The sequence below is a fragment of the Kitasatospora nipponensis genome (assembly GCF_039528135.1).
Taxonomy (GTDB): Bacteria; Actinomycetota; Actinomycetes; order Streptomycetales; family Streptomycetaceae; genus Kitasatospora; species Kitasatospora nipponensis.
Window position 1 is genome coordinate 32,885 of record NZ_BAAALF010000005.1, and the last position, 84,713, is coordinate 117,597.

The window sequence follows — 84,713 nt, forward strand, 5'->3', positions numbered from 1 at the left end:
GGGGGGGGGGGGCCGGGCCCCCCCCCCCCGCCCGTCCGCGTGCGCACGGTATAGACGGCGTATTGCCGCGTTCCTGACAGGTCATCAACTCCGCTGCTAGGGTCCCGGATCAGCGGCCACCACCGCTCCTTCACCGCACCCTCACCCCGAGAAGCTGGAGCTCCGATGACCCTCCACGCCCGGCGCGCCGCGGCCACCACCCTCGCGCTGACCGCCCTGTTCGGCCTCTCCACGGCCGCCGCCTCCACCGCCCAGGCGGCCGAACTCACCTTCCGCGGCGTCGGCCTGACCCTGTCCCAGGCGAACCAGCGGGCCGACATCGCCGCCACGGAGGCCAACATCGACCCGGAGCAGTGCGACAACGTCTCGGGCCGCACCAGCGACGGCCGCTGGGTCGTCATCCTGACCTGCGAGCTCTGAGAGCACTCCGGAGCCGTCCGCCGCCCGGCGGCGTCGTACCACCCCTCCCCCCTTCACCAGCTGCGCCGAGCCGGTCTCCAGCCTGCCCAATTCCCTTGCAGCAGGCCGGTGCTGACGGTGATCGCCCCACAGATACACAGACTTCTCCCACATTCCTGACACATCCCCTACACAACTGCTAGGGTCTTGCTCGTGCACTCAGCAGTGCACAGGAACAGCACGCTCACCCTTCGAGAAGCTGGAGTTCCCCATGTCGATCCGTGCACGGCGCCTCGTCGCCACCGCCGCCACCGTTGCCGCCCTCGTCGCCGTCCCCGCCACCGCCGCGGTCGCCGCGCCGGCCTCGGCGCAGAGCGTCAAGCCCGCGTACAACTCCTCGGTCAGCCACTTCTACGGTGCCGGCAACTCGCAGGCGAGCGCCGCCACCATCGCCTACAACTCGGCCGCCAACCACGGCTTCACCGCCGACCGCTGCACCGTGGAGCACGCGCTCGACGGTGCCGGCTGGTGGGTCGTCGTCCTCGCCTGCTCCTGATCTCCGCCGCCCGGACGGACCAGGTGCGCCACCGGTCCTCACTCCCCGTCGGCGATATGATCGACAACCACGTCGAGATCATGGGGGACTGATGAACGGTCAGTGGGAACTGCTCGGTGGCGAGGGCCGCGACAGCGGCGGCATCGAGGCGTACGTGGTCCGTCCGGCGGGCACTCCGCTGGGTGCGGTGGTGGTCTGCTCGGAGCTCTACGGGGTGAACGCGTACGTCCGCGACACCTGCGCGCAGCTGGCGCGGGCCGGGTACACCGCGCTGGCACCCGACTACTACTGGCGCCGGGCCCGGCGCACCGCCCTCGGCTACAGCGCCGAGGAGCGCGAGGAGGGCCTGGTGCTGATGCGGGCGCTGGACCGCGACGAGCTGGTCGCCGACGCGGCCACCGCCCTCGCCGCGGCCCGCACCGCGGCCGGCGGGCGCGGCGTGGCCTTCCTCGGCCTGAGCATGGGCGGCCACATCGCGGTGCGCGCCGCCACCGAGCTGACGTTCGAGCTCGCCGCGGTCTTCTACCCGGGCTGGCTGCTCAACTCCGGCTTCCCGCTGGTCGGCCCGGTCCCGCCGCTGGAGCAGAGCGGGCGCATCGCCGCCGGCGGCGCCTACCTGCTCGGCTTCCGCGGCGAGTTGGACCACATCATCACGGCCGAGGAGTGGCAGCAGGCCGAGCAGCGGCTGACCGCCGCCGGCGTCCCGCACCGCCTGGTGAGCTACCCGGGCGCCCGGCACGGCTTCGCCTGCGTGGACCGTCCGGCCGACTACGACCCGAAGGCCGGCGCGGACGCCTGGCAGCAGGTGTACGCCGCCCTCGCCGAGCACCTCTGAGGGCCCCGCGGCGCACCCCGCCGCGGCTCGACGGCACAGCGCGGAAGGGCCCCGGGGTACGCACCCCGGGGCCCTCCTCGTTCACCCGCCCGAGCGCTCGGCGCCCGGGCACCAGCACTCAGCGGCCCGTCACGCGCCGCGCAGCACCGCGCCCGTCCCGCTCAGCGCCGCGGCCACCGCGCTCTCGCGGGCGGCCGAGGCCTCGTCGGCGGTCAGCGTGCGGTCGGTGGCACGGAAGCGCAGCGCGTATGCCAGCGACTTCTTGCCCTCGCCCACCTGCTCGCCGGTGAAGACGTCGAACAGCCGGATGTCCTCCAGCAGTTCACCCGCTCCGGCCCGCAGCGCGGCCTCCACGTCGGCGGCCGGCACGGCCGCGTCCACGATCAGCGCCACGTCCTGGGTCGCCACCGGGTAACCGGAGACCGTCGGACCCTCGACCCGCGTCTCGCCGTCGGCGGCCAGCAGATCCAGGTCGAGCTCCATGACGCTGGTGCGGTCCGGCAGGTTCAGCGACTTGACCACCCGCGGGTGCAGCTCGCCGGCGTGGCCGACCACCCGATCGGTGCCCGCGACCAGCAGCTGGGCGCAGCGGCCCGGGTGCCAGGGCGCCGACTGCCCCTGGCGGACGGCCAGTTCGACACCGGCGGCGCGGGCCACCGTGCGGGCCGCCTCGACGGCGTCCGCCCAGCCGGCCTGCTCGCCACGACCCCACCAGCCGGACGGCAGCCGCTCGCCGGCCAGCGCCACGGCCACCCGGCGCGGCTGGTGCGGCAGCGCGGCGTTCAGCTCGGCCAGCTCCTGCTCGCTGGGACGGCGGTCGACGGCCGGCCGCGGGGCCACCTTCGGCTCCGCCTCGGGCAGGAAGACCGTGCCGGTCTCGAAGATCGCCAGGTCGGTGTTGCCCCGGCCCAGGTTGCGCCGCAGCGCGCCGAGCAGACCGGGCAGCAGCGTGGTGCGCAGCGCCGGCTCCTCGTCGTTCAGCGGGTTGACCAGCTTGACGGTGCGCCGGCGCGCGTCGCCCGCCTCCAGGCCCAGCGCGTCGAAGGCGGCCTCGCCGACGAACGGGTAGTTGTTGACCTCGACGTAGCCGGCGGTGGCCAGCGCCACGCCGACCCGGCGGTGCATCCGCTGGGCGGCCGTCAGCCCCTTGCCCGGCGGGACCAGCGGCATCCGGGCCGGGACGTTGTCGTAGCCCTCCAGCCGGATGACCTCCTCCGCCAGGTCGTTGGGGTCGGTCAGGTCGGGGCGCCAGGTCGGCGGGGTGACCTCGAGCAGGTCGCCGCCCGCCACCGAGCAGCCCACCTCCTGCAGGCGCCGGGCGACGGTCTCGCGACCGTACTCGGTGCCCGCGACCCGGTCCGGCAGGTCGGCGGCGATGGTGATGGTGCGCACCGGGTGCGGGGCGGCGATGTCGGTGACGCCCGCCTCGGCGGTGCCGCCGGCGATCAGCACCAGCAGGTCCACCGCGCGCTGGGCCGCGGCCCGGGCCGCCTCCGGGTCCACGCCGCGCTCGAAGCGCTTGGAGGCCTCGGAGGGCAGCTTGTGCCGCTTGGCGCTGCGGGCGATGGAGACCGGGTCGAAGTGCGCGGCCTCGATGATCACCTCGGTGGTGCCGGTGACCTGGCCGGTGGCCGGGTCCGCCACCGGGTCGAGGATCTCGGTGGAGGCCCCGCCCATCACGCCCGCCAGGCCGATCGGCCCGGAGTTGTCGCAGATCAGCAGGTCCTCGGCACCGAGCGTGCGCTTGACGCCGTCCAGCGTGGTGAGGGTCTCCCCCTCGGCCGCGCGGCGGACCTGGATCGGGCCGTCCACCCGGTTGCGGTCGTAGGCGTGCAGCGGCTGCCCGACCTCCAGCATCACGTAGTTGGTGATGTCGACGGTGAGCGAGATGGGCCGCACGTGCATCTTCTGCAGGCGGCGCTGCAGCCAGATCGGCGACTTGGCGGCCGGGTCCAGGCCGACCACGGTGCGGGCCACGAAACGGTCGCAGCCCGCCGGGTCGGCGACCTTGACCAGGTAGCCGTAGGAGTTGGCCGGCGGCACGTCCAGCAGCGCCGGGTCGGCCAGCGGCAGTCCGTAGGCGGCGGCGGCCTCGCGGGCCACCCCGCGCATCGACAGGCAGTAGCCGCGGTCGGGGGTGACCGCGATGTCCAGCACCTCGTCGACCAGTTGGAGCAGCTCGATGGCGTCGGTGCCCACCTCGTACTCCGGCGGCAGCACGATGATGCCGTCGTGATCGTCACCCATGCCGAGCTCGCGCGCCGAGCAGATCATGCCGGCCGAGGTGTGGCCGTAGGTCTGCCGGGCGGCGATCGGGAAGGGGCCGGGCAGCACGGCGCCGGGCAGCACCACGACGACCTTGTCACCGACCGCGAAGTTGCGCGCGCCGCAGACGATCTCCTGCGGCTCGCCGGTGCCGTTGGCGTCGCCCACGTTGACCCAGCAGTGCCGGATCGGCTTCTTGAACCCGGTCAGCTCCTCGATCGACAGGACCTGACCGACCACCAGCGGGCCCTTGAGGTCGGCGCCGAGCTGCTCGACGGTCTCGACCTCCAGACCGGCCCGGACCAGCTTCTCGGCCAGCTCGCGACCGGTCACGCCGGCCGGCAGGTCGACGTACTCACGCAGCCAGGAAAGCGGGACGCGCATCAGATCTCCACCCCGAACGGGAGAGTGAAGCGCACATCACCCTCGACCATGTCGCGCATGTCGGCGACGTTGTGACGGTTCATCAGGATTCGCTCGAGACCCAGGCCGAACGCGAAGCCGCTGTAGCGGTTCGGGTCCACGCCGGAGGCGACCAGCACCCGCGGGTTGACCACACCGCAGCCGCCCAGCTCGATCCAGCCCTCCGAGGAGCAGGTGCGGCAGGGCCGGTCCGGGTTGCCGACGCTCTCGCCCCGGCAGACGAAGCACTGCAGGTCGATCTCGGCGCTGGGCTCGGTGAAGGGGAAGTACGAGGGCCGCCAGCGCAGCTCCAGGCCGTCGCCGATCAGCTTGGAGACCAGCTGCTCGATGGTGCCCTTGAGGTCCGCGAAGGTGATGCCCTCGTCGACCGCGATGCCCTCGAGCTGGCGGAAGACCGGGGTGTGGGTGGCGTCCAGCTCGTCGGTCCGGTAGACCCGGCCGGGGCAGACCGCGAAGATCGGCGGCTGGCGGTCGAGCATGGTGCGGATCTGCACCGGCGAGGTCTGGGTGCGCAGCACCAGGCCGGAGTCGGGCGAGCCGTCGGCGGCGGCCACGAAGAAGGTGTCCTGCATCGAGCGGGCCGGGTGGTCCGGGCCCAGGTTGAGCGCGTCGAAGTTGAGCCACTCGGCCTCGACCTCGGGGCCCTCCTCGATGCTGTAGCCCATCGCGACGAAGGTGTCCTCGATGCGCTCGGCCAGCGTGGTGAGCGGGTGGCGCGCACCGCGCGGGGCGCGGTCGTAGGGCAGCGTGACGTCCACCGCCTCCTCGACCAGCACCCGGGCGTCGCGCTCGGCCTCCAGCTCGACCTGACGCTTCGCCAGCGCCTGGTTGACGGCGCCGCGGGCCTGGCCGATCAGCTTGCCGGCCGCCGCCTTGGCGTGCGGCGGCAGTGCGCCGATCTCGCGGTTGGCCAGCGACAGGGCGCTGCGGTCGCCGGTGTGCGCGACCTTGGCCGCCTTCAGCTCGTCCAGGCTGCCGGCGGCGGCGAAGGCCGCGACGGCCGCGTCCCGGGCGCGCTCGACCTCTTCGGGCTTCAACGCCTCGACCTCCACCGGGTCGTACGACTTGTTGGGTGCCGACATCTCTATGTTTCCCGTGCTCCTGCTCGTCCGTGCTCGGATATGCAACCGCGCCGTACCATCGCCACGTCCTGCGTGGCCGGGCAGCGGGCAGCCCCTTCCGGCACGTTCCGTCCGACGGTGCCGGGTGGATCGGGGAAGGGTGTCCGCGGCTCGGCCGCACCGGGCGTTACACCAGGTCGAGTGTAGTCGCAGGGCGCGCACCGCCTGGTTTTCGTCCCACGGCTCGAAGGCCTGGGCGGGACGCGGCAGCCCGGTCGCCTGAAAGGGGGGTCTCGGCCCGCCGGGCCCGTGGGTCTGCGTCAGACCATGAAGTCGGGCACCCCGGCGGGCAGGATAAATCGGAACCGCGCGCCGCCGCCGGGTGCGCGGTCGATCCGGATGGCGCCGCCGTGGGCCTCCACGATGCCCTTGACGATGTAGAGGCCCAGGCCCGTCCCGCCGCGCTTGCTGCCGCGCCAGAAACGGGTGAAGACGCGCGGCATCGACTCCTCGGGGATGCCGCTGCCTTCGTCGCTCACGGTGACCGCTGTCCCTTCCACGACCCGGGGCGGGGTGCCCGGGTGCTCCCAGCCGGCGGCCTCGACGATCTCCTTCGCCGGCGCCACCTCGATGGTGACAGTTCCCTCGCCGTGCCGCACCGCGTTTTCCAGCAGGTTGGCGAGCACCTGGTCGACCTTGTCGGGGTCCGCCCACTGCTGCGGCAGCGGCTCGGCGAGCCGGATGTCGAAGCGCTCGGCCGGGATGCCGGCGGCCACCTTGCCGTCCACGTGCCGCTGCACGGCCGCCGCCAGGTCCACCACCTGCTTGCGGATCTCCAGGCGCCCGGCGTCGATGCGGGAGATGTCCAGCAGTTCGGCGATCAGCCGCGTCACCCGGTCGGCGTCGGCGTTGACGGTCTCCAGCATCACCCGCTTCTGACCGTCGGTGAAGCGCTCCCACTTGTTGAGCAGGGTCGCGGTGAAGCCCTTGACGCTGGTCAGCGGCGAGCGCAGCTCGTGCGCGACGGTGGCGATCAGCTCCGCGTGGGCCCGCTCGGTGCGCCGGCGCGCCTCGGTGCCGCGCAGCGCCACCACCAGCTGACGCAGCGGACCGCGCGGCGTACCGCGCACGTACCGGGCGGAGACCAGCACCTCGCGGGTGGTACCGGCCAGCAGTAAGTTGCGTTCCGGCTGCCGGGTGCGGATGGCCAGCCCGCCGTAGGGGTCGCTCAGCGGCCACCAGCGGCGGCCGTCCAGGTCCTCCAGCGGCAGTGCCTCCTCCAGCGGGCGGCCCAGCGCCTGCTCGGGGCGGATGCCGGTGAGGCGGGCGGCGGCACGGTTGAAGCAGACCACCAGGCCCTGGGCGTCGGCGACCAGCAGGCCGTCCGGCAGATCGTCGGGATCCACCGGCAGCGCTGCCCCCGCGGCTCTCGGCCGGCCCTCGCTGGCGACCATGGACGTCCTCCCGATCCGATCGACCCGCACGACTGGCCCCCGCCCTCGTGAGCCCGACCCTAGCGCTCCGTGCCCGCGTCGCGACACCCTGCGGGCGAACGCTGTGCGCGAGCCGAGGCATAGAGGCAGACGGCGGCGGCGGTGGCGAGGTTGAGGCTCTCCGCGTGCCCGTGGATGGGCACGCGCACCACCTCGTCGGCGAGTGCGCGGGTCGGCTCCGGCAGGCCCCACGCCTCGTTGCCGAAGACCCAGGCGGTCGGGGCGCCCAGGGTGCCCTCGTCCAGCTCCTGGTCGAGGTCGCGCTCCCCCGCCCCGTCGGCCGCCAGCACCCGCACGCCGGCGGCGCGCAGCCGCGCCACCACCTGCTCCACCGGGACCCCCACCGCCACCGGCAGGTGGAAGAGGCTGCCCACCGAGGCGCGCACCGCCTTGGGGTTGTAGAGGTCCACCGAGGCGTCGGTGAGCACCACGGCGTCGGCGCCGGCGGCGTCCGCGGTGCGCAGCACCGTCCCGGCGTTCCCGGGGTCGCGCACGTGCGCCAGCACGGCCACCAGCTTCGGCCGGGACCGCAGCACCTCCTCGAAGGGGGTGTCCAGGAACCGGCAGAGCGCCACGATGCCCTGCGGGGTGACGGTGTCGCAGATGTCGGCGATCACCTCGTCGGTGGCGGTCAGCACCGGCAGGCCCGCCTCCCGGGCGGCCGCCACGATGTCCGCGTGCCGCTCGGCCGCCTCCGTCGTCAGGTAGACCTCGACCACGGCGTGCTCGCCGCTGCCCGGCAGCAGGCCGAACGCGACCGCCTCGCGGACCGCCTGCGGACCCTCGGCCAGGAAGCGGCGGTCCTTGCCGCGCTGGGCCCGCCGGGCGAGCTTGCGGGCGGCGATCACCCGCGGCGAGCGGAGCGAGCTGAGCTGGGGGAGGTCGGTGCCGGCCATGGTCTCGCGATCTGGGTGACGGGGGACGACGAAGTGGGGAGCGTACGGCGGGGGGAACGTACGGACCCGCAGGCTCACGGGGAGCCTGCGGGTCCGGTGTACTGCCTGGATCAGGCGGCGTCGGCAGCGGCCTTCGGCGCGTTGACGTCGGCCGGCAGCGCCTTCTGGGCAGCCTCGACCAGCGACGCGAACGCGTTCGGGTCGTTGACGGCCAGCTCGGCCAGCATCTTGCGGTCGATCTCGATGCTGGCGGCCTTGAGGCCCTGCACGAAGCGGTTGTAGGTCATGCCGTTGGCACGGGCCGCAGCGTTGATGCGCTGGATCCAGAGCTGACGGAAGTCGCCCTTGCGCTTCTTGCGGTCGTTGTAGTTGTAAACGAGCGAGTGGGTGACCTGCTCCTTGGCCTTGCGGTACAGGCGCGACCGCTGGCCGCGGTAACCCTTCGCCCGCTCAAGGATGACCCGACGCTTCTTCTGGGCGTTCACTGCCCGCTTGACGCGTGCCACTTCATTACTCCTTGGGTTGGACCACGGACTACTTCACGTGGTCCGTCAATCGAATAGGTCGGAAAGGATCAGCCGGACTCCGTGACCCGGGGGCCACGGCGGGCGATCACTTGCCGAGAAGCTTCTTGATCTTCTTGGCGTCGGCGGGGGCAACCACGACGGTGCCGGCCAGCTTGCGGGTCAGCGTGGAGGGCTTGTGCTCCAGGAGGTGGCGACGGCCGGCGCGCTCGCGCAGCACCTTGCCAGAGCCCGTGATCTTGAAGCGCTTGCTGGCGCCACTGTGCGTCTTCTGCTTCGGCATGTCGCCGTATCTCCTCGTCGGTCCGCCCCGGCCCGCGCTCGCACGCGGGCCCGGGCGCTGGGGTGTTCTCCGGTCATCGGGGCGGGAGCCCCGGGACCGTGGTGACCGGATCACTCGAACCGGCCCGAGCCCTGACGGGCTCAGGCGTCCTGAGCGACCTCGGTCGGCTGCTCGGTCTCGGCGGCGGCGGTGTCCTCGCCGGCCTCGACCTGGTCCGCGTCCGCCTCGTCGGCGGTGTCGTCGTCGTCAAGGTCCGCGTCGGCCTCGAGCGCGGCGTTCTCCGCCTCGAGAGCCGCGTCGTCGGCCTCAGAAGTGTCGTCGGGGCCGCCGGTGCGGCCCTGGCGCTCGGCCTTGCGGGCGTCGGCCAGCGCACGGGCCTCGGCCATGGCCTCGGTCTTCTTCTTGTGCGGGCCGAGAACCATGATCATGTTACGGCCGTCCTGCTTGGCCGAGCTCTCCACGAAGCCCAGCTCCTGGACGTCGTTGGCGAGCCGCTGCAGCAGTCGGAAACCCAGCTCGGGACGGGACTGCTCGCGACCACGGAACATGATCGTGATCTTGACCTTGTCGCCCTGCTTGAGGAACCGGACGACGTGACCCTTCTTGGTGTCATAGTCGTGCGGGTCGATCTTCGGCCGGAGCTTCATCTCCTTGATGACCGTGTGCGCCTGGTTCTTGCGCGCCTCACGGGCCTTCATGGCCGACTCGTACTTGAACTTGCCGTAGTCCATGAGCTTGCACACCGGCGGCCGGGCGGTCGCCGCGACCTCGACCAGGTCGAGGTCGTACTCCTGCGCAAGCTCCAGCGCCTTGGCAAGCGGCACGATGCCGACCTGCTCGCCGCTGGGACCGACGAGTCGCACCTCGGGGACGCGAATCCGGTCGTTGATGCGGGGCTCGGTGCTGATGGGGCCTCCTCGGTTGCACCTTCTGCGTTGCGGCCGTCAGGGCGGCGGTCGCACGTAGTGGACTTCGACCACTGGGCGGGGCTTCATTCGTGCTGCGCTGCGACCCGGGTGCTTCCAGGGCACCGCGGCACGAAAAAAGCCCCGCTCGGTAGGCAAGCGGGGCTCCACACACTCCGGGGGCCGCGTCCGATGACGGACGCTGCGGGCGACGCGCGGCCTGACGGCTGCTGTCGCGGACCGGGACCCGTCGACCCTGGGGACGATCGGGTGGGAGACTTTCGCGGTTGCCCTCTCGGGCCTCCTGGGTGGAGCCTCCTCTTGCTGGCCGGGCACACCTCTCGGCGACCTGGCCGGTCAGGTACCCACAGTACACCACCGGGCAGGTGACGTCGCCCGGGGCGCCCCTTGTACCGTCTACAGGGTACGGATCCACCCTTGATGGAATGAGCCCCCCTTGAGCAGCGAGCCCACCAGCGAGCCCACCGGCGCCGACGAGGCGATCGGCTTCGACGACCTGACCCGCGACATCGCCGAGGTGCCGGCCGTCGAGGTGATCACCACCGTCGCGGTGCACCTGATGAGCGCGGCCGCCGTGAAGTGCGGCCTCGCCGAGGGCGGCGCGGCCGACAAGGACCTCGACGAGGCCCGCAAGCTGATCACCGCGCTGGCCGGACTGGTCACCGCCGGCGCCCCCGAGATCAGCAACTTCCACGCCGCCCCGCTGCGCGACGGCCTGCGCTCGCTGCAGCTGGCCTTCCGCGAGGCCTCCCTGGTGCCGGACGCCCCGGGCACCGGACCGGGCGAGAAGTTCACCGGGCCGGTCTACTCGTAGTTCTCGGTGCTCTGACGAGCCCCGCGGGCGCTCGGCACCCGGCCCCGCCGGGCCCGTCGGAGCACGTGCCGTGGGCCCTGGCTAGCGCTCGTAGAGGCTGCTGCCCGTGGACGTGGTGGTCGCCGGCAGCAGGGCCAGGTCCAGACCGCGGGTCAGGCGCACCCGCAGCACCGGGTCGGCGGCCAGCGCGGCGGCCAGCCGCTGGGCCAGCTCGGCGACGGCGGCCCCGTCGGCCAGGCCCAGCGCGAGCACCGCGTCCGTCTCGCTGCCCGGGCGCAGCTCGGCCCGCAGCACCTGCGGCTCGGCGGCCACCAGCGCCCGGACGGCCTCGCGCACCTGCGGGTCCTCGACCGGCGGCCGCCAGGCGCGGTTCTCCGCCACCGCGCGCATCCGGGCCCCGGTCAGCTCGTACGTCACCGGCCCGGCCGGGTCGATCAGCAGCGTGTCGGCCCGCTCCGCGTAGGCGGTCAGCACGGCCTGCGGCGCGGCCACCGGTGCCGGGCGGGCGTCGGCCTGCCAGGCGGCCAGCGAGGCGAGCGAGGTGAAGGCGGGCAGCGCCCGGCGGCCGTCGGCGGCCTCCAGCACCGGCACCGCCATGTCGCTGGTCTTCTCGTGCCGCAGCCCGTTCGCGTCGGTCTCCACCTCCCCCAGCAGTGCCACGATCGGCACCATCAGCCGGGCCGCCGGCAGCGCCGCGAGCAGAGCCGCCTCAGCGGCCGGGTCGCGCGCCCAGTCGGCCAGCGCGGTGGCCAGGGCGGGGTCGGCGCTGCCGTCGTCGTCGGCGAATCCGGGGTTCGGGATGTTCTTGCGGTCCACCCGGCGAGCCTAGCCGCTGGCCGCAGGCCTCCCCGACGGCCTCGGCCGGTGCCGAACGGCGGCGACCGGCGGCGCCGTCCCGCGGTCCGTGCGGACGACCGGCCGCGCCGCGACCCTACCCAGCGGTAGCGGTGGTGTGGCAGTCTGCCGCCCATGGCCCACCACACCTCTCTGGCAGCGGCTCCCCCCGCGGCCGACCGCGCCCGCTACGACCGGGCCACCGCGCACCTGGACGCCCCGCTGGCCCTGGTCGACCTGGAGGCCTTCGACGCCAACGCGGCCGACCTGGTCCGGCGGGCCGCCGGCAAGCCGATCCGGGTGGCCAGCAAGTCGGTGCGCTGCCGGGCCCTGCTGGAACGCGTGCTCGCCATGCCGGGATTCGCGGGCGTGATGAGCTTCACCCTCGCCGAGTCGATCTGGCTGACCAGGGCGGGCCTGCGCGACGTGCTGCTCGCCTACCCCTCGGCCGACCGGAGCGCCTTCGCCGAGCTGACGGCCGATCCCAAGCTCGCCGAGAACATCACCGTGCTGGTCGACGACCCCTCCCAGCTCGACCTGATCGACGCGGCCCGCGAGGGCGGACCGGGCACCGGCCGGCCGGTGCGGGTCTGCCTGGAACTGGACACCGCGCTGCACCTGTTCGGCGGACGGGTCCGGGTCGGCGCGCGCCGCTCCCCGCTGCGCACCCCCGAGCAGCTGCGCGAGCTGGCCGAACTGGTCGAGCGGCGGCCGGGGTTCACCGTGGTGGGGCTGATGGCCTACGAGGGGCACATCGCCGGGGTCGGCGACCGGATCGCGGGCCGGCCGGTGCGCTCGCGGATGATCCAGCTGATGCAGGCCCGGGCGCGCGCCGAACTGGCCGAGCGCCGCTGGGCGGTGGTCCGGGCGGTGCGCGAGGTGGCGGACCTGGAGTTCGTCAACGGCGGCGGCACCGGCAGCGTGGAGACCACGGTGGCCGAGGCCGCGGTGACCGAGGTGGCGGCGGGATCCGGGCTGTACCTGCCGCGGCTCTTCGACAACTACCGCGCGTTCAGCGGCCGGCCGGCCGCGCTCTTCGCCCAGCCGGTGGTGCGCCGGCCGGGGGCGGGCGCGGTCACCGTGCTCGGCGGCGGCTACCCGGCCTCCGGCGCGGCCGGACCCGACCGCTCCCCGGTGCCCTACCTGCCGGCCGGGCTGCGCTACGACGGCCAGGAGGGCGCCGGCGAGGTGCAGACCCCGCTGCTGGGCGAGGCGGCCGACGCGCTGCGGGTCGGCGACCGGGTCTGGTTCCGGCACGCCAAGGCCGGCGAGCTGTGCGAGCGCTTCGCCGCGCTGCACCTGGTCGAGGGCGACCGGCTGGTGGAGACCGTACCGACCTACCGCGGCGAGGGCATGACCTTCCTCTGATCAACCGGCTCTGGACGACCGGCCCTGACCGACCGGCCGCTGAACGGCCGGGCGCTGGACGGCCGGGCGCTGGACGGCCGGGCGCCCCGCCACCTGGGCCCGGGGGGCCGGTGGCGGGGCGCGGAGCGGGGTCCGATCCGGCGACGCCGCGTCAGGTGTTGGTCCCACCGCCGGCCGAGCCGCCGCCGCCCTGGTAGTCGGCGATCCCGCTGATGATGGTGTCCATCACCGAGACGGCCGGAGCCTTGGCCGCGATGTCGAAGCCGAGCCGGACCGAGATCAGGCTCTTGCCGTCGGCGGACGGGAAGACCACCGACTCCACCGTGCCGTCGTTGCCCTGCTCCGCCCCGACCTGCCAGCGGACCAGGTAGCCGCTGCGGCCGTCCACGGTGACCGGCTCGGACTTCAGTTCCTGGTGGGACTTGATGTTCCCGTAGGACTCCTTCGCCGCGGCGACGATGTCGCTCTTGGCGGCGGCCTGCGGGTCGGTGCCCTCGATCCGGTCGGTGTTGACGCCGCCGAGCGAGCAGGTGGTGGTCGCGCTGCCGCCCGAGTCGCCGCTGCCGCCCGAGCCACCGGACCCGGTGCTGCCCGGGCACTGGTACTCGCCGATGCTGAGGGCCGCCGTGCCCGCCCGGGTGGTCCCGCCCTGCCAGCCGGCCGGGATGGGCAGCGAGATCCCGTTCACCTCGTCGGCGGCCACCCCGCTCCGCGACGCACCGCCGCCGGAGCCGCCGCCGTTCGCCCCGCCGCCGGAACCGCCGTTTCCTCCGCTACCGCCGAAGCCCGGGAAACCGGGGAAACCCGGGAAACCGCCGCTGCCGCCGGAGCCACCGTTGCCGCCCAGACCGCCGGAGCCGCCCGAGCCGCCGTTGAAGCCGTTGCCCCCGCTGCCGTTGTTGTTGCCGCCCCCGTTGCCACCCCCGTTGAGGCCGCCGCCGTTGCCGTTCTGGCCGCGCTTGTGGCCGGGCTGCTGGGTGTTCTGCGGCGCGGCCTGCGGGTGCTTGCCGTCCTTGTCGTGGTGGTCCACCGCGAGGTAGGTGGCGCCGGAGCCCACCGCGAGGCCCAGCAGGCCCGCCACGGCGGCCGCGACCACCACGGGTCGCAGCAGCCGCTTGCGCAGCGAGGGCTTCTTGGGGGCGGGGAACCCCTCGGCGCCGAAGGCGGCGGCGGTCGGCGGCTCGGGGAAGCGCACGGTGCCGTTGTCCAGCACCTCGCCCTCGATCACCCGGGGGCCTTCGCTCCCCAAGCCGCTCCCCGGGTCACTACCCGGGTCGCCTGCCGGGTCGCCCGCCTGCTCACCCCCCTGGTCGCCGTCCGTCCGGGCGACGTCGAGGACGGCGGTCCGCTCCTCGGCGCTCTCCTCCTCGGCGGAGGCTGCCGCGCCGCCCGGACGGGTGGTGGCCGTCCAGCCGGCGCCATCCCACCAGCGCTCAGGCCGGGGGTCACTGGTCGTGTCCTGCGGGTCCGGGTACCACCCGGCCGGAATCTTCGCTTCGCTCACACCAGGAAATGTATGGGCCGACGGATAAACGCGATATCAACGGAACGGCACAATCGGGCCCATTCGCATGAGATTACGGTGAGAGTGCGATCCGGGGGGCCAGAATCGCAATGACAACGGTCACCAGTGCAGCCTTTGGATCTTGCTCCGATCTGGGGTTCACTTCCCTCCAGGGCACCTGTCCTCGAGTACCTCTGCGTTCAGGAGACGACCGCGATGACCGGCCACAGCGACTCCCACGACCACGACGACCACCGCGACCACGCCCATGACCACGGCGGCGGCCACGGCGGGCACGGCGGCCACGGGCACTCGCACGGGGTGGCCGCCGACGCCGACCGCCGCTGGCTGATGAGCGCCCTGGTGCTGATCGTGGTCTTCATGGCCGGCGAGGTCGTGGTCGGCTTCGCGGCGCAGTCGCTGGCACTGATCTCCGACGCGGCGCACATGCTGACCGACGCGGCCTCCATCGTGCTGGCGCTGATCGCCATGCGGCTGGCCGCCCGGCCGGCCCGCGGCGGGTTCACCTTCGGCCTCAAGCGCGCCGAGATCCTCTCCGCCCAGGCCAACGGCGTCACGCTGCTGGTCCTGTCGGCCTGGCTGGGGTACGAGGCCATCGGCCGGCTGATCGACCCGCCGGACACCGAGGGCGGGCTGGTGCTGGTCACCGCGCTGGTCGGGATCGTGGTCAACCTGGCCGCCGCCTGGTGCATGTCCAAGGCCAACCGCAGCTCGCTGAACGTCGAGGGCGCCTTCCAGCACGTGGTGACCGACCTCTACGCCTTCATCGCCACCGCGGTGGCCGGCGCGGTGGTGCTGGTCACCGGCTTCGCCCGGGCCGACGCGATCGCCTCACTGGTCGTGGTGGCGCTGATGCTGCGCGCCGGCACCGGTCTGGTCCGCGACTCCGCGCGGATCTTCCTGGAGGCCGCACCGGCCGGCGTGGACCCCGACGCGCTGGCCGACGAGCTGGTGGCCGCCCCGGAGGTGGTGGAGATCCACGACCTGCACCTGTGGGAGATCACCTCGGGCCTGCCGGCGCTCTCCGCGCACATCCTGGTGGCTCCCGGCGGGGACTGCCACGCGGTCCGCCGCGACCTGCAGCGCCGGCTGCGCGAGGAGTACCGGATCACCCACGCCACGCTCCAGGTGGACCACGTCGGCGAGGACGAGGAGCAGCAGCAACTGCTGCAGATCACCGACGCCGTGGCGGCCGCCGAGCTGGCCGGCGCGGAGCACTGCGCCGACTCGCACGGCCCGGTGCACCGGGCCGGGCCGCACGCCCACTGAGCAGCGCCGCCGCCGCAGACCCGGCCGGGTGTCCCGGAATGCCGCCGGGCCGGACGATGTTCGCGCAGTCATGACTACTGTGCTGCGGTACGCCGCCTTCACCACCACCCCCGACGGCGGCAACAAGGCCGGCGTGGTGCCGCAGGCCGCCGGCCTGACGGACGATCGGATGCTGGCGATCGCCGCCGAACTGGGCTACTCGGAGACCGCCTTCCTCACCCCCGCCCCGCAGGGTCCCGACCGCACCTACGCCGTGCGGTACTTCGCGCCGACCCTGGAGGTGCCGTTCTGCGGCCACGCGACGATCGCGGCCGCCGTGGCGATGGCCGAGCTGGAGGGCCCGGGCGACCTGCTCTTCGAGACCAGGGCCGGCAGCGTGCCGGTGGCGGTGGTGGCCGGGCCGGACGGCGTGCTGCGCGCGACGCTGACCAGCGTCGAGCCGCACGTGCTGGACGTCGAGCCGGCCGACCTGGCCGAGGCGCTGGCCGCACTCGACTGGTCGGCCGCCGACCTGGACCCGGCGCTGCCCCCGCGGATCGCCTACGCCGGCGCCCGGCACCTGGTGCTGGCCGCCGCCACCCGGGAGCGGCTGGCCGACCTGGCGTACGACTTCGACCGGCTGGCCGCCTTCATGACGGCGCGTGACCTGGTCACCCTGCAGCTGGTCTGGCGCGCCTCCGCGACGGTCTTCCACGCCCGCGACCCGTTCCCGGTCGGCGGGGTGGTGGAGGACCCGGCCACCGGCGCCGCCGCGGCCGCCTTCGGCGCCTACCTGCGCGAGCTGGGCGAGGCCGTCGGGGACACCGAGCTGACCCTGCACCAGGGCGAGGACCTCGGCAGCCCCGGCGAGCTGACGGTGACGCTGAGCGCGGGCGACGCCCGGGTCCGGGTCTCCGGCGCGGCGGTGCGGCTGCCGTGACCGGCCGCGACCGGGCCGCCGCCCCTCGCCCGCGCGGCGGCCGGCGGCGGGTCCGGCGCGGTGTCCGAAGGCGGACCGGCGCGGTGTCCGGCCGGGAACTGTCGGCGGCGTGCGGGATGATCGGGGCGTGACCGCACCGCGACTGATGCTCCTCGACTCCGCCAGCCTCTACTTCCGGGCGTACTTCGGCGTCCCCGAGTCCGTGAAGTCCCCCGACGGCCTTCCGGTGAACGCCGTCCGGGGCCTGCTCGACTTCATCACCCGCCTGGTCCAGGACCACCACCCCGACCAGCTGGTGGCCTGCATGGACGCCGACTGGCGCCCGCAGTGGCGGGTGGACCTGATCCCGACCTACAAGACCCACCGGCTGGCCCCCGAGAGCGCCGGCGGCGCCGAGGGAGCCGAGGAGGTCCCGGACACCCTCTCCCCCCAGGTCCCGGTGATCGAGCAGGTGCTGGACGCGCTCGGCATCGCGCGCGTCGGCGTCCCCGGCTACGAGGCCGACGACGTGATCGGCACCCTGGCCACCCGGGCGAGCGGCCCGGTGCAGATCGTCACCGGCGACCGCGACCTCTTCCAACTGGTCGACGACGCACGGCAGGTAACCGTCCTCTACCCGCTCAAGGGAGTCGGCTCCGCCCAGCTCACCGACGAGGCGGTGCTGCGCGAGAAGTACGGCGTCGGCGGCGCGCAGTACGCGGAGATGGCGGCCCTGCGCGGCGACCCCAGCGACGGGCTGCCCGGGGTGAAGGGCATCGGCGAGAAGACCGCCACCCAACTCATCCACGAGTACGGCGACCTGGCGGGCATCCGCGCCGCGGCCGCCGACCCGCTCTCCAAGCTCACGCCCGCCCGCCGCAGGAACATCCTCGAAGCCGCCCCCTACCTCGACGTCGCCCCCACCGTGGTCCGGGTCGCCACCGACATCCCGCTGCCCGACTTCGACCCCACCCTCCCGGCCGAGCCCCTCGACCCCATGACCCTCGAGGACCTCTCCACCCGCTGGGGCCTGGGCACCTCCCTCACCCGCCTCCTCGACACCCTCGCCGCCACTCGCTGAACCCGGAGCCGCCTGCCCGGCGCCCCGGCAAATCGCGTTGCCCGTCGCTGACACGCCTCCGTAGGGTGGCGGGCAACGACGTGTAGCTCAGTGAGCCAGAGCACCAGACTCCGGATCTGGAGGGCGCGGGGGCAGGACCCGCCACGTCGGCCATGGACAACAACGCTGATCAGCAGCAGCCGACCGCCACCGTCTCCACCGACCACGCCCACGGGCAGCTCGCCCGGGCCTTCGTCACCGCGCTCTCCCACCCCGACGCGGCGACCCGCTCGCGCGCCGAGGACCGCCTCGACCGGTGGCGCGCGGCGCTGGCCGGAATGGCGGACGGCTCCCTGCGGGTCGGCAGCCGCACCCCGGTGGCCGGGCTGCCCGCATGGGCCACCCTCGAAGTGCTGCACGGCGGCTTCGCCAGTGGCCGGGCCTGCGCCGAGGGGCCGCTGCGACCGTACGAGATCGAGGCCTGCCGGGCGGCGGGCATCGCCGCGGACCGGGCCGCGCTCTTCGCCCACTCGCTCACCGAGGCCGGACTGACCGGGCTGTGGGAGCTGCTGGACGGCGGGCGCTACCGGGTGACGGTGCCGGAGGAGGCCGCGCTGCTCACGGTGGCCTGGCTGGTGCGGGCCGGCGAGCAGCAGGCCGCCCTCGAACTGGTCACCGTGCTGGCACCGTTCGCCGCCCGACTGCGGTTCACCCCGCCGACCGGCGACGGACCGGCACCCGCGGTCGACGTCGTCCACCGGCAGACCGTCGCGAGCAGCGTCGAGGCCCTGGAGCGGCGCGGCCCGAACCACGCGGTGGAGACCCAGCGGGAGGCGTTGACGGTCTGGCTGCCGTTCTCCGACGAGCTGCTCGCCCACTGGCTGGAGACCGCCGGGCCGGACGGCCGGGTGCTGCACCACGACCCGGGCACCGAATGGCACCGGCGTGGGGCCGAACTCCTGCTGCGCTACCGGCTGTTGGCTGCCGCGAACCCGCTCTGCGGCAAGCACCGCAGCTCGCGGCAGAACCTCGGCATCCTCCGCACCTGCCTCGAACTGACGGTGTCCGGAGAGGCGTTGACACCTCGATGGGCCGGACTCCTGCGCGTCGCGGCCGAGTCGATGGTGCGCCGACGTGGCCTGCCCGGCTCCGATCGGCACACCGCGTTGCGCCGGCTCCAGGCCGAGCAGGCCGCGCTGCCCTCCCACCACGCGCTGGCCCGGCTGCTGCTGGCCCGGCTCGCCGAACTGCCCCGGCACGACGGGCTGGCGGATCCCGAGAGCGTGCTCGCGCCCACCGGTCCCCTCGAGGCGGAGCAGCACGGAATCCCGGTCGGCACGGCGTTCCCGGCCGAGCTGCGCAGGCCGGTGCTGGCCGCCACCAGTGCCCCGGTGGAGACCCTGGTCGGCCTCGGCCTGGTGCCCTCGGCCGAGGTGCTGGCCGAGCTGGCACCGCAGTTGGCTTCGGCGGTGGAGGCGGACGCCTACCGGGACCGGGCGCTGGGCGCCCTCGCGGCGGCCCACCACCGGGCGTTCGCGGGGCGGCGCTCGCTCCTGCTGCTGGACTACGCGCGCCAGGTACGGGCCGAGGAACTCCCCTGGGTGCGGGCCACCGAGGCGCACCGCGGCGCCGGCGAGCGTGAACTCGCCCTGCTGCGGCGGCTGGGCGGCCTCGCGGTCACCACCTTCCCCGGCACCATCCTGCCGAACCCGCTGGTGAGCGAGCTGGCGGCACTGGCCCGCCGGGGCGACCTCGGCCTGCCGTTCGTGGAGGAACTGGCGGCCGACATCTTCATGGGCGGCTTCACGCCGAAGTACCTCGCCGCCGCCAGGATCGCCGCCGACCTGCTCCAGGGGACGCTCTACGAGCGGTACTACGGCATCGACTACGCGGCGGTGCACGCGATGGCGGACGACGAGCCGGGGCGCGGCGGCCGGCGTCCCGCCACCTCGACCGCCTTCTCCGCCCTGTGCCGGGAGCGGGCGGGCCGCGCGGCCTCCTCGAGGTCGGTGGCCGGCAACGGCACGGTGATCGAGCAGGCCCAGATCCTCACCACCCACAACCTGGCCACGCTGGTCGGGCCCGTCGGCACCACCCCCGCCGACGGCTGGGAGGCGCCGGCCCTCGGCGCCTTCGCGACCACCGCCCGGCTGGTGACCCGGGCCGGGCGACTCCCGCGCCCGCTGGCCACCGTGAAGAACGCGGCCTTCGCCTGGCGGCAGATGGTCTTCCACCTGTCGCTCTGCACGCCGCAGGCCCAGCGGGCGGTGCTCGACGGGCTCGTGGCGGACCACCCGGCCCCGCTGGCCCCGGCCGTCGCCGGGCTGCGGCTGGTCGCGTCCGGCGGCCGGTTCGGGGACGACGGCACCGCCGGGGACTCCTCGCGCCGGCTGCTCGGCTGGACGGTCGGCCCGCACTGGCTGCTCCGCCGCTGAGGGCCGCCTCACGAGGCCGCCCACCACGTCACCCCGCGGCCTCTCGGCCTTCCGATGCCGTCGGACTTCTGTCGTCAGTGAACGATGTGACGTGATCACATTCGGTCTCTTGTGGTCTTCACCCGCGATGCCCCCGGCCGCTCCGCAACCATGGATCGCAGGCGGTCGGCGCGGGGGGACGGGCAGACGGGGGCGGACCCGTCGGCCGACTCCTCACAGGGCGGCCCCGCCTGCCTGCTGCGGTGAACTCGCGCCCCCGCATGTCCAGCGGGGGCGCCTTTCCTGAGGAGTGGTCATGCCGGCTCTTGGAAACCGACCTGAGTGGTCACCTCCGTCCCCGCGGGCCCAGGGCCCGACCCCGGCGGCCCGGTCGTGACCCCCACCCCGCTGGACCAACTCCTGCGCGGCCCCGGCGGCCTGGGCACGGCCGGGCTGTACCCGGGCCAGACCACCCGGTCGCTCCCGGACGCGGCGCCGATCCCGGCCACCCCGCCGGATCCGGTCGCGCCGCCGATCCCGGAGGCGGCGGTGCCGAGCCCGGAAGAGGCGGCGGCCGACGAAGCGGACGGCACACCCGTCCCGGGCCTCTACCACCACCCCGTCCCCGAGCCCGACCCCGCGCGGGTCGCGGAGGTCAGCCGCCGGGTCAAGGAGTGGGCGGTGGACGAGGTCCAGCTCTTCCCGCCCGAGTGGGAGGACCAGTTCGACGGCTTCGCGCTGGGCCGCTACATGGTCGCCTGCCACCCCGACGCCCCCACCGTCGACCACCTGATGGTCGCCACCCGGCTGATGGCGGCCGAGAACGTGCTCGACGACTGCTACTGCGAGGACCACGGCGGCTCGCCGGTCGGCCTGGGCGGGCGCCTGCTGCTGGCGCACACCGCCCTGGACCCGCTGCACACCACCCCCGGCTACCAACCGGCCTGGCAGGACTCGCTGCAGGGCGACGCCCCCCGGCGGGCCTACCGCTCCGCCATGGAGTACTTCGTGCGCGCCGCCTCGCCCTCCCAGGCGGACCGGTACCGGCACGACATGGCCCGCCTGCACCTGGGGTACCTCGCCGAGGCCGCCTGGGCGCAGACGGAGTACGTGCCGCAGGTGTGGGAGTACCTGGCGATGCGCCAGTTCAACAACTTCCGTCCCTGTCCCACCATCACCGACACGGTCGGCGGCTACGAACTGCCCGCGGACCTGCACGCGCTGCCCGCCCTGCAGCGGATCATCGCGCTCGGTTCGAACGCCACCACGATCGTCAACGACCTGTACTCGTACACCAAGGAGCTCGCCTCCCCCGGCCTGCACCTGAACCTGCCGGTGGTGATCGCCGAGCGCGAGCGCCTGACGGCCCGCGAGGGGTACCTGAAGGCCGTCGAGGTCCACAACGACCTGATGCACGCCTTCGAGGCCGAGGCGGCCGCCCTCGCCGCCGCCTGCCCCTCCCCGCTCGTGCTGCGCTTCCTGCGCGGCCTGGCGGTCTGGGTCGACGGCAACCACCACTGGCACCGGACCAACACCTACCGCTACACCCTGCCCGACTTCTGGTAACCGAGGAGACGCACATGACCACGGCAGACATCACCCCCACCCGCACCGCCGCCATCCCCGGTCCCGCGACCTCCTACCAGGGCGACATCGCCCGGTACTGGGACCACGAGGCCCGGCCGGTCAACCTGCGCCTGGGCGACGTGGACGGCCTCTACCACCACCACTACGGGATCGGGGACATCGACCAGGCCGCCCTCGGGGACCCGAACGGCAGCGGGCGCGAGGAGCGGGTGATCGCCGAACTGCACCGCCTGGAGTCGGCGCAGACCGACGTCCTGCTCGACAACCTCGGCCACGTGCCCCGCGAGGCCACGCTGGTGGACGCCGGCTGCGGGCGCGGCGGCTCGATGGTGATGGCCCACCAGCGCTTCGGCTGCCACGTCGAGGGCGTGACGCTCTCCGCCAAGCAGGCCGACTTCGGCAACCAGCGCGCCCTCGACCTGGGCATCGACGGCTTCGTCCGCTCGCGGGTGGCCAACATGCTCGACATGCCGTTCGGGACCGGGCAGGTGGCGGCCTCCTGGAACAACGAGTCGAGCATGTACGTCGACCTGGACGACCTCTTCGGCGAGCACTCCCGGATCCTGGAGGTCGGCGGCCGGTACGTGACCATCACCGGGTGCTGGAACCCGGTGTACGGGCAGCCCTCGAAGTGGGTCTCCCAGATCAACGCGCACTTCGAGTGCAACATCCACTCCCGCCGGGAGTACCTGCGCGCGATGGCCGACAACCGCCTGGTGCCGCAGGCCGTGATCGACCTGACCCCCGCGACGGTCCCGTACTGGGAGCTGCGGGCCACCTCCTCCCTGGTGACGGGCATCGAGGAGGCCTTCCTCTCCTCCTACCGGGACGGCTCCTTCCAGTACGTGCTGATCGCGGCCGACCGGATCTGACCGGATCCGACCGCGCCGCCCGTGCGCCCGTAGGCCCGTGTGGCACCCCGGGGGCCGTCCCCGGGGTGCCACACGGCGGTCACCCGGCAAGCAGCACTCACCCGGCGGGTCACTCGGGGCAGGACGTGCCCAGCTCCGTCAGGTACGCGATGACGTGGTGCGGGTCCGCCCCGCCGCAGGCGGCCCGCACGGCCGCGTCGTGGGCGGCCGCCAGCGCGTCCAGCCGGGTCAGCCGGTCCTGGCCGCGGCGCGAGAGGTGGGCCGTGATCCGGCGGCGGTCCTGGCTCGACTGCCGCCGGTAGACCCAGCCGGAGTCGGCCAGCGCGTCCACCACCCGGCTCAGGCTGGCCTGCGGGATCACCAGGGTCTGCGCCAGCTCGCCCATCGCCCGGCCCTCGCCGTCCGCCAGGGCCCGCAGCACCCGCCACTGGTCGACCGTGCAGCCCTCCTCGTCCAGCACGGCGGCCAGTGCGCGCGCCACCTGGCGCTGGGCGACGGTCAGCAGCTCGATCAGCAGTGGCTCCTGCGCCACCGGCGCCACGGCCGGCTCGGGCGTCAACTGCGGTTCGGCGCGCGGCTGTTCGGCGACCTTCGCCCGGCCGGACCCAGCTGCGGTCATCGCCGTTCCCCTCTGTCGATCCCGTCCCGGCTCGTCCCGGCACCGCCGTGACGACCATACTCGCCCCCATGGGCATCGAGGCGAGGCTGGTCGATCCACTCGAAGCGCTGCACGGCGCGCGGGAGCGGCGGGAGACCGGGCGGCCGCGGTCGCTGCGGGTGGCGCTGGTCGTGCCGCAGTCCGGACCGCTGGGGCTGACCGGACCCTCCGCGGTGGACGCGGCGCTGCTCGCCGCCCACGAGGTCAACACGGCCGGCGGGGTGCGCGGGTGCCCGCTGGAACTGGTGCTGGTGGACGGTGGCGCGGCGCCGGCGACCGTGGCGGCGGGGACCCGCGCGCTGCTGGCCGCGGGCGCGGTGGACGCGGTGGCCGGCTGCCACGCCAGTGACGTGCACCGGGCCGTGCGGGCGGTGGTGGCCGGCCGGGTGGCGTACGTCTTCACTCCCCCGCACGAGGGCGGAGCGCGACTGCCCGGCGTGCTCCGCACCGGCGTCGATCCGGCCCGCCAGCTGCGCGGACAGCTCGAACGGCTGACCGCGCGGCACCGGCTGCGGCGGTGGGCGCTGATCGGCAACGACTACGTCTGGCCGCACGCGGTGCACCGGGCGGCCCGCACCCTGCTGGCCGGGACACCCGCGCAGGTGGTCCTGGAGCGGCGGATCCCGATCGGCACGGCGGGCGCCGCGCTCGAACCGCTGTTGGCGGCGCTGCGCCGGTCCCGGGTGGACGCGGTGCTGCTGAGCCTGATCGGCCGCGACCTGGTGGGCTTCAACCGGGCGCTGCGGCACGCCGGCCTCGACCACCTGGTGCGGCTGTCGGCCGCACTGGAGGAGAACGGGCTGCTGGCCTACGGGGGCGACGACAGCGGGACGCTCTACGCGTCGATGCCGTCCTTCGCCTCGCTGGCCCAGGAACGCCGACTGCGGCTCACCGAGCGGCACCTGGCGCTCTTCGGGCCTCGGGCGCCGGTCCTGGACGCCTACGCCGAGGGGCTGTACGACGGCCTGCACCTGGTGGCCGCGCTCGCCGAGCGCCGGGCGCTGGTCCCCCGCGGCCTGACCCGGGCGGCCGGGCGGCTGCTGCACGGTGACGACGCGGCGACCAGGCGGGCGTGGGCGCGCGCTCCGCTCGGCCCGCCCCGCGAGCAGGTCCACCTGGCCCGCGCCGAGGGGCTCGACTTCGCCGTGCTGACGCCCCGAGCGTGAGCGCCGTGCTGACGCCCTGAGCGCCGTGAGCACCATGAGCGCCGTGCGCGCTGCCGGCGCCCGCTGCGCCGTCCGCCCGCTGCCGCCTCCACGGCCGTCACCGACAAAACCCTTCCATTTGGAAATAGTTGCCTCTACTGTCTCCCCCACCCCCACAGGGCCGTCTCGGAGAAGAGAGCAGCCATGGCCGACATTCCCGCCCCCCGGACCATCGAGAACTACGGCTACACCCAGGAGCTGCGCCGCTCCCTGGGCTTTCGCGACCTGCTGGTCTACGGACTGGTCTTCATGGTGCCGATCGCCCCCTTCGGCATCTTCGGCAGCGTCTTCCAGGGCTCCGGCGGCATGGTCGCCCTGGCCTACGCCCTGGGCATGGTGGCGATGATGTTCACCGCGCTCTCCTACGCGCAGATGTCCCGGGCCTTCCCGATGGCGGGCTCGGTGTACACCTACGCCGGCCGCGGGATCGCCGCTCCGGTCGGGTTCCTGGCCGGCTGGATGATCCTGCTGGACTACGTGCTGGTCCCCGGCCTGCTCTACCTGATCGCGAGCGTCGCGATGAACTCGCTGGTGCCGGGCGTACCGGTCTGGCTCTGGCTGGTCGGCTTCGTGCTGCTCAACACCGTGGTCAACTACCTCGGCGTCGAGATGACCTCCCGGGTCAACAAGGTGATGCTGCTCGGCGAGCTGATCGTGCTGGCGCTGTTCGTCGTCGTCGGCCTGGTGGCCCTGGCCCACGGCCGGGGCCGCGGCTTCCACCTCACCCCGCTCTACGACGCGCACACCTTCTCCTGGAGCCTGGTCTTCGGCGCGGTCTCGATCGCCGCGCTGAGCTTCCTGGGCTTCGACGGGATCTCCATGCTCTCGGAGGAGAACAAGGACTCCACCCGCGCCATCGGCCGCTCGATGGTGGCCGCGCTCCTGCTCGCCGGCACCCTGTTCATCGTGCAGACCTGGGTGGCCTCGCTGCTGGTCACCGACCCCGGCGCGCTGATCAGCCAGGGGGACCCCGGCGGGACCGCCTTCTACGACGCGGCCCGCACCGCCGCCGGCGGCTGGCTGGCCACGCTGACCGCCGTCTCCACCGCGGTCGCCTGGGGCTTCGCCAACTCCCTGGTGGCCCAGGCCGCCACCGCGCGACTGCTCTACGCGATGGCCCGCGACCGGCAGTTGCCGTCCTTCCTGGCCCGGATCCACCCCCGGCACCGGGTGCCGGTCAACGCCACCCTGCTCACCGCCGCGGTCTCGCTGGTGCTCGGACTGGCCATGGCGGCGCGGTCCGACGGCATCACGCTGCTGAGCACCCTGGTCAACTTCGGGGCACTGACCACCTTCCTGGTGCTGCACGTCTCAGTGGTGGTGCACTACCTGGTGCGCCGGCGCAGCCGTGACTACTGGCGCCACCTGGTCGCCCCGGTCCTCGGCTTCGCGATCCTGGCGTACGTGGTCGTCAACGCCAACGTGGCCGCCCAGCGCCTCGGCTTCGTCTGGCTGGCGGTCGGCGTGGTCGTGCTGACCGGCCTCATCGCGACCGGCCGCCGGCCCCGGCTGGCCGCCGTCGCCGCACCGGACCCCGACGCGGCGAACCCCGACGCGGCGGACACCGTGACCGCCACCCCTGCCGAGGAGAACCGATGAGCGAGCCCGACCTGGTGACCCTGCACCCCGGCCCGGACGACTACGTCCACACCTTCGGCACCCGCCCCCCGCTCACCACCGTGCGCCCCGGCACGATCGTCGAACTGACCACCGAGGACTGCTTCGGCGGCGCCGTGCGGGGTTTCGGCGACCTGCCCAGCCAGGTCTGCGTCTTCCCCTACCTCAACCCGGTCACCGGCCCGATCGCGGTGGCCGGCGCCGAGCCGGGCGACACCCTCGCGGTGCACTTCGTGGAGATCACCCCGGCCCGCGACTGGGGCGTCTCCAGCACCTTCCCGCACTTCGGCGCCCTCACCGCGACCCACACCACCGCGATGCTGCACCCGCCGCTGGAGGAACGGGTCTGGCTCTACGAGATCGACGTGGCGACCGGCGTCTGCCGCTTCCGCGCCCGCACCGGCGACTTCACCGTCGACCTGCCGCTGGACCCGATGCACGGCACCGTCGGCGTCGCGCCCGCCGCCGGCGAGACGCTGATGTCGATCACCCCGGGCGCGCACGGCGGCAACCTCGACACCCCCGAGATGCGGGCCGGCACGACGGCGTACTTCCGCGTCAACGTCGAGGGCGCCCTGCTGGCGATCGGCGACGGCCACGCCCGGCAAGGCGAGGGGGAGGTCTGCGGGACGGCGGTGGAGACGGCCATGCGCACGGTGGTGGTGGTCGACCTGATCAAGGGCGGCGGGCCCGCCTGGCCCCGGCTGGAGAGCGACGGCCACCTGATCAGCACCGGCTCCGCCCGGCCGCTCGAGGACGCCTTCCGGATCAGCCAGCACGACCTGGTCGGCTGGACCCGCGACCTGCTCGGCCTGGACGAGCTGGACGCCTACCAGTTGGTCAGCCAGGCCGGCCTGGCGCCGGCCGCCAACGTCTGCGACACCAACTACACGATGGTGGCCAAGCTGCCGAAGCGCCTGCTGGGACCGGTGCGCGCCTACGACGGCATGCACGAGCACCTGCGGGCTGTCGGCGCGGCGTACCTGCACCGGCGGTAGGGCCGGGTCCGGCCCGGCGGATCCAGCCGAGTTGTGCAGACATCATGGCGATCCACCGGGCCGGGTTGTGCAGACATCAAGGCCACAGGCCTACGGGGTTGTGCAGACATCTTCCTGCCACGGACTGATCGGCTGCCGTTCTTCCGAACGTACCCGCGGGTAGCTAGGGTTCCGCCGTCCCGCTCAGCCGACCCACCCTCAGGAGCCCTCACCATGACCCCGCTTCGTACCACCGCCGCACTGGCTTCGGCCGTCGTGGCGGCCGCGCTGCTCGGCGCCACCGCCACCCAGTCCGTCTACGCGGCCACCGCGCCCGCCGGCAGCAGCCTCTCGGTCTTCGCCTGGAACGTGGACCTCGGCACCGCGGTGGTGGACTGGAGCCAGAACGAGCAGGCCTCCACCCGCACCCCGGTGGTCGAGTCGATCATCCGCCAGCACAACGCCGACGTCGTCATCCTGGACGAGCTGTTCAACAACACCTCGATCGGCGACATCAACAGCAAGCTCGCCGACCTCTACCCCTACCGCACCCCGGTCGTGGGCGCGACCTGCTCGGGCGGCGGGTGGAACGGGATCAGCGGCAACTGTTCGAGCTCCCCGTTCGTGATCAACGGCGGCACGATGATCCTCTCGAAGTACCCGATCGGCGCCCAGTACGCGCACGTCTACAGCAACTCCACCAGCGGTACCTGGGACTACCACGCCAACAAGGGCGCGGTGCTGGCCAAGGTCACCAAGGCCGGCGTGACCAGCTGGGTGGTCGGCACCCACCTGCAGGCCGACGAGTCGGACGCGCCCACCGCCTCCACCCAGGCCACCCGGCTCGGCCAGCTCGGCGAGGTCAAGTCCTGGGTGAACGGCATCGTCGGCGCGAGCGCCCCGGTGCTCTTCGGCGGCGACCTGAACGTGGAGTACTTCGGCGGGCAGTCCCGCGGCGACTACACCAACGCGCAGAACGCGGTGGGCGGCGTGCTCGGCACCCCGGCCACCGACCCGAGCCAGACCCGCACCACCATGGACTGCGTGGCGGCCAGCTGGTGCCAGTACATGAGCGGCATCGAGACCTTCCCCAAGGACTACCGCGACGACCTGGACTACCTCGGCTACCTGAACGCCCCCGGCCGTCCGGTGCCCCTCGCGCAGCCGACCGTCCAGATCGACTTCGACCCGCAGAGCGGCTGGACCCCGGGGCAGCTCGACACCCGGTCGCCGAGCGACCACTACCCGGTCGAGGCGACCTTCCAGCTCGGCTGAGACCGTCCGGCTCGGCTGAGGCCGTAGCGGGCCCTCGCGGCCCCGACGGCGGTGCGCCCCCGGCAGCGGATCTCCGCTGCCGGGGGCGCACCGGCTTCCGCCCGACCGGGCCGGGCGCAGGGCTCACGCCCGGTCCGGCCCGGCCCGGCGAGGTCTCAGCCGACCGAGGAGTAGGCGATGATGCCCCGGCGCAGCGCGTCGACCGCCTTGCGGGCGGTGGTGCGCAGCGCGGCGTCCTCACCGGCCGCGTCCTGGATCTGGCCGAGCACGTCGATCAGTTGCTTGGTCCAGCGCACGAAGTCGCCGGCCGGCATGTCGGCGTCGCGCAGCACCGCGTCCAGGTTGTGCCCCAGCGCCCAACGGTAGGCGACCCAGGCGAAGCCCAGGTCCGGCTCGCGCTGGCCGACGCCCTCGGCGGTGTTGATCCGGTGCTGCTCCTCCAGCGCGTCCAGGTGGCCCCAGATCCGCACCATCCGGCCGAGGGCCTCCTTGGCGCCGCCCTCCGGCACCCGCGGCGCGGTGGCGTCGTCGGACTGCCGGGCCTCGTAGACCAGCGCCGAGGCGCAGGCGGCCAGTTCGGCGGCGGCGAGGTCCTTCCAGACGCCCTCGCGGATGCACTCCGAGGCCAGCAGGTCGAGCTCGCCGTAGAGCCGGCCCAGCCGCTTGCCGTCACCGGTGACGGTGTCGCCGGACAGGTAGCCCAGGTCGGTGAGCAGCCCGCAGACCCGGTCGAAGGTGCGCGCGATGGTGTGGGTGCGCGAGCGCATCCGGCGCTGCAGCGCGTCCGTGTCGCGGTGCAGCCGGTGGTAGCGCTCGGACCAGCGGGCGTGGTCCTCGCGCTCGTCGCAGCCGTGGCAGGGGTGGCGGCGCAGCTCGACCCGCAGCTGGGCGATCTGCGGGTCGTCGGCGGCGGCCGCCCGGCCCTTGCGGTAGCGCTCGGGCTCCAGGTGGCCGGCCTTGGTGCGCAGCGCGGAGGCCAGGTCGCGGCGGGACTGCGGGCTGCGCGGGTTGAAGGACTTGGGGATCTTCACCCGGTCCACGGCACTCACCGGGTACGGGAAGTCGATCATCGCCAGCCGCTTGACCTGCCGCTCGGCGGTGAGCACCACCGGGCGCGGGCCGTCCTGGAAGTCGGGGTGGCGGGTGGTGCCGCGCCCGTTGCGGCTGACCGGCGGCAGACCCGGGTCGAGCACCAGCGCGAGCCCGGCGAACTTGCCGGTCGGCACGTGGATCACGTCGCCCGGCTTGAGGGCCTCGATGGCCTCGATCGCCGCGGCCCGGCGCTGACCGCTGCCCTCGCGGGCGAGCTCGTTCTCGCGCTCCTTCAGCTCCCGGCGCAGGCTCATGTACTGCTCGAAGTCGCCCAGGTGGCAGGTCATCGCCTCGCGGTAGCCGTCCAGGCCCTCCTCGTTGCGCTGCACCTGCTTCGAGATGCCGACCACCGAGCGGTCCGCCTGGAACTGGGCGAAGGAGGTCTCCAGCAGCTCGCGCGAGCGGTGCCGGCCGAACTGGGAGACCAGGTTGACGGCCATGTTGTAGGACGGCTTGAAGGAGGAGCGCAGCGGGTAGGTGCGGGTGCCGGCCAGGCCGGCCAGCGCCTCGGGGTCGAAGCCGCGCTGCCAGAGCACCACCGCGTGGCCCTCGACGTCGATGCCGCGCCGCCCGGCCCGGCCGGTGAGCTGGGTGTACTCGCCGGGGGTGATGTCGGCGTGGGCCTCGCCGTTCCACTTGACCAGCTTCTCCATCACCACCGAGCGGGCCGGCATGTTGATGCCCAGCGCCAGGGTCTCGGTCGCGAAGACGGCCTTGACCAGCCCCTTCAGGAAGAGCTCCTCGACCACCTCCTTGAACCGCGGCAGCATGCCGGCGTGGTGCGCGGCCACCCCGCGCTCCAGCGCGTCCAGCCACTCGAAGTAGCCGAGCACGTGCAGGTCCTCGTCGGGGATCGCCGCGCAGCGCTCCTCGACCAGGGCGCGGACCTGGGCCCGCTCCTGCTCGCCGTTCAGGCGCAGGCCGGAGGTCAGCACCTGCTGGACGGCGGCCTCGCAGCCGGCCCGGCTGAAGATGAAGGTGATCGCGGGCAGCAGGCCCTCGGCGTCGAGGCGGTCGATGACGTCCGCCCGGCTCGGGGTCCAGACCCGCCCGGGGCGCCCGCTGGGCATCGAGCGGCCGCGGCCGCGGCCCTGGAAGCGCGGGTTGCGCTCGGACTCGGCCCGGGCCAGGCGCACCAGTTCCGGGTTGACGGCCTTGGCGGGGTTGCGCGGTCCGGCCTTGGGGCGGCCGTCGGTGTCGGGGTTTGAGAAGAGGTCGTACATCCGGCTGCCGGCCATCACGTGCTGCCAGAGCGGGACCGGGCGGTGCTCGGAGACGATCACCTTGGTGCCGCCGCGCACGGTGTCCAGCCAGTCGCCGAACTCCTCGGCGTTGGAGACGGTGGCGGAGAGCGAGACCAGCGTGACGGACTCCGGCAGGTGGATGATCACCTCCTCCCAGACCGCGCCGCGGAAGCGGTCGGCGAGGTAGTGCACCTCGTCCATCACCACGTAGCCCAGGCCGTCCAGCGTCTGCGAGCCCGCGTAGAGCATGTTGCGCAGCACCTCGGTGGTCATCACCACCACCGGCGCGTCGCCGTTGACGGTGTTGTCACCGGTGAGCAGGCCGACCTTGGCCGCGCCGTAGCGCTTGACCAGGTCGGCGTACTTCTGGTTGGACAGGGCCTTGATCGGGGTGGTGTAGAAGCACTTGCGCCCGGCCCGCAGGGCCAGGTGCACGGCGAACTCGCCGACGATGGTCTTGCCGGAGCCGGTCGGCGCGGCGACCAGGACCCCCTCGCCGCCCTCCAGCGCCTGGCAGGCCTCCAGCTGGAAGGGGTCGAGCGGGAAGTCGTACAGCTCCTGGAAGCCGTACAGGGCGGTGGCCTGCTCCTGGGCGCGGCGGCGGGAGGCCGCGTACGCCTCGGCGGGGCTCAGCTCGTCGTCGTCGGACAGGGCGCTGCTCATCGCGTCACCTCTTCTTCCCGTGGGAGTGGGTCGCAGACGGTGACGCCTGCGGCTGCGGGGCCGGCTCCCCGGCCGTGGCCGGGGATCGGGACGCAAGCGGTGTGGTCGGTGTGGTGTTCCAGCATCTCAGCCAGAGGTTACCCGGCAGGGCTGACATTGATCGCACCGTTTTCGCGACCTTCTCCAGTCACCTCCGGTCATGATCGATCGAAACCGATACAGCTGTGATCATTCGTCAACCCAGCGTTTCCGCCCTCCCTACAGTCGGGGAAACAGACGGCGACGAAGACGACGACCGGACGACGAAGGGGACGGCACCATGGGGAATCTGGAGACCTCGCTCAAAGAGGCGATGGCCATCGAGGGCACGATCGGCGTGGCCCTGGTCGACTACGGCAGCGGCATGGCGCTGGGGGCGCTGGGCGACAGCCCGGAGCTGGACCTCACGGTCGCGGCGGCCGGCAACACCGACGTGGTGCGGGCCAAGATGCGCACCATGGAGCTGCTCAAGCTGCACGACAACGAGATCGAGGACATCCTCATCACGCTGACCAACCAGTACCACCTGATCCGGCCGCTGACCATGCAGAACGGCCGCGGACTCTTCCTCTACCTCGCGCTCAGCCGGGCCCGCGCCAACCTGGCGATGGCCCGCCACCAGCTCAAGGTCATCGAGGGCACCCTGGAGATCTGACACCCCGGGCCACCCGCCCGACCACGCGACCATCCGGCCGCTTGGCCGCCACCGGCGAGGCCCCCTCCCGCTCAACCCCCCAGCCGCGCCAGCAGCGACGGCAGCCCGGACGCCAGCGCCCGGTACTCCTCGGGCCGGTTGTAGACCTGGGCGCTGACCCGCAGCACCCCGCCACCCGCCCACGGCCGCACCGCGACCCGCGCGCCCAGCTCGTCGCGGACCGCCGCCATCAGCGCCACCACGCCCGCCTCGTCCTCGGCCACCGTGGCCGGCAGCCGCACCGCGCGCATCGAGACGCCGGGCGACGCGGGCAGCGCGGGCAGCCCGGCCAGCTCGCCCAGTACCCGCTGCCCGTAGGCGGCCAGCCGGGCGTTGTGCTCGCGGACCTCCCGCACCCCGAGCCGGTCCAGCAGCGCGAGACCGGTCGGTGCGGCCAGCCAGCCGGTGTAGTCGGCGGTGCCGCGCCACTCGACGTTCGCCGGGAAGCCGCGGTGGTGCTCCCAGGAGTAGGTCAGCGGGCGGACCCGCTCGCGCCACGGCGCGCCCACCACCAGCACGGCGCTGGCCCGCGGGGCGAAGGCCCACTTGTGCAGGTTCCCGAACCAGAAGTCGGGCCGGCCGGCCGCCAGGTCCGCGTCCAGCATGCCGGGCGCGTGCGCGGCGTCCACCATGGTGAGCACCCCGCGCTCGGCCAGCGCGCGCAGCAGCGGGGCGGTGGCGACCTCGCGGGCGGTGGGCGAGGTGACCCGGTCGAGCAGGGCCAGCTTGGTGCGCGGGCCGGCCGCCGCCAGCACCGCCTCGGCGGGGTCGGCCGCGTCCAGCGGGAGCGCGACGGTGCGCACCCGCGCCCCGCACTCGGCCACCCGGCGCTCGGCGGCCAGGGTGACCACGCCGTAGCCGTGGTCGGTCACCAGGATCTCGTCGCCGGGCCCGAACGGGATGCTGTCCAGCGCGACGGCGACCGCCTCGGTGACGTTGCTCAGCAGCGCCAGGCCCTGCGGATCGGCGCCCAGCCACCGGGCCAGCCGCTCGCGGGTGGCCGCGACCCGGCCGGGGGCGGCCAGGAAGAAGCCGTCCGGGTCGCCCTCCAGCTCGGCGCGCAGCCGCTCCTGCTCGCGCTGCACCTCGATCGGCAGCGCGCCGTAGGAGCCGTGGTTGAGGTGGGCCAGCGCGGGATCGAGCGCGAAGAGCTCCACCGCGCCGGGCAGCGGCTGCGGTGGCTCGACGGGCTCGGCGTCCAGTGATGATGTGTGACATTTCACACTGCATAGTTCTAGCCCAGACCGGGCACCGCGGGCAAGCATCGGGCGGTGACCGAACCCGCAGATCCCTTCCTCGCCCTGAGCGCCCGCACCGGCCGATTCGGCTACGGCACGCCGCGCGCCCTCACCTTCACCGCCGACGGTACCCGCCTGCTCTTCCTGCGGTCCACGGGTGCGCAGGATCCCGTCGACCGGCTCTGGCTGCTCGACCTGACGACCTACCAGGAACGCGAACTCGCCGACCCCGCCCGGCTGATCCCCGGCCGCACCGGGGCGCCGCGCGACCTGCCGGTGCTGGAGCGCCGGCTGCGCGAGCGGACCAGGCTCTGGGCCCCGGGGATCGGCACCTTCGCCGCCACCCCGGACGGCACCACCGTCGTGCTGGCCCTGGACGGCCGGCTCTTCACAATCGCCACCGACAGCGGTGAGAGCGTCGAACTCGCCGTCGCCGGCCCGGTCTTCGACCCGCGCCCGAGCCCCGACGGCAGCCGCACCGCCTACGTCGCCGACGACGCGCTGTACGTCACCGGCCTGCCCACCGCACTGAGCCCCGCCGACGGCGCCCGCTGGGGCGTGGCCGAGTTCGCCGCCGCCGAGGAGCTCGGCCGCCACCGCGGCCACTGGTGGTCGCCGGACGGCACCCGCCTGCTGGTCGCCCGGGTGAACGACTCCGCCCTGCCGCGGCGCCACTTCGCCGATCCCGCGCACCCCGAGCGGCCCGCCGAGTCCTTCGCCTACCCGCAGGCCGGCGGCCCCAACGCGGACGTCCAGCTCTGGGTGCTGGGGCTGGACGGCTCGCGGCTGCGCCTGGAGTGGGACACCGAGCAGCACCCGTACCTGTGCGCGGCCCACTGGGCCGACGACGGCGAGCTCCTGCTGACCGTCGCCGACCGGCTGCAGCAGTGCGTGCTGCTGCTCAGTGCCGATCCGACCACCGGCAAGAGTGTCGAACTCTCGCGCACCACCGACGAGTTCTGGGTGGACGAGGTGCCCGGCACGCCGGCCCGACTGGCCGACGGTCGGATGCTGACCGCCGCCGACACCTCCGACGGCAGCGCCCGGGCGATCGCCGTGGACGGCCGGATCCTCAGCTCGGAGCGGCTGCAGGTGCGCCGGGTGGTGGGCGTGCTGCGCGGGCGCCTGCTCGTCGAGGCCGGTGAGGGCGACCCGGCCGACCAGCACGTCTATCTGATCGACCCCGCCGACGGCGGCTGCGAGAGGCTCACCGAGGGCCCCGGGGTGCACAGCGCGCTGGCCGCCGGCGACAGCCTGCTGCTGACCGCCGCCGGGCCCACCGGCATCCGGCGCACGGTCCTGCGCGGGGAGCGCGAGTTCACCCTGCCCGACCTCGCCGAGCCGCTGCCCTACCAGGTCCGCCCGACCCTCGCCCGGGTCACCGAGCGCGCGCTGCCCACCGCCGTGGTCTACCCGCGCGCTCACGTCGCCGGGCGCAAGCTGCCGGTGCTGCTCGACGTCTACGGCGGGCCCGGCTTCCAGGCGGTGGCCAGCGAGCCGCGCCGCTGGCAGCTGCGCCAGTGGTGGGCCGACCAGGGCTTCCTGGTGGTCACCACCGACAACCGCGGCACCCCGTTCGTCTCACCGGCCTTCACCCGGGCGATCTTCCGCCGCTTCTCCGAGGTCGCCATGGACGACCAGGTCGCCGCCCTGCACGCGCTGGCCGAGCGCGAGCCGGACCTGGACCTCACCCGGGTCGGCGTGCGCGGCTGGTCCTACGGCGGCTACCTGGCCGCGATGGCGGTGCTGCGCCGCCCGGACGTCTTCCACGCCGCCTCGGCGGGCGCCGGGCCGACCGACTTCCGGCACTACGACACCGCCTACACCGAGCGCTACCTGGGCCTGCCGCAGCAGAACCCCGAGGGCTACGCGGCGGACTGCCTGCTGCCCGACGCGCCCGCGCTGCGCCGCCCGCTGCTGCTGATCCACGGCCTGGCGGACGACAACGTGCACCCCTCGCACACCCTGCTGCTCTCCGAGGCGCTGCACCGTGCCGGGCGCCCGCACAGCGTGCTGCCGCTGCCGGGGGTGAGCCACCTGACGCCGGACGGCGCGAACGAGCGCATCGTGGCCGCCGAACTCCCCTTCCTGCGAGGCGCACTGGGCTGACCTCGGGGAGCGGCACGAGCCGGTGGGACCACCGCGGGGGCGCGGCCCCACCGGCTTCCGCTTTCTCTCTCATGAGTCTTTCATGTGACGCATGACATGTGAAATATTACGGCTGCTCATCCGACCATCACCGACTGGAAAGGACCGGTCAGTTGCGCAGACTCCGTGCGGCTCTCGCCGCCGCGCTCACCACCACCGCGATAGCCGCCACCCTGCTCGGCGGGCCCGTCGCGCAGGCGGCGGTACCGAACGCCCCCTCGATCGCCGTCAACGACGGCAGTGACGCGGGCGGCACCGACGCCGCCGGCAACGCCACCGGGACCGGCACCGAGGGCCCGGCCCAGCCGCTCGCCCCCCAGGAGCGCGAGCGCCAGTCGCTGCGCACCCAGGCCCTGGCGCAGCTCAACCAGGGCGCCGTCGCCCGCACCCCGGACGGCCGCGCGCCGGCCAGGGTCAAGGTCGGCAACGACTACGTCCAGCTCGCCCAGCAGCGCACCGACAAGGTGTTCGTGATCCTGGCCCAGTTCGGCGACCAGGTCGACAACTCCACGCTCTACAACGGGCAGCCGCGCTACGGCGGCACCCCGGGCCCCCAGCACAACCAGATCCCCAGGCCCGGCGCGGACGACACCCACACGCTGTGGGAGGGCAACTTCAGCCGCGACTACTACCAGAAGATGTTCTTCGACCCGACGCCCGGCGCCGACTCGGTCCGCAACTACTACCGCACCCAGTCCTCCGGTCGGTACGACATGCAGGGCACCGTCAGCGACTGGGTCACCGTGCCGTACAACGAGGCGCGCTACGGCAGCAACAAGGGCCCGCAGGGCTCGGGCGCCTGGACCCAGGCCCAGGAGTTCATCCGGGACGCGGTCAAGGCCTGGTACGACGGCGAGATCGCCAAGGGCCGCTCGGCCGCCGACATCAAGGCGCAGCTCGCCCAGTACGACGTCTACGACCGCTACGACCACAACAAGGACGGGAACTTCGACCAGCCCGACGGCTACCTCGACAACGTGATCGTGGTGCACGCGGGCGTCGACGAGACCTGGGGCGGCGGCGCGCAGGGCTCGGACGCCCTGTGGGCGCACCGCAGTTGGGACTTCCCGGACCCCTCGGGCCAGGTCGGCCCGGTCGGTGACAAGATCGGCGGGGCGCCGGTGGGCGACTCCGGCTACTACGTCTACGACTACGTGCAGGGCGGCGAGAACAGCGGCGTGGGCCTCTTCTCCCACGAGTACGGCCACAACCTCGGCCTGCCCGACCTGTACAGCACCAGCCCCAACGGCGGCGACAACAGCGTCAACTTCTGGTCGTTGATGTCCTCGGCCTCCTACCTGGGCAAGGGCAGGAACACCACCGGCGAGTACCCGGGCGACCTCGACGCGTGGAGCAAGCTGCAGTTCGGCTGGCTGAACTACGACGAGGCGCAGGCCGCCACCACCTCCACCCACGCGCTGGGGGTGAGCAGTTACAACACCGACCAGGCGCAGGCCGTGCTGGTGCACCTACCGCCGGGCCACACCAGCACCGACCTGACCGACCCCTTCGAGGGCAAGGCGCAGTGGTGGAGCGACACGGGTGACAACCTGGACAACGCGCTCGCCCGCGAGGTGGACCTGACCGGCCGCAGCGGCCCGGCGGCGCTGGACGCGGCCGCCTGGTACGACATCGAGCAGGACTACGACTACTTCGCCGTCGAGGCCTCCACCGACGGCGGCAAGACCTGGACCGCGCTGCACGGTACGGTCAACGGTCAGCCCATCCCGAACTCGACGGCCAACACCCCGGCGCTCACCGGCACTTCCGGCGCCTGGACCCAGCTGCACATCCCGCTGGACGCCTACCTGGGCCAGAAGGTGCAGCTGCGCTTCCACGTCACCTCCGACAGCAACACCCACGGCAAGGGCGTCACCGTGGACGGCGTCAGGATCACCGCCGGCGCCGACACGCTGCTCAACGACGGTGCGGAGCAGGGCAACCAGGGCTGGACCGCGACCGGCTTCTCGGTCGTGCAGGGCCGCACCGCGGTCAAGGAGCACCCGCGCGCCTACCTGGTGGAGAACCGCCGCTACGAGGGTTACGGCGCCTTCCTGAAGACCGGACCGTACAACTTCGGGTACTCCGGGGTGGCCGGCAAGACCAACGTGGTCGACTTCTACCCCTACCAGGAGGGCGTGCTGGTCTGGCTCTGGGACACCGACTACTCGGACAACAACGTGGTCGACCACCCGGGCGGCGGGCTGATCCTGCCGATCGACGCGCACCCCACGCCGATCCGCTACGCCGACGGCACGGTGATCAACGCCCGGGCGCAGACCTTCGACGCGACGTTCTCGCTCAAGCCGACCACCGCCTTCACCCTGCACAAGGCTGGCGTGCCGGTGAGGATCGGCTCGGAGCCGGCGGTGCCGGTCTTCAACGACCACACCGGCGTCTACACCAACCCGGCCACCCCGCAGCTCTCGGTGACGGTGCCGGACACCAACACCAAGATCCAGGTGGTCCGCGAGTCGCAGAACGGCAAGCTCACCACCGTCAAGGTGAGCGCCGCCTCCTGATCCCGAGGTAGCGACAGCGCCGTGGAGGGGCCCCGCCCGTGCGGGGCCCCTCCACGGCAGTCCGCCGAAGGCCCTAGGGGCGGCGCAGCGTGAGCAGGCCGCCGCGCGGGACCTCGACGGCCAGCTCGGTGGCGCCCGGCTCGGTGGCGCTCTCCAGGACGGTGGCGCCCAGGCAGTCCTGGACGGTGAGCAGCAGCGGGCCCGGGGCCCGGTCGAAGGTGAGCCGCACCAGGGGGTCGGGGTCGGCGTTGGCGACCAGCAGCAGCTCGACCGGGCCCGCCACCGCGATCGGCACCGGACCGTAGCGGCCGAAGGCGTGCGCGGCCCCGCTGCGGGCCGCCAGCAGCGGGTAGCCCAGTTCGGGGCGGTGCGGGCGGAAGGCGGCGCGCTGCAGCAGCTCGACGTGCTCGCGCGCCACCGCCAACCAGAAGCGCAGCGCGGCGAGTTGCTCCGGGCTCTGCCGCGCGAGGTCGACCGAGACCTGCGGGGTGGCGAAGAGCACCGACTGCAGCAGCACCGCGATCTCGACCGGCTCCTCGCTCGGGTGCCAGGTCAGCGGGTCGGCGTGCACGGCCAGCGGGCCGGCGGTGAGCCGCAGGTCGGCGGTGCGCTGACGGTTCTCGGCGGCGTTGTGCGGGCAGTCGGTGGCCCGCACCATGGTCGCGTAGGGCCACAGGCCCGGCCCGACGTACGGCTGGCGGTGCTCGACCAGCACCTCGGGGCGGGCCGCGCGCAGCCGGGCGTCGAGGTCGGCGAGCAGTTGCTGGACCCCGTCGGCGACCGCGCCGTGGTCGGTGGCGTGCCGGGCGAAGGTGTCGATGAAGTCGATCTTGAGTCCGTCCACCCCGTACCGCTCGACGCTCGCGCTCAGGCGCTCCACCAGGTGCGCGCGCACCTCCGCGTCGGCCGGGTCCAGTACGGAGGTCTCCAGCTGCGGCAGCCGGGCCAGCACCCGGTCGGCGAAGCGCCGGCCGGCCTGGCTGCGGTCCCCCGCGAACGGCAGCGCGTGCCAGAGCAGATAGGCCAGGCCCAACGCCTGGACGCGCTTCACGTGCCCGGCGAAGTCGGGGAAGGGGCCCTCGGCGGGCTGCCAGTCACCGGTGGTGGCGTACGAGCGGGAGGTCTCCTCGGTCTGCCAGCCGTCGTCCACCAGGAACGCCGCGAAGCCCAACGGCGCGGCGAGCGCGGCCAGTTCCTCGCTCTGGGCAGCGGTGATCTCCAGGTGGCGCACGTACCAGGTGCAGAAGACCGGCGCGAAGGCGAGCGCGGGCACCACCGCGGGTGGCCGGCCCTGCGCCCACCACTGGGCCATCTCGGTCACGGTGTCGGCGAAGTGACGACCACTCAGGTCCAGGCGCAGCCGCAGCGGCCCGCTCGTCTCGTGCTCCGCCCACCAGGTGAACTCGCCGCTCTCCTCCACCGCGCCCTCGCCGATGCTCACCGGCAGCACCTGCTCGCCCACCGCGAAGGTGCACAGCGCCGCGTCACCGGCGCCCACCAGGCTGCCGATCGGCGCGCCCGAGGGCAGCGAGGCGGTGCGCGGGGTGTTCCAGGACGGCGGCAGCCAGCGCGCGCCGGTGTTCGGGGTCCAGAGCGCGGTGGCGCCGGTGCACGGCAGGCGCCACTCGACCCGCACCCGCACCGGGCCGCTGCCGTCGGGGTCGGCGGGGGTCGCCTCGACCAGCAGCAGCCGGTCCTCCCGGGTGATCCGCACGTCCAGCGCGCGGGCGCCGATCGCGGTGGCCCGCAGGCTCAACCCCGGGATGCCGGAGTCGAGTTCGCGGGTGGTCTCGGCACGGCCGGAGGGCGGCGCGCTGCCGTCCCAGCTCAGAGGGGACACGGTGGTCAGCCTTTCGTCGGCGGTGGCACATGGCTGCGGCCGGCCCCCAGGAGTCGGGGCCGGCCGCTCGGTCCGGGCCGACCGGACGGGGCTCCGGTCGATCGGGACCTGCTGGAACCCGGCCGGGCGCAGCCCTCGTGAGGTTCCCCACTGCGCCCGGCCGGGAGTTCTGGGGAGCGTCAGCGGCGCAACGGACCCTCACAGGTGTAGGTCGCGGTGCCGGCCTGGCCGGTGCTCCAGACGTCGACCGCGCCGAAGTAGCAGTTCATGTCGTTGAGGTTGTTGGCGACGTCCTTGGTGCGGCCGAGGATGAAGTAGTCGACGGTGTGCGACATGTCCTTGAAGACCTGGTTCGGGTCACCGGCGTTGGAGAGGTTGGCGGTGATCCTGCCGGTGCAGACGAAGCGCATCGGCTTGTTGGCCCAGTCGCCGTTGTCCACGCAGGTCGGTGTCGAGGAGGTCGCCCTGGTGATGGCCGCGGCCACCTCGGCCGGGTAGGCGAACTGCAGCGCGCCGTTGGCGGTGAAGTCGGTGCTCGGCACGTAGAGGTCGGCGACGTGCGCGATCTGGACGTCCAGCCAGGCGCTGTACTCGGAGTTCAGCGCCGCGTCGTTGCTGACCCGGTCGCGCCACCCCTGGAAGCCGGCTGGGTCGTCGGCGCGCTGGTAGCCGTACATGTCGCGGATCAGCTGCGGGTGCCGCTGCCAGAGGAACTCGAAGAACGTGCCGGCGTAGTTGTAGAAGTGGAAGGCCGGGGTGTCGGTGTAGGTGGCGTGGATGAGGTCCTTGACGGTCATCCGCGGGATGCCGCTCGCCTCGTCCTGGGCGAGCTTGGCCACCAGCGACCTGCGCACCTCGATGCCCTGGTCGCGGGTCGAGCCGTCGAAGAACTCGGCGGTGCCCTCGTCCATCGCGGTGGTCATGTCGTTGCTGTACCAGCGCGTGTTGCCGAAGTAACCCGGCACCGCCCAGCGGCCGTTGAGGTAGTGGGTGTACTCGTGCCGGAACAGCTCCTCGAGGGTGAGGGTGGAGTCCTGCGGCACCCGGCGCTGGTAGGTGTAGAAGGTGGCGCCGTTCTCGATGTAGATGCCGCCGTTGTTGGTGGCCATCCCGGTGAGCAGCGGGTGGTAGACCTCGTAGTCCGAGCGCGAGGCGTACAGGTGGATGTGCAGCGTGGAGTTGACGTCGCCGGCCAGCGGCACGTCGGTGCCCAGCACCCGGAAGAACTGCGTCTTCACCTGCTTGCTGGCGTAGTACATCTGGTCGACGGTGGCCTTGTCGAGGGCGGTGTGCACCTCGATGGCGCCGTTGTCGTAGCGGTAGGTGTACGGGAAGAGCGTCGCCTCGATCTGCGCGGTGCAGACGTTGAACTGCTGGCAGAGGCCGTAGGTGTTGAGCCAGCCGACGATCTTCACCCACGGGTCGGAGTAGGCGCCGAAGTTGGTGCCCACGGTGGCGAACAGGCCCGGCAGGTCGGCCTTGACGGAGGCGGCGAGCGCGGGGATCTGACCGAAGCGGCCGTACTCGGCCATCGCGTCACGGGTGGTCCAGACGTTGGCGGTGCCCTTGAGGTGGGTGTAGCCGGCGTAGGCCCGGAAGGCCGCCCGGTAGGCCGGGGAGGCCGCGATGGCGTTCTCGAAGACCGGGTCGCCGTTGTAGATGCCGAGGTAGTTGGCACTGAGCGCGGCGAGGACCGCGGCGCTCCAGCCGTTGTCGCCCGCCAGCGTGGTGCCCGGGCCCATGGTGCCCAGGATCCGCTGGATCAGGCCGAGTTGGTTGGATCTCAGCCCGGTGATGCCGCCGACCACCATGGCCTCGGAGAGCGTGGAGCCGGCGTAGGTGGTGGGTGCGAAGGCGAGTCGCGAGCCGGTGTAGACGGTGACCGCCCGCTGCAGCGCGGCCTGCGTGTCGGGGGTGTCCACGCTGATCGCGGAGTTGTTCCAGGCCAGGTAGACGACCCCGTGCAGGAAGCTCCACAGTTCGAGCAGGTGGGCTGCGCCGGTGCCGTCGTCGGTGGCCGAACGCGCGACGACCGCGTCGGTGACGGCCTGGATGTGGGCGGCGTCCATGATCTTCGCGTAGCGCGCGTCCCAGGTCCGCATGAGGTTGTTGACGCAGTCGGCGTTGACGGCGGGATCGCTGAGGAAGTCGACCAGTTGCTGGGTCCCCAGGGCGGCGATGCCCGCCGGGGTGCACGGCACGCCGGCCGCGGTGGTGGCGCTCGCGCCGGAGGGCGCGGCGGCGCCCGGCCCGGCGGCGGCGGCGGGCACGCCGGGGGCGGTGGGCAGCAGGCCCGGCACGCCCAGCAGGGTCAGCGAGCCGTCGCAGGGCGCCGCGGCGGCGCTGGCGGTGCTGGCGGTCGCGGTGCCGAGCTGGTCGACCTCGTCGAAGGCCGAGGGGGTGGCGCCGGCACCCGGGCTCGGCGCGGCGGGCGCGGCGGGGGCGGGGGCGGGGGCGGAGGGCGCGGGCAGGGCCGCCGTGGGGGCGGCCGAGGTGGTGAGGGCCTGAGCGGTCTGGATCGCGGGCAGGGTGAGGCTGGCGGCCAGCGTGGCGGCCAGCAGGACGCGACGCACGGGACGGAGCTGTGACACCAGGTACTCCTGGGTGTGAGGGAGTGGGGGTGACACGCCGGTGTGGGTGGGGGGCGGCGCGCGGAGCAGGGTGGAACGCGGTCCCTAGGGCGGACCCGGAGCCGTGCCGCCGCGGGAGGGGTGTGCGGCGGTACGGCCCCGGGACGGTCCGAGGGATCGTCGGTGGGAGGCGGGCCGAGGGTGCTCGGCCCGCGCTCAGGACTCCGGGAAGTGGCAGGCGACCTGCCGCTGACCGGGTCCGGCGATCGTCAGCAGCGGTGGTTCGCTGCGGCAGATCTCCTGGGCCTTGGGGCATCGGGGGTGGAAGGTGCAACCCGAGGGCGGGTTCGCGGGGCTCGGCGGGTCACCGAGCAACACGATCCGCTCCCTGGCCCGCTCCGCCGCCGGGTCGGGCAGCGGTACCGCGGACAGCAGGGCCTTGGTGTAGGGGTGCGCCGGGTTGGCGTACACCTCGGCCTTCTCGCCGATCTCGACGATGCGGCCCAGATACATCACGGCGACCCGGTGGCTGAGGTGCTTGACCACCGCCAGGTCGTGCGCGATGAAGACGTAGGCGACGCCCAGTTCCCGCTGCAGACGCTCCATCAGGCCCACGATCTGGGCCTGGATCGAGACGTCCAGCGCGGAGACCGGTTCGTCGGCCACCACCAGCGCGGGCCGGGTGGCCAGCGCCCGGGCGATGCCGATCCGCTGGGCCTGGCCGCCGGAGAACTGGTGCGGATAGCGGTCCAGGTGTTCCGGCGCCAGGCCCACCAGCTGGATCAGCTCGCGCACCTCGCGCCCGATCTCGCCGGCCGCCAGCCCCTGGGCCCGCAGCGGGGCCGAGATGATCTGACGCACCGGCTGGCGGGGATTGAGCGAGGCGAACGGGTCCTGGAAGATGATCTGCATCTTGCTGCGCAGCGGCCGCAGGGCGCGCTGGCTCAGCCGGGTGATGTCGTTGCCCTGGAAGTCGACCTGCCCGGCCGTGGGGTCGAGCAGGCGCACCAGCATCCGCCCGGTGGTGGACTTGCCGCAGCCGGACTCGCCGACCAGGCCGAGCGTCTCGCCGGGGCGCACGTCGAAGGAGACGCCGTCCACCGCCTTGATGCCGGCCGTCCGGCGCATCCCCTGCCGGGGGGCGGGGAAGGTCATCCCCAGGTCGCGGACGGTCAGCAGGGGTTCGGGGCCGGTGCTGGTCGTCATGCCGTCACCTCCTGGTGGACGCAGGCGCTGCGGTGGGCGGCGTCGATCAGCCGAAGCGGCGGCCGGGCGGCCACGCAGGCGTCCTGCGGGTCGGCCGCGTACACGGCGCAGCGCGGATGGAAGGCGCAGCCCGCCGGCGGCGAGAGCAGCGAGGGCGGACTGCCCGGGATGGCGCGCAGCGCCTCGCCCTCGGGCGCGTCCAGCCGCGGCAGCGAGTCCAGCAGGCCGCGGGTGTAGGGGTGCCGCGGCGCGCTGAACAGCGTGTCGGCGCTGGCCTGTTCGACGGCGGCGCCGCCGTACATCACCAGCACCTCGTCGGCCACCCGGGCGATCACGCCCAGGTCGTGGGTGATCATGATGATGCCCAGGCCGCGCTCGTCCTTGAGCTTCATCAGCAGGTCGAGCACCTGGGCCTGGACGGTGACGTCCAGCGCCGTGGTGGGCTCGTCCGCGATGATCAGCTCGGGCTCGCAGGACAGGGCCAGCGCGATCATCGCGCGCTGGCGCATGCCGCCGGAGAACTGGTGCGGGTGCTCCCCCGCGCGGCGGGCCGGCTCGGGGATGCCGACCTCGCCCAGCGCCTCCACCGCCCGCGCCCAGGACTCCCTGTAGCTGCTCCCGAAGTGCTCGCGGTGCGCCTCGGCGATCTGGTCGCCGATGGTGAAGTAGGGGTGCAGCGCGGTGAGCGCGTCCTGGAAGATCATCGCGATCCGCCGGCCGCGCAGCTTGCGGACGTCCTCGTCCGGGGCGCCGATCAGCTCGGTGCCCTCGAACTTCACCGAGCCGGTCACCCTGGCCCCGCGGTGCAGGCCCATGACGGCCAGCGAGGTGACGGACTTGCCCGAGCCGGACTCGCCGACCAGACCCAGCGTCCGGCCTCGCCCGACCGAGAAGTCGACCCCCTTGACGGCCTGCACCAGGCCCTCGGCGGTGTTGAACTCGACTGCGAGGTCACGCACTTCGAGCAGTGTCACGAGAGCCTCGCTCGCGGGTCGATCCAGGCGTAGACGATGTCCACGACCAGGTTGGAGGTGACGATGAAGAAGGCGGCCAGCAGCGTGATGCCCATCACCACCGGCTGGTCGGCCTTGTTGAGCGAGTCGGCGAAGAGCTTGCCGACGCCGGGCAGACCGAACAGCGACTCGGTGATCACCGCGCCGGCCAGCAGGCCGCCGAGGTCCATGCCGAGCATGGTGACCACCGCGGTGAGCGCCGGGCGCAGCCCGTGCTTGGTGACCACCCGCCGCTCGGGCAGGCCCTTGGCCCGCGCGGTCCGCACGTACGGCTCGGCGAGCGTCTCGATCACCGAACTGCGGGTCATCCGGGCGTACATCGCCGCGGTGGCCAGCGCCAGGGTGATCCAGGGCAGCAGCAGGTTCTGCGCCCAACCGACGGGGCTGTCGGTGAAGTTGACGTAGCGCGGGTAGGGGATCAGACCGAGGACGGTGACCACCACGTAGAGCAGGATCATGGCGGTGAAGTAGACCGGCACCGCCGCCACCCCGATGGTGCCGACCATCAGCGTGCGGTCCACCCAGGAGTTCTTGCGCAGCGCCGAGAGCACCCCGGCGCTCAGGCCGATCAGCAGCCAGATCACGGCCGCGCCGATCGCCAGCGAGAGGCTGGCCGGGAAGCGGTCCATCATCAGGTCCCAGACCGGGCGCCCGCTCTGGAAGGAGTAGCCGAAGCAGGGGAAGCCGCAGTGCACCGCGTACTGCCCGGTCCCCATCGTGCGGCCGGCGAAGACGGCCAGCACGTAGCGGCCGAACTGCACGATCATCGGGGCGTCCAGGCCCATCTGCTTGCGGACCAGCTCGACCCGGTCGGGCGTGCAGTCCTTGCCGCAGAACTGCAGGGCCGGGTCGGTGGGCAGCAGGTAGAAGATGGTGAAGGTGACCGCGCAGATCACCAGCAGGGTGCCCGCGATGGCGAGCAGCCGGCGCAGCAGGAAGGCGGTCATCCCAGGCCGCCCTTCGGGTCGAGGGCGTCGCGCAGCGCGTCACCGAGCAGGGTGAAGGCCAGCACCACCAGGAACAGGCAGGTACAGGGCAGGGCGAAGAACATCGGGTCGACCTTGTAGTACACGGCGGAGTCGGTGATCATCTGCCCCCAGGACGGGGTCGGGGGGCGCACGCCCACCCCCAGGTAGGTCAGGCCCGCCTCGGAGCCGATCAGGCCCGGGATGGCCAGCGTGATGTAGACGATCACCGTGCTGGAGAGGTTGGGCAGGATCTCGGTGAGCAGGATCCGCGCGCTGCCGGTGCCACTGGCCCGGGCCGCCTCGACGTACTCACGGTGCTTCAGGGAGATCGTCTGCCCCCGGATCACCCGGGCGATGTAGGGCCAGGTGAACAGGCTCATCACGACGATCAGCAGCACCACCCGGTTGGCGTTCTTGACCACGGAGAGCAGTGCGATCATGAAGATCAGGCTCGGGAAGGACATCATGACGTCCATGAACCGGCTGATCACGCTGTCGATGCGGCCGCCGAAGTAGCCGGCGACGACCCCGAGCGTCACCCCGACCACGGTGATCAGCAGCGCCGCGCTGAAGGCGACCAGCAGGCTGATCTGGGCGCCGTAGAGCAGTCGGGCGAAGACGTCGTGGCCGAGCATCGGCTCGACTCCGAGCCAGTGCCTGGCGCTCACCCCGCCGAGCGTGCCGCGCGGCAGTCCACCGAGGTAGGGGTCGATGGCGTGCTTGTCGGTGTCGGTGGGACCGAATCCGGAGATCGCGGTCAGCACCGGCGCCAGCAGCGCGGTCAGCACGAAGAAGAGGATGATGCCCAGGCCGACCAGGGCGATCGGGCGGCGGCGCAGCCGCCGCCAGGCGGACCGCCAGGGGGAGGCCGGAGCCTGCGCCCCCTGACGGTCGGCAGCCGGCTCCACCGGGAGCGGGGCAGTGGTGGTCACCTAAGTCCCTTGCTACTTGACGGACTTGAGGCCGATGGTGGCGTAGTCGATCTCCGCCGACCAGACCGGGTGGGCGAACGCGCCCGCGATGTTGGACCCGACCAGCAGCGGCTTCTTCTGCCAGGTCAGCGGGACGGCGGGCGCCGCGTCCATGATCTTGGAGTCCAGCGCGAGCCAGGCGTCGTTGGCCGCCTTGACGTCGCTCAGCGTGGCGATGCGGTCCATCTCGGCGTCCACCGAGGCGTCCTTGAAGCGGGACTTGTTGCCCTGGTTGCCGGTGTCGGTGATGATCCGGCTGTCGAAGAGCATCGGCAGGAAGGTGGCGCCCGAGGGGTAGTCGGGGCACCAGCCGACGATGGCCAGGCCGGTCTGCTTGTTCTTGTCACCGATGATCGAGTTGGCGACGCTGGGGTCCACCGCGTCGATGGTGACGTTGATGTTGATCTTCTTCAGCGAGGCCTGGATCGCCTCGGCCTGCTGCTTGGCACCGGTCGAGACGGTGATCTCGGTGTTCAGCCCACCGCTCAGGCCGGCCTCCGCCATCAGCTGCTTGGCCTTGTCCAGGTCGCCGCTGACGGGGATCTTGAAGTGGTCGACCGAGGTGCCGCCGGTCAGCTCCGGCGGGAGGTAGGTGGTGGCGATGTCGGCCAGCGCCGGGCCACCCACCGAGGACTGGAAGGCCTCCTTGTCGATGGCGTACTCGACCGCCAGGCGCAGCTTCTGGTTGTCGAACGGCGCCTTGCTGTTGTCCATGTTCAGCATCGCGGTGCAGTTCGAGTTGTCGCTGACCAGGCGGGACTTGACGTCGGGGTTGGTGATCACGTCCGGCACCTTGGCGGGGGTGAGGTCCGAGTACATGATGGCGTCCTTGTCATCGCCCTGGTCGGCGATGAGACGGTCCGCGATGCCGGCGCTGCCGAGCGTCTGGTCCACCACGATCTTGTCCGGGTAGGCCTTGCGCACCGGGTCGCTGGCCGGGTCCCAGTTGGTGTTGCGCACCAGCACCAGCTGCTTGCCGCGGTCGTACGTGTCGATCTTGTACGGACCGGAGGAGAACGGGTGGTTGCTGTAGCCGGCGCCCGCCTCCTTGGCGATCGGGACCGGCGCGAAGGTGGGCAGCGTGACCGTGTAGCCGAACTCGGCCACCGCGCGCTTGAGGTGGAAGATGATCGTCTTCGCGTCCGGGACCTCGATCGCCTCCGGGCCCAGCCGCTGGCCCTTGAGGGGGCCGGCGTAGCCCGCCGGCGCGTTGAGGTACTGCTTGGCGTAGTCCGGGCCGCCGGGCAGCTCGGAGGAGAAGGAGCGCTCGACGTTGTACTTGATGTCGTCGGCGACGATCGGGCTGCCGTCCTCGTACTTGAGGCCGTCCTTCAGGTGGAAGGTCCAGGTCTTGGCGCCGTCGCTCGGCGTGCCGAGGTCGGTGGCCAGGTCCGGGACGATCTCCAGGCCGGTCGCACCGGGCGCGGCCTTGAAGGTGGTCAGCGTGCGGTAGAGGGTGCGCAGACCGAAGTCCATCTCCGGCTCGACCCAGTTACGGGTCGGGTCGAGCTGCGAGAAGTCCTGGTTGGACAGGATGTGCAGGGTGCCACCCCTGACCGGCGTCCCGCCGATGATGCCGTCGCCCGCGGTGGTGATGCCCTTGCCGTTGTCGGCGGAGGTGTCGTTGCTCTTGCTGCTGGAACACGCCCCGAGGCCGAGGGTGAGTGTCGCAGCGATCGCCGCCGCGAGGGCAGTGTGGGTACGCCTGGTCATGTGCACTCCGCATAAAGGGGATTGGCGCGAGGGGAGGCCGGAGTTTCGGCCGTCGTCCGCCCGGGTCTTCCGGGTTCCAGGCGGTCGGCCGCCGGGGGCTAGCCGCTCCTGAGGTGTGACCCGTAACATAGTAATGTGAAATTGCACTGGCAAGGGATGGTGCGACCCGTTACCTAGCTGTGTCCGAACGGACCGTCAACTACCATCCCCCACGCCGGCATCGACGCAGGTCACAGCCGCCACACCGGACAAAAGCCGTACTCTCGAGGAGCCGCCCCCATGACCTCCCAACCCTCCCGGCCCGCCCCCGCACTGAACACCGGCAGCCACGACCTGCCGGTCTCCGCCGCCCTGGAAGCCTTCATGGGCACCGCGTGGGCACCCTCCCCGCTGGCCGCCACCGACCGGGTCCCCGCCCACGACGTCACCCCCGCCCGGCGCGCGGCGCTCAGCGCCGCCTTCCCCGGCGAGCGCCTGATCGTCCCGGCAGGCACGCTCAAGGTCCGCAGCAACGACTGCGACTACCGCTTCCGCCCGCACAGCGCCTACACCTGGCTGACCGGACTGACCGGCGAGGACCAGGTCGGCCACGTGCTGGTCCTCGAGCCCACCGGCCCCCAGGGCCACGAGCCCGTCCTGTACCTGCGCCCGCGCTCACCGCGCGACGGGTCCACCTCCGAGTTCTTCCGCGACCGCCGCTACGGCGAGTTCTGGGTCGGCCGCCGCCCCGACCTCGCCGAGGCCGGCCGGCTCACCGGCGTGCGCGCCGAGCACCTCGACCACCTCGGCAAGCTGCTCACCGGCGCCCAGCCGCCCACCCGGGTGCTGGTCGGTGTCGACGCGGCGCTGGACTCCGCCACCGGACGCCCCGGCGACACCGGGACCGCCGAGCGCGACGAACAGCTCGCCGGCCGGCTCAGCGAGCTGCGCCTGGTCAAGGACGCCTGGGAGGTCGGCCAGCTGCAACTGGCCGTCGACCACACCGTGCTCGGCTTCGAGGACGTGGTGCGCGCCCTGCCCACCGCCCTGCGCCACCCGCGCGGCGAGCGGTGGATCGAGGGCGTCTTCAACCTGCGGGCCCGCGCCGAGGGCAACGGCACCGGCTACGACACCATCGCCGCCAGCGGCGCGCACGCCAACGTCCTGCACTGGATCCGCAACGACGGCCCGCTCGACCCGAGCAAGCTGCTGCTGCTGGACGCGGGCGTGGAGACCGACTCCCTCTACACCGCCGACATCACCCGCACCCTGCCATTGAACGGCACCTTCTCCTTCGTCCAGCGCCAGGCCTACGAGCTCGTGCTGGCCGCGCAGGACGCCGGCATCGCCGCCCTGCGCCCCGGCGCCAGCTTCCGCGACTTCCACCGCGCCGCGATGCGGGTGATCGCCGAGGGGCTGGCCGACTGGGGCGTGCTGCGGATCCCCGCGGAGCAGGCGCTGCAGGAGGACAGCGGTCTCTACCGCCGCTACACCCTGTGCAGCAGCGGGCACATGCTCGGCCTGGACGTGCACGACTGCGCCAAGGCCCGGGCGGACACCTACCTGGACGGCGTGCTGGAGGAGGGCCAGGTGCTCACCGTCGAGCCGGGCCTCTACCTGCAGCCGGACGACGAGACGCTGCCGATGGAGCTGCGCGGGATCGGGATCCGGATCGAGGACGACCTGGTGATCACCGCCGACGGCGCCCGGCTGATGTCCGGGGCGCTGCCGCGCAGCGTCGCGGGGATCGAGGAGTGGATGGGGACGCTGCTGGGGTGAGCACGGCGGGGGCGGCGAGGGCGGTGGGGCCTCGCCGCCCTCATCACTCCCTATCGTTCCTCAAACAGTCGAATGCGATGGCACTTCAGGGAAGGATAGGGAATACTGGGCCTCCCAGGAGAGAGCCCGACCCCGTCCGACCCCGAAAGGGATCACCGTGCCGCAGCAGTACTACTCGGTCGAACAGGTCGCGGAGCTGCTCGGCCTGCACGTGCGGACGGTGCGCGGGTACGCGCGCGACGGCCGGCTGCGGGCCACCCGGATCGGCAAGCAGTACCGCATCGCGCGCGAGGCGCTGGAGGCGTTCACCGCAGGCACCGCCGCCGACGGCGTCACTCCCGCCGCCGTCGCTGCGGCCGACCCCACGCCTGCCCCGGCGGCGGGGGCGACCGGCGCCGCCCGGTCGCACGCCGAGGCGTCGAGCATCGTGCAACTCGACGGGATCGACCGCCCCGCGGCCTCCCGGCTGATCAACACGGTGATGGCGCTCCTGACCGGCCCCCCGCAGGGCGGTGAGCGGCTGCACGTGGAGACCGTCTACGACGAGGAGCGGCAGGTCCTGAAGGTGATCGTCCTGGGCGGGCTCGTCGGCACGGCCGAACTCCTGAAGATCATCGCCGCCCTGGCCGAGAACATCGGCTGAGACCCCACCGAGAGGACCACCCCATGCCCGACCTCCTCCAGCACCCGCACGGCATCCCGGTCCTCCAGTGCGACCCCGACGGCCCCCCGCTGCGCACCGAGGCCGACGCGCTCGACGTGGTCGGCTCCGCCCTCCACCACGGCGCCCACTGGGTCGCCGTCCCGGCCGAGCGCTTCGACGACGGCTTCTTCCAGCTGCGCAGCCGCCTCGCCGGCGAGATCCTGCAGAAGTTCGCGAACTACCGCCTGGGCCTGGCGGTCATCGGCGACATCTCCCGCCACCTCGCCACCGGCACCGCCCTGCCCGACCTGATCCGCGAGAGCAACCGCGGCCACCAGGCCTGGTTCCTCCCGGACGCCCAGGCCCTCCACGACCGCCTCGCCCCGCCCCCGCCCGGCCGCTGACCCCCGGGCCCGCGGCGCCCAGCCCCCGGCCACCGCCGCCGCTCGCGCCTCACAGCCCGGCCAGCCCCGCCAACACCCGGACCCGGCCCAGCGTCTCGAGCGCGCCGGCCGAGTCCCCGTGCTCGAGCATCCAGAGCGCGCTCTCCACCCGGCGGGCCACCGCCCACGCCTGCAGCCGCCGGACGTCCTCGTCGAGGGCATCGGCCAGCAGCGCGAACCGCTCGGTCAGCACCCGCACCGGGTCGGCGTGCGCGAAGGGATCGTCGAGCTGCTCCAGCAGCGGCCAGGGGTCGTAGCCCGGGTCGCCGACCATCGGCTTGGCGTCGATGGCCAGCCAGTCCCGGCGCCGGGCGGCGAGCACGTTGCCCGGATGGAAGTCACCGTGGAGGACCACCTCGCGCGTGGCCGAGGCGGGCAACTCCCGCAGCAGCCGCACCCCGTGCGCCACCAGCCCGGGGTCGAACGCGGGCCGCAGGCGGGCCGCCCGCTCCTGCGCCAGGTCGGCCCACTCCCCGGTCACCGCGCCCAGCCGCTCCAGTCCCGCGGGCTCCGGCGGCGGCGCGATCCACAGCTCACGCAGGATCCCGGCGCCCACCAGCAGCCGTTCCTCGGTGCGCAGTCGGTCCGCGCTCCCCAGGGCGTCGCCCGGCTCGCACCGCTCGATCAGCAGCGCGTACCGCTCCCGGTCGCACCGGTGCAGCCGCACCGCGCCTCGCCCAGCCCAGCACCGCAGCGCCTCCGCCTCGCCGGCCGCCTCCGGGTGCGGCCGCCTCACCTTGAGCACCACCGGCCGGCCCTGCGGTCCGCGAGCCGGTGCCACCCAGGAACAGCTTCCACCGGGGAAGGGCGGGCCGAGCCGCAGCGACCAGCGCTGCCGCAACTCCTCGACCAGCTCCGGCAGGCCCGCGAGCCACGCCCGGCCGGCGGCGCTGCGCTCCGCCGCGGCCCACACCGGCAGCGTCGGCGGGAACAACCCGCCCGCCACCCCACCATCGGCCCCCTGCAGCATCCCGCCACCGCCCCTCAGCAGTTCCCCGCCCCGCTGGACACTCCCGCACGCCGGCCGTTCAGCGCGCTCCGGACCCGCCCCGTGCCTGCTCGGTCTCGTGCCAGAGGCGGGCCACCACCTCGCCCGCGGGCTCCGCGCGGGCGGCGCGGTGGGCAGTGCCGGCGGAGAGGTGCAGCTCCTGCAGGTCGCCGCGGGCCGCGGCGGCCGCGCGCAGCGGGGCGGTCAGGTGGTGGACCGCCGGGTAGGCGTGCGGGGCGTGGTCGGCGTGCCGGTCGGTGAAGGCGTTGCGCAGCCCCCGGGCGGCGCGGCCGGTGAAGGCGCGGGTGACCACCGTCTCCGTGAAGGCCGGGTCGGCGAGGGCCGCGCGGTGCGGGGCCGAGGTGCCGGCCTCGTCGCAGCGCAGGAAGGCGGTACCCAGCTGGACCGCCCGCGCGCCCGCGCCGAGCGCGGCGGCGAGCCGGTCCCCGGTGCCGAGGCCGCCGGCCGCGATCAGCGGCAGGTCGACGGCCGCCCGGACCGCCGACAGCAGCGCGAGCAGCGGCTCGGTCCCCGGCACGGTGTCGGCCCGGTGGGTGCCGCGATGACCGCCGGCCTCCGGTCCCTGGACGCAGAGCGCGTCGACGCCCAGGGCCGCCGCCGCCCGCGCCTCGTCGGCGCTGGTCACGGTGGCGACCTGCGCGGTGCCCACCGCGCGCAGCCCGGCGGCCTCCTGACGGGTGGGCAGGCCGAAGGTGTAGGAGACCAGCGCGACCGGATCCGCGAGCAGCGCGGCGATCTTGGCGCTCCAGTCCTCGTCGTCCGCAGGGATCAGCTCGGGCAGGTCGACGCCCCGGCGCCGCGCCTCCGGCAGCAGCTCCGCCCGGTAGCGCGGTACGCCGGCGAGCGCCTGCGGGTCGGTCGGGCCCGGGACGAAGAGGTTCACACCGAACGGACGGTCCGTCAACGCGCGGGTGTGGGCGATCTGTTCGGTCATCGCGGCGGCGGTGCGGTAGCCGGCTGCGAGGAAGCCGAGACCGCCGGCCGCGTTCACGGCGGCGACCAGGTCCGGGGTGGAGGCGCCGCCCGCCATCGGCGCGGCGATCAACGGCAGGGTGGGCTCGTCGAGAGTGAACACCGGCCCACTCTACGGCGATCCGGATCCGGGCGGTGGGCCCGCGCACCCCTTACGGCACCGCGGCGTCACGGGCAGGTCGGACACGGCCGACCGGCGCAGTGCGGCGCCCCACGGGCGGCGTAACCCCGCAAGCCGGAACCGGCCACGCTGAGTAGGTTCGCAACCGAACGATGACGTTCACCCCGCCCCTCCCACCGGAGTACCCCCATGCGGATCCCCGCCCTGCTGGCCGCCGCCGTGCTGCTGCCACTTCCGCTCGCCGCCACGGGCACGGCCACCGCCGCGGCCCCCCACGTACCCGGCCGCAGCACCGGCCACAGTGCCAACCACACCGCCGTCCTCGGCTCGCCCCCGGCCACCACCCGCGTCACCCCGCGCGTCGAGGTGGACGCGACCACCGGGGCCACCACCCCGGGCAGCCGGCCCGGCAGCACCCGCGGCGCGGCTCCCGGCACCACTGCCGGCAGCGCCCCGGCCGCGCATCGCTCGGCGTACGGCAAGGACCTCAGCGTCAGCGTCAGTCCGCCGTCCTTCCCGACCGCACCCGGCGGCGTCGGAACCGTCCTGGTGACCGTCTGCAACAACGGTACGGAGACCCCGACGTCCGCCTCGCTCGTGGTCAACGGCCCCGGAGATCCCGGGCTCAGCCTCGCCGCCGGCCCCTTCCAGGAGGGACCGATCGACGGCGGCTGGAACTGGATCCGCTTCCCCGTCGCCCAGAACCTCGCACCGGCGAGCTGCGCGACCTACACCGTCTTCGCCACCAGCCTGAGCACCACCCCCGGCCCGGCGAGCTACCCCGGTGGGACGGCCGAGGTGGACTGGGACCCGAGCCAGAACCCGACCGACAACTCCACGACCTGGGCCTTCGACACCTCCGCCCCGGTGACCAACGCCGTGCTGGAGCTCGCCCGCCCGCCGAAGCCGACCGCCCCCGGCAACCCGGCCGACTTCGAGATCGTCGAGCGCAACCTCGGCCCGTCGACCGACTACCCGTGGCGCGGCCAGGTGGTGGCGACCGTGCCGCCCGGCTCCCGCTTCCTCAGCAGCGCGCCGGACTTCCGGCAGTGCGTCATCTCCGCCGACGGCACCACCGCCACCTGCGACGACCCGGTCGACAACACCTGGGCCTTCAGCAACCGCGGCTTCGCGCTGCAGGTCGACCCGGGTGCCACGCCCGGCACCGGCATCCCGGTGACCATCACCCAGCAGGCGCCGGCCAACCCGGACCCGCACCGGTTCGTGCTGACGGTGCTCATCCCGGTCTGCTGATCGGACGGCGGTACCTCGGGCGGTGGCCCGGTCGCGACGACGCCGACCGGGCCACCGCCACGCGGCCGCCCGCCCGGGGTCGGCCGGGGCCAGTCGGGATTCAGCCGGGCCGGATCAGTCCGCTGCTCAGGCCGGAGGCGATCGCCGCGGTGCGGCTGTCGACGCCGAGCTTGTCGTAGATGTGCACCAGGTGGGTCTTGACGGTGGCCTCGCTGATGAAGAGCCGTTTGGAGATCTGCCGGTTCGCCAGCCCCGCGGCGAGCAGCTGCAGGATCTCCGCCTCCCGTGGCGAGAGCGTCGGACGACCGGCCCGGACCCGCCCGAGCAGCCGGGCCGCCACCGGTGGGGCCAGCACCGTCTCACCCCGCGCGGCCGCCTGGACGGCCGCGACCACCTCCTCCGGCGGGGCGTCCTTGAGCAGGTAGCCGGTCGCGCCGGCCTCCACGGCGGCCAGGATGTCGGCGTCGGTGCTGTACGTGGTGAGGATCAGCACGGCCGGTGGATCGGGCAGCGCGGTGATCCGGCGGGTCGCCTCGACGCCGTGCATCCCGGTCCCCATCTGCAGGTCCATCAGCACCACGTCCGGACGCTGCTCGCCGCGCTGGCGCAGGTCCGCCAACAGCTGCAGCGCCTGCCCGCCCTCGGCCGCCTCGCCGACGGCCACCAGCTCCGGCAGGTCGTCCACCATCGCGCGCAGGCCGCGCCGGACCACCGGATGGTCGTCCACCAGCAGGACCCGGATCACCGCGTCACCTCTCCCGTGCCGGTCGACTCCGAGCGACCGGCCGCCGCCGCGCTGCGCAGGGCCTCGGCCACCACACCCTCCATCGTGCCGATCGCCCGCACCGGCAACGAGACCGCCACCGCCGTGCCCTCCCCCGGGGCCGACTCCACGGTCAGCCGGCCACCGAGCGCGGCGATCCGCTGGCGCATCCCGTGCAGGCCGAAGCCGCCGGTCGCCTCCGGCCCGCCGGCCCCCGCCGCCCCGCTCCCGGACGCGGAGCCGGAGCCGGACCCGGAGCCGGCACCCGCGCCGCGCGCCCACGGGTCGAAGCCCACACCGTCGTCGAAGACGTCCAAGGTCACCTCATCGTCCAGATAGCTCAACGTGACCGCGATCTGCTGCGCCCCCGCGTGCCGTACGGCGTTGGCCAGCGCCTCCTGGGTGAGCCGCAGCAGCGCCACCTCGGCCTCCACCGGCAAGGGGTACGGCTCACCGTCCAGGTGGAAGGCGGCCCCGCGACCGGCCGAGAGCCGGCGCAGCGCCTCGGTCAGGGTGACGTCGTCCAGGGCGGGCGGGGTGAGCGCCTGGACGAAGCGGCGGGCCTCGGCCAGGTTCTCGGCGGCGGTGCGGCCCACCTCGCCGATCCGCTCGGCGGCCGTCCGCGGGTCGGCGGGCAGCGCCGACTGCGCCGAGCGGGCCAGCAGGACGATGCTGGACAGCCCCTGGGCGAGGGTGTCGTGGATCTCCCGGGCCAGCCGCTGACGCTCGGCCAGCCGGCCCGCCTCGCGCTGACTGGCCGCCAGCTCGCCACGGGTGAGCATCAGCGCGTCGATCAGCTCCTGGCGCGAGCGGCTCTCGCGGTAGAGCGCGGCGTAGCCGGCGGCGGTCAGCAGGGCGACCGCCGCACCGGCCAGCGGGCCGAGCACCTTGGCGAGCGTCAGTCCGCCGTCGGTCCGCGCCTGCGCGGCCACCACGACCCCGGTCATCAGCACCGCGAGCGGCAGCGCCCAGCGCACCGGCAGCACGTGCAGGCAGACGAAGTAGAGCGGGAAGACCAGGTAGCAGAACTCCGGGTGCAGCAGGGTCAGGGCCGCCCAGAGCGCCAGCACGGCGGCCAGCCAGCAGGCCGCCCAGCGCCGGTCGGCGCGGATCCGGGGCACCGACCCGCCCGCCGCGTAGAGCGCGCCGAGCGCCGCCGCCAGGGCCAGCCCGCCCGCACCGAGCCCGCCCGTGGCCAGGCCGCGCACCAGCAGCACCGCCAGCAGGGTGAAGAACAGCCCGTGCAGGGCGACGTTCATCCACCGCAGGGCCGGGGTGCTCGCAGAATGTCCGGCGGGATCCGGCGCACGGCCGTACCCCGGCCCCGGTGCGGGGCCGGACAACAGGTCCGGCCCGGGACCGGGTGCGGGTCCGGGCGGGAGGTCGGGAGGGTCGAGGCGGCTCACGCCTTCCGAGGGTACGGGCCGGCCTGCGCCGATCCGCGCGATCGGGCATCCATCGTTCGATGGATTCCCGGGTGCACCAAGCGATGGGTGCGCACTCCACTCCTCTCCCTGATGGCAGGCGGCCGCCGGTCCGCGACTGTGGAGCGGTACCCAGCCGGCCACCCACGACCAGAGAAGGTCCTCCGTGTTCGTCGCCCTGCGTGACATCCGCTTCGCCAGGGGCCGCTTCGCCCTGATGGGCGCGGTGGTCACCCTGATCACCACGCTCGTGGTCTTCCTCTACGGACTGACCGGCGGCCTGGCCTCGGCCGCCTCCTCGACCATCGCCGGGCTGCCGGCCGACCGCATCGTCTTCGGCGCGCCGGCCGGCGGCGCGCCGACCGTCTCGTTCAGCTCCAGCAGCATCACGCCCGCCCAGCAGGCCGCCTGGGCCGGCACCCCAGGGGTCCGCTCGGCCGCGCCGGTCGGACTCTCGATGACCCGGCTGACGGCGGCCGGCACCGCCGCCTCGGTCAGCGTGCTCGGCACCCCGACGGCGCTGCTGCCGCCGCTGCTCTCCGGCGCCGCCCCCGCGGACGACCAGGTGGCGGTGGGCGCCGACACCGCGTCCACCGACCACCTGTCGGTCGGCGAGCAGGTCCGGATAGGGGCCCGGACGCTGACGGTCTCGGGCATCACCGCCGAGCGCTCCTACGCCCACGCCCCCACCGTCTGGACCACCCCGGCCACCTGGCAGGCCGTCAGCGGCCAGAGCCAGCCCACCGCCCTCGCGGTGCGCACGGGCGCCGGCGCCGACCTCGGCGCGGTGGACCGGGCCCAGAACACCACGGCCGTGCCGCTCTCGGACGCCCTGTCCGGTATCGACGGGTACGCGGCGGAGCAGGGCAGCCTCCAGCTGATCCAGGGCTTCCTCTTCGCCGTCAGCGCCCTGGTGGTGGGTGCCTTCTTCACGGTCTGGACCGTCCAGCGCAAGCCCGACATCGCCGTCCTCAAGGCCGTCGGCGCCAGCAGCGCCTACCTGGTGCGCGACGCGCTGGCCCAGGCCGCCGCCGTCCTGCTGGCCGGCGCATTGCTGGGTGCGGCGGTCGGCGCCGTCGGGGGCCTGATCGCCTCCTCCGGCGTGCCCTTCGAGCTGAGCGCCGCCAGTGTGGCCGTACCGGTGGCCGTGATGGTGCTGCTCGGCCTGTTCGGCGCCGCGCTGGCGGTGCGCCGCATCACCTCCGTCGACCCGATCGCCGCGCTGGGAGCCAACCGATGAACACCGTCACCGACCCGACCGACCCCACCTCCCTGCGCACCCGCAGCGGGCTCGCCCTGCACGGGGTCACCCTCAGCTACCCCGACGGCGAACAGCGGTTGACCGCCCTGGACGACGTCTCGCTGGAGGTCGCCCCCGGCGAGTTCGTCGCGGTGGCCGGCCCCTCCGGCTCGGGCAAGTCCAGCCTGCTGGCGGTGGCCGCCACGCTGCTGCGCCCTGACCACGGGCAGGTGCTGATAGACGGTCAGGACGCGGGAGCGCTCTCCGAGCGGGCCCGTACCGCGTTGCGCCGCGAGCGGCTGGGGATCGTCTTCCAGCAGTCCAACCTGCTGGCCTCGCTCACCGCGGTGGAACAGCTGCTGGTGCTGGAGGACGTCCGCGGCCGCCGCCCCCGCGAGGCCCGGGCCCGGGCCGAGGAGTTGCTGGCCTCCGTCGGCCTGGCCGCCGCCAAGCAGCGCCGGCGCCCGCACCAGCTCTCCGGTGGGGAGCGTCAGCGGGTCAACATCGCCCGCGCGCTCTTCGGCCGGCCCTCGGTGCTCCTGGTCGACGAACCGACCTCCGCCCTGGACCACGAACGCGGCGCCCAGATCGTCGAGCTGCTCGCCGAGGTCACCCGCACCCACCGCACCGCGACCGTGATGGTGACGCACGACCGCGACCTGCTCACCCGAGTGGACCGCGTCCTGGAGATGGCCGACGGCCGCCTACGGGGCTGATCCCGGGCCCCACCTCGGGCCACGCCGGGCGCGCTACTTCGCCGGCCCGAGCAACGCGTCCACCTCGAGCTCGACCACAGCGCCGACCGACCCGGGCAGGGTGAACGACTGCCCCGGGTGGTGCACGGCGTGCACGCGGTACTCACCGCCCTGCGGGTCGCTGAGCACCCGGACGCGGCGACTGTTGCGGTCCACGATCAGGTAGACCGGGATCCCCGCTCCGGCGTAGGCGGCGGGCTTCACCTTGAGATCAGTCTGGTAATTGGTGGAGGTCACCTCGGCGACCATGCGGAACACCGCCGGGTCGTAGCACCCGTACTCGACCCGGTGGTCCCGGTAGTCGGCGTCGACGAGTGCCAGATCGGGGACGGCGTAGTCCGACGGGCCGCCCGGGAGCCAGAGCCCGATCGCCTGAAGCACCCGTGAGTGCTCGGCATGCAGTCCCGCGGCCATAAGGGGAAGCATCAGGTCGCTGAGTGACTCGGCGTGCGGACCGCTGGCAGGGGGCGTCACGATGATCTGCCCACCGATGATCTCGACCCGGTGACCGTCCAGCAGGCCGGCGATCCGGTCAGCCGTGTCGAGGAGGCTCAACGGCTCGCACCGCTGTTCTCCCGGCCCGGCGGACATGGGGTTCCTCCCGACTGCCGATGTCGAGACCATCGTCGCAGGGCGCCCCGCTCCAGGGAGGGTCGTCGGGCGCCGTTCACTCGGACGGGGTCAGCCCGCCACCGTGCCCTGGCGGGAGCCCAGGCGCAGGGCCGGCTTCTCCTCCTCGGCCTCCTCACGACCCGCCGCCCACAGCGAGCGGATGTGGCCCAGGTGGCGGGCCATGCAGGCCTCGGCGGCCTCCGCGTCGCCGGCGATCATCAGGTCGAGCAGCTCCAGGTGCTCCTCGGCGGAGGAGACCAGGTCGCCGCGCTGGTCGAGGCGGGTCAGGCCGTAGAGGCGCGAGCGCTTGCGCAGGTCGCCGACCACCTCGACCAGTCGCGCGTTGCCCGCGAGCCCCAGCAGCGTGAGGTGGAACTGGCGGTCCGCCTCCAGGTAGCCGATCAGGTCGTGCTTGCGGGCGGCGGCCACGATCTGCTGGGCGACCGGGCGCAGCGCCTCCAGCTGGTCGCCGGTCGCGCCACGGGTGACCCGGCCGACCGTGGGGACCTCGATCAGCGCGCGGATCTCGGTGAAGTCGTCGAGGTCGCGCTCGGTCATCTCGGTGACCCGGAAACCCTTGTTACGCACGGCCTCGACCAGGCCCTCGCGGGCCAGGTCGAGCATGGCCTCACGGACCGGGGTGGCCGAGACGCCGAAGTCGGCGGCCAGCGCCGGGGCGGAGTACACGACACCGGGGCGCAGTTCGCCCGAGATCAGTGCGGCCCGCAGTGCGTGGGCGACCTGGTCGCGCAGGCGCTCCTGGACGGAGATGAGGGGGCGGGGCTTTGACTCGGTCACTGCGGTCCTCCGAAAGGTGCGGAGCACCAGCGTACAATGTCACGTTGCTTTGATCATTCACCACGAGGGGCCCGCTCAAACGCCCATCATGCACCCTGACGTCTTGTCAGGGGAATGCCGTTCCGGGAAACAGTCTGTGACACCCGGGTGCGGCAGGCCGAAGACCCCGGCCGCCGCCCCCTCTCGCACCCCTCTCGCCGGGCTCTCCGCGCCCGCCCTCACCGCGCTGCCAGGTACCTGCGGTGCAGCTCGGCGGCGACCGCGAGGTCCTGCCAGGCCATCCCGACGCTCTTGAAGAACCGCGGCCGGTCCATCGGGACGGCAGCGCCGCCCGCGACCAGTTCGGCCAGGTTGGTCCACTGCCCGCTGGCGTGCGGCGACAGGGCGAGCAGCAGGTCGCCCGCCTCGCGCCGGGCCACCGTGCGGGCCTCCACGAAGCAGGCCGCGCGCCGCACCAGGTGCTCGTCCGTCTCGCGCCCGTCCGGTGCGTGCGAACCGATCGCCGCGACCGCCGCGTGGTCGGGGACCAGCGCGCCGTCGAAGAGCGGCTCGGCCGAGGTCGTGCAGCAGACCACCAGGTCCGCGGTGGCCACCGCCTGCGGCCCGCCGGCCACCGCGTCCAGCCCCAGCGCGCGGGCGTGGTCGACCAGCGCGGCCGCCGCCGCGGCCCGGCGGGCCACCACGGTGACCCGCCGCAGCGGCCGCACCGCGCCCAGCGCCTCCAGGTGCCCGAACGCCTGCGGCCCGGCCCCGAAGAGCACCAGGTGCTCCGCCTGCGGCGCCGCCAGCAGGTCGAGGGCGAGCGCGGTGACGGCCAGCGTGCGCAGCGCGGTGAGCGCGGCGCCGTCCAGCAGGGCGAGCGGCAGCAGGGTGGCGCCGTCCAGCAGCAGGTAGCTGCCGGTGATCCGGGGCAGCCCGCGCGCCGGGTTGTCCGGGGCCACCCCGGCGATCTTCACGCCCGCGTACCCGCCGGCCGCGGCCGGCATCAGCAGCAGCTCGCCGGCCGGCACGGGCACGCCACTGCGCGCCGGGCAGGACTCGGGGTCCAGCCCCTCGTGCAGCACGGCGGCCAGCGCCGCCCGGGCCTGCTCGGGCGTCAGGTCGACCGCGAGGACCGGCAGCGCCCCCTCGCCATCCGCCCGCTCCACACCTGCCGCGGCCACACCCGCCCCGGCCACGCCCGACCCGGCGGCTTCCCGGTGATCCGTCATGGCAGCAGGAACCCCGTCCCGAGCTCGTCGAACTCCTCCAGCACGAACCGGTGCTCGCCGGTGCGGTGGGCCTGGCCGGTCACCTCGGTGAGCAGCCCGCCCCGCGGGTGCTCACCGACCGTCCGGCCGGTGAAGACGGTACCGATCACCGACTCGTGCCGCAGCTCGTCGCCGGGCCCGATCAGGCCGTCCGCGGCCAGCAGCGCCAGCCGCGCCGAGGTGCCCGAGCCGCACGGCGAGCGGTCGACCTGCCCGTCGGCGAAGACGGTGACGTTGCGCTGGCTGGGCCCGGTCGGCGTGTCGGGCAGCTCCTGGTGGAAGACCACCCCGTACAGGTCGTACCGGTCCACCAGCGCCGCGCGGATCTCGCGGCCCAGGGCGACGAGACCGGGCAGCGCGGCGGTGGAGACCTCGGGGACGGCGTACGAGGCGTAGCAGGCGCCGGAGTCGGCCAGGTCGACTTCCAGCGTGCCGACCGAGGTGGCGACCGGCAGCTTGCGGGCCACCACCCGCGTCGGCACGTTGCGGAAGGTCACCGCGCCGGTGCGCCCGCCGGCGCGGTGCACCAGCGCGGTGACCCGACCGGACGGCACGTCGATCCGCACCCGGACCGTGCCGTCGTCGGGGGCCTCGACCAGGCCGCTGTCCACGGCCCAGGCGCCGAGCGCGATGGTGCCGTGGCCGCAGGCCGTCGAGTAGCCGTCCTTGTGGAAGAAGAGCACGCCCAGGTGCGCCTCCCCGTCGTCCGGCGGCACCAGGAACCCGCCGTACATCCCCGGGTGGCCGCGCGGCTCACGGGTGAGCAGCTGCCGCACGGTGTCCAGGCGGCCCGGGCGCGGGGCGGTGGGGCTGCCGCCGGCGCCGATGGCGATCGCCCGGCGCTCGGCGACGCTGTCCCCGGGCGTCGGCGGCAGGCCCTCGGTGACGATCCGGAACGGCTCGCCCGCCGCGTGGTAGTCGACGGTGCGCACCACCAGCGGTCCGCCGCCGGCGCTCATCGCGGGCTGCCGGCGGGCAGCACGGAGACGGTGCGGCTCGCGGTGTAGAAGTCCAGCGCGGCCTGCCCCTGCTCGCGCGCGCCGTAGGAGGCGCCCTTGGCCCCGCCGAACGGCAGGTGGAAGTCGACGCCGCTGGAGGGCGCGTTGACCCGGATCATGCCGGCCGCCAGCCGGTCCGCGGCGGCCAGCGCGGTGTCCAGGTCACGGGTGTGCACGGAGGTGGCCAGGCTGTGCCGGGTGTCGTTGGCCAGCGCGATCGCCTCGTCCAGGTCGGCGGCCGGCACCAGCACCGCGAGCGGACCGAAGAACTCCTCGGTCAGCAGCGGGTGGCCCTCGGCGACCTCGGCCAGCAGCGTCGGCTCGATGAACCAGCCCGCCCGCTCGGGGCTGCGCCCGCCGGCCAGCAGCTGCGCGCCGCCCTCGACCGCCGAGGTGATCGCCCCGGTCAGGCGCCGGCGGGCGGCCTCGTTGATCACCGGACCGCAGTCCACCGCCGCCGCCAGCGCCTTGACCAGCGCCCCGCGCAGCGGCTCCAGCGCCGTGCCGACCGCGATCACCCGGCTGGTGGCGGTGCACTTCTGCCCCGCGTAGCCGGCGATCGCGAAGGCCAGCTGCGCGGCGGCCTGCTCGATGTCGGCGTCCGGCAGCACGATGGCCGCGTTCAGCCCGCCCATCTCCGCCTGCACCGGCACCCCGCGCTCGGTGGCGGTGCGGATGACGGCCTGCCCGGTGGCGGTGGAGCCGGTGAAGGAGACCACGTCGACGGCCGAGACCAGCGCCGCGCCCTCCTCCGCGCCGCCCGGCACGACGCTCAGCACGTCGGTGGGCAGCGCCAGCAGCTCCGCCAGCCGCAGCGCGCAGGCGGTGGCCTCGGGCGCGGGCTTGAGCACCACGGTGTTGCCGACCGCCAGGGCCGGCGCCGCCTTCCAGACCGGGATGGCGAGCGGGAAGTTCCACGGCGTGATCAGCCCCGCCACGCCGTGGGCGCGGCGACGGGTGAAGAGCAGGCCCTGACCGGCCGCGGTCTCGTGCACGGCGCCGGAGGGCGCGTACGGCGCCTGGGCGTAGTAGCGCAGGATCGCCACCGTACGGGCCACCTCCCCGCGCGCCTCGGCGAGCGGCTTGCCCACCTCGCGCTCGGCCAGCGCGGCCAGCTCCTCGGCGTGCGCCTCGACGGCGTCGGCGGCCCGGCTCAGCGCGGCCGAGCGGGCGGCGGCGCCGGCGGACTGCCAGCCGCCCTGGGCCGAGCGGGCCCGCTCGATGGCGGCGATGGTGCCGAAGGCGCCGGGGGCCGGGACCTCGACCACCAGGTCGGTGGGGTCGGCGGGGTTGTGGGAGGTGACGGTGACGGTCACAGGAGGAACCCTCCGGGGAACGGGTCGGTGGGGTCGAGGAAGTACTGGGCGGTGCCGGTGAGCCAGGCCCGCCCGGTGACGGTGGGGATGACCGCGGGACGGCCGGCCACCTCGGTCTCCTCGATCAGGCGGCCGGTGAAGCTGGTGCCGATGAAGGAGTCGTTGACGAAGTCGCGGTGCAGCGGGAGCTCGCCGCGGGCGTGCAGCTGGGCCATCCGGGCGCTGGTGCCGGTGCCGCAGGGCGAACGGTCGAACCAGCCGGGGTGGATGGCCATCGCGTGCCGGGAGTGCTCGGCGGTGGAGCCCGGTGCCAGCAGGTTGACGTGGTGCACGCTGTGGAAGGACGGGTCCAGCGGGTGGACCGGGCGCGCGGCACTGGTGTTGATGGCGTCCATCAGGGCCAGCCCCGCGCGCAGCAGGTCCTGCTTGCGCTCGATCTCGAAGGGCAGCCCGAACTCGGCCAGCGGCAGAATCGCGTAGAAGTTGCCGCCGTACGCCAGGTCGTAGCTGACCGTGCCCCAGCCGGGCACCTCGATCTTCTGGTCCAGCGCGACCGCGAAGGAGGCGATGTTGCGGATGGTGACGGCGGTGGCGGCGCCGTTCTCCACCCGCACGTCGGCGGTGACCAGGCCGGCCGGGGTGTCCAGTCGCACCGTGGTGACCGGCTCGACGACGGGCACCATGCCGGTCTCCACCAGGACGGTGGCCACCCCGATGGTCCCGTGTCCGCACATCGGCAGCAGGCCGGAGACCTCGATGAAGAGCACCCCGAAGTCCGCGTCCGGACGGGTCGGCGGCTGCAGGATCGCCCCGCTCATCGAGGCGTGGCCGCGCGGCTCGTACATCAGCAGCGTGCGGAAGCTGTCCAGGTGCTCCTGGAAGTGCACCCGGCGCTCGGCCATGGTGGCGCCGGGGATGACACCGAACCCGCCGGTGATCACCCGGGTGGGCATGCCCTCGGTGTGCGAGTCGACGGCGTGGAAGACGTGGCGGGTACGCATCGGTGGCCCTTCGTCGGACGGCGGGGTGAGGCGGGCCGGCCCGCGCCACGCGGGCCGGCCTCACGGCGGTGGTTCCCGACCGGCCTCGACCGGTCGGAGGGCTCGGCTGATCCGCCTTCGCGGACCGGCCTCGGCCGCGGATCTCAGCTGAGACCTTCGGCCAGGGCCTTCTCGGTGGCGGCCCGCACGGCGGCCTCGATCGCGGGGGTGAGCGGCGCGCGCGGGGCGCGGACCGGGCCCCCGGGCAGACCCGCGATGTCCATCGAGAGCTTGATCGCCTGGACGAACTCGGTCTTGGAGTCCCAGCGCAGCAGCGAGTGCAGCGCCTTGTACAGCGGCAGCGCGGTGGCCAGGTCCTGGGTGACGGCGGCCCGGTAGAGCGCCACCGAGGCCTCCGGCAGCGCGTTGGGGTAGCCGGCGATCCAGCCGACCGCGCCCGCCAGCGCCAGCTCGAGCAGCACGTCGTCGGCGCCGATCAGCAGGTCCAGGCCCGGGGCCAGCTCGGCGATCTCGTAGGCCCGCCGCACGTCGCCGCTGAACTCCTTGACGGCCACGATGTCGCCCGCGCCGTGCAGTTCGGCCAGCAGGGCGGGGGTCAGGTCGACCTTGGTGTCGATCGGGTTGTTGTAGGCCACGATCGGCAGCCCGGCCTTGGCGACCTCGGCGTAGTGCGCGCGCACGGCGGCCGCGTCGGCCCGGTAGGCGTTCGGCGGCAGCAGCAGCACCGAGCCGGGGCCGGGCTCGGCGGCCTGCTCGGTCCAGCGGCGGGACTCGGCGCTGCCGTAGGCGGCGACGCCGGGCATCACGCGGGCGCCGTCGCCGGCGGCCTCCACGGCCGTCTCGACGACCTTCGCGCGCTCCTCGGCGGTGAGCGTCTGGTACTCGCCGAGCGAGCCGTTGGGGACCACGCCGTCGCAGCCCGCGTCGATCAGACGGCGGACGTGCTCGGCGTAGGCGTCGTAGTCGACGGAGAGGTCGGCGCGCATCGGCAGCGTGGTGGCGACCATGATGCCGCGCCAGGGACGAGTGCGGTCGTGTGTGGGGTGGGTCACGAGCATTTCTCCTTGGTGAGGTGTGACATTTTATAGCGGGGCGAGGGCGGGGCGCAAGAGCGGCGCGCGCCCACCTCCCCCGGCCGGTCGTGGAACGGCCGAGCGGTGGCCGGGGAAAAGGGGATGGAGGCAGGGCCCGGGGCGGGCGTCAGGCGGGCGGCAGGGCGGCCAGGTCGCCGAGCCGGACCGGGCAGGAGAGCGGACGGCGATCCGCGGTCGGTTCGGCCTGCCCGGCCAGGCAGGCCACCGCCGCGCCGCACATCCGGCCCTGGCACCAGCCCATGCCGGCCCGGGTGAGCAGCTTGACGGTGCGCGCGTCGGTGGCGCCCAGGTCCTCGACCGCCTCCCGGATCCGCTGCGCGGGGACCTCCTCGCACCGGCAGACCTCGGTCTCCGGGCGCAGCCAGCCGGTCCAGCCCGCCCCCGGGCGGTGCGCGGCGGCCATCAGGTCGGCGAAGGCCCGCAGCCGCCGTCGGCGCGCGAGCAGCGCGCCCGGCGCGATGGGGGCGTCGGACGCGTGGGCCCGCGCGCCGGCCACCGAGATCGCCGCCAGCTCGCCCTCGGCGACGGCCAGTTCGGCGCCGCCCACCCCGCAGGTCTCGCCCGCGGCCCAGAGCCCGGGCACGGTGGTGCGCTGGTGCCCGTCCACCCGCAGCGCGACGGTGCCGTCCGCCACCGCGCGGGTGGCCGCGCCCAGCTCGGTGGCGAGTTCGATCTGCGGGACCAGGCCGTGGCCCACCGCGACCGCGTCGCAGGCGATCCACCGCTCGGTGCCGGGCACCGGGCGCCAGTCGGCGTCCAGGGCCGCCACCGTCACCGCGTTCACCCGCTCGCTGCCGTGCGCCTCGACCACCGCGCTGGAGCGGCGCAGCCGCACCCCGTGCCGGGCCAGCGCCAGTCCGTGCACGGCGCCCTCCAGCAGCTTGCCGGGGACGGCGGCGAGCACGCCGGGGCGGCGCGCGTAGCCGAGGTAGTCGCCCGCCTCGACCACGGCCGGGACCGTGGCGCCGGCCGCGGTCAGCGAGGCGGCGGCGGCCAGCAGCAGCGGGCCGCTGATCGCGACCACCACCCGGCGCCCCGGCAGCACCAGGCCGGCCTTGAGCATCGCCTGCGCGCCGCCCGCGGTCACCACGCCGGGCAGCGTCCAGCCGGGGAACGGCAGCTGGCGCGCGTAGGCGCCGGCGGCCAGCAGGACGGCCGCCGCGGTCACCAGCGCCCGGCCCTCGCCCTGCTCGCCCTTCGAAGCGTGCAGGCGCCACCCCGGGCCGGCTTCGCGCCCCGCCTCCGCGGTTCCGGTCGGCGCGGCGGCGCGTTCCAGCGCCCAGACCTGGTGCCGGGTCAGGTGGACGATCCGCCCGCCCGCCAGGTGCCGCTCCAGCCGCTCGCGCAGGGCGGTGAAGGTGGACCAGTGGTGGTGCAGCCGCTCGGGGTGGGCGGCGCGCAGCGCGGGCGCCGGATGACGGTAGAACTGCCCGCCGGTGCGCGCCCCGGCGTCCAGCAGGACGCAGCGCAGCCCGCGGTCGGCGGCGGCCACCACGCCGGCCAGGCCCGCCGGGCCCGCGCCGATCACCGCCAGGTCGAAAGGCGGCTCGAAGGGCGGGTCCTGGTGGGTCGCCGGGTCGCCCGTGGGCTCAGATCGCGAGGTCGGCACGGCCGTGGCCCTCCTGGGTGGTGACGGTGTCCCCCGGCTCGGCCGGGAGCAGACAGGTGCGCTGGTTGGGGTGGCCGTTGACGGTGGCCAGGCAGTCGTAGCAGGCGCCGATGCCGCAGAAGGCCCCGCGCGGACGGCCGCCGACCCGGGTGGTGCGCCAGGCCAGGATGCCCTGGGCCCAGAGCGCGGCCGCGATGCTCTGCCCGGGCAGGGCGGGGATCGGGCGGCCGTCGAAGTCGATAGTGTGGGCCGGTCCGGGATCGGCCCCGACCAGCTCGGCGGGGGTACGGCGCATGGCTGGGGTCCGTTCTGCGCGAGGGGCGGTCGGGTGGGACGGGCCGCGGGGGCGGGCGGCTCCGGGCGGGGGCGGGCGGGTCAGGCGACGAAGCGGTCGGGGGCGAAGGGCGCCAGGTCCAGCGCCGGCTCCTTGCCCGTCAGGAGTTCGCTGAGCAGCCGCCCGGTGGCCGGTGCCAGGCCGATGCCCGCACCCTCGTGGCCGCAGGCGTGGTACAGGCCCGGGACCCGCGGATCGGCGCCGATCGCCGGCAGGTGGTCCGGCAGGTAGGGGCGGAACCCCCGGTAGGCGCGCAGCACCCGCACGTCGGCGAGCACCGGGAAGAGCGCGGCGGCCTGCCCGGCCAGCCGGCGCAGCACCTCCAGCGAGAGGGTGCGGTCGAAGCCGACCCGCTCGCGGCTGGCGCCGATCAGCACGGGCCCCGAGGGCGTGCCCTCGACCACCCCGGAGGTCTGCAGCGCGGCCGAGCCGCTCGCCACGTCGGCCACGTAGTCGGCCGCGTAGACCAGGTCCAGCACCAGGCGCGGCGGCGGCTCGGTGACCAGCACGAAGCCGCGCCGCGGCAGCACCGGCAGGTGCGCCCCGGCCAGCGCCGCCACCTCCCCGCCCCAGGTGCCGGCCGCGTTCACCACCGCGCGCGCGGCCAGCTCGCGCCGCTCGGTGCGCACCGCGCGCAGCGCCCCGTCGCGACCGGTCGGCAGCCCGGTGACGCCCTCCCCCAGGTGGACCACGGCGCCGGCCCGGCGGGCGGCGCGCAGCAGGTGGGCGGCGGCCAGCGCGGGCTGGACCTGGGCGTCCTGCGGGTAATGGAACCCGCCGGCCAGACCCGGGGCCAGGTGCGGCTCGAAGTCGTGCAGCCGGTCGGCGGCCACCTCGTGCGCCGTCACCCCGGCGGCGCGCTGGTCGTCGGCGAAGGCGCGCAGGGCCGCCTGGCCGGCCGGGTCACCGGCCACCACCAGGCCGCCCTTGGCCTCGTACTCGATGGACTCGGGCAGCTCCTCGGCCAGCTCGGTCCAGAGCCCGGCGGAGAGCCGGGCGAGGTCGAGCTCGGGGCCGGGCGCCTTGTCGGAGAGCAACAGGTTGCCCTCACCGGCGCCGGTGGTTCCACCGGACACCGGGCCGCGGTCGACGACCGCCACCGACAGGCCGGCCCGAGCGGCGTAGAACGCGCAGGCGGCGCCGACGACGCCGGCGCCGATCACCACGACGTCGTGGCTAGGTCTCGTGAGCACGTCAGTAATATGTCACATTGTCATTGGGCTGCCAAGACGGCGCGCGCCACCCGCTCCCCCTCCCCCCACCTGCCGTGATTCCGCTCGGCTCGCCCGCGTCCCGCTCGCCGGCGTGCTGCACACCTGCGAAAAGCAGCCGCCCCCCCCCGGCCGGGGAGGCGGCCGGGGGCGCCTGTCGAGCGGCTGGGATCAGGTGATGTCGTCGTCCACGTGCTCACTGCGGGCCGCCGGCACCGAGGCCACCGGCGTCGGCGAGGCCGCTGCCGGGCCGGACGCCTCGACCGCCTCCGGGCCGCCCACGCCCTCCACGCTCAGGTCCACGTGCGAGGCCTCCTCGTCGGAGAGGTCGGCGTCCGGGTTGCGCCGGCGCTTGCGCCGGTCGTTGAGCAGCGAGATGCCCACCGCGAGGAAGAAGAGCAGCCAGATCGGCGCGGCCAGCGCCAGCATGCTCAGCGGGTCGGCGCTCGGCGTGGCGACGGCCGCGAAGACGGTGATCGCCATCACCATGCCGCGCCACCAGCCGAGCATCCGCTTGCCGGAGAGCACCCCGCCGAAGTTCAGCATCACCAGCAGCAGCGGGAACTCGAAGGCCAGGCCGAAGACCAGCACCATCCGGGTGGCGATGTCGAGGTAGTTCTCCACCGGCAGGATCTGCTGCGCACCCTTGGGGGTGAACGAGCCCAGCACCTCGATCGTGGTGGGCATCAGCAGGTAGGCGCAGGCCACGCCACTCAGGAAGAGCGGGGTGCCGACCACCAGGAAGGAGAGCGAGTAGCGCCGCTCACTGCGGTGCAGGCCCGGCGAGACGAACGCCCACAGCTGGTAGAGCCAGACCGGGACCGCGGCCACCAGGCCGGCGGTCAGGCAGACCTTCAGGGTGAGGTTGAACGGCTGCGTGACGCCGATGACCGCCACCTGTGCGCAGTGGCCCTTGAAGTCGGGCGCGACGGTGGCGCAGTTGGGCACCGGGTTCATCAGGAAGTGCAGCAGCTGGTCCTTGAAGAAGAACGCCGCGATCGTGCACGCCACGACTGCCAGAACCGACTTGACCAGCCGGTTCCGCAGTTCGCGAAGGTGGTCGCCCAGGGACATCCGTCCGTCGGGATCCTTCGGCTGCTTGGAAGACTTGCTCAACCCCGGTCCTCAGACTCGTGCGTCGCGGCCGGCCGGGTGGCGGGCCACGGAGGGACCGGCCGGACGCTCAGTGCGGCCGACCGGGCTTCTGCTCGGTGACCGGCCGTGCGGTGGAGGCATCACCGGGTGCGGCCTTGATGGTCCTGGCGGTGTCCAGTGTGGCCTCGGCGGCCTCGACCGGCTTCTTGGTGTACTCGTCCTGGTACTCGTCGCGCAGCGCGGCCGTCTCGCTCTTGAGGATGCGCAGCGAGCGCCCGACCGCGCGGGCCAGGTCGGGCAGCCGCTTGCCGCCGAAGAAGACCGCCGCCATCAGGGCGATGACCAGGAACGCCAGGATCCTGCCCATGGGCAACAACCTTCTCGGCCGGAGCGGTGCACCGGGTCCCGCGGGACCCCGGCCGCTGGGTGGACGGGTACGGTGCGGCCGCGGATGCACCGGGGCCACGGTGAGAGCCTAACCCGCGCGCGAGGGGGCAACGAGACCCCCTCTCCTCACGAGCAGGTGAAGATTGGGGGCGCACCGACCGGCGCACCGACCGTTCGCCGCGCCGTGCACCGACCGGCGCGCCGCCCGGCTCAGCCGCGGACCGCGCGGTCCAGCTCCTCGGCCGCGCCGGCCAGCGAACGGGTGGCGGTGTCCACCTCACGGGCCAGGCCCCGCACGTCCAGCCACAGGCGCATCGCCAGCACCCCCAGCACCAGCAGTCCTGCGGTGGCCAGCGCCACCGCGCCCACCAGCGTCCACGGCATGCCGTCCTCCACCTCTCGCCGTCCCTATCCCTCGACCTGGACCAGCCGCATGGTGGAGACCCCGGCGTCGACCAGCGCCGCCACGATCTTCTCCCCGGCCGGCTTGCGCACCGCCGCCCCGCAGGCGGGGCAGGTGAAGCTGTAGAAGGTCCGCTCCTTGGTGCGGCCCAGCGCCAGGCGGAACTCGGAGGCGCTCAGCTCCACCTTCTCGCGGCACTGCGAGCAGTAGACCTTGAATCTGGTCTGCGACGGCTCCACGGCTCAGTCCGTCCCGTCCGCCGGCCAGACCCGGTAGCCGGCGAGCGCGGCCAGCGCCGCCGCCCGGGCCTGCTCGGCCAGCGGCAGCGGCGCCACGATCCGCCCGTCGCGCCCCAGCCGCAGCGCCAGGCTGCGCAGGCTGGAGGGGTCGGAGCTGCGCAGGGTGATCCGCAGGCCGCCGTCGGGCAGCTCCTCGGCCGCGTCGTGCGGGTAGTACTCGGCGACCCAGCGGCCGGCCGGCCCCACCTCGACGACCACCTCCGGGTCGTCGGCGGCCGGGTTGACCAGGCCCTGGGACAGGTCGCGCGGCTCGAGCCGCGGCGGGTCGGCCGGCGCGTCCAGGATCCGGATCTCGGCCACCCGGTCGAGCCGGAAGAGCCGACGGTCCTCCGAGGTGCGGCACCAGCCGTCCAGGTAGGTGTGCCCCTCGGTGACCAGCCGGATCGGGTCCACCTCGCGCTCGGTCATCCCGCCGCGCCCGGCGGAGTAGTACCGCAGCCAGATCCGGCGGCCCTCGCTGAGCGCGCGGTCGATGTCGGCGAAGACCTGGCCCTCGGCCTCGAAGGTCACCCCGACCCGGGCGCTGCCCTCGGCGCTCTCACCGGCGGCGTTCTCGATCTTGGCGACGGCGCGGGTCAGCGCCTGCCGGTCGCGCTCGCGCAGGCCCGGCAGCCCGGCCACCGCGCGCGCGGCCACCAGCAGTGCGGTCGCCTCGTCGGCGGCCAGGCGCAGCGGCTGGGCCACGTCGTCGACGTTGTGCCACCAGATCCGCTCGCCGTCGGTGTCGATGTCCAGCAGGTCGCCGCCGCGGAAGCTGGTGCCGCACATCGGCAGCACGTTGAGGTCCGCGATCAGCTCGCGCTCGGTGATCCCGAAGGCCCGGGCCACCTCGGCGACCTCGGCGCCCGGGCGCTCGCGCAGGTAGGTGACCAGCGAGAGCATCCGCCGGGTCTGGTCGATGGCGTTCACGCGTGCGCTCCTTCGGTGGTGGGTCCCTGCGCCGGCTCGGCCCCGGGGCCCGCCGGCTCGCCGGCCAGGCCGGCCACCGCGCGCAGCCGGTCGATCACGTCGGCGCGCAGGTCCTCGGGGCCCAGCACCACCAGGTCGGGGCCGAACTCGGCCAGGCCGGCCCCCAGGCCGTGCCCGTAGGGGATCTCCAACTCGTCCCACTCGCCGTCCGCCTGACGGACCGTCAGCGCCTTGCTGCGCAGCGGGAAGGCCGCCCCGCGGCGCACCCGGACGGTGGCCGTGGCGGTGGCGCCCTCGCCCGCGAACCGGGCCACGTGCGCGCGCACGTCCACGTGCTCGGGGATCGGCGCGGTGAAGGCGCCCGAGCGCGAACGGACCCGCCCGGTGATCCGGCTCAGCCGGAAGACCCGCACCGCGGCGCGGTCGCGGTCCCAGCCGGCCAGGTACCAGTGCCCGCGCCAGCACTCCAGCGCCCACGGCTCCACGGTGCGCGGCTCGGTGGCCGCCGCGCCCGCCTTGCGGTACTCGAAGGCGACCGGGCGACGGTCCCGGGCGGCGATCAGCAGCGGCTCGAAGGCGGCCTCACGGGCCGGGATGTACGGCTCCAGCGCGGTGCGCTCCTGCGCCTGGTCCTCGCCGAACGGCACCCCGGCCGCCCGCAGCTTCTGCAGCGCGCCGCTGGCGGCACCCGAGAGCCTGGCCTGCTGCCAGACCCGGGCCGCCAGGCTCAGCGCGGCCGCCTCCTCGGCGTCCAGCGCGATCTCGGGCAGCCGGTTGCGGTCCGGGCGGGCGAGGTAGCCGGCCTCGCCGTCCAGGGTGTTCTCGTCGACGTCGATCACCAGGCCCAGCTCGCGCAGGTCGTCCTTGTCCCGTTCGAACATCCGGTTGAAGGCGTCCTCGCTGCCGTGCTGCCAGGCCTCCCGGTAGGCCTCCACGGACTCCCGCAGCTCCCGCTTGGAGAGCGGCCTCCTGGTGTTCATCAGGCACAGGGCGAGGTTCATCAGCCGCTCTGCCTTGGCGATCGCCATCGCTGACCCTTCCGGTGTCCCGCGCCGCGCGGGGGTTGCCACACCGGGAATCTTGACCCGGCGACCCGACCGTACCGGTACCGGGACCTGCGGCGAAAGCCGAGTCCTGACGGCGGTGGCCGCACCCCGCCGGGCCGACCGGCCCCCGGGGTGCGGCCACTGCCGACGGTGCGTCAGACCGCGAGCAGGTCGACCACGAAGATCAGGGTCGAGCCCGGCGGGATCAGCGGGGTCGGCGACTGGTTGCCGTAGGCCTTGTTCGCCGGGATGATCAGCTCGCGACGGCCGCCGACCTTCATGCCGACGACGCCCTCGTCCCAGCCCTTGATGACCCGGCCGCCGCCGAGCGGGAACTTGAAGGAGCTGCCGCGGTTCCAGCTGGCGTCGAACTCCTCGCCGCTGGCGAAGGTCACGCCGACGTAGTGGACCTCGACCATCGCGCCGGGCTTGGCCTCGGCGCCGTCGCCCACCACGATGTCGCGGATCTGCAGCTCGGTCGGCGCCTCGCCGCCCGGGAAGTCGATCTCCGGCTTCGTCTTCTGAGTCACAACTGCCTCTTCTCGTCAGCCGCCTGGGGGCGGCCTCGTCCAGTACACAGCACGGCGGCGGACCGTCGTGCCGCAGCTCCGTCAGGAACCACCGTACGACCGTCCGCCGCCTGTGCAGATCAGGCCCGGCCGCGGGTCGCCCCGAGCCGGTCACCCCATTATGGTCACCCGGCGTCGGGCGAACCGACTCCGGCGTCCAGGATATCGATCACGAACACCAGCGAGGAGTTCGCCGGGATCCCGTTCTGCGCCTGGTCCTTGTAGGCCATCGCCGCCGGGATCACCAGCTCGATGCGGCTGCCCACGTTCTGGCCCACCACGCCCTTGTCCCAGCCCTCGATGACGCTGCCGCCACCGGTGACGAAGCTGAAGGCCGAGCCGCGGTCCAGCGAGGAGTCGAACTTCTTGCCGTCCTTGAGCAGCGCGCCGGTGTACTGCACGACGACCTTCTCACCGCTGGCGACCTTGGGGCCCTTGCCCTGGATCAGCACCGCGGTCTTCAGGTCGGTCGGGTCGGTGACGTTCGCCGGCGGGGTGATGTCGTCGGCCTTGGCGCCGTTGTCCTTCACCGCCGGGAAGTCGGCCGGCGGCGGGGTCACGTCGCCGCTCACCCGCGCGTTGGGGGCGCTCACCCGCTGGATGTCCACCACCATCACCAGGTCGTCCTTGGCGCCCAGGCCCAGCTGCGGGTTGCCCTGGTCACCGAAGGCCGCCGCCGGCGGGGCGACCACCAGCAGGCGGCTGCCCGCCTTGTGCCCCACCACCGAGGCGTCCAGCGCCGGGATCAGCTTGCCCAGGCCCGCCTGGAAGAGCTGCGGCTGGCCGCTGTCGTAGGAGCCCTGGATGTCCTTGCCGGTGGTCCAGTCCTTCAGCGTGAAGTCGGCGGTGATCCAGGAGCCCTTGTCCGCCTTGGCGCCGTCGCCCTCGGAGACCGCCTTGACCACGAAGCTGCCGTCCGACTGGCCCTGCGGCAGCGTGATGGTCGCCTTCTTGCCGAAGTCGCCGCTGATCTCGGGCAGCACCTTGGCGTCCGTCTTGATCGGCGGCACCGGCGGGGCGCTCGGCTGCGCGGGCGCGCTCGGGGCGCTGGTGGCCGAATCGGCGGCCTTGGTGGACTTGCTGTCCTGCCCCTTGGTCACCACGTACAGGCCCACGCCGCTGCCGACCAGCAGCACCGCCAGCACCACGCCCAGCACCACGCCGAGCTTGCCGCCGCTGCTGACGTTCTCGTAGTCCGCCTCGGAGAAGTCCTGCTTGCGCACGGTGGAGGCGAAGACCTGCGGCTCCTCCGGCTTGAGGCCCGGGGCCACCGGCGCCGACTGGCCGGGCGCGGCCCAGCCCGCCTGCTGCTTGAGAATCGACGGCGGGATCACGATGGACTCGCCGTCTCCCGGCAACGGGCCCCCGGGCCGGGGGGCCGCCGGGTCGGCGACCGCGCCACTCGCGGTGTCGGCCTCGCTCGGGCCCGTCGGATTCTCAGCCATGACTCCCCATCCTCGCCATCAGATCGCTCGCCAGATCGCTCGCCGCTGTGCGAATCGGCAGCAGTATGTCAGCTCACCCTGAGGACGGGCACTCACCGGGTGTCCATGACACACGGGGAACACTCGCCCGAAGGACAACGACCGCCACCGGCCCACCTCGACCACGGACTACACAGCTTCCAGGATGTCGATCACGAAAACCAGCGTCGAGTTCGCAGGGATACCGTTCTGTGCCTGGTCCTTGTACCCGAGCGCCGGCGGGACCACCAGCAGCACCTGGCTGCCCACGCTCTGGCCCACCAGTCCCTTGTCCCAGCCCTCGATCACGCTGCCGGTGCCGATCTGCAGGGCCTGCGCCCCGCCGTGGTTCCAGGAGCTGTCGAACTGCTGCCCGTTGCTGTAGAGCACCCCGGTGTACTGCACCAGCACCGTCTGGCCCGACTTCACCGGCTTGCCGTCGCCCTTGATCAGCACCGAGGTCTGCAGGTCGGTCGGCGCCGGCACGCCCTGCGGGATGGTGATCGTCGGGGCGGCCTTGCCGTTCTCCTTGACCTGCGGCAGGTTCGCCGGCGGCGGCGTGACCGTCCCGGTCACCACCGAGTCCTGCGGGACGTCCTCCAGGATGTCCAGCACGAAGACCACCGTGTCGCCCTTGCCGACCCCCAGCTGCGTGTTGCCCTGGTCGCCGAAGGCCGCCGCCGGCGGCGCGACCACCAGCATCCGGCTGCCCACCTTGTGGCCCACCACGCTCTGGTCGAAGGCCGGCACCAGCTGCCCGATCCCCGCCTGGTAGAGCTGCGGCTTGGACCCCGCGTCGTACGAGCTCGGCACGTCCTTGCCGGTGGTCCAGTTCTTCGCGGTGTAGTTCACCGTCACCCAGTCGCCGCGGTTGACGGTGGCACCCTCGCCCTCACTCACCGTGCTCACCACGAACTGGCCGCTGGGCTGCCCGGGCGGCAGCGTGATCACCGCCTTGCTGCCCACGTCCCCGCTCACCGTCGGCATCGGCGAGGCGGAGGCGACCGGACTGGGCACCGCCGGCGCGGAGCTCGTCGGCGCCGGCGAGGGGCCGCTCTTCACGGGCGAGCTGCTGCTGCAGGCCGCCAGCACCAGCATCGGCAGGACTACGAGCAGGCCGGCGGTCCGTCGCACGGGGTTCCTCACTGTCGGTCGAGCGGGGTCGAGCAGAAACGGGACGAGCTCGACCACCCTAGGCGCTGACCATGAGGGATAACGGGAAGGCGACGCGGACATGCGGCGGGGGAGGTGATCAATCACACGGATCGATCACCTCCCCCGGGAGGCGTTGGTGACGCGGCGTCACCGGCGCGGTGCCGGTGACGTTCCGTCGGCACGGTGGCGTCACATACCGGCGATCAGCTTCTCCACCCGCTCGTCCACCGAACGGAACGGGTCCTTGCAGAGCACCGTGCGCTGCGCCTGGTCGTTCAGCTTCAGGTGCACCCAGTCCACCGTGAAGTCGCGGCGCTGCTCCTGGGCCCGGCGGATGAAGTCCCCGCGCAGCCGGGCCCGGGTGGTCTGCGGCGGCACCGACTTCGCCTCGAAGGTCAGCAGGTCGGTGGTCACCCGCTTCGCCTGCCCCTTGTTCTGCAGCAGGTAGAAGAGCCCGCGGCGGCGGTGGATGTCGTGGTACGCCAGGTCGATCTGGGCGACCCGCGGGTTCGACATGCTCATCTGGTGCTTCTCGCGGTACCGCTCGATCAGCTGGTACTTCATGATCCAGTCGATCTCGGTGCCGACCTTGGCCAGGTCCTCGGTGCGCACCGCCTCCAGGGTGCGGCCCCACAGCTCCAGCACCCGGCCCACCGTGCCGGTGTTCAGCCCCTTGCGGTCGGCGAACTCCAGCGCCTTCTCGTAGTACTCCTCCTGGATCTCCAGGGCGCTCGCCTCGCGCCCGTTGGCGAGCCGGACCTGGTGGCGGCCGGTGAGGTCGTGGCTGACCTCGCGGATCGCCCGGATCGGGTTCTCCAGCGTCAGGTCACGCATCACCACGCCCGCCTCGATCAGGCGCAGCACCAGGTCGGTGGCGCCCACCTTCAGCAGGGTGGTGGTCTCCGACATGTTCGAGTCCCCGACGATCACGTGCAGCCGGCGGTAGCGCTCGGCGTCCGCGTGCGGCTCGTCGCGGGTGTTGATGATCGGTCGCGACCGGGTGGTCGCCGAACTGACGCCCTCCCAGATGTGCTCGGCCCGCTGGCTGACGCAGTAGACCGCGCCGCGCGGGGTCTGCAGCACCTTGCCCGCCCCGCAGATCAGCTGTCGGGTCACCAGGAACGGGATCAGCACGTCGGCCAGCCGGGAGAACTCCCCGTGCCGGGCCACCAGGTAGTTCTCGTGGCAGCCGTAGGAGTTGCCGGCGGAGTCGGTGTTGTTCTTGAAGAGGTAGACGTCCCCGGCGATGCCCTCCTCGTGCAGGCGCCGTTCGGCGTCCACCAGGAGGCCCTCGAGGATGCGTTCGCCCGCTTTGTCGTGCGTCACCAGTTCGGTGACGTCGTCGCACTCCGGAGTGGCGTACTCCGGATGCGAACCGACATCGAGATACAGGCGGGCGCCATTGCGCAGGAACACATTGCTGCTGCGGCCCCAGGAAACTACGCGGCGGAAGAGGTATCTGGCCACCTCGTCCGGAGACAGACGCCGTTGTCCCCGGAACGTACACGTGACGCCGTACTCGTTCTCCAGCCCGAAAATTCGGCGGTCCATGCATGGACTTTACGCTGCGCGGCCCGTTCTGAAACCGTTTCCGCTGCGCCAATCGGATCACGGATCCGGCGGCCCCGCCGCACGCGCCCGTGCCCGTGGGACACGGCGCGTCAGGCGCCGTGTCCCACGGGCACGGGTGGGGTCGGGGTCGGCTACTCGTCCGTGTCGGCCGCCTCCGGGGCGCTCGACCCGGTGCTCTCCGCGGCGGTCTCGCCGGCGCTCGACCCGGCGTCGGACGCGGCGGGGGCCGCGGCCTCCTCGTCGTCACCGGCGGCCGTCTCGTCGCCGCTCAGCAGGCGGCTGAGCTGGTTGCCCAGGATCCGCTTGAACTTGCGCTGCTGGGGCCGCTGGCGGTCCAGGACGGCCACCTCCAGCTGCTCCGGCGTCAGGGTGCGCGGCGATCCGCCGTTGGGGTCGCGCGCCAGCGACTCCACGGCCACCTTGAGCGCCTCCGCCAGGCTCAGGCCGGGCTGGTGGCGCGAGCCGAGGTAGGTGCCGATCGAGTCGGCGTTGCCGCCGACCACCACGGTGTTCTGCTCGTCCACCACCGAGCCGTCGGGGGTGAGCCGGTAGATCTGGTCGTCCTCGGTGGTGCGGCCGACCTCGGCGACGATCAGCTCCACCTCGTAGGGCTTCTCGCCGACCGAGGAGAAGATGGTGCCGAGCGTCTGGGCGTAGACGTTGGCCAGCCCACGGGCCGTCACGTCGGCCCGGTCGTAGGAGTATCCGCGCAGGTCGGCGTAGCGCACGCCGCCGATCCGCAGGTTCTCGAACTCGTTGTAGCGGCCGACGGCCGCGAAGGCGATCTTGTCGTAGATCTCGGAGACCTTGTGCAGCGCCCGGGAGGTGTTCTCGGCGACGAAGACGATGCCGTCGGCGTAGGTGAGCACGACCACGCTGCGGCCGCGCGCGATGCCCTTGCGGGCGTACTCCGCGCGGTCCGCCATGGCCTGCTGGGGCGAGACGTAGAACGGTGTGGACACCGGCGGTCGTCCCTTCTGGGGAGGTGGGGTGGCGGACTAGAGGAGCGGGGCCTGGGGACCGTCGGGGTGGCTGCGGCGGCCCTCCGTGATGGAGAGCGCGATGGCCGCCACCTCGTCGTCCGAGAGCCGGCGGAAGCCGTCCTCGGTGATCAGCGAGACGATCGGGAAGATCTTGCGGGCCAGGTCCGGACCGCCGGTGGCGGAGTCGTCGTCGGCCGCGTCGTAGAGCGCCTGGACCACCAGCGTGGCGGCCTGGTCGCCCGTCAGGTCACTGCGGTAGAGCTTCTTCAGCGAGCCGCGCGCGAAGACCGAGCCGGAGCCGGTGGCCGCGAAGCCGCGCTCCTCGGAGCGGCCGCCGGTGACGTCGTAGGTGAAGATCCGCCCGCGTCCGAGGTCGAGGTCGTAGCCCGCGAAGAGCGGGACCACGGCCAGGCCCTGCATCGCCATGCCCAGGTTGCCCCGGATCATGGTGGTCAGCCGGTTGGCCTTGCCCTCCAGCGAGAGCACGGTGCCCTCGATCTTCTCGTAGTGCTCCAGCTCCAGCTGGAAGAGCCGGACCATCTCGACGGCCAGGCCCGCGGTGCCGGCGATGCCCACCGCGCTGTACTCGTCGGCCGGGAAGACCTTCTCGATGTCGCGCTGGGCGATCACGTTGCCCATGGTGGCCCGGCGGTCACCGGCGATCACCACGCCGCCGTCGAAGACCGCCGCGACGATCGTGGTCCCGTGCGGCGCCTCGATGGTCAGCCCCTGCGGCAGGTCCCGCCCGCCGGGCAGCAGCTGCGGCGAGTGCTCCGCCAGGAAGTCGATGAACGACGAGGATCCGGGGGTGAGGAAGGCAGCCGGCAGACGCCCGGTGCCACGAGTGTTGGCTTCCACACGATTCCTTCCAGGTAGTCGGCAGCCCGCCGGAGCGCGTCGGGACTGTCCCTCATCTGCCCCGGCGCCGCGTTGCAAGCGAAGCAGAGGATGCCACGGACCCTACCCGTTTCATGGTCGTGATCCACATGTTCGGCGGATTTCACCGCACGGATCACGCGGGCCGTGCGCGGGCCCCGGGGAGGGGCCGTGACGCAGGCCCGGCGGGGTCGCGACCCCGCCGGGAAATGCGGAATTCCCGGCCCGGTGCCATTCGGCGCGCGTCGTGGTCGAGTCCACACTTCGCACACCCATGGACGGGGCTGCAGGCGTGCCGGAGCACACCTGCAGCCCGTTCCAGCTGAGCCGGTCGGAAATTCCTACTGGCCGCCCTTTTGCACGAATCCCCTGACGAAATCCTCGGCATTCGACTCGAGGACCTCGTCGATCTCGTCGAGTACCGCGTCGACGTCGTCGCCCAGCTTCTCCTGGCGCTCCTTGAGCTCCTCGGACTGCTGGGCCTCCGCGGCCTGCTCCTCGACCTCTTCGGACGAGCGGTTCGCCCGCTGCTGGCCGCCGCCGGTGTCCTTGGTCGCCATGTCCCTCACCCCGCTCGCATTCGTCTGGCACGGTTGGTCCGGGCTTGCTGCCCAGAACCCTATACACCGGGTGGCGACTGGCGCTGCCCGTTTGCACGGCGTCCGCGGAGGTGCCGCGGACGCCTGAGTTCGCCGATGGTCCGTCCACTCTGTTCAACGTCGGGACGTCACCTGGATGATTCCCCGTCAGCGGGGTGTTCACCCGTGGTGATCGACTCGTGACCCGTGGCTAGCCGCCGGAGAGCACCCGGACCAGGTCCTCGGCGGTGCGGCAGCGGTCGAGCAGCTCCTTGACGTGGTTGCGGGTGCCGCGCAGCGGCTCCAGGGTCGGGACCCGCTGGAGCGAGTCGCGGCCCGGCAGGTCGAAGATGACCGAGTCCCAGGAGGCCGCCGCGACGTGCTCGGCGTACTGCTCCAGGCAGCGCCCGCGGAAGTAGGCCCGGGTGTCCTCCGGGGGCTTGTGGACGGCCCGCAGCACCTCCTCCTCGCTCACCAGCCGCTCGAAGCGGCCGCGCGCGACCAGCCGGTTGTACAGGCCCTTCTCGGCCCGCACGTCGCTGTACTGCAGGTCCACCAGGTGCAGCCGCGGGTTGTCCCAGTCCAGGCCGTCGCGCTGCCGGTAGCCCTCCAGCAGCTCCTTCTTGGCGATCCAGTCGAGCTGCTTGGACAGGCTCATCGGGTCCCGCTCGAGCCGGCCCAGCACGTCCTCCCAGCGGGCCAGCACGTCCATGGTCTGCTCGTCGGCGGAGTGGCCGTAGCGGTCCTCGACGTACTTGCGGGCCAGTTCGCAGTACTCCATCTGGAGCTGGACAGCGGTGAGCTTGCGACCGCCACGCAGCGTGATCAGGTACTGCAGCGAGGGGTCGTGGGAGACCCGGTGCAGGGTGCGCACCGGCTGGTCGATCGCCAGGTCGACCGCGATGAACCCCTCCTCGATCATCGCCAGCACCAGCGAGGTGGTGCCGAGCTTGAGGTAGGTGGAGATCTCCGAGAGGTTCGCGTCACCGATGATCACGTGCAGCCGGCGGTACTTCTCTGCGTCGGCGTGCGGCTCGTCGCGGGTGTTGATGATCGGCCGCTTGAGGGTGGTCTCCAGGCCGACCTCGACCTCGAAGTAGTCGGCGCGCTGGCTGATCTGGAAGCCGTTGGCGGAGCCGTCCTGGCCGATCCCGACCCGGCCGGCGCCGGTGACCACCTGGCGCGAGACGAAGAAGGGGGTCAGGTGGCGGACGATGTCGGCGAACGGGGTGGCCCGCTGCATCAGGTAGTTCTCGTGGGTGCCGTAGGAGGCGCCCTTGTTGTCCGTGTTGTTCTTGTAGAGGTGGATGGTCTGCCCGTTCGGCAGTTCCAGGGCGCGGGCTGCCGCCTCGGCCATCACCCGCTCGCCGGCCTTGTCCCAGAGCACGGCGTCGCGCGGGTTGGTCACCTCGGGCGAGCTGTACTCGGGGTGCGCGTGGTCGACGTAGAAGCGGGCGCCGTTGGTGAGGATGATGTTGGCCAGGCCGATGTCCTCGTCGGTGAGCTGGCTGGCGTCCGCCACCTCGCGGGCGAGGTCGAAGCCTCGGGCGTCCCGCAGCGGGTTCTCCTCCTCGAAGTCCCAGCGGGCGCGGCGCGCCCGGTGCATCGCCGCCGCGTAGGCGTTGACGATCTGGGACGAGGTGAGCATGGCGTTGGCGTTGGGGTGCCCGGGCACGGAGATCCCGTACTCGGTCTCGATGCCCATCACGCGCCTTACGGTCATGCGGCCCTCCTTGCCCGTCGCCCCGCCCCGAGCGGGCGGGACACCGACGTCCCTGCTGGTGGCACCGCACCCGGACGGACCTGGGTCCGCCGGCTGCGGGTCGTGCCTGGCGCGCTGCGGGCGAGCCCGCAGCGCCCCCGCGGGCGTCCGCGGCACCCGCCGCCGCAGACGCGCCGTCCGGCCGGCGGACCCGCGGGGACCGCCGGCCGGACGGGGTGGCGCAACGCTCCGCCGGTCCGGTGCCGGACTACAGGTACTGCCCGGTGTTGGCGACGGTGTCGATCGAGCGGCCCGACTCGGCACCCTGCTTGCCGGTGACCAGGGTGCGGATGAAGACGATCCGCTCGCCCTTCTTGCCGGAGATCCGGGCCCAGTCGTCCGGGTTGGTGGTGTTGGGCAGGTCCTCGTTCTCCTTGAACTCGTCCACGCAGGCGGCGAGCAGGTGGGAGACGCGCAGACCGCGCTGGCCGTGGTCGAGGAAGTCCTTGATGGCCATCTTCTTGGCCCGGTCCACGATGTTCTGGATCATGGCGCCGGAGTTGAAGTCCTTGAAGTAGAGGACTTCCTTGTCACCGTTGGCGTAGGTGACCTCCAGGAAGCGGTTGTCCTCGCTCTCGGTGTACATCCGCTCCACCACCGCCTGGATCATGGCGGCGACGGTGCCCTCCAGCGAGCCCTCGTGCTCCTTGAGGTCGTCCGGGTGGAACGGCAGCGTGTTCTTGAGGTACTTGGAGAAGATGTCCTTGGCCGCCTCGGCGTCCGGACGCTCGATCTTGATCTTGACGTCGAGCCGGCCCGGGCGCAGGATCGCCGGGTCGATCATGTCCTCGCGGTTGGAGGCGCCGATCACGATGACGTTCTCCAGCCCCTCCACGCCGTCGATCTCGGCGAGCAGCTGGGGGACGATGGTGTTCTCCACGTCCGAGCTGACGCCCGAGCCGCGGGTGCGGAAGAGCGACTCCATCTCGTCGAAGAAGACGATGACGGGCGTGCCCTCGCTGGCCTTCTCACGCGCCCGCTGGAAGACCAGGCGGATCTGCCGCTCGGTCTCGCCGACGTACTTGTTGAGCAGCTCGGGACCCTTGATGTTGAGGAAGTAGCTCTTGCCCTGGGGGCGGCCGGTGACCTCGGCCACCTTCTTGGCGAGCGAGTTGGCGACCGCCTTGGCGATCAGCGTCTTGCCGCAGCCGGGCGGGCCGTAGAGCAGGACGCCCTTGGGCGGGCGCAGCTCGTACTCCTTGAAGAGGTCGGCGTGCAGGTAGGGCAGCTCGACCGCGTCGCGGATCTGCTCGATCTGGTTGGCGAGACCGCCGATCTGGCGGTAGTCGATGTCGGGGACCTCCTCGAGGACGAGCTCCTCGACCTCCGACTTCGGGACGACCTCGTAGACGTAGCCGGAGCGCGGCTCCATCAGCAGGGCGTCGCCGGGTCGCAGCGTGACGTCGCGCAGCGGCTCGGCGAGCCGGACCACCCGCTCCTCGTCGGTGTGTCCGGTGACCAGGGCGCGCTCGCCGTCCTCGAGGATCTCCTTGAGGGTGACGATGTCGCCGATGGACTCGAAGGCGAAGGCGTCGACGATGTTGAGCGCCTCGTTCAGGAGGACTTCCTGGCCCCGGCGCAGTTCGTCGAGTTCGAGCGTGGGGCTGACGTTGACGCGCAGCTTGCGGCCGCCGGTGAAGATGTCGGCCGTACCGTCCCCGTTCTGGCTGAGGAAGGTGCCGAATCCGGCGGGGGGCTGGGCGAGCCGGTCCACTTCCTCCTTGAGGGCCACGATCTGGTCGCGAGCCTCGCGCAGGGTGGATGCGAGCCGTTCGTTCTGGGCGGTCACGCCGGCCAGATTGGTCTGGAGCTCGACGATCCGGTCCTCGAGAACTCTCGAAGAGCGCGGGGAGTCGGCCAGCTTGCGACGCAGCACGGCGATCTCCTGCTCGAGGTACGAGACCTGTGCGGCCTCGTCGGAACCACGGGCGGGCTTGCCGGCACTGCGGTTGTAGTCGTCATCGTGGGCTGCCACGGTCCTCACCTCCTCCTGGGGAGCGGGATGCTTCCAGACCCTACCTGGACCAGGGGCTGTGTAAACCCCTAGATCAAGAAAGACGGAAGGGGTGTGTCCGATCTTCACCCGTGTGTGCTTCCCCTCTGACAGGGAGATACCCACCGCACACCCTCGGAAAGCGGCCGGATGTAGGGTCGGGTGAGTCAATACCCGATCGTGACCGTTCCTCCTGGACGGATCGTCGGACAACCGGACAGAAACGGCAGGAGCAGATGTCAGGGACCAGTGCGGCGGCGGCCGGCGAGCCGCTCGAGGTGTGGATCGATCAGGACCTGTGCACCGGCGACGGGATCTGCGTGCAGTACGCGCCCGAGGTCTTCGAACTGGACATCGACGGGCTCGCCTATGTGAAGGGCGCCGACGACGAGTTGCGCCAGCAGCCGGGCGACACCGCGCCGGTGCCGCTGACGGTGCTTCAGGACGTGGTGGACTCCGCGAAGGAGTGCCCGGGCGACTGCATCCACGTGCGCCGGGTCAGCGACCGGGTCGAGGTCTTCGGGCCGGACGCCGACTGAACAGCGCCACCGCGGTACTGGTGCCCCGTCAGGCCGTGGCCGACGGGGCACTGGTCTGGGTGCGGCCGTACGAGGTGCCCTGGCGGGCCCAGTTGAGGTTCACCCTCAGGTCGGGGCAGCAGCGGGGTATGTCGGCGGTGGAGTAGCCCTGGGCGCTGGCGGTGAGGGTCCCGTCGCTGCGCAGCGCGAGGCGGGTCACGTTCAGGCCCTCCTGCCACGTCAGCAGCGTGTCGCGCACCACGGGCCGCCCGTCGGGGCCGGCGCCGAGCAGGAAGACGCCGTCGGGGGCGGTGCCGCTGCCCGCGGTGCAGTGCGCGGCGACCACGGTGCTGGGGGTGCCGTCGCCGAGGTCGGCCGCGAAGCTGATCGCGACGGTGACCGGCAGCGGGCCGCAGTCCAGCGGCAGCTGGGCGCGGGCCGGGTCGGGGGCGCCCGCGGCGGGCAGCGCCCGGGGGGCGCTCGGGGTCTTCGGGGCGCCGGAGGCGACGGTGCGCACCGCGGGGGCGGCGGGCAGCGGGGCGGCC

The 84,713-nt window shown here is 73.3% G+C and carries 74 protein-coding genes, 1 tRNA gene and 1 pseudogene; 26 read left to right on the forward strand and 50 right to left on the reverse strand.

Features of this window, described 5'->3' with window-relative positions; all coding sequences use genetic code 11:
* Positions 1-165 precede the first annotated feature (165 nt).
* The 3 genes from ABD323_RS02750 (at position 166) to ABD323_RS02760 (ending at position 1,790) form a co-directional block, all read left to right on the forward strand.
* Positions 166-420, forward strand: coding sequence for a hypothetical protein (locus ABD323_RS02750; protein WP_344438618.1), 255 nt, complete (start codon positions 166-168; stop codon positions 418-420).
* 250 nt (positions 421-670) lie between these two features.
* Positions 671-955: a hypothetical protein gene (locus ABD323_RS02755; RefSeq protein WP_344438621.1), complete on the forward strand. Its 285-nt coding sequence runs from the start codon at positions 671-673 to the stop codon at positions 953-955.
* A gap of 91 nt (positions 956-1,046) precedes the next feature.
* Positions 1,047-1,790 carry a dienelactone hydrolase family protein gene (locus ABD323_RS02760; RefSeq protein WP_344438623.1) on the forward strand — a complete coding sequence of 248 codons (744 nt, stop codon included), beginning with the start codon at positions 1,047-1,049 and terminating at the stop codon, positions 1,788-1,790.
* Between the two features lie 129 nt (positions 1,791-1,919).
* Here ABD323_RS02760 and pheT read toward each other — a convergent pair whose 3' ends face one another.
* The 7 genes from pheT to infC form a co-directional block, all read right to left on the reverse strand.
* Complete coding sequence (gene pheT / locus ABD323_RS02765) at positions 1,920-4,439, reverse strand: phenylalanine--tRNA ligase subunit beta (protein WP_344438626.1); 2,520 nt, start codon at positions 4,437-4,439, stop codon at positions 1,920-1,922.
* Positions 4,439-5,560: a phenylalanine--tRNA ligase subunit alpha gene (pheS, locus tag ABD323_RS02770; protein WP_344438629.1), complete on the reverse strand. Its 1,122-nt coding sequence runs from the start codon at positions 5,558-5,560 to the stop codon at positions 4,439-4,441. Before pheS ends, pheT begins: the two co-directional genes overlap by 1 nt.
* 299 nt (positions 5,561-5,859) lie before the next feature.
* Positions 5,860-6,993 carry a sensor histidine kinase gene (locus ABD323_RS02775; protein ID WP_344438631.1) on the reverse strand — a complete coding sequence of 378 codons (1,134 nt, stop codon included), beginning with the start codon at positions 6,991-6,993 and terminating at the stop codon, positions 5,860-5,862.
* 59 nt (positions 6,994-7,052) lie between these two features.
* The gene (locus ABD323_RS02780) at positions 7,053-7,928 is read right to left on the reverse strand and encodes a TrmH family RNA methyltransferase (RefSeq protein WP_344438635.1); all 876 of its coding nucleotides are present in this window, start codon (positions 7,926-7,928) and stop codon (positions 7,053-7,055) included.
* Positions 7,929-8,038: 110 nt separating this feature from the next.
* Entirely contained in the window at positions 8,039-8,434 is a 396-nt protein-coding gene (gene rplT, locus ABD323_RS02785) for a 50S ribosomal protein L20 (RefSeq protein ID WP_344438638.1), read from the reverse strand.
* A gap of 106 nt (positions 8,435-8,540) precedes the next feature.
* Positions 8,541-8,735 carry a 50S ribosomal protein L35 gene (rpmI, locus tag ABD323_RS02790; protein WP_344438641.1) on the reverse strand — a complete coding sequence of 65 codons (195 nt, stop codon included), beginning with the start codon at positions 8,733-8,735 and terminating at the stop codon, positions 8,541-8,543.
* A gap of 140 nt (positions 8,736-8,875) precedes the next feature.
* Complete coding sequence (gene infC, locus ABD323_RS02795; RefSeq protein ID WP_344438775.1) at positions 8,876-9,643, reverse strand: translation initiation factor IF-3; 768 nt, start codon at positions 9,641-9,643, stop codon at positions 8,876-8,878.
* A 454-nt stretch (positions 9,644-10,097) separates the two neighbouring features.
* On the opposite strand from infC, the gene ABD323_RS02800 reads away from it, so the two are divergent.
* Positions 10,098-10,475: a DUF1844 domain-containing protein gene (locus ABD323_RS02800; protein ID WP_344438643.1), complete on the forward strand. Its 378-nt coding sequence runs from the start codon at positions 10,098-10,100 to the stop codon at positions 10,473-10,475.
* Between the two features lie 81 nt (positions 10,476-10,556).
* On the opposite strand, the gene ABD323_RS02805 is transcribed toward ABD323_RS02800, so the two are convergent.
* Positions 10,557-11,291 (reverse strand): SseB family protein, encoded by a 735-nt coding sequence (locus tag ABD323_RS02805; protein WP_344438647.1) that lies wholly within the window; start codon positions 11,289-11,291, stop codon positions 10,557-10,559.
* A 153-nt stretch (positions 11,292-11,444) separates the two neighbouring features.
* On the opposite strand from ABD323_RS02805, the gene ABD323_RS02810 reads away from it, so the two are divergent.
* On the forward strand, positions 11,445-12,677 hold the full coding sequence (locus tag ABD323_RS02810; RefSeq protein WP_344438649.1) for an amino acid deaminase/aldolase: 1,233 nt from the start codon (positions 11,445-11,447) through the stop codon (positions 12,675-12,677).
* A 151-nt stretch (positions 12,678-12,828) separates the two neighbouring features.
* Here the strand turns inward: ABD323_RS02810 and ABD323_RS02815 are convergent, their stop codons facing one another.
* A complete protein-coding gene (locus ABD323_RS02815) occupies positions 12,829-14,181 on the reverse strand; it encodes a DUF2510 domain-containing protein (RefSeq protein WP_344438651.1) in 1,353 nt (450 codons plus the stop codon).
* Positions 14,182-14,397: 216 nt separating this feature from the next.
* On the opposite strand from ABD323_RS02815, the gene ABD323_RS02820 reads away from it, so the two are divergent.
* The 7 genes from ABD323_RS02820 to ABD323_RS02850 all read left to right on the forward strand — a co-directional run bounded on the left by ABD323_RS02820 (position 14,398) and on the right by ABD323_RS02850 (position 22,302).
* Positions 14,398-15,471, forward strand: coding sequence for a cation diffusion facilitator family transporter (locus tag ABD323_RS02820; RefSeq protein ID WP_344438653.1), 1,074 nt, complete (start codon positions 14,398-14,400; stop codon positions 15,469-15,471).
* 70 nt (positions 15,472-15,541) lie between these two features.
* Complete coding sequence (locus tag ABD323_RS02825) at positions 15,542-16,390, forward strand: PhzF family phenazine biosynthesis isomerase (protein ID WP_344438655.1); 849 nt, start codon at positions 15,542-15,544, stop codon at positions 16,388-16,390.
* Positions 16,391-16,535: 145 nt separating this feature from the next.
* Positions 16,536-17,450: a 5'-3' exonuclease gene (locus ABD323_RS02830; RefSeq protein ID WP_344438779.1), complete on the forward strand. Its 915-nt coding sequence runs from the start codon at positions 16,536-16,538 to the stop codon at positions 17,448-17,450.
* A gap of 76 nt (positions 17,451-17,526) precedes the next feature.
* A tRNA-Arg gene (locus ABD323_RS02835) sits at positions 17,527-17,603 on the forward strand.
* Positions 17,603-19,864: a hypothetical protein gene (locus tag ABD323_RS02840; protein WP_344438657.1), complete on the forward strand. Its 2,262-nt coding sequence runs from the start codon at positions 17,603-17,605 to the stop codon at positions 19,862-19,864. Before ABD323_RS02835 ends, ABD323_RS02840 begins: the two co-directional genes overlap by 1 nt.
* 321 nt (positions 19,865-20,185) lie before the next feature.
* The gene (locus ABD323_RS02845; RefSeq protein ID WP_425555839.1) at positions 20,186-21,409 is read left to right on the forward strand and encodes a family 2 encapsulin nanocompartment cargo protein terpene cyclase; all 1,224 of its coding nucleotides are present in this window, start codon (positions 20,186-20,188) and stop codon (positions 21,407-21,409) included.
* Between the two features lie 14 nt (positions 21,410-21,423).
* Complete coding sequence (locus ABD323_RS02850; RefSeq protein WP_344438659.1) at positions 21,424-22,302, forward strand: geranyl diphosphate 2-C-methyltransferase; 879 nt, start codon at positions 21,424-21,426, stop codon at positions 22,300-22,302.
* 109 nt (positions 22,303-22,411) lie between these two features.
* Here the strand turns inward: ABD323_RS02850 and ABD323_RS02855 are convergent, their stop codons facing one another.
* Positions 22,412-22,921 carry a MarR family winged helix-turn-helix transcriptional regulator gene (locus ABD323_RS02855; protein WP_344438661.1) on the reverse strand — a complete coding sequence of 170 codons (510 nt, stop codon included), beginning with the start codon at positions 22,919-22,921 and terminating at the stop codon, positions 22,412-22,414.
* Positions 22,922-22,989: 68 nt separating this feature from the next.
* On the opposite strand from ABD323_RS02855, the gene ABD323_RS02860 reads away from it, so the two are divergent.
* The 4 genes from ABD323_RS02860 (at position 22,990) to ABD323_RS02875 (ending at position 28,034) form a co-directional block, all read left to right on the forward strand.
* Positions 22,990-24,126 carry an ABC transporter substrate-binding protein gene (locus ABD323_RS02860; protein WP_344438663.1) on the forward strand — a complete coding sequence of 379 codons (1,137 nt, stop codon included), beginning with the start codon at positions 22,990-22,992 and terminating at the stop codon, positions 24,124-24,126.
* A 183-nt stretch (positions 24,127-24,309) separates the two neighbouring features.
* On the forward strand, positions 24,310-25,764 hold the full coding sequence (locus ABD323_RS02865) for an APC family permease (protein WP_344438665.1): 1,455 nt from the start codon (positions 24,310-24,312) through the stop codon (positions 25,762-25,764).
* Positions 25,761-26,780 (forward strand): acetamidase/formamidase family protein, encoded by a 1,020-nt coding sequence (locus ABD323_RS02870; protein WP_344438667.1) that lies wholly within the window; start codon positions 25,761-25,763, stop codon positions 26,778-26,780. Before ABD323_RS02865 ends, ABD323_RS02870 begins: the two co-directional genes overlap by 4 nt.
* 213 nt (positions 26,781-26,993) lie before the next feature.
* On the forward strand, positions 26,994-28,034 hold the full coding sequence (locus ABD323_RS02875; protein ID WP_344438669.1) for a sphingomyelin phosphodiesterase: 1,041 nt from the start codon (positions 26,994-26,996) through the stop codon (positions 28,032-28,034).
* 155 nt (positions 28,035-28,189) lie between these two features.
* Here the strand turns inward: ABD323_RS02875 and ABD323_RS02880 are convergent, their stop codons facing one another.
* Positions 28,190-31,033 (reverse strand): DEAD/DEAH box helicase, encoded by a 2,844-nt coding sequence (locus ABD323_RS02880; RefSeq protein WP_344438671.1) that lies wholly within the window; start codon positions 31,031-31,033, stop codon positions 28,190-28,192.
* A 319-nt stretch (positions 31,034-31,352) separates the two neighbouring features.
* Here ABD323_RS02880 and ABD323_RS02885 point away from each other — a divergent pair, with 319 nt between their 5' ends.
* Positions 31,353-31,727 (forward strand): hypothetical protein, encoded by a 375-nt coding sequence (locus ABD323_RS02885; RefSeq protein ID WP_344438673.1) that lies wholly within the window; start codon positions 31,353-31,355, stop codon positions 31,725-31,727.
* 71 nt (positions 31,728-31,798) lie between these two features.
* On the opposite strand, the gene ABD323_RS02890 is transcribed toward ABD323_RS02885, so the two are convergent.
* On the reverse strand, positions 31,799-32,989 hold the full coding sequence (locus tag ABD323_RS02890; protein ID WP_344438675.1) for an aminotransferase class V-fold PLP-dependent enzyme: 1,191 nt from the start codon (positions 32,987-32,989) through the stop codon (positions 31,799-31,801).
* Positions 32,990-33,037: 48 nt separating this feature from the next.
* On the opposite strand from ABD323_RS02890, the gene ABD323_RS02895 reads away from it, so the two are divergent.
* Both ABD323_RS02895 and ABD323_RS02900 read left to right on the forward strand, forming a co-directional pair.
* Positions 33,038-35,113: a S9 family peptidase gene (locus ABD323_RS02895; RefSeq protein ID WP_344438677.1), complete on the forward strand. Its 2,076-nt coding sequence runs from the start codon at positions 33,038-33,040 to the stop codon at positions 35,111-35,113.
* 152 nt (positions 35,114-35,265) lie between these two features.
* Positions 35,266-37,674, forward strand: coding sequence for an immune inhibitor A domain-containing protein (locus ABD323_RS02900; RefSeq protein ID WP_344438679.1), 2,409 nt, complete (start codon positions 35,266-35,268; stop codon positions 37,672-37,674).
* Positions 37,675-37,747: 73 nt separating this feature from the next.
* On the opposite strand, the gene ABD323_RS02905 is transcribed toward ABD323_RS02900, so the two are convergent.
* The 7 genes from ABD323_RS02905 to ABD323_RS02935 form a co-directional block, all read right to left on the reverse strand.
* Positions 37,748-39,514, reverse strand: coding sequence for a glycoside hydrolase family 36 protein (locus ABD323_RS02905; protein WP_344438681.1), 1,767 nt, complete (start codon positions 39,512-39,514; stop codon positions 37,748-37,750).
* A gap of 179 nt (positions 39,515-39,693) precedes the next feature.
* Complete coding sequence (locus ABD323_RS02910; protein WP_344438683.1) at positions 39,694-42,105, reverse strand: collagenase; 2,412 nt, start codon at positions 42,103-42,105, stop codon at positions 39,694-39,696.
* 195 nt (positions 42,106-42,300) lie between these two features.
* A complete protein-coding gene (locus tag ABD323_RS02915; protein WP_344438685.1) occupies positions 42,301-43,290 on the reverse strand; it encodes an ABC transporter ATP-binding protein in 990 nt (329 codons plus the stop codon).
* Complete coding sequence (locus ABD323_RS02920) at positions 43,287-44,291, reverse strand: ABC transporter ATP-binding protein (protein WP_425555842.1); 1,005 nt, start codon at positions 44,289-44,291, stop codon at positions 43,287-43,289. The genes ABD323_RS02915 and ABD323_RS02920 overlap by 4 nt, the downstream gene beginning before the upstream one ends.
* Positions 44,261-45,250 carry an ABC transporter permease gene (locus ABD323_RS02925; RefSeq protein ID WP_344438689.1) on the reverse strand — a complete coding sequence of 330 codons (990 nt, stop codon included), beginning with the start codon at positions 45,248-45,250 and terminating at the stop codon, positions 44,261-44,263. The genes ABD323_RS02920 and ABD323_RS02925 overlap by 31 nt, the downstream gene beginning before the upstream one ends.
* The gene (locus tag ABD323_RS02930; protein WP_344438691.1) at positions 45,247-46,203 is read right to left on the reverse strand and encodes an ABC transporter permease; all 957 of its coding nucleotides are present in this window, start codon (positions 46,201-46,203) and stop codon (positions 45,247-45,249) included. Before ABD323_RS02930 ends, ABD323_RS02925 begins: the two co-directional genes overlap by 4 nt.
* Positions 46,204-46,215: 12 nt before the next feature.
* The gene (locus tag ABD323_RS02935) at positions 46,216-47,955 is read right to left on the reverse strand and encodes an ABC transporter substrate-binding protein (RefSeq protein ID WP_344438693.1); all 1,740 of its coding nucleotides are present in this window, start codon (positions 47,953-47,955) and stop codon (positions 46,216-46,218) included.
* Between the two features lie 279 nt (positions 47,956-48,234).
* Between ABD323_RS02935 and ABD323_RS02940 the strand changes: the two genes are divergently transcribed.
* The 3 genes from ABD323_RS02940 (at position 48,235) to ABD323_RS02950 (ending at position 50,760) form a co-directional block, all read left to right on the forward strand.
* A complete protein-coding gene (locus ABD323_RS02940) occupies positions 48,235-49,713 on the forward strand; it encodes an aminopeptidase P family protein (RefSeq protein WP_344438695.1) in 1,479 nt (492 codons plus the stop codon).
* Positions 49,714-49,870: 157 nt separating this feature from the next.
* Positions 49,871-50,356 carry a helix-turn-helix domain-containing protein gene (locus ABD323_RS02945; RefSeq protein ID WP_344438698.1) on the forward strand — a complete coding sequence of 162 codons (486 nt, stop codon included), beginning with the start codon at positions 49,871-49,873 and terminating at the stop codon, positions 50,354-50,356.
* 23 nt (positions 50,357-50,379) lie between these two features.
* Positions 50,380-50,760, forward strand: coding sequence for a DUF4180 domain-containing protein (locus ABD323_RS02950; protein WP_344438700.1), 381 nt, complete (start codon positions 50,380-50,382; stop codon positions 50,758-50,760).
* A 49-nt stretch (positions 50,761-50,809) separates the two neighbouring features.
* Here ABD323_RS02950 and ABD323_RS02955 read toward each other — a convergent pair whose 3' ends face one another.
* On the reverse strand, positions 50,810-51,769 hold the full coding sequence (locus ABD323_RS02955) for an aminoglycoside phosphotransferase family protein (protein WP_344438702.1): 960 nt from the start codon (positions 51,767-51,769) through the stop codon (positions 50,810-50,812).
* Between the two features lie 58 nt (positions 51,770-51,827).
* Positions 51,828-52,883 carry an NAD(P)H-dependent flavin oxidoreductase gene (locus ABD323_RS02960; RefSeq protein ID WP_344438704.1) on the reverse strand — a complete coding sequence of 352 codons (1,056 nt, stop codon included), beginning with the start codon at positions 52,881-52,883 and terminating at the stop codon, positions 51,828-51,830.
* Between the two features lie 207 nt (positions 52,884-53,090).
* On the opposite strand from ABD323_RS02960, the gene ABD323_RS02965 reads away from it, so the two are divergent.
* Complete coding sequence (locus tag ABD323_RS02965) at positions 53,091-54,155, forward strand: COG1361 family protein (RefSeq protein WP_344438706.1); 1,065 nt, start codon at positions 53,091-53,093, stop codon at positions 54,153-54,155.
* A 100-nt stretch (positions 54,156-54,255) separates the two neighbouring features.
* On the opposite strand, the gene ABD323_RS02970 is transcribed toward ABD323_RS02965, so the two are convergent.
* Positions 54,256-54,900 carry a response regulator gene (locus tag ABD323_RS02970; protein ID WP_344438708.1) on the reverse strand — a complete coding sequence of 215 codons (645 nt, stop codon included), beginning with the start codon at positions 54,898-54,900 and terminating at the stop codon, positions 54,256-54,258.
* Positions 54,897-56,177 (reverse strand): sensor histidine kinase, encoded by a 1,281-nt coding sequence (locus ABD323_RS02975; RefSeq protein WP_344438710.1) that lies wholly within the window; start codon positions 56,175-56,177, stop codon positions 54,897-54,899. Before ABD323_RS02975 ends, ABD323_RS02970 begins: the two co-directional genes overlap by 4 nt.
* Positions 56,178-56,508: 331 nt before the next feature.
* On the opposite strand from ABD323_RS02975, the gene ABD323_RS02980 reads away from it, so the two are divergent.
* A complete protein-coding gene (locus ABD323_RS02980) occupies positions 56,509-57,582 on the forward strand; it encodes an ABC transporter permease (RefSeq protein WP_344438712.1) in 1,074 nt (357 codons plus the stop codon).
* Positions 57,579-58,298, forward strand: coding sequence for an ABC transporter ATP-binding protein (locus ABD323_RS02985; protein ID WP_344438714.1), 720 nt, complete (start codon positions 57,579-57,581; stop codon positions 58,296-58,298). Before ABD323_RS02980 ends, ABD323_RS02985 begins: the two co-directional genes overlap by 4 nt.
* 33 nt (positions 58,299-58,331) lie before the next feature.
* Here ABD323_RS02985 and ABD323_RS02990 read toward each other — a convergent pair whose 3' ends face one another.
* The 26 genes and pseudogenes from ABD323_RS02990 to arc all read right to left on the reverse strand — a co-directional run bounded on the left by ABD323_RS02990 (position 58,332) and on the right by arc (position 83,632).
* Positions 58,332-58,928 (reverse strand): Uma2 family endonuclease, encoded by a 597-nt coding sequence (locus tag ABD323_RS02990; RefSeq protein ID WP_344438716.1) that lies wholly within the window; start codon positions 58,926-58,928, stop codon positions 58,332-58,334.
* A 90-nt stretch (positions 58,929-59,018) separates the two neighbouring features.
* Positions 59,019-59,747, reverse strand: a complete 729-nt coding sequence (locus ABD323_RS02995; protein WP_344438719.1) for a GntR family transcriptional regulator — start codon at positions 59,745-59,747, stop codon at positions 59,019-59,021.
* A gap of 218 nt (positions 59,748-59,965) precedes the next feature.
* Positions 59,966-60,958: an ornithine cyclodeaminase family protein gene (locus ABD323_RS03000; protein ID WP_344438721.1), complete on the reverse strand. Its 993-nt coding sequence runs from the start codon at positions 60,956-60,958 to the stop codon at positions 59,966-59,968.
* On the reverse strand, positions 60,955-61,956 hold the full coding sequence (locus ABD323_RS03005; RefSeq protein WP_344438723.1) for a proline racemase family protein: 1,002 nt from the start codon (positions 61,954-61,956) through the stop codon (positions 60,955-60,957). Before ABD323_RS03005 ends, ABD323_RS03000 begins: the two co-directional genes overlap by 4 nt.
* Positions 61,953-63,311, reverse strand: a complete 1,359-nt coding sequence (locus tag ABD323_RS03010; protein WP_344438725.1) for an aldehyde dehydrogenase family protein — start codon at positions 63,309-63,311, stop codon at positions 61,953-61,955. Before ABD323_RS03010 ends, ABD323_RS03005 begins: the two co-directional genes overlap by 4 nt.
* The gene (locus tag ABD323_RS03015) at positions 63,308-64,312 is read right to left on the reverse strand and encodes a proline racemase family protein (RefSeq protein ID WP_344438727.1); all 1,005 of its coding nucleotides are present in this window, start codon (positions 64,310-64,312) and stop codon (positions 63,308-63,310) included. The genes ABD323_RS03010 and ABD323_RS03015 overlap by 4 nt, the downstream gene beginning before the upstream one ends.
* 143 nt (positions 64,313-64,455) lie before the next feature.
* Positions 64,456-65,319 carry a dihydrodipicolinate synthase family protein gene (locus tag ABD323_RS03020; protein WP_344438782.1) on the reverse strand — a complete coding sequence of 288 codons (864 nt, stop codon included), beginning with the start codon at positions 65,317-65,319 and terminating at the stop codon, positions 64,456-64,458.
* A gap of 193 nt (positions 65,320-65,512) precedes the next feature.
* The gene (locus tag ABD323_RS03025; RefSeq protein WP_425555841.1) at positions 65,513-67,015 is read right to left on the reverse strand and encodes an FAD/NAD(P)-dependent oxidoreductase; all 1,503 of its coding nucleotides are present in this window, start codon (positions 67,013-67,015) and stop codon (positions 65,513-65,515) included.
* Complete coding sequence (locus tag ABD323_RS03030) at positions 66,996-67,310, reverse strand: (2Fe-2S)-binding protein (protein WP_344438730.1); 315 nt, start codon at positions 67,308-67,310, stop codon at positions 66,996-66,998. Before ABD323_RS03030 ends, ABD323_RS03025 begins: the two co-directional genes overlap by 20 nt.
* 80 nt (positions 67,311-67,390) lie before the next feature.
* Complete coding sequence (locus tag ABD323_RS03035; RefSeq protein ID WP_344438732.1) at positions 67,391-68,542, reverse strand: NAD(P)/FAD-dependent oxidoreductase; 1,152 nt, start codon at positions 68,540-68,542, stop codon at positions 67,391-67,393.
* A gap of 189 nt (positions 68,543-68,731) precedes the next feature.
* Positions 68,732-69,676 carry a twin-arginine translocase subunit TatC gene (gene tatC / locus ABD323_RS03040; RefSeq protein WP_344438734.1) on the reverse strand — a complete coding sequence of 315 codons (945 nt, stop codon included), beginning with the start codon at positions 69,674-69,676 and terminating at the stop codon, positions 68,732-68,734.
* Positions 69,677-69,743: 67 nt separating this feature from the next.
* Entirely contained in the window at positions 69,744-70,022 is a 279-nt protein-coding gene (locus ABD323_RS03045; RefSeq protein ID WP_344438736.1) for a twin-arginine translocase TatA/TatE family subunit, read from the reverse strand.
* A gap of 230 nt (positions 70,023-70,252) precedes the next feature.
* On the reverse strand, positions 70,253-70,426 hold the full coding sequence (locus tag ABD323_RS03050; protein ID WP_344438738.1) for a hypothetical protein: 174 nt from the start codon (positions 70,424-70,426) through the stop codon (positions 70,253-70,255).
* Between the two features lie 24 nt (positions 70,427-70,450).
* On the reverse strand, positions 70,451-70,684 hold the full coding sequence (locus ABD323_RS03055; protein WP_344438740.1) for a hypothetical protein: 234 nt from the start codon (positions 70,682-70,684) through the stop codon (positions 70,451-70,453).
* 3 nt (positions 70,685-70,687) lie between these two features.
* On the reverse strand, positions 70,688-71,626 hold the full coding sequence (locus tag ABD323_RS03060; protein WP_344438786.1) for a helix-turn-helix transcriptional regulator: 939 nt from the start codon (positions 71,624-71,626) through the stop codon (positions 70,688-70,690).
* Positions 71,627-71,649: 23 nt separating this feature from the next.
* Complete coding sequence (locus ABD323_RS03065) at positions 71,650-72,681, reverse strand: helix-turn-helix transcriptional regulator (protein ID WP_344438742.1); 1,032 nt, start codon at positions 72,679-72,681, stop codon at positions 71,650-71,652.
* 173 nt (positions 72,682-72,854) lie between these two features.
* A complete protein-coding gene (locus ABD323_RS03070) occupies positions 72,855-73,229 on the reverse strand; it encodes an FKBP-type peptidyl-prolyl cis-trans isomerase (RefSeq protein ID WP_344438745.1) in 375 nt (124 codons plus the stop codon).
* 164 nt (positions 73,230-73,393) lie between these two features.
* Positions 73,394-74,713 carry an FKBP-type peptidyl-prolyl cis-trans isomerase gene (locus ABD323_RS03075; protein ID WP_344438747.1) on the reverse strand — a complete coding sequence of 440 codons (1,320 nt, stop codon included), beginning with the start codon at positions 74,711-74,713 and terminating at the stop codon, positions 73,394-73,396.
* Between the two features lie 168 nt (positions 74,714-74,881).
* Positions 74,882-75,865, reverse strand: a complete 984-nt coding sequence (locus tag ABD323_RS03080; RefSeq protein ID WP_344438750.1) for an FKBP-type peptidyl-prolyl cis-trans isomerase — start codon at positions 75,863-75,865, stop codon at positions 74,882-74,884.
* A gap of 210 nt (positions 75,866-76,075) precedes the next feature.
* On the reverse strand, positions 76,076-77,437 hold the full coding sequence (gene pafA / locus ABD323_RS03085; protein ID WP_344438752.1) for a Pup--protein ligase: 1,362 nt from the start codon (positions 77,435-77,437) through the stop codon (positions 76,076-76,078).
* A 152-nt stretch (positions 77,438-77,589) separates the two neighbouring features.
* Positions 77,590-78,420 (reverse strand): proteasome subunit alpha, encoded by an 831-nt coding sequence (gene prcA, locus ABD323_RS03090; RefSeq protein ID WP_344438755.1) that lies wholly within the window; start codon positions 78,418-78,420, stop codon positions 77,590-77,592.
* Positions 78,421-78,456: 36 nt separating this feature from the next.
* On the reverse strand, positions 78,457-79,299 hold the full coding sequence (gene prcB / locus ABD323_RS03095) for a proteasome subunit beta (protein WP_344438757.1): 843 nt from the start codon (positions 79,297-79,299) through the stop codon (positions 78,457-78,459).
* A pseudogene (locus tag ABD323_RS03100) lies at positions 79,254-79,436 on the reverse strand (endonuclease VII domain-containing protein); the annotation flags it as partial. The pseudogene ABD323_RS03100 and the gene prcB, both read right to left, overlap by 46 nt.
* Positions 79,437-79,658: 222 nt before the next feature.
* Positions 79,659-79,877 carry a ubiquitin-like protein Pup gene (locus ABD323_RS03105; RefSeq protein ID WP_344438760.1) on the reverse strand — a complete coding sequence of 73 codons (219 nt, stop codon included), beginning with the start codon at positions 79,875-79,877 and terminating at the stop codon, positions 79,659-79,661.
* A gap of 229 nt (positions 79,878-80,106) precedes the next feature.
* A complete protein-coding gene (dop, locus tag ABD323_RS03110; RefSeq protein ID WP_344438763.1) occupies positions 80,107-81,618 on the reverse strand; it encodes a depupylase/deamidase Dop in 1,512 nt (503 codons plus the stop codon).
* Positions 81,619-81,865: 247 nt separating this feature from the next.
* Positions 81,866-83,632, reverse strand: a complete 1,767-nt coding sequence (gene arc / locus ABD323_RS03115) for a proteasome ATPase (RefSeq protein ID WP_344438767.1) — start codon at positions 83,630-83,632, stop codon at positions 81,866-81,868.
* Between the two features lie 254 nt (positions 83,633-83,886).
* Here arc and ABD323_RS03120 point away from each other — a divergent pair, with 254 nt between their 5' ends.
* Complete coding sequence (locus ABD323_RS03120) at positions 83,887-84,189, forward strand: ferredoxin (RefSeq protein WP_344438770.1); 303 nt, start codon at positions 83,887-83,889, stop codon at positions 84,187-84,189.
* A 28-nt stretch (positions 84,190-84,217) separates the two neighbouring features.
* Here the strand turns inward: ABD323_RS03120 and ABD323_RS03125 are convergent.
* Positions 84,218-84,713, reverse strand: a 496-nt coding sequence (locus ABD323_RS03125) for a hypothetical protein (RefSeq protein WP_344438772.1), incomplete at its 5' end; no start/stop codon positions are given.

Excerpts from the sequence above, each read along its gene's own strand:
- ABD323_RS02750 (WP_344438618.1), top strand. The coding sequence starts at position 166 with ATGACCCTCCACGCCCGGCGCGCCGCGGCCACCACCCTCGCGCTGACC.
- ABD323_RS02755 (WP_344438621.1), top strand. The coding sequence starts at position 671 with ATGTCGATCCGTGCACGGCGCCTCGTCGCCACCGCCGCCACCGTTGCC.
- ABD323_RS02760 (WP_344438623.1), top strand. The coding sequence starts at position 1,047 with ATGAACGGTCAGTGGGAACTGCTCGGTGGCGAGGGCCGCGACAGCGGC.
- pheT (WP_344438626.1), bottom strand. The coding sequence starts at position 4,439 with ATGCGCGTCCCGCTTTCCTGGCTGCGTGAGTACGTCGACCTGCCGGCC.
- pheS (WP_344438629.1), bottom strand. The coding sequence starts at position 5,560 with ATGTCGGCACCCAACAAGTCGTACGACCCGGTGGAGGTCGAGGCGTTG.
- ABD323_RS02775 (WP_344438631.1), bottom strand. The coding sequence starts at position 6,993 with ATGGTCGCCAGCGAGGGCCGGCCGAGAGCCGCGGGGGCAGCGCTGCCG.
- ABD323_RS02780 (WP_344438635.1), bottom strand. The coding sequence starts at position 7,928 with ATGGCCGGCACCGACCTCCCCCAGCTCAGCTCGCTCCGCTCGCCGCGG.
- rpmI (WP_344438641.1), bottom strand. The coding sequence starts at position 8,735 with ATGCCGAAGCAGAAGACGCACAGTGGCGCCAGCAAGCGCTTCAAGATC.
- ABD323_RS02810 (WP_344438649.1), top strand. The coding sequence starts at position 11,445 with ATGGCCCACCACACCTCTCTGGCAGCGGCTCCCCCCGCGGCCGACCGC.
- ABD323_RS02820 (WP_344438653.1), top strand. The coding sequence starts at position 14,398 with ATGACCGGCCACAGCGACTCCCACGACCACGACGACCACCGCGACCAC.
- ABD323_RS02825 (WP_344438655.1), top strand. The coding sequence starts at position 15,542 with ATGACTACTGTGCTGCGGTACGCCGCCTTCACCACCACCCCCGACGGC.
- ABD323_RS02830 (WP_344438779.1), top strand. The coding sequence starts at position 16,536 with ATGCTCCTCGACTCCGCCAGCCTCTACTTCCGGGCGTACTTCGGCGTC.
- ABD323_RS02840 (WP_344438657.1), top strand. The coding sequence starts at position 17,603 with ATGGACAACAACGCTGATCAGCAGCAGCCGACCGCCACCGTCTCCACC.
- ABD323_RS02850 (WP_344438659.1), top strand. The coding sequence starts at position 21,424 with ATGACCACGGCAGACATCACCCCCACCCGCACCGCCGCCATCCCCGGT.
- ABD323_RS02855 (WP_344438661.1), bottom strand. The coding sequence starts at position 22,921 with ATGACCGCAGCTGGGTCCGGCCGGGCGAAGGTCGCCGAACAGCCGCGC.
- ABD323_RS02860 (WP_344438663.1), top strand. The coding sequence starts at position 22,990 with ATGGGCATCGAGGCGAGGCTGGTCGATCCACTCGAAGCGCTGCACGGC.
- ABD323_RS02865 (WP_344438665.1), top strand. The coding sequence starts at position 24,310 with ATGGCCGACATTCCCGCCCCCCGGACCATCGAGAACTACGGCTACACC.
- ABD323_RS02870 (WP_344438667.1), top strand. The coding sequence starts at position 25,761 with ATGAGCGAGCCCGACCTGGTGACCCTGCACCCCGGCCCGGACGACTAC.
- ABD323_RS02875 (WP_344438669.1), top strand. The coding sequence starts at position 26,994 with ATGACCCCGCTTCGTACCACCGCCGCACTGGCTTCGGCCGTCGTGGCG.
- ABD323_RS02880 (WP_344438671.1), bottom strand. The coding sequence starts at position 31,033 with ATGAGCAGCGCCCTGTCCGACGACGACGAGCTGAGCCCCGCCGAGGCG.
- ABD323_RS02885 (WP_344438673.1), top strand. The coding sequence starts at position 31,353 with ATGGGGAATCTGGAGACCTCGCTCAAAGAGGCGATGGCCATCGAGGGC.
- ABD323_RS02915 (WP_344438685.1), bottom strand. The coding sequence starts at position 43,290 with ATGACGACCAGCACCGGCCCCGAACCCCTGCTGACCGTCCGCGACCTG.
- ABD323_RS02925 (WP_344438689.1), bottom strand. The coding sequence starts at position 45,250 with ATGACCGCCTTCCTGCTGCGCCGGCTGCTCGCCATCGCGGGCACCCTG.
- ABD323_RS02935 (WP_344438693.1), bottom strand. The coding sequence starts at position 47,955 with ATGACCAGGCGTACCCACACTGCCCTCGCGGCGGCGATCGCTGCGACA.
- ABD323_RS02940 (WP_344438695.1), top strand. The coding sequence starts at position 48,235 with ATGACCTCCCAACCCTCCCGGCCCGCCCCCGCACTGAACACCGGCAGC.
- ABD323_RS02950 (WP_344438700.1), top strand. The coding sequence starts at position 50,380 with ATGCCCGACCTCCTCCAGCACCCGCACGGCATCCCGGTCCTCCAGTGC.
- ABD323_RS02955 (WP_344438702.1), bottom strand. The coding sequence starts at position 51,769 with ATGCTGCAGGGGGCCGATGGTGGGGTGGCGGGCGGGTTGTTCCCGCCG.
- ABD323_RS02965 (WP_344438706.1), top strand. The coding sequence starts at position 53,091 with ATGCGGATCCCCGCCCTGCTGGCCGCCGCCGTGCTGCTGCCACTTCCG.
- ABD323_RS02975 (WP_344438710.1), bottom strand. The coding sequence starts at position 56,177 with ATGAACGTCGCCCTGCACGGGCTGTTCTTCACCCTGCTGGCGGTGCTG.
- ABD323_RS02985 (WP_344438714.1), top strand. The coding sequence starts at position 57,579 with ATGAACACCGTCACCGACCCGACCGACCCCACCTCCCTGCGCACCCGC.
- ABD323_RS02990 (WP_344438716.1), bottom strand. The coding sequence starts at position 58,928 with ATGTCCGCCGGGCCGGGAGAACAGCGGTGCGAGCCGTTGAGCCTCCTC.
- ABD323_RS03000 (WP_344438721.1), bottom strand. The coding sequence starts at position 60,958 with ATGACGGATCACCGGGAAGCCGCCGGGTCGGGCGTGGCCGGGGCGGGT.
- ABD323_RS03005 (WP_344438723.1), bottom strand. The coding sequence starts at position 61,956 with ATGAGCGCCGGCGGCGGACCGCTGGTGGTGCGCACCGTCGACTACCAC.
- ABD323_RS03015 (WP_344438727.1), bottom strand. The coding sequence starts at position 64,312 with ATGCGTACCCGCCACGTCTTCCACGCCGTCGACTCGCACACCGAGGGC.
- ABD323_RS03020 (WP_344438782.1), bottom strand. The coding sequence starts at position 65,319 with ATGGTCGCCACCACGCTGCCGATGCGCGCCGACCTCTCCGTCGACTAC.
- ABD323_RS03030 (WP_344438730.1), bottom strand. The coding sequence starts at position 67,310 with ATGCGCCGTACCCCCGCCGAGCTGGTCGGGGCCGATCCCGGACCGGCC.
- ABD323_RS03045 (WP_344438736.1), bottom strand. The coding sequence starts at position 70,022 with ATGGGCAGGATCCTGGCGTTCCTGGTCATCGCCCTGATGGCGGCGGTC.
- ABD323_RS03050 (WP_344438738.1), bottom strand. The coding sequence starts at position 70,426 with ATGCCGTGGACGCTGGTGGGCGCGGTGGCGCTGGCCACCGCAGGACTG.
- ABD323_RS03060 (WP_344438786.1), bottom strand. The coding sequence starts at position 71,626 with ATGCTCTCGCTGGTCACCTACCTGCGCGAGCGCCCGGGCGCCGAGGTC.
- ABD323_RS03065 (WP_344438742.1), bottom strand. The coding sequence starts at position 72,681 with ATGGCGATCGCCAAGGCAGAGCGGCTGATGAACCTCGCCCTGTGCCTG.
- ABD323_RS03075 (WP_344438747.1), bottom strand. The coding sequence starts at position 74,713 with ATGGCTGAGAATCCGACGGGCCCGAGCGAGGCCGACACCGCGAGTGGC.
- pafA (WP_344438752.1), bottom strand. The coding sequence starts at position 77,437 with ATGGACCGCCGAATTTTCGGGCTGGAGAACGAGTACGGCGTCACGTGT.
- ABD323_RS03105 (WP_344438760.1), bottom strand. The coding sequence starts at position 79,877 with ATGGCGACCAAGGACACCGGCGGCGGCCAGCAGCGGGCGAACCGCTCG.
- dop (WP_344438763.1), bottom strand. The coding sequence starts at position 81,618 with ATGACCGTAAGGCGCGTGATGGGCATCGAGACCGAGTACGGGATCTCC.
- ABD323_RS03120 (WP_344438770.1), top strand. The coding sequence starts at position 83,887 with ATGTCAGGGACCAGTGCGGCGGCGGCCGGCGAGCCGCTCGAGGTGTGG.